The 86,480-nt window shown below is 66.5% G+C and carries 79 protein-coding genes (1 of these 79 cut by a window edge); 36 read left to right on the top strand and 43 right to left on the bottom strand.

From position 1 onward, the window contains the following. Together NDI86_RS06725 and NDI86_RS06720 are read left to right on the top strand one after the other, a co-directional pair. Positions 1-781, top strand: a 781-nt coding sequence (locus NDI86_RS06725; protein WP_310899634.1) for a DUF7973 family transport facilitator, incomplete at its 5' end; no start/stop codon positions are given. Positions 782-849: 68 nt separating this feature from the next. Then, complete coding sequence (locus NDI86_RS06720) at positions 850-2,022, top strand: Cdc6/Cdc18 family protein (RefSeq protein ID WP_310899633.1); 1,173 nt, start codon at positions 850-852, stop codon at positions 2,020-2,022. On the opposite strand, the gene NDI86_RS06715 is transcribed toward NDI86_RS06720, so the two are convergent. The 3 genes from NDI86_RS06715 to kdgK1 form a co-directional block, all read right to left on the bottom strand. Next, positions 2,019-2,990 carry an ROK family protein gene (locus NDI86_RS06715; RefSeq protein WP_310899632.1) on the bottom strand — a complete coding sequence of 324 codons (972 nt, stop codon included), beginning with the start codon at positions 2,988-2,990 and terminating at the stop codon, positions 2,019-2,021. The genes NDI86_RS06720 and NDI86_RS06715 overlap by 4 nt on opposite strands. 52 nt (positions 2,991-3,042) lie before the next feature. Continuing rightward, complete coding sequence (gene pyk, locus NDI86_RS06710) at positions 3,043-4,800, bottom strand: pyruvate kinase (RefSeq protein ID WP_310899631.1); 1,758 nt, start codon at positions 4,798-4,800, stop codon at positions 3,043-3,045. Positions 4,801-4,913: 113 nt separating this feature from the next. Beyond that, positions 4,914-5,873, bottom strand: coding sequence for a bifunctional 2-dehydro-3-deoxygluconokinase/2-dehydro-3-deoxygalactonokinase (kdgK1, locus tag NDI86_RS06705; protein WP_310899630.1), 960 nt, complete (start codon positions 5,871-5,873; stop codon positions 4,914-4,916). Positions 5,874-6,457: 584 nt separating this feature from the next. Between kdgK1 and NDI86_RS06700 the strand changes: the two genes are divergently transcribed. From NDI86_RS06700 to NDI86_RS06670, 7 genes are all read left to right on the top strand, one after another. Next, positions 6,458-7,135 (top strand): HNH endonuclease, encoded by a 678-nt coding sequence (locus NDI86_RS06700; protein WP_310899629.1) that lies wholly within the window; start codon positions 6,458-6,460, stop codon positions 7,133-7,135. A 466-nt stretch (positions 7,136-7,601) separates the two neighbouring features. Then, positions 7,602-8,003 (top strand): DUF5805 domain-containing protein, encoded by a 402-nt coding sequence (locus NDI86_RS06695; RefSeq protein WP_310899628.1) that lies wholly within the window; start codon positions 7,602-7,604, stop codon positions 8,001-8,003. Next, a complete protein-coding gene (locus NDI86_RS06690; protein ID WP_310899627.1) occupies positions 8,000-9,040 on the top strand; it encodes a tyrosine-type recombinase/integrase in 1,041 nt (346 codons plus the stop codon). The genes NDI86_RS06695 and NDI86_RS06690 overlap by 4 nt, the downstream gene beginning before the upstream one ends. Before the next feature lie 309 nt (positions 9,041-9,349). Further along, positions 9,350-10,216 (top strand): hypothetical protein, encoded by an 867-nt coding sequence (locus NDI86_RS06685; protein ID WP_310899626.1) that lies wholly within the window; start codon positions 9,350-9,352, stop codon positions 10,214-10,216. After that, positions 10,203-11,720, top strand: coding sequence for a lipopolysaccharide biosynthesis protein (locus NDI86_RS06680; RefSeq protein WP_310899625.1), 1,518 nt, complete (start codon positions 10,203-10,205; stop codon positions 11,718-11,720). Before NDI86_RS06685 ends, NDI86_RS06680 begins: the two co-directional genes overlap by 14 nt. A gap of 82 nt (positions 11,721-11,802) precedes the next feature. After that, positions 11,803-12,735, top strand: a complete 933-nt coding sequence (locus NDI86_RS06675) for a glycosyltransferase family 2 protein (protein WP_310899624.1) — start codon at positions 11,803-11,805, stop codon at positions 12,733-12,735. Between the two features lie 570 nt (positions 12,736-13,305). Further along, positions 13,306-13,539, top strand: a complete 234-nt coding sequence (locus NDI86_RS06670; RefSeq protein ID WP_310899623.1) for a hypothetical protein — start codon at positions 13,306-13,308, stop codon at positions 13,537-13,539. Positions 13,540-13,542: 3 nt separating this feature from the next. Here NDI86_RS06670 and NDI86_RS06665 read toward each other — a convergent pair whose 3' ends face one another. Further along, positions 13,543-14,058 (bottom strand): phosphopantetheine adenylyltransferase, encoded by a 516-nt coding sequence (locus NDI86_RS06665; RefSeq protein WP_310899622.1) that lies wholly within the window; start codon positions 14,056-14,058, stop codon positions 13,543-13,545. A 240-nt stretch (positions 14,059-14,298) separates the two neighbouring features. On the opposite strand from NDI86_RS06665, the gene NDI86_RS06660 reads away from it, so the two are divergent. After that, positions 14,299-15,642 carry a glycerate kinase type-2 family protein gene (locus NDI86_RS06660; protein WP_310899621.1) on the top strand — a complete coding sequence of 448 codons (1,344 nt, stop codon included), beginning with the start codon at positions 14,299-14,301 and terminating at the stop codon, positions 15,640-15,642. A gap of 360 nt (positions 15,643-16,002) precedes the next feature. On the opposite strand, the gene NDI86_RS06655 is transcribed toward NDI86_RS06660, so the two are convergent. The 4 genes from NDI86_RS06655 to NDI86_RS06640 form a co-directional block, all read right to left on the bottom strand. Continuing rightward, complete coding sequence (locus NDI86_RS06655; RefSeq protein ID WP_310899620.1) at positions 16,003-16,635, bottom strand: DUF7344 domain-containing protein; 633 nt, start codon at positions 16,633-16,635, stop codon at positions 16,003-16,005. A gap of 222 nt (positions 16,636-16,857) precedes the next feature. Further along, positions 16,858-18,225 (bottom strand): nucleotide sugar dehydrogenase, encoded by a 1,368-nt coding sequence (locus NDI86_RS06650; protein WP_310899619.1) that lies wholly within the window; start codon positions 18,223-18,225, stop codon positions 16,858-16,860. After that, positions 18,206-19,201, bottom strand: a complete 996-nt coding sequence (locus NDI86_RS06645) for a Gfo/Idh/MocA family oxidoreductase (protein ID WP_310899618.1) — start codon at positions 19,199-19,201, stop codon at positions 18,206-18,208. The genes NDI86_RS06650 and NDI86_RS06645 overlap by 20 nt, the downstream gene beginning before the upstream one ends. Further along, complete coding sequence (locus NDI86_RS06640; protein ID WP_310899617.1) at positions 19,198-20,304, bottom strand: DegT/DnrJ/EryC1/StrS family aminotransferase; 1,107 nt, start codon at positions 20,302-20,304, stop codon at positions 19,198-19,200. Before NDI86_RS06640 ends, NDI86_RS06645 begins: the two co-directional genes overlap by 4 nt. 843 nt (positions 20,305-21,147) lie before the next feature. Between NDI86_RS06640 and NDI86_RS06635 the strand changes: the two genes are divergently transcribed. After that, entirely contained in the window at positions 21,148-21,429 is a 282-nt protein-coding gene (locus NDI86_RS06635) for an ArsR/SmtB family transcription factor (RefSeq protein WP_220587307.1), read from the top strand. Here the strand turns inward: NDI86_RS06635 and NDI86_RS06630 are convergent, their stop codons facing one another. Continuing rightward, a complete protein-coding gene (locus tag NDI86_RS06630) occupies positions 21,430-21,570 on the bottom strand; it encodes a hypothetical protein (protein ID WP_310899616.1) in 141 nt (46 codons plus the stop codon). It abuts the gene before it with no gap. 723 nt (positions 21,571-22,293) lie between these two features. Here NDI86_RS06630 and NDI86_RS06625 point away from each other — a divergent pair. After that, positions 22,294-23,394 (top strand): DegT/DnrJ/EryC1/StrS family aminotransferase, encoded by a 1,101-nt coding sequence (locus NDI86_RS06625; protein ID WP_310899615.1) that lies wholly within the window; start codon positions 22,294-22,296, stop codon positions 23,392-23,394. Continuing rightward, positions 23,391-24,395, top strand: a complete 1,005-nt coding sequence (locus tag NDI86_RS06620; protein WP_310899614.1) for a Gfo/Idh/MocA family protein — start codon at positions 23,391-23,393, stop codon at positions 24,393-24,395. The genes NDI86_RS06625 and NDI86_RS06620 overlap by 4 nt, the downstream gene beginning before the upstream one ends. Here NDI86_RS06620 and NDI86_RS06615 read toward each other — a convergent pair. The 8 genes from NDI86_RS06615 to NDI86_RS06580 all read right to left on the bottom strand — a co-directional run bounded on the left by NDI86_RS06615 (position 24,392) and on the right by NDI86_RS06580 (position 33,336). Beyond that, positions 24,392-25,243, bottom strand: a complete 852-nt coding sequence (locus NDI86_RS06615) for a formyltransferase family protein (RefSeq protein WP_310899613.1) — start codon at positions 25,241-25,243, stop codon at positions 24,392-24,394. The genes NDI86_RS06620 and NDI86_RS06615 overlap by 4 nt on opposite strands. A gap of 80 nt (positions 25,244-25,323) precedes the next feature. Next, a complete protein-coding gene (locus NDI86_RS06610) occupies positions 25,324-26,793 on the bottom strand; it encodes a flippase (RefSeq protein WP_310899612.1) in 1,470 nt (489 codons plus the stop codon). Then, a complete protein-coding gene (locus NDI86_RS06605) occupies positions 26,790-28,628 on the bottom strand; it encodes a hypothetical protein (protein WP_310899611.1) in 1,839 nt (612 codons plus the stop codon). Before NDI86_RS06605 ends, NDI86_RS06610 begins: the two co-directional genes overlap by 4 nt. Before the next feature lie 109 nt (positions 28,629-28,737). Beyond that, on the bottom strand, positions 28,738-29,682 hold the full coding sequence (locus NDI86_RS06600; protein ID WP_417936248.1) for a glycosyltransferase family 4 protein: 945 nt from the start codon (positions 29,680-29,682) through the stop codon (positions 28,738-28,740). A 5-nt stretch (positions 29,683-29,687) separates the two neighbouring features. Continuing rightward, positions 29,688-30,704 (bottom strand): GNAT family N-acetyltransferase, encoded by a 1,017-nt coding sequence (locus tag NDI86_RS06595; protein ID WP_310899609.1) that lies wholly within the window; start codon positions 30,702-30,704, stop codon positions 29,688-29,690. A gap of 67 nt (positions 30,705-30,771) precedes the next feature. Next, the gene (locus tag NDI86_RS06590; protein WP_310899608.1) at positions 30,772-31,665 is read right to left on the bottom strand and encodes a polysaccharide deacetylase family protein; all 894 of its coding nucleotides are present in this window, start codon (positions 31,663-31,665) and stop codon (positions 30,772-30,774) included. Then, positions 31,662-32,699, bottom strand: a complete 1,038-nt coding sequence (locus NDI86_RS06585) for a DUF354 domain-containing protein (RefSeq protein WP_310899607.1) — start codon at positions 32,697-32,699, stop codon at positions 31,662-31,664. Before NDI86_RS06585 ends, NDI86_RS06590 begins: the two co-directional genes overlap by 4 nt. A gap of 55 nt (positions 32,700-32,754) precedes the next feature. Then, complete coding sequence (locus tag NDI86_RS06580; RefSeq protein ID WP_310899606.1) at positions 32,755-33,336, bottom strand: acyltransferase; 582 nt, start codon at positions 33,334-33,336, stop codon at positions 32,755-32,757. 225 nt (positions 33,337-33,561) lie between these two features. Here NDI86_RS06580 and NDI86_RS06575 point away from each other — a divergent pair, with 225 nt between their 5' ends. After that, complete coding sequence (locus NDI86_RS06575; protein ID WP_310899605.1) at positions 33,562-34,503, top strand: polysaccharide deacetylase family protein; 942 nt, start codon at positions 33,562-33,564, stop codon at positions 34,501-34,503. Positions 34,504-34,548: 45 nt separating this feature from the next. On the opposite strand, the gene aglF is transcribed toward NDI86_RS06575, so the two are convergent. The 4 genes from aglF to NDI86_RS06555 all read right to left on the bottom strand — a co-directional run bounded on the left by aglF (position 34,549) and on the right by NDI86_RS06555 (position 38,047). Further along, positions 34,549-35,337: a UTP--glucose-1-phosphate uridylyltransferase AglF gene (gene aglF, locus NDI86_RS06570; RefSeq protein ID WP_310899604.1), complete on the bottom strand. Its 789-nt coding sequence runs from the start codon at positions 35,335-35,337 to the stop codon at positions 34,549-34,551. Between the two features lie 62 nt (positions 35,338-35,399). Then, positions 35,400-36,272, bottom strand: coding sequence for a 3-keto-5-aminohexanoate cleavage protein (locus NDI86_RS06565; protein ID WP_310899603.1), 873 nt, complete (start codon positions 36,270-36,272; stop codon positions 35,400-35,402). Positions 36,273-36,362: 90 nt separating this feature from the next. Further along, a complete protein-coding gene (locus NDI86_RS06560; protein ID WP_310899602.1) occupies positions 36,363-36,563 on the bottom strand; it encodes a hypothetical protein in 201 nt (66 codons plus the stop codon). 2 nt (positions 36,564-36,565) lie between these two features. Continuing rightward, entirely contained in the window at positions 36,566-38,047 is a 1,482-nt protein-coding gene (locus NDI86_RS06555) for a hypothetical protein (RefSeq protein WP_310899601.1), read from the bottom strand. Positions 38,048-38,311: 264 nt separating this feature from the next. Here NDI86_RS06555 and NDI86_RS06550 point away from each other — a divergent pair, with 264 nt between their 5' ends. After that, positions 38,312-39,922, top strand: a complete 1,611-nt coding sequence (locus NDI86_RS06550) for an alkaline phosphatase family protein (RefSeq protein WP_310899600.1) — start codon at positions 38,312-38,314, stop codon at positions 39,920-39,922. Between the two features lie 17 nt (positions 39,923-39,939). Here the strand turns inward: NDI86_RS06550 and NDI86_RS06545 are convergent, their stop codons facing one another. Together NDI86_RS06545 and NDI86_RS06540 are read right to left on the bottom strand one after the other, a co-directional pair. After that, positions 39,940-41,283 carry a hypothetical protein gene (locus tag NDI86_RS06545; RefSeq protein ID WP_310899599.1) on the bottom strand — a complete coding sequence of 448 codons (1,344 nt, stop codon included), beginning with the start codon at positions 41,281-41,283 and terminating at the stop codon, positions 39,940-39,942. 140 nt (positions 41,284-41,423) lie between these two features. Beyond that, positions 41,424-42,443: a glycosyltransferase family 2 protein gene (locus NDI86_RS06540; protein WP_310899598.1), complete on the bottom strand. Its 1,020-nt coding sequence runs from the start codon at positions 42,441-42,443 to the stop codon at positions 41,424-41,426. A 223-nt stretch (positions 42,444-42,666) separates the two neighbouring features. On the opposite strand from NDI86_RS06540, the gene NDI86_RS06535 reads away from it, so the two are divergent. After that, positions 42,667-43,773 carry a Gfo/Idh/MocA family protein gene (locus NDI86_RS06535; protein WP_310899597.1) on the top strand — a complete coding sequence of 369 codons (1,107 nt, stop codon included), beginning with the start codon at positions 42,667-42,669 and terminating at the stop codon, positions 43,771-43,773. 189 nt (positions 43,774-43,962) lie between these two features. Here NDI86_RS06535 and NDI86_RS06530 read toward each other — a convergent pair whose 3' ends face one another. Further along, entirely contained in the window at positions 43,963-45,066 is a 1,104-nt protein-coding gene (locus NDI86_RS06530; RefSeq protein ID WP_310899596.1) for a DUF1616 domain-containing protein, read from the bottom strand. Between the two features lie 283 nt (positions 45,067-45,349). Between NDI86_RS06530 and NDI86_RS06525 the strand changes: the two genes are divergently transcribed. Then, positions 45,350-46,351, top strand: a complete 1,002-nt coding sequence (locus NDI86_RS06525) for a GNAT family N-acetyltransferase (RefSeq protein ID WP_310899595.1) — start codon at positions 45,350-45,352, stop codon at positions 46,349-46,351. A 17-nt stretch (positions 46,352-46,368) separates the two neighbouring features. Here the strand turns inward: NDI86_RS06525 and NDI86_RS06520 are convergent, their stop codons facing one another. Beyond that, positions 46,369-46,713: a DUF7344 domain-containing protein gene (locus NDI86_RS06520; RefSeq protein WP_310899594.1), complete on the bottom strand. Its 345-nt coding sequence runs from the start codon at positions 46,711-46,713 to the stop codon at positions 46,369-46,371. A gap of 404 nt (positions 46,714-47,117) precedes the next feature. Between NDI86_RS06520 and NDI86_RS06515 the strand changes: the two genes are divergently transcribed. Beyond that, complete coding sequence (locus tag NDI86_RS06515; RefSeq protein WP_310899593.1) at positions 47,118-47,648, top strand: HTH domain-containing protein; 531 nt, start codon at positions 47,118-47,120, stop codon at positions 47,646-47,648. A gap of 3 nt (positions 47,649-47,651) precedes the next feature. On the opposite strand, the gene NDI86_RS06510 is transcribed toward NDI86_RS06515, so the two are convergent. From NDI86_RS06510 to NDI86_RS06475, 8 genes are all read right to left on the bottom strand, one after another. Then, positions 47,652-48,008, bottom strand: a complete 357-nt coding sequence (locus NDI86_RS06510) for a DUF5658 family protein (RefSeq protein ID WP_310899592.1) — start codon at positions 48,006-48,008, stop codon at positions 47,652-47,654. Between the two features lie 113 nt (positions 48,009-48,121). Beyond that, the gene (locus NDI86_RS06505; RefSeq protein ID WP_310899591.1) at positions 48,122-48,460 is read right to left on the bottom strand and encodes a HalOD1 output domain-containing protein; all 339 of its coding nucleotides are present in this window, start codon (positions 48,458-48,460) and stop codon (positions 48,122-48,124) included. A gap of 600 nt (positions 48,461-49,060) precedes the next feature. Next, positions 49,061-49,585 carry a DUF7344 domain-containing protein gene (locus tag NDI86_RS06500; protein ID WP_310899590.1) on the bottom strand — a complete coding sequence of 175 codons (525 nt, stop codon included), beginning with the start codon at positions 49,583-49,585 and terminating at the stop codon, positions 49,061-49,063. Positions 49,586-49,852: 267 nt separating this feature from the next. Then, the gene (locus NDI86_RS06495) at positions 49,853-50,749 is read right to left on the bottom strand and encodes a phosphoribosyltransferase HisG-related protein (RefSeq protein ID WP_310899589.1); all 897 of its coding nucleotides are present in this window, start codon (positions 50,747-50,749) and stop codon (positions 49,853-49,855) included. A 117-nt stretch (positions 50,750-50,866) separates the two neighbouring features. Further along, positions 50,867-52,021, bottom strand: a complete 1,155-nt coding sequence (locus tag NDI86_RS06490) for a hypothetical protein (RefSeq protein ID WP_310899588.1) — start codon at positions 52,019-52,021, stop codon at positions 50,867-50,869. A 65-nt stretch (positions 52,022-52,086) separates the two neighbouring features. Continuing rightward, positions 52,087-52,917, bottom strand: a complete 831-nt coding sequence (locus tag NDI86_RS06485; protein WP_310899587.1) for an MBL fold metallo-hydrolase — start codon at positions 52,915-52,917, stop codon at positions 52,087-52,089. A gap of 45 nt (positions 52,918-52,962) precedes the next feature. After that, on the bottom strand, positions 52,963-53,379 hold the full coding sequence (locus NDI86_RS06480) for a hypothetical protein (RefSeq protein WP_310899586.1): 417 nt from the start codon (positions 53,377-53,379) through the stop codon (positions 52,963-52,965). Positions 53,380-53,543: 164 nt separating this feature from the next. After that, on the bottom strand, positions 53,544-53,942 hold the full coding sequence (locus tag NDI86_RS06475; RefSeq protein ID WP_310899585.1) for a YlbF/YmcA family competence regulator: 399 nt from the start codon (positions 53,940-53,942) through the stop codon (positions 53,544-53,546). Between the two features lie 92 nt (positions 53,943-54,034). On the opposite strand from NDI86_RS06475, the gene dph2 reads away from it, so the two are divergent. The 6 genes from dph2 (at position 54,035) to NDI86_RS06445 (ending at position 61,872) form a co-directional block, all read left to right on the top strand. Beyond that, positions 54,035-55,081, top strand: a complete 1,047-nt coding sequence (gene dph2, locus NDI86_RS06470) for a diphthamide biosynthesis enzyme Dph2 (RefSeq protein ID WP_310899584.1) — start codon at positions 54,035-54,037, stop codon at positions 55,079-55,081. A 74-nt stretch (positions 55,082-55,155) separates the two neighbouring features. Then, positions 55,156-57,600 carry an ATP-binding protein gene (locus tag NDI86_RS06465; RefSeq protein WP_310899583.1) on the top strand — a complete coding sequence of 815 codons (2,445 nt, stop codon included), beginning with the start codon at positions 55,156-55,158 and terminating at the stop codon, positions 57,598-57,600. Beyond that, positions 57,597-58,043, top strand: a complete 447-nt coding sequence (locus NDI86_RS06460) for a response regulator (protein ID WP_310899582.1) — start codon at positions 57,597-57,599, stop codon at positions 58,041-58,043. The genes NDI86_RS06465 and NDI86_RS06460 overlap by 4 nt, the downstream gene beginning before the upstream one ends. A 2-nt stretch (positions 58,044-58,045) precedes the next feature. Continuing rightward, positions 58,046-59,155: a hybrid sensor histidine kinase/response regulator gene (locus NDI86_RS06455; RefSeq protein ID WP_310899581.1), complete on the top strand. Its 1,110-nt coding sequence runs from the start codon at positions 58,046-58,048 to the stop codon at positions 59,153-59,155. A 92-nt stretch (positions 59,156-59,247) separates the two neighbouring features. Continuing rightward, the gene (locus NDI86_RS06450) at positions 59,248-61,194 is read left to right on the top strand and encodes a PAS domain-containing sensor histidine kinase (protein WP_310899580.1); all 1,947 of its coding nucleotides are present in this window, start codon (positions 59,248-59,250) and stop codon (positions 61,192-61,194) included. A gap of 51 nt (positions 61,195-61,245) precedes the next feature. After that, entirely contained in the window at positions 61,246-61,872 is a 627-nt protein-coding gene (locus NDI86_RS06445; protein WP_310899579.1) for an METTL5 family protein, read from the top strand. Between the two features lie 19 nt (positions 61,873-61,891). On the opposite strand, the gene NDI86_RS06440 is transcribed toward NDI86_RS06445, so the two are convergent. Both NDI86_RS06440 and NDI86_RS06435 read right to left on the bottom strand, forming a co-directional pair. Next, complete coding sequence (locus NDI86_RS06440; protein ID WP_310899578.1) at positions 61,892-63,523, bottom strand: rhomboid family intramembrane serine protease; 1,632 nt, start codon at positions 63,521-63,523, stop codon at positions 61,892-61,894. 41 nt (positions 63,524-63,564) lie between these two features. Next, complete coding sequence (locus tag NDI86_RS06435; protein WP_310899577.1) at positions 63,565-63,984, bottom strand: DoxX family protein; 420 nt, start codon at positions 63,982-63,984, stop codon at positions 63,565-63,567. A gap of 136 nt (positions 63,985-64,120) precedes the next feature. Here NDI86_RS06435 and NDI86_RS06430 point away from each other — a divergent pair, with 136 nt between their 5' ends. After that, positions 64,121-64,480, top strand: coding sequence for a winged helix-turn-helix transcriptional regulator (locus NDI86_RS06430; protein WP_310899576.1), 360 nt, complete (start codon positions 64,121-64,123; stop codon positions 64,478-64,480). 101 nt (positions 64,481-64,581) lie between these two features. Further along, positions 64,582-64,908 (top strand): DUF5789 family protein, encoded by a 327-nt coding sequence (locus NDI86_RS06425; protein WP_310899575.1) that lies wholly within the window; start codon positions 64,582-64,584, stop codon positions 64,906-64,908. Between the two features lie 34 nt (positions 64,909-64,942). On the opposite strand, the gene aglJ is transcribed toward NDI86_RS06425, so the two are convergent. Continuing rightward, on the bottom strand, positions 64,943-65,947 hold the full coding sequence (aglJ, locus tag NDI86_RS06420; protein WP_310899574.1) for an S-layer glycoprotein N-glycosyltransferase AglJ: 1,005 nt from the start codon (positions 65,945-65,947) through the stop codon (positions 64,943-64,945). 658 nt (positions 65,948-66,605) lie between these two features. Here aglJ and NDI86_RS06415 point away from each other — a divergent pair. From NDI86_RS06415 to NDI86_RS06400, 4 genes are all read left to right on the top strand, one after another. Continuing rightward, positions 66,606-67,445, top strand: coding sequence for a TrmB family transcriptional regulator (locus tag NDI86_RS06415; protein WP_310899573.1), 840 nt, complete (start codon positions 66,606-66,608; stop codon positions 67,443-67,445). Between the two features lie 100 nt (positions 67,446-67,545). After that, positions 67,546-68,892 (top strand): sulfatase-like hydrolase/transferase, encoded by a 1,347-nt coding sequence (locus tag NDI86_RS06410; RefSeq protein ID WP_310899572.1) that lies wholly within the window; start codon positions 67,546-67,548, stop codon positions 68,890-68,892. A gap of 43 nt (positions 68,893-68,935) precedes the next feature. After that, the gene (locus NDI86_RS06405) at positions 68,936-69,844 is read left to right on the top strand and encodes a hypothetical protein (protein ID WP_310899571.1); all 909 of its coding nucleotides are present in this window, start codon (positions 68,936-68,938) and stop codon (positions 69,842-69,844) included. 7 nt (positions 69,845-69,851) lie between these two features. Then, the gene (locus NDI86_RS06400) at positions 69,852-70,964 is read left to right on the top strand and encodes a glycosyltransferase family 4 protein (RefSeq protein ID WP_310899570.1); all 1,113 of its coding nucleotides are present in this window, start codon (positions 69,852-69,854) and stop codon (positions 70,962-70,964) included. 19 nt (positions 70,965-70,983) lie between these two features. Here the strand turns inward: NDI86_RS06400 and NDI86_RS06395 are convergent, their stop codons facing one another. Both NDI86_RS06395 and NDI86_RS06390 read right to left on the bottom strand, forming a co-directional pair. Then, positions 70,984-72,342, bottom strand: coding sequence for a sulfatase family protein (locus NDI86_RS06395; protein WP_310899569.1), 1,359 nt, complete (start codon positions 72,340-72,342; stop codon positions 70,984-70,986). A 170-nt stretch (positions 72,343-72,512) separates the two neighbouring features. Continuing rightward, the gene (locus NDI86_RS06390) at positions 72,513-73,484 is read right to left on the bottom strand and encodes an alkaline phosphatase family protein (protein ID WP_310899568.1); all 972 of its coding nucleotides are present in this window, start codon (positions 73,482-73,484) and stop codon (positions 72,513-72,515) included. 94 nt (positions 73,485-73,578) lie between these two features. Here NDI86_RS06390 and NDI86_RS06385 point away from each other — a divergent pair, with 94 nt between their 5' ends. The 3 genes from NDI86_RS06385 (at position 73,579) to NDI86_RS06375 (ending at position 77,854) form a co-directional block, all read left to right on the top strand. Continuing rightward, on the top strand, positions 73,579-74,964 hold the full coding sequence (locus NDI86_RS06385) for a sulfatase (RefSeq protein ID WP_310899567.1): 1,386 nt from the start codon (positions 73,579-73,581) through the stop codon (positions 74,962-74,964). Then, positions 74,964-76,403, top strand: coding sequence for a lipopolysaccharide biosynthesis protein (locus tag NDI86_RS06380; RefSeq protein ID WP_310899566.1), 1,440 nt, complete (start codon positions 74,964-74,966; stop codon positions 76,401-76,403). The genes NDI86_RS06385 and NDI86_RS06380 overlap by 1 nt, the downstream gene beginning before the upstream one ends. Positions 76,404-76,504: 101 nt before the next feature. Then, positions 76,505-77,854 (top strand): sulfatase family protein, encoded by a 1,350-nt coding sequence (locus NDI86_RS06375; RefSeq protein WP_310899565.1) that lies wholly within the window; start codon positions 76,505-76,507, stop codon positions 77,852-77,854. A gap of 6 nt (positions 77,855-77,860) precedes the next feature. Here NDI86_RS06375 and NDI86_RS06370 read toward each other — a convergent pair whose 3' ends face one another. Next, positions 77,861-79,027, bottom strand: coding sequence for a glycosyltransferase family 4 protein (locus NDI86_RS06370; RefSeq protein ID WP_310899564.1), 1,167 nt, complete (start codon positions 79,025-79,027; stop codon positions 77,861-77,863). Between the two features lies 1 nt (position 79,028). Continuing rightward, positions 79,029-79,967, bottom strand: a complete 939-nt coding sequence (gene aglG / locus NDI86_RS06365; protein WP_310899563.1) for a glucosyl-dolichyl phosphate glucuronosyltransferase — start codon at positions 79,965-79,967, stop codon at positions 79,029-79,031. Between the two features lie 107 nt (positions 79,968-80,074). On the opposite strand from aglG, the gene NDI86_RS06360 reads away from it, so the two are divergent. Further along, positions 80,075-83,086, top strand: a complete 3,012-nt coding sequence (locus NDI86_RS06360) for an oligosaccharyl transferase, archaeosortase A system-associated (RefSeq protein ID WP_310899562.1) — start codon at positions 80,075-80,077, stop codon at positions 83,084-83,086. A gap of 95 nt (positions 83,087-83,181) precedes the next feature. On the opposite strand, the gene NDI86_RS06355 is transcribed toward NDI86_RS06360, so the two are convergent. Next, positions 83,182-83,361: an HEWD family protein gene (locus NDI86_RS06355; RefSeq protein ID WP_310899561.1), complete on the bottom strand. Its 180-nt coding sequence runs from the start codon at positions 83,359-83,361 to the stop codon at positions 83,182-83,184. A gap of 78 nt (positions 83,362-83,439) precedes the next feature. Between NDI86_RS06355 and NDI86_RS06350 the strand changes: the two genes are divergently transcribed. After that, positions 83,440-83,991 (top strand): class I SAM-dependent methyltransferase, encoded by a 552-nt coding sequence (locus NDI86_RS06350; protein ID WP_310899560.1) that lies wholly within the window; start codon positions 83,440-83,442, stop codon positions 83,989-83,991. Here NDI86_RS06350 and NDI86_RS06345 read toward each other — a convergent pair. Next, positions 83,988-84,443 (bottom strand): DUF7992 family protein, encoded by a 456-nt coding sequence (locus NDI86_RS06345; protein ID WP_310899559.1) that lies wholly within the window; start codon positions 84,441-84,443, stop codon positions 83,988-83,990. The genes NDI86_RS06350 and NDI86_RS06345 overlap by 4 nt on opposite strands. Positions 84,444-84,519: 76 nt before the next feature. Beyond that, the gene (locus NDI86_RS06340; protein ID WP_220587244.1) at positions 84,520-84,795 is read right to left on the bottom strand and encodes a PadR family transcriptional regulator; all 276 of its coding nucleotides are present in this window, start codon (positions 84,793-84,795) and stop codon (positions 84,520-84,522) included. 243 nt (positions 84,796-85,038) lie between these two features. On the opposite strand from NDI86_RS06340, the gene NDI86_RS06335 reads away from it, so the two are divergent. After that, positions 85,039-86,480, top strand: partial view of a TraB/GumN family protein gene (locus NDI86_RS06335; protein ID WP_310899558.1) — the 5' portion only. Its footprint extends 82 nt past the window's final position; the window shows 1,442 of its 1,524 coding nt (coding positions 1-1,442); the start codon lies at positions 85,039-85,041; its stop codon lies beyond the right edge, outside the window.

Below are 86,480 nucleotides of genomic sequence, written 5' to 3'. Positions count from 1 at the left end.
GAAGCAGGACGGCGCCATGCCGCCCCAGGAGGACGGCGGCTACCACCCCGGTAAGGACATCGCCTACGCGCTCGGTACGCGCCCCGACGTCCTCGCCGTCGGTGGTATCTTCGGTATCTTCGGTGCCATCAGCAACACGCTGCTGGGCAGTCTGGTCGCCACGGCGGTGGCGTTCGACACCATCGCGTTCACGGTGTTCTTCTCCGCCCTGGTCCACCGGATCGTCTTCGGCTACTCGCTGTTCGGTTCGCCCGGCGGCAGCGGCTACTTCGACATGACCCCCTTCGAGAACGGCGAAGAGGTCGCCGCCGACGGTGGTAGCGAAGTCATGCGCCCGGCCGTCGAACCGTGGCTCCCCCACCAGTACAAGTGGGGCAACGTCGCGTTCATCGGTCTGGTCGCGGGCCTGCTCGGTGGCTTCCTCGTCATCACGACGGGGAGCATGTTCCTCGGGTTCGGTATCTCCGCGGCCTCGCTCACGTTCCTGAACCTGGGCGTCGAGAAGATTCCCGTCACCCACCACATGACGCTACCCGCCAGCGCCGGTGCGTCGGCCCTCGTCGCCGACCCGACCGGCTCGTCGCAGGTCGTCGCAATCCTGATCGCGGCCGTCTTCGGCATGGCCGGCGCCCTCGTCGGTGAGGCCGGTCAGCGTGTGTTCTACGCACACGGCGACACCCACGTCGACCCGCCCGCGTTCGCTATCTTCGTCTGCACCCTGCTCATCGGCATCCTGGGCGTCGCAGGCGTCACGCAGCGCGCGCTGTTCGTCCCCTTCTAAACGGGACATCCGACGCTGTATTTTCATTTTTGTACGAAAACTCGTAGTCCGAGGACACTGTAGCACCAATGGATATAGAAGCCAGAATCAAGCGACGGCAGCGACACGACGGGGAGCCACGCTTGGTTCAGGACTACGAGTCGCTGTCGCCGGTGACCCACATCGACGAACCGGCCGACAGGGGTCCGCTGCTCGAGCGGTTGCTCGACCACCTGGACCCGGTTTTCGACGGGAAGCTCCCCGCCAACGCGTACCTCTACGGGCCAAGCGGTGTCGGAAAGAGCGCCGTGGTGACGGCGCTTTTCAACCAGCTGAACAGACTCCCGACGGAGACGCGGACCGTCATCCACACGACGACGCGTGCTCAGGCGATGACCTCGCCCTCCTTCGTCTATCTGGACACCAGACAGACCACGAGCGAGTTCGCGTTCTACCACGCGGTACTCGACGCGCTCGTCGAGGAGTCGGTGCCGGAACACGGCATCGGTACGGAGACCTTGCGGGCGCGGCTCCACGAGGAACTGGACGGGTCGCGAACCGGCGTCGTCGTCGCCGTCGACCACGTCGGTGAACCCCGGAGCGCCTCGGAGAGCGACCTGGTCGAGCTGTTCGCCGGGTTGCCCAGTAACGTGAGTTGGCTGGCGATGGGACGAAAACACGCCGCCGAGACCGAACTGGCGGAGTACACGGCCGAGTCCATCCGTGTCGAACCCTACCAGCAACAGATGCTCGTCGACGTGTTGATGACGCGGGCCTCCATCGGGCTCGCCCAGCAGGCTATCGAGCACGACCTCGCGAACGAGATAGCCGCGTGGGCGAGCGGGAACGCACACGACGCTCTGGCCGCGCTGTTTATCGCGACCCACCACGCCGAGGAAGCCGGTCGGTCGTCGCTGACCCGCGAGGACGTCGAGGCGGCCATCGAGGAGATACCGATACCCTGTGTCTCGCTGGGTATCGTCCTCTCGCTGCCCGCCAACAGGCAGGCCGTGTTGCGTGAACTGGTCGACTTAGACGAGGAAGAGCGGTCGTCGGTGACGGCGACCACCGCGGCCATAGGCGGCTCGGAGTCGGTCGACCTCTCGCCGGGGACGGTCAAGCGGTTCCTGTACGAGATGGCCGAGGCGGGCGTCGTCGAGCGCGTCCAGGCGACGGCCCAGGGGGGCCAGGGGAGACCGCCGAGCCGCGTCGAACCGCGGTTCCCGCCGACGGCGTTCCGACGGCTCTACGACCTGAGCTAGCGGGCCGCCGTCGAGTCGCCGGTCCCGCCGGTCAGGGCCGAGGCCAGCGCTCCGCGCACCACGACGTCGTCGCCGTGGGCCGTCAACTGGAGGTCCGGGATGTTGGCCATCACCATGTTGTCGAGGCGCTCCCGGATGGGTTCCATAATCTGCTCGGGGTTGTTGATAGCGACCGCGCCCCCGATGGAGATGACCAGCGGGGCGTATGCGTGGACGATGTTGGCGACGCCGATGGCGTTCCAGTGTGAGATCTGGTCCAGTACGTGGGTCGCAAACTCGTCCTCGCCGGCGTACTCGAAGACGTCCGCCGCGGTGAACCCCTCGGTGTCGATGGGGAGGGCGGTGTCGACGGGGTCCTCCCGGTGGAGCCGTGTGGCATAGCGGGGGATGTTCTCCCCGGAGCAGTACGCCTCCCAGTGGCCATCGTGTCCGCAGCCACAGGTCATGAACTCGTGTGGGTCGATGGTCATGTGGCCGACCTCGCCGGCGTTGCCGTCCCACCCTCCGAGAACGTTCCCGTCGACGGCGACGCCGGCGCCGATACCCGAGGAGATGGTGAGATACACCATGTCGTCGGGGTTCCGGTCGGCGTAGTATCGCTCGCCGATGAGCCCCGCGTTGGCGTCGTTGTGGAGATAGACGCGGTCGGTGTCAAAGAGGTTCTGTACCGGTCCGGTGAGCGGGATGCGGTCGATGGAGTCCGGGAGGTTCGCCGGGTTCTCGACGGCCCCACCGGCCAGGTCGAGCGGCCCGAACGAGCCGATGCCGGCCGCGAGTATCTCCGACGGTGCGACGTCGGCCGCCTCGCACGCGCCCCGCAAGGCGTCGAGGACGGCCTCGGTCACGTCGATACCGGTCGGCCCGCGCGGGGTGTCACGCTTGTAGGAGGCGATGACCGCCCCCTCAGTGTCGCCGATGACAGCCCTGATATGCGTCGCACCGAGGTCGACCCCAGCGTATGCGCCCATTTGGTCAGACCGTGGCTCCTTGAGTACTTAATTGCAAAGATTCGCGGTTGCGCTACCGGTCGGCCAGTTGCTCGCGGCCCGCGGCCTCCTCGTAGACGACGCCGCGTTCGGCGTCCAGCGTGAGGATGTCGTCGTCTTCGATGCGGTCGGGGAGTACGGCGTCGGAGACCATCGGAATCGACAGCTCGCGGGCGACGATGGCCGCGTAGCTCGTGATACCCTCATGGGCGTCGACGATACCGCCGACGCGCTCGGTCTCGCCGGTGAACTCCCCGTCGAAGCCCTCGGGGACGACGAGAATCGCGCCGTCGGGCGCGTCGGAGATGTCGCCGTCGTCGACGTGGTAGACGGGACCGGTCGCGAGTCCCTCCACGACGGACCGACCGGAGACGACCGTCTCGGCGGCGACGTGTACCTTCAGCATGTTCGCGGTGTTCATCCCCTCCAGTTCGGTCATCATCCCCGAGAGGACGACGACGGTGTCGCCGCCCTCCGCGGCCTCGGTGTCAAGTGCGGCCTGGACCGCGCTCTGGATGACGGCGTCGGCGCCGTCCTCGGTGTACTCGGTGGTGACGGGGATGATGCCCCACGAGAGCGCGAGTTTGCGGCGGACCCGCTCGCTGGGCGTCGACGCGACGATGGGAATCGATGGACGGTACTTCGCGGCCTTGAGCGCGGTGTAGCCGGACTCGGAAGCGGCGACGACGGCGTCGGCGTCGATGTCCCGCGCCAGGAACCGCGCCGAACGAGCCAGCGCGTCGGTCCGCGTGTTGCCGGCGGTAGGAACCCGTTGTTCCCGGGACTCGGCGTACTCCTCGCTGCTCTCGACGTCGCGGACGATGCGGTCCATCGTCTCGACGACACGGGCCGGATGGTCGCCGATGGCCGTCTCGCCCGAGAGCATCACGGCGTCCGTCCCATCGAGGACGGCGTTGGCCACGTCGGAGGCCTCCGCGCGTGTGGGTCGACGGGAGTGAATCATCGAGTCGAGCATCTCCGTCGCCGTGATGACCGGCACCCCGGCCTGGTGGCACTTCCGGATGACACGTTTCTGGATGATGGGGACGTCTTCGAGGGGCATCTCGACGCCGAGGTCGCCGCGGGCGACCATGATCCCGTATGCGGCGTCGATGATGGAGTCGATGTTCTCGACGGCGCCCGCCCGTTCTATCTTCGCGATGATGGGGATGTCGACGCCTTTCTCCTCCAAGGCCTCGTTTATCTCGTAGATGGCGTCGCCGTCGCGGACGAACGAGGCGGCCACGAAGTCCGGCTCCTTTTCTGCCGCGACCTCGATTTCGCGGCGGTCGTTCTCGGTTATGGTGGCCAGGTCGAGGTCGACGCCGGGGACGTTGACCCCCTTCCGGGCGCCCAGTTTGCCGCCGTTCTCCACGGTGGCGACGACAGTATCGCCGTCGACGCGCTCGACGGTGGTCTCGATGCGCCCGTCGTCGAGTAACACGCGGTCGCCCGGAGTCGCGCTGCCGACGGACTGGGAGAGTCCGACCTCCTCGGGTGTGGCGTCGTCGCCCACGACGAAGTGGACCGTCGACCCCTTGACGAGTTCGATGGGCTCGTCTATGGGAGCGGTCCGGACCTCGGGACCGGGCATGTCGAGCATCGACGCGACCGGCGTGTCGACCCGCTCGTCGACCTCCTTGATGCGGTCTATCATGGTCCGGCGGTGTTCGGGCGAGCCGTGGCTGGCGTTGAGCCGGGCGACGGACATCCCGGCCCGTGCCAGGGACTCTATCTGTTCGACGGACTCACTGGCCGGGCCGAGGGTACAGACGATTTTCGCGCTACGCATGGGCCCATCCCCCGACAAGACGAGATTCCGGCGCTGGTGGTAGTTGAATCATACTCCCCCGTACCGAGCCAGGGGATAAGAAGCTTATCAGACACTGCAGTTTTCGCAAGGCGTCAGCGGGATAGCGACTCCGTCGTCCCGCCGATTACTTCGCGGACCTCCGCCGGTGAGACGGTCGCCATGTCGCCGGGGACCGACCGCTTGAGCGCGGCGGTCGCGGCCCCCCAGGCCAGGGCCTCCGGGACCGGTTCGCCGTCGAGATACCGAGAGAGGAACCCGCCGACGAAGGAATCCCCCGTCCCGACGGGGTAGGCGTCGGCGGCCTCGTAGGTCGGCTGGGTGAAGACTTCGCCGTCGGCGAGCGCCAGCGCCCCGTCGCTGCCCCGGGTGAGGACGACTGCCTCGAACCCGTACGCCTCGTCGAGCTCTCTGGCGATGGTCTCGGCGTCCCCCTCCGCGTCGAGGACGACTCTGGCGTCCCGTTCGGCGACGACCAGGAGGTCGATATCCGGGAACAGGTCGGTAAGCACGTCTTTCGCCGCCGCCGGCGACCACAGGTTCGAGCGGAAGTTGACATCGAAGCTGGTCGTCGTTCCGGCCGATTGAGCCAGGCGGAGCAGTTCGGCGGTCGTCGCCGCCAGCGTCTCCGAGAGGGCGGGCGTGATACCCGTCGTGTGGAAACAGTCCGCCTCCGCTAGGACCGCAGTCGGGAGTTCGTCGGCGGTCGCGGTGGTCACGCTCGCGTGCGCGCGGTCGTATATGACTTCGCTTCCCCGCGGGGGCCGCCCCCGTTCGAAGTAGTACGTACCCTGTCGGGCCTCCGGAGAGTCGTCCCAGACGACGTCGACCGCGATGCCGTGGCTCCGGAGGTCGCCGACCACCTTTCGGCCGACAGGGGAGTCCGGGAGTTTCGAGAGCCAGGCGCTGTCGACTCCCAGCCGCTGGGCGGCGACAGCGACGTTGGACTCGGCACCGGCCACGTTCACGTCGTACTGGTCTGCGAGTTCGAGACGCTCCTCGTCGGGCGGGGAGAGTCGGAGCATCGTCTCGCCGAACGTAACCAGGTCAGACATATGCAGTTCTGGAGGCCGGGCGGACATAAATCCCGCCAAAGCCCGGCCCACGCGACAACGAGTCGCGTATAACCTCGACGACCGAGGGCGGACCCCCGTGATACTCCAAGGGCGTATTTTGTATAGCCCTATGAAGTTTATCTGGTCTAAGCCAGCCACCAGAATTGACATTTTATTGAGATATTACGTTTGGCGACCGCGAAATTCGACCTAAGCTACCAGATCTCTTTAGAGCCGATCGGAGCCGGAATCGGCTACAAGACGTGTGCAGTAAGGCACTTTTCGAGAGTCGTGAGGGTGCACGCATTACCAAATCAGCGGCAGTTGAACAGCGTTGTGCGACGATTGAGGGCATCTGATAACCGATTCTTGATGATGTTGGCGGTCTACTCAGATGTCACGGTAAGACCAGAGTAAGAAGAAGTGGCTTTTCTTCGGTAATCAGAGTAAATACTATTACTGTATCATCTGATTATATAAATGAGTCGCTAAATGGACAGCTCATCAGAATCAGGTTTACCAAATCTATGAACAAAATGGTAGCCGAAATCACCAAAAGTCGGTTGCTGACGAGTTGAGTATGAATGAGTGAAGAGATACAGCAAACACTGGATAACGGGTCTGTTTCTGACGGGTGGAAACAGCCAGATAAACTTAGAGAGCTATACGTTGAACGGGGTTTGTCTGCCTACAAAATCGCAAAGTTGCATGACGTTAGTCGGAATAAGGTAAGATACCGACTTCAAAAACATGGCATATTTCGACCGAGTCAGCTAGAAAAATATCCTAACGAAAATAAGCTCAAACGAGTCTACCAAGATGCGGGGACGGTGAAAAAAGCCATTGAACAACTTGATATTAGTCGTGGTATGGTTTTGCGGTTGATGAATCACTATGAAATCACCCGAGAAAAAGAGGTCAATTATAGTGCTCCCTGCCCGTTTCAAACAAACACAAATGGATACGAAGTCTGGGGCCATCCAAATTCAAAAAAGTACGACGGAACAACGGTATTAGTCCATCGGTTGGTGAAATTGGCAGAGATAGGGTTTGACGCTCTCAAGGACAGAGATGTCCATCACAGAAACACGATCAAGTGGGATAACAGGCCGTCTAATTTAGAGCTAATCGACCGGGGCGAGCACACTCGACGACACAAAGAGGGAGTTCCCATATCGGTAGAATTGGCGAACATGGACGAATCCGGAGTTGTAGAAGCACTCCATACAGCTGGATACTCTTCTATCTTGAACGACTCTTGAGCCTTGTGAGAAAAGAGAGCACGTATAGGTCGGACTAGACTCTGTGCCACGTTCGTCCAAAGCTGCCAAATATGTATAACAGGCCCTGCTGGGAAGATCGTATCTGTGCTTCAGTTGTATTGTGTATCTCTTGCTGCCACGGAGGGATCTGTTGATTCGAGGGACCCTACAGATTGTATTTTCTGGAGGCCGGCGACCCGACTCTTTACTGACCCGCCCGCCTGAGTTGACAGAATTGGTTTTGCGCAAAGCCAGAATGGCGTCAGCGTTGTCATCTCACAGTAGTGAGTGACAAATTTATATCCGTGAATATGCAACCCCGAATCTTAGCTAACCCTAAAATGGCGAATTATATCCGGTTAATTAGTACTACTAAGGGGGTGAGCACATACCTCTTCACACAGATAAGTGTCTTTATCCGGGTATGTGGCACTAGATTGAAGTAGCCCCGGGGAGACCCCCAGATATGGCAGCCGACGACGGCGAACGAACCTCTGTCAGGACCTACGTCCCGAGATATCAGAAGGAGCGCTGGCAGTCACACGCCGCCGACCTCGACATGAGCCAGAGCGAGTTCGTCCGGACGATGGTGCAGGCCGGCCGGAAGGGGTTCGACCCCGAGCCGGAAGAGTTGGCGAGCGCCGAAGAAACGGACCCCCCTTCTCCGGACGCTAACCCCGGGGGTAACGGGCTGGAAGACCGGGTCGTCGAGACGCTGTCCGACGGCGCGCACTACGACTGGGAGGAGTTGCTCGCGGCGCTGACCGACGACATCGAGCAGCGCCTGGACGAGACGCTCCAGGAGCTACAGTCCGACGGACGGGTTCGCTACAGTGGGCGCCACGGGGGGTACGTGCTGGACGAATGAGTTCCGAGACGACGGCCCCCGAAGCGGACGAGGACCCCATCGGCTACTTCCTCGACGACGTGACCTACCACGGGAAGAGCGAGCGAACGCGAGCGTTCTACGAGCGCGTGTTGCGGGACTTCGAGACGTACCTGAGCGAGGGGCCCCAGCCGACACCGGTGGCGACGGCGTCCCACAGGGACTGTATGGCCTACGTCCACGGCCTGCGGGGCGACCACAGCGAGAGTACCGTCGCGACGTACGCCTCCTACCTCCACCGGTTTTTCGCCTACATGACCCAGGTCGGAACCTTCGAGTCCAACCCGATGACGCTGGTGATGGAGGAGATGGACGAGTCCATCAACACGGACCCGACACGGCGCGAAATCGGTATCGAGGAGATGTCGGCGTTCGTCGGTACCGTGGCCCACCCGTTGGAGCGTGCGGTGGTGCTCACCCTGCTGAAGACGGGCATGCGAGCCGGTGAGCTGTGTAATCTGGACCTCCGGGACTGCAATCTGGCCGACCCGGGACCGCGTCCGGCCGTCCCGGTTCGGCCCGCGCTCGACGGCCGGCCCGACTCGCTGTACGTCGCCGCAGAACCCGCCCGCGGGGCGGTGACGAACGGCGAGGAGCGCACAGCGTCGAACAAGCGAAAGCGCGACACCACGATACCGGTCGACGGCGAACTCGCACGGACCCTACGGCGCTGGCTGGCGATTCGGCCGGACGTGCGCTCCGAGGCGGAGCCGCTGTTGGTCTCGACGAGCGGGGACTGGGGACGGCGACTCACGCCCGATATGGTCCACCACCTCGTCGAGCGACACGCTCGCGACCACGGCTGGTACCGCGACGGCGGCGGGACCGAGGAGAACGTCACCCCTCACTACTTCCGGCACTTCTTCACGACCCACCTGCGGGACCGGACGGGCGACCGCGGCGTCGTCAAGTACCTGCGGGGCGACGTGGCACAGGACGTCATCGACACCTACACACACGAGTGGGGTAGTCGCGTTCGGGAGAGCTACGAGGCCAATATCTACTCGCTGCTGGGATGACCTGCGATATTCCGACGGTCGATAGTCACAGGAACCGGGCGAGCGGGGACACGTAAATCACATACCGCTATATCGAACGGCCCCGGCCGTAGTCCCGGAGACACCTGTTCGAAACGGCCACTGGGCACTCGACTGGACCGCCGGTAGCTGTGTCGCCCAGGACTCGGTCGGTGGCGCGAGTCCGTGCCGCTCCGAGCGACTCGCCCGTAGTTGGCCCATAGCTATACCATACCCGCTCGACACGAGAGCCGTGAGTGCGGACCGCTACACTGGTTCCAGATGGCAAACGGTGTCGAGGTTGGTCGACTGATGTACCGATTCGACACGCTCTACAGACTGATAGAGCGCGCCGCCTCCGGCCCGGTACCGCTCCGTCGCGCCTTCGCCGAGAGCCGACTGGCGGACCTCTACTGGCGTGTCGCGCCCTCGGTCCACCGTCGACGCCGACACCGCTCGTCCGGTCACGTCGACCCGCCCGTCGACCCGTTCGAACTCTTCGAAGTCGACCCGGCAGACATCACGCGGTTCACCGGTCGGCAGTTCCCCGTCTGGGCCGACAGCTGGTACGACATCGGCGCGGTCAGGGGCGGCGAGTGGGACCAGCGACTCGTCCCGCCGGTCGAACCCTCCTACGCCGGGCCGAGTCCCGACCTCTACCTCGCCGAGACGTTCACCGAGACGCCGCTCCACCGGGCGTTGCGGCGGCACTTCGAGGCGGGGGTGCCGTGGGCCGACCTGGAGTTTATCCAGCGCGTCGAGCGTGCGGCCCGGACGAGCGACGTGGAGGTCTGGCAGGACGAGTCGACCGTGGCGGAGATACGGCGGTACTGCCGCGACCTCGACCGACTGTACGAGAGCATCCGCGACCGCGGTTTCCTCTCGATGCGGGAGCTAAACGCCCGAGAGGGACGGCGGATGACGTTCCGCGAGGTGATGGAAGACGAGATACTGGTCGACGTCAGCCGGACGGGGGAACTCCTGTTTGTCACCGGCCGCCATCGCCTCTCGATGGCGAAGCTCCTCGACCTCGACAGCGTGCCGGTGGGGGTCGTCGTCAGGCATCGCGAGTGGCACGACGAGACCGAACCGGCAGTCGAAACGCCCGGCGAGCGGGCCCGCGACGCTCCCGCCGAAAGCGAGGCGCCGCTCGGAGAGGGCCTCGATGTCGCGTGGTAGGGCCGTTCTCCGTCGACTCCGTTCTATCCTGACCCCTGGGAGCGGCGTCACCGACCGAACCGTGACCGGCGGCGTCTGGATGGGGCTGAACAACGTCGCTGACCGGGCCCTCCAGTTGGGGACGATACTGTTTCTCGCGGGCCTGCTCTCGCCCGCCGCGTTCGGACTGTACGGCATCGCGCTCGTGGTCCAGTCAGCACTCCAGCGCCTCAGCCAACTGGGCCTCGACACGGCCCTGATACGCCGCCGTGAGTCCGACGTGGACCGATACCTCGACACGGTCTGGACCGTCGAACTCGGTCGAGGACTGCTGCTGGGGACGGTGTTGTACGCCGCCGCGCCGCTGGTCGGGTCGGTCTTTGGCGAGCCTCGTGTGGTGTCGCTCCTCCGAGTGCTCGCGCTGACCCCGGTGCTCGACGGGTTGCGGAACCCGGGTGTCGTCTACCTCGTGAAGGACCTGGAGTTCCACCGGGACGCCGCGTACAAGCTCTCGAACCGCGTCGCGTACACGCTCGTCGGCGTCGGCGTCGGATACGCGACCCGCTCAGTCTGGGCGCTGGTCGCGGCGATGCTTGCCGCCCAGTGTACCTCGCTGGTCGTCTCGTATCTCGTCCACGACTACCGTCCGTGGCTTCGATTCGACTTCGCGGCCGCGCGGGAGCTGTTCGAGTACGGCCGCTGGATATTCACCTCGGAGGGGTTGATGTTCCTCATCAACGAGGGCGACGACGCGTTCGTCGGCTGGCTGCTGGGGTCGGCGACGCTTGGCATCTACCAGCTCTCGTACCGGCTGTCGAACGCGCCGACGACGGAGATAACCCACCCGATACAGCAGGTGCTGTTTCCCGCGTACGCGAAGGTCCAGGACGACGACGCCTCGCTCCGGCAGGGGTACTACACCTCCGTGCGGGTCATCACGCTCCTGTCCTTTCCCGCCGCGGTCGGTATCGTGCTCGTCGGGCCGGTGTTCGTCCCCGCGCTTCTGGGTGGCGAGTGGCTACCGATGGTCGTCCCGATGCAGGTGTTCGCGGTGTACGCGGGCCTCCGGTCGTTCCGGTCGGCGACGGTCCCGCTGTTTCGCGCTATCGACCGACCGGACTACGACACGAAGATTCGTCTCCTGAAGCTCGCACTCCTCGCTCCGTTCGTCTATCCGGCGGCCAGCGCCTTCGGAGCGACCGGAGTCGCGCTCGTGATACTCGGCCACACGGTCGTCGTCGCTCCCATCGCGAGCTACCTGGCCGTCCGGAGCGTCGACGGCCGACTGACGACGCTCGGGCGGATACTCTCGTACCCCGCCATCGCCAGCGGCGCCATGGGCGTGGTGGTCTACCTCGTCCGCGAACGCCTGGTCGGCGTTCCGTCCCTCGTGGAACTGCCCCTCCTGGTCCTCGTCGGTGTCATCACGTACGGAGCGGCCGTCGCCGCGCTGGAACAGCGGTTCGGCATCGGACTGGCGCCGATTTACCGGACGTTTCAGGACTGGGTCGCCGGGACCGCGTGACCGATCTCGGTATCGCAGTTGTGTCATATATAGAGAGGTTAAACGCTACTAATAAGTAGTTCAGATTACATTTGTCGGACGAATGAGCAGCTGGGAAGAACGTGAGCCGGCCGTCAGCGTGGTCGTCCCCACCTACAACAGGGCACAAACTCTGGGGGCAGCCATCGAGAGCGTACTCGGCCAGACCTACGAGCGGTTCGAGTTGCTGGTGGTCGACGATGGCTCGACCGACCAGACGCAGTCAGTCGTAGAGGGTTTCGAGGACCCCCGGATTCGGTACCGCCGTTTCGAGGGGAACCGTGGCGCGAACGTCGCCCGTAACGCGGGCATCCGGAATGCGAACGCCGACCTGGTGGCGTTCGTCGACAGCGACGACACCTGGCGACCGGAGAAACTGGCGCGCCAAGTAGAGCGGATGCGGGAGACGCCGGACCGCGTCGGGGTCGTCTACACCGGGTACTGGCTCGAACGGCCGTCGGGTCGTGAGTACGGGCCCGACCCCGGGCGAAAGGACCTGGAGGGCGACATCTACGAAGCGCTACTGGCTGGTAACGGCCGGTTCATCCCGACGTCGACCGCCCTGGTCAGGCGGACCTGTTTCGACCGGGTCGGGTACTTCGACGAGGCACTCCCTCGACAACAGGAGTGGGAGCTGTGGCTGCGCATCGCGCGGGAGTTCGAGTTCGCACTCGTCGACGACCCGCTCGTGGTCCGGTCGATGCGCCACGACGGCGTGAGCATCAGCGCCGACCCGGAGGCGCTCGTGACGGCACTGGACCACATCCTCCAGAAACACGTCGGGGCGTTCCAGGCCCGCCCCGAACTGCTCGCACAGCACCGCTGGCAGGTCGGTGAGACACGCCTGTTGAACGGCGACCCCTGGCGTGGCAGGGCGCAACTCCTGACCGCACTCAGCCACAACCCCCGCCTGACGTACTTCGTCGGCATCGTCGCGGCGGTTCTCGGCCCACAGGTCTACGAGGCGGCGTTCGACCTCTACCGAAAGCTAGCGTGACAGGCGAACGAGCGCACACATCGCGTCTTCGAGACGGTGTAGCGGTCCGGCGTCGTCCTCACTGACGAGGGTCGCTGACGGTTCGCCGAAGGGTACGCGCTGGGGACCCGCGGCCGGCAAAGCTACGGGGCCAACGGCTACTCGTCGTGTGAACTAACACTCTGTTGTCCGTTTTCCCGCGGTCCGCCACCATCACGTAAATGCCATATCGCTATACAGAATGCCCGTCCGCGATACGTCGCGCCGGCGCCGAGACGGCTCTAGCAAGGGCTTACTACCGTCAAAAATAACAGATGTACGGCTGTTATATTAGCCGCTTACTTCTCACAGTGTCAGCTGAACGACCCCGGCGAGATAGCGGCGGGCGAAACGCCCGGTCCGGTATGGCAGGTCACGTCGGGCGGTAGCAGGGTCATAAAAACCGAGTAACTCGCCTATAACCAGCGATTAATCGAGTTGGCCACTGTATGTTTATACTCGCAGGGGTCCAGGGCGTCATGTCATGGTTGACGAACGCACACACACCCAGTGGGTGTGGCAAGCTTCGCCGCGAGGAGGGTGCGGAAACTGATGAGCAGCGACATGTCGGAGGGCGAGAAGCCGTCCCACGAGCGGCTACAGGACATCTTCGTCGAGGTGACCGGCACAGACGTCTGCGTCGAGACCCAGGAACAGGACACCGAACCGGGGCGGGACGTCGCCCCGGAGGGCGGCTCCACGGCCGAGTACGTCTCGACGATGGTACAGGACGACGGGCTCTCGGAGACGCTGGCCGAGCCCAGCGGGGACGGCCAACCGGAGTGACCCTCACTCGCCGAGCAGGCGCCCCTGAGCGTCTATCTCCCCGTCCCGGATGCGTGTGCTGCTGATTCGCAGGCCGTCTTCGGCCACCACGAACGGGGAGGTGTGAATCTCGAGGGGGTGGTAGCCCCGTCGCAGTCGCTCGTCGTTGAGCTCCCGGGCCCGTTGCTGGGCTTTCCCTTCCGGCGCGACGACGAGCGCGTCGGCGTCCTCACGCGTCGCGGCGGGACCGAACGTGTCGGTTATCTTCACTATGTCCCACGTCGCCGTGTAGGCGCCGCTGACTCTCTTCAGCGTCCCGGAGAGCGTCTCCCGGCGCTCCGAGAACGAGCCCAGAAGCTCGGCGTGTGAGGGGTCACTGCGCGTCTCGCGCGCCAGCGACTGGGCCGTGAGGCCGACGATGACGTGGCCGTCCCCCTCGCCGTCGTGACTCGCAGTCTGGAACGCGCTGTGGAGGAGCGCGCGGTGCCCGTTGTGTATGGGTGTGAACGTGCCGCCGAGGATAGCGATACGTGCTGACATACCAATCGGTAGTGCGGGGACAGTGGTATAACTGTGGGGCGGCCCGGCGAGCGACGGGCCGCCGGCCCGTGGACTTTGGACAGGGACTAAAATCGCGGTAGCGCCGATAAGTCCTGTATAATCATGCTGCGTGGTATGGAAGGAGTTACTGTCGCGACCCGGCGAGGCCTCCACTGGTCCTGTCCCTTGGCCGCCGTCGCGACAGCCCGATGTTTTAGTTTCGCCGGACGAACGTCGCCTGTGATATCCAACAGGCCAGAACTCGAACGGACGCCGGCCCACGGACTCGCACTGGACTGCGTCGAGTCGGCTATCACGGCCGCTGCCCCCGAGCGGGCGACGCGGGCGTCGGTCGGCGTCGACGGCACTCAGTTGCGCGTCGACGGCGAGAGCTACGACCTCGCGGCCTACGACGAGGTCGTCGTCGTGGGCGGCGGAAAAGCCGCTGCAGGCGTCACGGCGGCGCTGGAGTCGCTGCTGGGCGACCGCCTGACCGACGGCTGCATCGTCACCGAGGAGCCGGCTGACCTCGACCGGGTTCGCGTCCGCGTCGGCGACCACCCCGTTCCCACCGAGCGCAACGTGGCGGCGACGCGCGAGCTGCTGGAACTGTTGGAGACGACCACCGAGGACACGCTCGTCATCGCCGTCGTCACCGGTGGGGCGAGCGCGCTGCTCGCCGCCCCGGCGCGGGACCTCACGCTGTCGGCCCTCCGGGAGACGACCGACGCGCTACTGGAAAGCGGCGCGCCGATAGCGGAGATGAACGCGGTCCGCAAACACCTCTCGGCGACGAAGGGCGGGCAGCTCGCTCGCGCCGCCACGCCGGCGACGGTGGTCGGGCTCGCGCTCAGCGACGTCGTCGGCGACGACCTCTCGGTCGTCGGCAGCGGGCCGACGGTCCCCGACGGCACCACCTACGCCGACGCACTCGGGGTGCTGGACCGATACGACGTGGCCGTCCCCGAGGCCGTCCGGAGCCATCTGGAAGCCGGGGACGGGGGCGACCGGCCGGAGACACCGGCGGAGACCGACCCGACCTTCGAACGCACGCGGACCGTCTGCCTCGGGACGAACGGGACGGCCCTCGACGCGGCCGTCGAGACGGCTTCGGAGGCCGGCTACGACACACTTCGGCTGACCTCGCGGCTCCGCGGCCAGGCGCGCCACGTCGGCCAGGTGGTGGCTTCGGTCGCCGAGTCCGTCGCACTGGACGGTGAGCCGGTCGAGCCGCCGGCCGTGGTGGTCGCGGGCGGCGAGACGACCGTCCAGCTGGACGGTGAGGCCGGACGCGGCGGGCCGAACCAGGAACTCGCGCTCGCGGCGGCGCTGGACCTGCCGCCGGGGCCGGTGCTCGCCGCCGTCGACACCGACGGCGAGGACGGGAGCTCCGACGCGGCTGGCGCCATCGTCGACGCGAGTACCGTCACCGACACCGCGCGGGCGAGCGAGCGACTGGACGCTCACGACGCCGGAACCGTCCTCGCGGACGCGGGCGCGGCTATCCGGACCGGTCCGACCGGGACGAACGTCAACGACGTCGTCGTCGTGGTCGTCCCCGAAACGGGGCCGCGAGAGATGTAGTGTATAGGAAACTTACCGAACGCCCCCGGTAGCGGGGTCAGTTCGACAGTCTCGCCCGTCCAGACCGTAGGAACTGGGTTACAATACTGCTATCGGCTGTCTGTTCAGTTGCCGACGCGCGCCGGTGACGGCGCGAGCAGTCGGCCACCCAAACCCGGAACGGTTCACCATCCACTTGTGTCCGACATAGCGGGGCGCAGTCGGCCGGCCGTCACGTGTACCCCATCCGACTCGCGTGCAGGCAGACGGTCGGCCTCCGCTCCGGACCCACCCCCTTCCTGTTCGTCCGACTGAGCTATCGCTACGGAACAATCGAGTCCGGCGACCGCTACCTCGAGAAGAAGACTATCGGCGAACGAATCAGTCTTCGTCGCGCGATTCGGTGACCCAGTGACACGCCGAGCAGAACGCGAACGTCGCGACGACGAGCCCGAGGAGCCCCGTCGCGAGTGCCGACCCCAGTCCGAGCCCGAGCGAGAGGCCGACGATGGCGACGCCGACGGCGGAGATGGCACCGTAGTAGCGGTGCCACTGGACGCCCTCGTCGTCGGTCGGCCGGTCCAGATACTCGGTCAGACAGTCCGCCTGCGGGGCCAGCGCTACGTGACCGCGGTCCTGGTTGAAGTCGACCACGCCCATGTCGTCCATCTTCGGGAGGTGACACTGGTAGAGGCCGACGTAGACCCGCTTTCGCTGACTGGACGTGAGCTGGTCCGTCGTGGTGTCGTTCTCGATGGCGGCGACGTGTTCGGCCAGTTCGCCGAGCGAAACCCGCTCGTCGTCCTCGTGGTCCCTGAGGTAGTGGATGACCTCGCGTCGTCGGCTGTTCTTGAGAATCTCGAACACCAGGTCAAGCGACAGTGACTCCGGCTCCTGCTCGGCTTCGGTGACCCCGTCGTCCTGCTGTGGCGCGCTGTCACTGACGTCTGTCTGGCTCCCGGTCTGCGTCGGTTGTTCGGCGTTGGTGCGTGCGGATTGGTCCTGGGTACTCATGGTATAGTCCTCCATAGCCTGGCGTTCGGACTATGCTCGGTCCCCGGAACGGGTTTGGCTCCTTGCACCCCCGATGTCCTACGAGACCTGTGGGTTGTCCGAACCCAAGCGTCTGTCAGAACAGTCATTCGTCCCACACTTAATACTTTGTTTTGACATATATGTTATACGTAGTTCCCAACTAGGGACCAGTACGGTAGCGAATAACGGTTGTGTCGGCTCTCACTGGCGTCCGGCGCCGACAGTGTAGGTCGGAAGCGGGGTGTCACCGAGCGTATTCCGCGCGTCGACGACGACGGCCTCCTCGAAGGCCGCGAAGTCGAGGGCACGGTATGTGTCGTGTTCGGTCATGACGACCACGGCGTCGTACCGGTCGGCGGTCGCCGCCACCTCGTCCATCGAGCAGGCGCTGGCCGCCAGGTCAGGCACGCTCGCCACGTCGACGGCGGGGTCGGCCGCCCAGACGTCCGCCCCCAGAGCGTCGAGTTCCGAGACGAGCGGCCGCGTCGGCGATTTGCGCGTCTCGTCGACGCCGGCGCGGTAGGCGACGCCGAGCACCAGCACCGCGGCGTCGTCGACGGCGACCCCCTGCTCGTCGAGCAGGTCGACGACGGCGTCGCTCACGAAGCGGGGCATCTCGTCGTTGACCGCGCGACTGGTCTCGACGAGCGGCAGGTCGAGGTCGACGGTGTCCGTGAGGAAGTGTGGATACAGCGGGATGCAGTGACCGCCCACGCCGGGACCGGGGTCGTGAATCTCGCAGAACGGCTGGGTGTTGGCCACCTCGATGGCCCGCGTAACGTCCACCGAGAGCGGCTCCGCGACTCGCGCGAGTTCGTTCGCCAGCGCGATGTTGACGTCGCGGTAGATTCCCTCGAACACCTTCACACACTCCGCGGTGGTCGCGTCGCCCGCGTGGATGACGTCGTTGCTCGTCAGTTCGTCGTACAGCAACCCGGCGACCCGCTCGCTCTCCGCGTCGACACCGCCGACTACTTTCGGGTATGCACCGCGTATGTCCTGTATCGCGCGGCCGCTCGCGGTCCGTTCGGGGCAGAAGGCGACGCCGAACTCGTCGGGGTCGAGCCCGCTTCGCTCGGCCAGGCGCGGCGTGACGATATCGCGCGTGGTGGTGGGCGGGACCGTCGACTCGATGATGACGAGGTCGCCCTCGTCGAGGCCCTCGCCGATGGCGTCGACGGCCGCGAGCAGCATCGAGAGGTCCGGCTCCGTCTCCTCCATGAGCGTCGGCACGATGACGACGTGGACCTGCGCGGACGCGGCCGCCCGCTCGGAGCGGGTCGTCGCGGACAGCGAGCCGTCGGCGCTCGTCTCGGCGACGAGTTCGCCGAGTCCGGGCTCGCCTTCGACCGGGCTCTCGCCCGCGGCGACGGCGTCGACCACCGCGTCGTCGACGTCGACGCCGGTGACGTTGCCGGTGACGTCGGCGAAGACGGCGGCCAGCGGGAGCCCCATCTTTCCGAGTCCGTAGACGGCGACCGGAATCTCCCCGCCGGCGAAGGCCGACTGGAGCGTGGCCCCGGGCCGGTCGCCGCCGTAGACCATCCCCTCAGATTGTGCTGCGGTCACCGACGCTCACCTCCTCCAGTGCCAGGGTCCGCGAGTCGGCGATTTCGCTTATCTCGTCGGCGAGCAACATCGCGTGGAGCCCGTCGTTGCCGGTCGTCCGCGGCGTCGCGCCGCTTCGCACGCAGTCGACGAACGAGCGCAACTCGCGTTTGAGCGGCTCGTCGCTGTCGACGGCCGGGCGCTCGATGATGCTCTCCTGGCTGTAGCGCACGTCGCCGTTCTCCGTGTGATAGGACGGGTCGGAGTGGCGGTAGATGCGCACCGACTGGTCCATGAAGTCGACGTTGACGTGACACTCCCGGGCCGTGACCGAGAGGTCGCGGATGCGCTCCTGCGTGACACGACTCGCCGTCAGCGAGCAGAGCGTCCCGCCGTCGAACTCTATCTGGGCGTCGGTGTAGTCGCCGTCACAGGCCCCGATGGCGGTGACACCGGCCACCTCGTCGCCAAAGAGCGAACACGCGATGTCGATGTCGTGTATCATCAGGTCCATCACCACGTCGTCTTTCACGTCGCGGGAGACGGGCGGGCCGAGTCGGCGGGCCGACGCCGCGATGGGTTCGACGTTCGCGAGGACGTCTTCCAGCACGTCGACGACGGGGTTGAACCGCTCGATGTGGCCGACCTGGAGGGTTACCCCTGCGTCCTCGGCCCGTTCGATGAGGTCACGGCCGCTCTCGGCGTCGGCGACGAACGGCTTCTCCACGAGCACGCTGACCCCGGCCTCGATGGCCTGTGAGGCGACGTCGTAGTGGAATCGCGTCGGGACGGCGATGGAGACGAGGTCGACCATGTCAAGCAGCGTCTCCAGGTCGTACACCGCGCTCCCGTACGTCGAGGCGACCTCGGCGGCCGTCTCCTCGTCGGCATCGGCTATTCCAGCGAGCTCTACGCCCTGTATCTCGTTGTAGACGCGGGCGTGGTGTCGGCCCATGCTTCCGACGCCGACGACGCCCGCAGACAGTGGTTCGGTCATGTCGAATACTCCGTGAGCGCGAGCGAGATAGACCGCACGTCGCGCGGGGACAGCTCCGGGTGGACCGGGACCGAGAGGACCTCCGATGCGGCCCGTTCGGCGGCCGGTAACTGGACGTCGAACCCGTCGTACGCCGGCTCCTCGTGTATCGGCGTCGGGTAGTACACCGCCGAGTCGACGCCGTAGTCCGCCAGGTGGTCGGCCAGAGCCGCCCGGTCCGCCGTGCGGACCGTGTACTGGTGGTAGGCGTGGCGACAGTCCGCGGGCTCGACCGGGGGCTGTATCGCGTCCCCGTCGATGGCGTCGTCGAACTGCGCGGCGTTCTCGCGCCGGGCCGCGACGAAGTCGTCGAGCTTCGACAACTGGACGCGCCCCAGTGCGGCACAGATGTCCGTCATGCGGAAGTTGTGGCCGACGCGCTCGTGGCCGCCGTCGGGGCTCCGGCCGTGGTCGATGAAGCTGTGGCAGCGCTGGGCCACGTCGTCGCGGTCGGTGACGACCATGCCGCCCTCGCCGGTTGTCATGTTCTTCGTGGGGTAGAAGCTGAAACAGCCGGCGTCGCCGAAGCTCCCGACCGGGTCGCCCCGGTAGGTGGCTCCGTGGGCCTGCGCGCAGTCCTCGACGAGGGCCGCGTCGTGGCGGTCGGCGACGCTCTGTAACTCGGAGACTGGCGCGGGACAGCCATAGAGGTGGACGGCCAGGATGGCGTCGACCCCGTCCGCGGCGTCAGCGGCGACGGCATCGACGCGGTCCGGGTCCAGGTTGTAGGTCTCCGGGTCGATGTCCGCGAACAGCGGCTCCGCGCCGACGTGTCTGATGGCGTTCGCGGTCGCGATAAACGAAAAGGGCGTCGTTACCACCGTGTCACCGGGGCCGATATCGAGCGCGGCGAGCGCCGCGTGCAGGGCGGTCGTCCCGTTCGAGGTCGGGATACCGTGAGCGACGTCGCAGTAGTCGGCGAACTCAGAACCGAAGGCGTCGACCGCCTCGCCGCCGCTGAGTCGACCGGAGCGGAGGACCTCGTGGACCTTGTGAATCTCCTCCCGCCCGACGGCCGGGGAGGCTATCGATACGGTCGGCTCTTGCAACTGTGTATCAGTCACGGCGCGTCACCGCCACAGTGAGGGATATACCGACTCGTCCGGTCGGTGTCGATTGGGCAGCTATCACGGTTTTCGGCAGGCAAAGTATCGGCATTGTTATGTGTGCCTTGCACTGAGAAACGTCGTATTTCGTCCCATACGCTGTGTATAGGGGACGAGAGCCCGTCAGTTCCGGTCCACGTGGGTTCCGGTTCGTTTTGCCGGAGGTACCCACTCTGTATCCGGTATATGTGATACGTAACAAAGGGTGGTCCACCTGTTTATCTCCCAACAGTGGCTTCGACGCGGGGACGTCCGCATCCACGTGGAGAACTGAATGACACAGACCGCAGTCGACACCGTGTACGAACAGTCGCCCCGTCCCGAGACCGGTCTGAACCGGCGACCGGTCCGCCGAGGACGGACTTATATGTCACTGTCCCGAAAAAATATGCTAGGCACGAACGCAGCGAGGCCGACCGAGTTCGATGCCGCAGGCGAGCGAGGACGCGGCGTCGGTTCGCGGACGCGAGGGCGGCGCCGACTGCACACGGTCGTCGCCGGATTCCGGGCCGAGGAGCGGGCCGCCGACGGCCCGGAACCGCCGACCCGGTCGCCGGCGCCCCGAGTCGGTGCCGTCCCTGCCTCACTGTCAGTGGCACAGTCCGCCGACGAACGATATCGCCGGGGGATACGTCCGCCGGACACCCAACCGATGACACACACGCGACGACGTCGGTTCGACCGACCGAGCAGCGTCAGCAGGCCCAACCGAACCCTCATGGCTACAGATACACCCGCGAAAACGAGCGAACGCATCGTACCCGACAGTGACAGCGCCCCGACCACAGGGGGGAGCGCCGGATGAGCGAGCCCGACCCCTGGGACGACATCAGCTACGTCATCAGCTCGCGGTACCGAATCGCGACGCTCCGTCGGCTCTCCGACGGCCCGGCGACGCCGTCACTCATCGCGGACGAGACGGACCTCAGCATCGCCCACGTCTCCCGGGCGCTCCAGGAGCTCCGTGACGCGGACCTCGTGACGCTGCTGGTCTCGGAGAACCGCCGCAAAGGGCGGGTGTACGGCATCACTGACGAGGGCCTCGAGGTGTGGGAGACCATCGAGGCCGAGAACATGTTGTAGCTACTGCTCGACCGGCTCCAGCGACTCCTCGTCCGGCAGACTCCCCTCCGGTAGCAGCTGTTCCGGGCGACGACGGTGTTTCGGCGTGTCCGCGAACTCGTTGATGCGTCGCCACTCGTCGGCCGTCAGGTGACCACTCATACAGCCACAGTACTGCGAGCGAGCGGCTTGGTAATTTATGGGCTATCCGGGATAAGTGAGGCTTGTGGCGGTCCCAATCGACAGTCGGGACCGGAACGCCGGTGAGTGACACGGGGGCCAGTCGTGTCGAGCGTGTTACCGCAGCACGGAACGGGGTGGGAAATCGACGTAGTGCCGTGCCAGCAGCGACGCCACCGTGGCGCTTACCATCTCGCCTATCGACGCCCGGCGAGGACCGCGTGTTCCCCGGATGAGCGGGCAACTCGGACGGTCGCGGGTCGAGTCCAGTAGCACCAGTGGTCCACGCCGACACGGCGGAGCCGGCCACCGCTCCAGCTAGCGCCAGAGCGGGTCGGTCGCGGCCCCCACCGAACTGGCGCTGGGAAACGTCGACGGCGCCACCGGAAAGAGTGGCTCGGCCGTGCCACTCGGCGTGACAGGGCGGAAAAGTTACCTGGAGAGTAGTACTTGGAAAGCCAACTATTCTACGACCTCTGTCCGTGTACGTTACGTATCTGTTTGGTTATCATTTTACGCCAGTGGGCCTGCAGCTACACCTCCATTGCGACGCCAGGAACGGCCCCACTGCGGTAATTATCTGGCGAAGGCTCGAACAGTTTCGGGCGGTTTCAAACACCTTTCTGAACCGAACACTCCCGTCAGATTCGGCGGTCAGACGAACGGTCAGTATAACAATAGGTCGGTCTCCGCTAGCCGACGCTGATGACCGAACAGGTCCCGTTTACAGACGTCTACGTCGACGACGACATCGTCGAGCGTGCCACGGAGGTGCTGGAGACGCGCCGGTACGTCAAAGGGCCGCGCGTCGAGGCGCTGGAAGAACAGTTCGCAGACACCTGCGACACCGAGTACGCGGTCGGTGTCAGCAGCGGCACAGCGGCGTTGTACCTCGCGATGAAGGCGGCGGGCATCGGTGAGGGCGACACGGTACTCGTCCCCGGGCACACGTTCTTCGCGACGGTCAGCCCCGTCGTCGAACTGGGGGCCGACCCGGTGTTCGTCGACGTGGACCCGGAGACGTACACAATCGACGAGACCGACGTCGCCCGGAAGGCCGCGGCCCACGACGACGCGGCCGCGGTCGCGCCGGTCCACCTCTACGGGCAGCCAGCGGCGATGGGGCCGATTTCGACCGTCGCCGAGCGATACGACCTGAAGGTGTTCGAGGACAGCTGTCAGGCCCACGGAGCCACGTACCGGGGCGACCCGGTCGGGAGCTTCGGCGACGCCGGCTGTTTCAGCTTCTACCCCTCGAAGAACATGACCGTCGCCGGCGACGGCGGCATGCTCGTCACCGACGACGCCGACCTGGCGCGGACGGCCAGGGAGCTTCGCAACCACGGTCGTGACGAGGACGGGAACCACGTGCGACTCGGGCTGAACCACCGCATGGACGAGGTCAGCGCGGCCGTCGGGCTCGAACAGCTCTCGCATCTGGCCGACTGGAACGCCGAGCGGGCGGCGGCGGCCGAGCGCTACCGCGAGCGACTGGCCGACGTGGACCAGGTGACGCTGCCGACCGAACGCGACCACGCCACGCACGTCTATCACCTCTTCGTCGTCCAGGTGCCGGAACGCGAGGCGCTCCGTGCATACCTCGACGAACGAGGTATCGACACCGGCATCCACTACGACCCGCCCGTCCACCAGACCCAGGCGATGCGAGAGCACCTGGGCGAGGTGCCGACGCTGCCCGAGACCGACCGCCTCTGTGACCGCATCCTCTCCTTGCCGATGCATCCCCGCATCACGGACGAGGAAATCGACCGCGTGGCCGAGGCAATCCGGGGGTTCTACGAATGAGGTACGGCGTCGTCGGCACCGGGTACTGGGGGAAAAATCACGTCCGCGTCGCCAAGGAGCTACTGGACGACGGGGAACTCGACGAGGTAGTGCTGTGTGACACGGACGAGAGCCGCGCCGCCTCGCTCGCGGAGACGTACGACCTCCCCTACGAGACGGACATCGACAGTCTGGACGTGGACGCGGCGACCGTCGCCACGCCCTCGACCACGCACCGGACCGTGGGACTCTCTATGCTGGAGCGGGGTATCGACCTGCTCGTCGAGAAACCGCTCGCGCTCACCTCGGAGGACGCCTGGGACATCGTCGAGGCCGCGGACGCCAACGACTGCACGCTCGGCGTGGGCCACATCTTCCGGTACCACCCGGCGCTGGTCGCGCTGAAGCGACGCATCGACCGCGGGGAACTGGGCCGCATCAAGTACCTCCAGACCCGTCGGTTCTCCTTCCGGGTGCCACGGTCCACGACGGGCGTGCTGTACTCGCTGGCCGTCCACGACGTGGACATCTACGACTACTTGCTGGGTCGTCGCCCCGACACCGTCCACGGGCAACTCGACTCGTTCGTCCGCGAGAACATCGTCGAGACGGCGACGATTACGCTGGAGTACGGCAACACCAGCGGCGTCATCAACTCCTCGTGGCAGGTGCCGGTGTTCGACAAGAAGCGCGACCTCGTCGTGGTCGGGTCGAACCGGTCGGCGTACGTCGACTACCTGCAGAACACGAAGCTCGAACTGTTCGACGCCGAGGTGTTCTCGGACCCCGACGACGGGCTCAAGTCGAGAAACGACGGCGCAATCTCACACAGCACTGACGAGCGCGAGCCGCTGAAAGTCGAGGTCGAGTCGTTCGTCGAGGCCAGCCGCGCGGGCGAACAGCCACGCGCCGACGGCACCGTCGGCGCACGCGCCGTCGAGACGCTGGAACACGCCGAGGAGTCGGCCCGCAAGAAGAGCGTCGTCCGCCTCGACCGCAAAAGCGCCGTGACGCAGTTCTAGTCGCCCGAGACCGCCACGGTATCGGATTCGATATCGAAGTTCGGCACCGTCGCGCTCCCGAAGAGGTCGTCGTAGTTCGTCGCCGTCAGGTAGAGCCGTCGCCCGGCAAGCTCGGTGTAGGCCGGTTCGAACGGCGGGAAATCGAGCGCGCGTATCTTGTCGTAGACCGCGAGCTGGGTCGCCTCGTCGTCGGCGGCCAGCCGTTCGGCCGGAATCTCCTTCTCGCCGTCCAGGCTCTCCTTCGTGTAGAAGTACCGCTCGCCGTTGTACGCCGACTGGGGCGTCGCGACGCGGTGGACGGCGCCGTCCCGGAGCGTCGTGAGCTGTTCCCGGAACAGCTCCAGCGAGGCCTCGGTCACCCGGTCGTACAGCGTCCGGGCCGTGTCTCGCTCCTCGATGGGGACGAACCGGCGGGCGACGATGTCGCCGGCGTCGACGTCCGGCGCCATCACGTGCAGCGTGGTCCCGTAGCGCCAGTGGTCGTCGTCGCGGGCGTTCAGGATGGCGTGTGAGAAGACGTTACTGCCGCGGTAGCGTGGGAGTTCGGCCTGGTGGAGGTTCAGCGGCGCGACGTTCGGGTGGTCGAGCAGTTCCGCGCCGAGGATGTTGGGGTAGTAGACGCTGATGAGGTAGTCCACGTCGTGGTCGAGCACCGCGCGCTCCTCGGAGCGCGTGACGACGTCGTGACCGAGAGACTCGGCCCGGTCGTACAGGCAGCCGTCCCACCAGGTGTCCTCTGCGGGGCCGTAGGTGACGACCAGCTTCACGTCGAAGGCGTCGTGGCCAGTCACTTCTTCGAGGCAGCGCTCACCCAGGGGATGGCTCCCGAGGAATGCGACTGAGGGCATGGGAACTGTTTCCCGAACAGCGACTGTAGTTATGCAGCGCTTGACCGGACAGTTGGCCAAGGATTATCCGGTGGCTACGGTCACGAAATAAACGACATGACCGCGCTGGGCTCGACGAGCCCGCTGGCCACCGAGAGCGTCGCCCACACCGCGCCGCCGGTGAGGATGACCGCGACCAGCGAGAGCGGGCCGGTGACGTAGGACACCATCGAGAGCACGACGCCCGCCATCACCAGCGCGACGACGGCGACGCGGGCGAGGTCGCTGGCGACGCCGCCGAGGTCGAACTCCAGTTCGCGGTGGATGTAGTAGACGTTGACGCCGGTGTAGGCGCTGTACGTGATGACCGTGGCGATGCCGGCTCCCAGCGCGCCCAGCGGCGGGATGAGCAGGAGGTTCAGACCGACGTTGCCCGCGGCGCTGGTCCCGCGGGCGATGGCGCGCACCCGCGCCAGCCCGAGGTAGTCGAGCGCCGAGCCGGTTATCTTGTGGATGGCCCGCACGATGACGAAGAAGGCATAGAGCTGGACGAGCACGACGGCGCCGAGATACTCCTCGCCGACGACGTAGGTGATGGTCGGTTCGGCGACGATGACGAGGCCGGCGGCCGCCGGGACGTACAGCAGGAGGACGTTCCGCAGCGACTCGGCGTAGATGCGGCCGGCCACGTCGGGGTTCTCGGCGGCGGACTGTTCGCCGAGCGTCGGCGTGATAGTAAAGCCCAGCGACGAGGCGGGAGCGATACAGAGGTCGGCAATCTGGCGCGCCAGCGTGTAGAAGCCGACCGCGACGGGCGTCGCCAGCACGCCGACGAGGACGGTGTCCATCTTGCTGTCGACGACCACGCTGGCCCGGGTAGCGGCGGTGGGAATGCTGTAGCGGGCGATGCGGCCCCGGAGGTCGCTCTCGGGGCTCTCGGTCGGCGGGAGCGGTCGGTAGAACCGCGCGTACAGCGCCGCGAGCCCGACGGCGACGGCGAGCAGGTAGGCCACGACGTAGCCGGTCATCGCCCCGGTGACGCCGTAGCCGGCCAGGACCAGCCCCGATGTGACGACGAGCCTGGTCGTGCTGTTGACCATGGTCAGGGCGGCGCTGTAGTCGACCCGGTTGAACGCCTGGAACACCGACTTCAGGTAGCCAAACAGCGAGCGACCGGCGATGTAGAGCCCGCCGACTGTCAGCACCGGCGCGACCGCCGGCCGACCGAGCAGCCGCGCCAGTTGTGCGCCGCCCAGCGAGACGGCGAGCGAGACGGTGATGGCGACGGCGAGGATGATGACGAGCGACCACTGGACGATGTACCGGACCTGCGTCTCGTCGCGTTCCAGGTACTCGTTGACGTAGCGGGCCGTGGCGTTCGGGACGCCGAGGGTCCCGAACAGTTCGGCGATGCCGACGATGGAGATGGCGAAGTAGAGCAGGCCGTACTGGTCGGGTTCGAGCAGGTACCGCGTCAGTATCAACAGCAGGAGGCCGTTCGTCCCGGCGTGGACCACCCGCGCGGCCATCGACACCTTGAACCCGGCCGCGATGCGGTCGGCCAGGCTCATCGGCCGCAGTCCGCCCCGCGGACGAAGTAGAGGCGGTAATCACCGTTGGTCTGGACCCGCGAGACGTCGGGGTTCTGCCGGAACGAGCGGAACGACTCCGCCGAGTATCTGAACCCGTCGTAGAGGCCGACCTCCCGCTCGTAGTCGCTGGAGGTCAGCGGGACGTACCGACACCGTGAGTAGTACTCCGTCGTGTTCCTGCCGAAGACGGAGAACGGTATCATCGCCTCCTTGCCGGGGAAGTGTCTGCCCCCGGGCGTGTAGTCCGTCCCGGTCGTCCCGTAGTAGGCGTCGACGTAGCGTCGCGGTCCCCCGCGCGGCCCGGCGAAGTACACGTCGGGGTCACGCTGGTCGAAGGAGGTGGTGTAGCCGTCGTAGTACGTCTCGGGGACGTGGTCCGAGCCCTTGTACATGTACGGCGACTTGTGGAGTATCATGGCCTGTGGCACGAGCATGAACACGAGAGCGACGGCGAGGGCGGCCTGCCAGTGTCTGGTCGACAGCGACGGGGAGTACGGAATCCCGTCGGTGACGGCGACGGCGGTGAGGACGGTGACAAAGACCATCATGAAGCCGAGATAGCGGAACGGCTGGCGGGTGACGCTCGTGATGTAGAACAGGCCAAAGAGCACGAACACGGGGACGAAACCGAACGCGACGTACCGCAACAGGCTGTTGCGGTCCGGGTAGCGCTCGTCCAGTCGCCCGGCGACGGCCCAGAGCATCACCGCGCCGGCGACCACGGAGAGCACGGCGCTGACGAAGAATATCTTCACGAAGATTTCACCGATGCCACTTCCCAGCGTCGACAGGGAACTGCTGACCGTGGATATCTCGTTTCCGGGGTTGGCGCCGTACAGCAGGCCGTTGATGACCGCGCCGACGGTCCCGGTGGCCCGGTTGAACCGCGGTATCCAGAGGGCGAAAAAGAGCCCAACGACGGCGGTCTGTGGCCCCAGCGACCGGTGGCTGGTCAGCCGGTCCGTCGGCCAGAACCGCCCGTAGAGCCGTGCTAGCAGTTGCAGCCCGAACCCGGCGCCGATGAGCAGCAGGACGTTCGAGCCAGACTGCGGGTGGATGAGAATCGCCGCGACGCCCGCCAGGGTCAGCAAGAGCCCAAGCGGCGTCACGACGTCGTACCCTCGAACCGTGACCAGCGTGTCGCGTTCGCCCACGTAGCGCAAGAGGAGATACAGGGCGAAGGGGGTGAAGTAGATAGCGGCGCTGGTGGGGTACGGGAAGATGTAGGTGTGGATGTTATTGATTGGCAAGAAGAGGAGGGCGAAGAACGTCCCGACCGCCGCGGCTTTCGACCGCGCCGCGATGCGTGTCACACAGAGGGCCGTAAAGAGGACGTACAGCGACATGAAGACGGGAACGACGAGCTGGAGCGTCCGACGGGGGGGTAGCCCCGTCACGCTGGTCAACACGACGGCGATGCTGTGAATGCCGGGATAGAGGAAGTTCACCGGGTTGAGCGACCCCTCGGCTATCAGGCGCGTCCAGCCGAGATAGGAGAGGGCGTCGCCGGGGCCGTAGTAGTAGTAGTCCCGGATGGTGGGGAGTATCGCGACGCTGATGCCGATGAGAGCGCCCAGTAACAGTGCGAGACGGCTCCTGAGGGTCGTCGCGGTCGCGCTCAAACCGACCGCGATAGCGGCGATGAGCCCGACGGCGCTGCCGAGCCAGAAGAGCACGGGCGTAGCGCGGTAGATCGATATCTCGTAGCCGGTCGGCTGGGACCCGGCGGCGACGACGAGACCGACGGTGTATGCCAGATACCCGGCGAGAAGGACGGCGACCTGACGGCGTCTACGCGGAGGTGTTTCGGCCATCTGAGCCATCCTGGTCGGTCGGCGGTCATTGTTATTGACGGGTTGTAGGCGGTATGGAACTGTTTCGCCGTCGTGCGGTTTCTCGGCGAACGGGCCGCGACGGGCGCCGCTACGCCGCCGCGACGGACTCGTAGACGGACAACAGCCGGGCGCCCATCTGTTCGACGCTGATTTCGACCGCGTTCTCGCGACCGTTCGAGCGCTCGCCGCGGCGGAGTATCTCGGCCAGCCCCGCGACGAGTTCGTCGTCGTCGTCGCTGACCGTGCTCGGCTCGACCGGAGCGAGCCGCTGGGCGACGTCGCCGACGTCCGTCGAGACCACCGGGAGGTTACACGCCATCGCCTCCTTGACCGTGTTGGGCGACCCCTCCCTGCGGGAGGTCATAATCAGCGCGTCGGCGGCGCTGAGGTAGTACGGCATCCGTTCGTGCGGGATGTCGGTCGCGGTCCGCAGCGACACCGGGTCGGCGAGTCGGTCGGCGACGCGGTCGACGACGGCCCGGGCCCGTGGATGGTTCTTTATCTCGCGTTTGGGCGGGTACGGGAACAGGACGATGCGTTCGTCGGTCGGCCAGCCGACCGCGTCGCGGGCTTGGTCGCGGTCCATCGGCTCGAAGAGGTCCAGGTCGACGCCGTGTGGGATGACGCGACAGTCGCCGCCGTACACCTCGGCCATCCCCTCGGACATGACGACGACGGCGTCACACATCGGAGCGAGCCGTTTCGTCAGCGGGCCGTACTGCCCCATGAGGTCCGACCCCCACAGCGAGAGTACGACCGGGAGCCGTGGCTGGGCGAGAGCCATCGGTGCGGTGAGCCCGTAGTTGGCGTGGAGGAGGTCGTAGCCGTCCAGCGAGTGGGCCAGCACCGAGGGGTAAAAGCGGGCGTAGTCCCACACGGACCGGCTTCCCTCGGTGCCCGCGTCGACCGACTGGGACTGGTTCTCGCCGGGCACCGACAGCGTGGTCATCTCGACGCCGCGGCGCTCTAGCTCCTCGACCTGGGCCTCGAAGAACTGGGAGTCGGCGTTCGTGACGAGGTTGAGGACGCGCAGGTCCGTCATCGTTTGACCGCGCTGAAGGCGGACTTGGCGAGGTTCATCGCCGCGCTGTCGGTCTCGACCTCGTAGTAGGGCACCAGTTCGCCGGCGAACTTGCCCTTGTAGTCACAGAGGCGCTCGGTGTTTGCCCCCATGAGGTCGTAGGCCGTGACCGACTCGAACGCCGGGTCGGTGAGCACGTCTTCGATGATTCGCCAGTGGAGTAAGCTGTTGACCGCCACGTCGCTCTCGGCCCGCGTCCCGCCCTGCCAGAAGTAGGCCGCGTCGGGGCCGAACAGGGCCGTCACGCCCGAGAGCGTCTCGCCGTCGGCGTCGCGGGCGACGTACGTCCGGGCGCGGTCGTCCAGCCCGGCGACGAGGTCGCTGACGTACCGCCAGGAGAGCGGGAACCCCCGGCCCTGCTCGGTGTAGCGGTCCCTGGTCCGCTCGAAGACGGCCCGCGTCGCGTCGTGGCCGCCGACCTCGACGGTCACGTCGCTCTCGCGGGCGTTGCCGACGTCCCGGCGGAGGCTCTTGCTGAAGGAACTGAGGACGCTATCGGGGTCGGTGTCTTCGAGGTCGACCACGTAGGTGTACTTCGTCGTGAGGTCGAAGTCGGCCCAGCGGAACGGCCGCGGGTCGTCGTATCCCAGCGGCGTGATGAGTCGCACCAGCGACAGCGGGCCGTCGGTCTCCAGTTCTTCGAGAACGGCCTCGACGAACTTCTTGTTGACGCGTTCGCGCTTGCGCTGTTTCGGGCTGGTCGGCATCACGATGGGCCCCAGTCGCGGAACGTTCATCGTAGGCGGCGGCGACGTGATGGTCCGCCCCACCGCCCGGTTCTCCTCGACGACCGGGAGCAGCCCCACCGGCTGGTCGCCTTTGAAGCCGCCGAAGAGTCGCAAGTCGCCGCTCGTGTGGCGTTCGATGGCCGACAGCGCCGGCGGCGTGTGAAACACCTCGTACCCCGATTTCGGGAGCGTCTCCGCCCACTCAGCGAGTGACAGTCGTTCGATGCGCATGTGGCTCGCGTCCATCTCCCGGCGGGACCGGCTTGAGTATCTGGAGCTTATCGCGCGTTGCCGCTGTGCGCTGATTCGGCCCCTAGTCGTCCGCGGTGACAGCCGTCGACTCCTGTAAGGCGTACAGCTCGCCGGGCGGGCCGACCCAGGCGTCCCGCTCCAGCGCCGTCGTGACGAGCCGACGGTAGAGCCGGTCGTATCCGGGGTGGTCGCGGCTGAAGTGGCGCGGGTGCCAGAGGACCGTCATCACGGCGCGGTTCGCTGCGGCCTCCGAGAGCAGCGATTCGAGCGCGGCCCAGGCCCGGTCGAACGCCTCGCCGGGGTCGGGGAGGGCGCTCTCCATGACCGTCAGCGGGAAGACGACGAACTCGTCGTCGAACGGTCGGAACGGCTGGTAACCGTCCGTGAACCCGTACTCGTACGGGTCCCCGAGCGTCGTGTCGTAGTCGAGACCGATGGCCCGGTAGTGCTCCCACGTGGCGGGCCGTTCGAGGCGGAGGTAGTGCTGGCGGCCGCCGACGACCGACTCGCCCAGCACCGACTCGAGGTGTCGTTTCTCCTCGTGGAGCATCGCGCGGTCGTCGACGGCCTCGTAGGAGCCGTGCAGACCGACCTCCCAGCCGCCCGCTCGGAGCTGAGCGAGCAGGTCGCGGATTGGCTCGTCCTCGATATCGTACCGCCCGGCGTACAGCTGCCACCCCTCCCTCGTGAACCACTCCCGCGGCGGCCGGTCGCGAAACAGCGACTGCTCGTCTAGCACGTAGAAGGCAGACCTGACCCCCTGCTCGCGCTCGAAGGAGAGCAGGTCCGGGAACGTCCAGTAGGGTCGCCGACCGGGCGCGAGGTCGAGCAGTTGGCTCGGGTCCCGGCGGGAGACGGCGTAGAACAGCGACTGGTAGGTCTTGTAGGGACGGTCTACGTCGTGGGTGAGACACAGGGCGAAGTCGTGACCGTCGGGTACCCAGTCCCCGCTCATAGGGCCGCTCCGAGGGCCTCGTCGACGACCACGTCGGTCACGTCCTCGCGCTCCGCCAAGAGCTGTGACCGACGGCGCTCCCACTTGGCCGCGATGTCCGGGTCTTCGACGAACCCCTTCAGCTTCTCGATGGCGGCCCGCTCCTCGTTCAGGTTGTAGACGAGCCCGTGGGACTCCAGTTCGCGGAACGTCGAGAGGTCCTTGTTCCCGACGAAGGAGTTCGTCCGGATGGACGGCGTCCCGAGTATCCCCGCCTCCAGGGCCATCGTCTGGGAGTCGCCGATGTAGCCGTCGGCGTAGTACAGCAGGTCGTGGATGCGCTCGGGCGGCACCGGGAGGCGGTGCGTCTCGAACCCCTCCGGCAGGGGGGACTCGCTGGTGATGTACACCTCGCCTCGTGCCGAGAGGTAGTCGACGAGTTCGCGCTTGCCCGCTCTGGAGATGCCCGTCTCGCCCACGTCGTGGTGGGCCGCCCACGAGACGAACCGGAGGACGTAGTACGGTTCGTCGACCGCGACACCGTGGTCCCGCAGCGGCTCGGGGTCCGGTTCGAACCGGTCCGGGTGGAGGTAGGCGAGTTCGTGGTAGCCGTCGTATCGGCGGTGTTTGTCCCCGAAGTCCATCTCGAAACACGCCGGCGTACAGACCCGCGACGTGAAGGGGAGGGTGAGCTTCGAGAGCCCGCGGGTCGCCACCTCGTCGTCGGTGAAGATGACGCTCGGCGTCCCGGTGACCCTGGCGGCCTGAGCGGCGACGGGGTTGATGTGGCTCAGCACCACGTCCGAGTCGAACCGCCGAATCGTCCGAATCAGTTTCAGTTCACGGAGCGCCCACTCGAGGATGAGTCCCGGCGTCGTCTCGCGCTGGGCCGAGAGCACCTCGTAGTCGATGTCGTAGGCGTCCAGCAGCTCCGTCGTCACTTCCTTCTCGCGGGCGGTGACGAGGGTCCGGTGGCCACGTGCCTGCAACTCGCGGATAGCGTGCTTGAACAGGTGGACGTGGGCCGGGTGCGCCACTTCGAAGTGGACCCGCATCGTCAGTCGCTCGCGGCCCGCGGTCGGCGCGGTCTCGTCGCGTCCGGGAGTCGGCTCATCGATGCGCGTTGGTGGTCGCGAGATGCTCCGGTAGCGGCCGGTGTTTCGCCGGCGTGCCGACCGCGAGCGTCGACGGTGGGACGTCCTCGGTGACGACGGCCCCCGCGGCGACGAAGGAGCGTTCACCGACGGTCACGTCCGGCAACACGGTGGCGTTGGCGCCGATGGTCACGTCGTCTTCGAGCGTCGGTCCCGCGAGGTCGACCCCCTGACGCAGCGGGTACGGGTCGTTCGTCAGGACGGACCGCGGCCCGAGGAACACCCGGTCGCCGATGGTCGTGTCCGACGGGACGTACGCCCCGGTCTGCATGCTCACTTCGTCGCCGAGGTCGCTTCGGCCGTCGACGACGACCTGCGAACCGACGACACAGTCGTGGCCGATGGTGGTCTGCTCCCTGACGACGGCGTGGTGGCCGGTCTGGAACCGGTTGCCCGTGGCGACGTCGGGGTAGACCACCGTCCCCGCCCGGACGATGGAGTCCGACCCGATTCTGGCGGGCGCCTGGCCCCCCTCGGGCGGGAGGATATCGGCCGATTCCGCGATGCGACAGCCATCACCGAGCTGGCACTTACTCATCGGTAGGTCCCCTGCCGCGGCGTATTCTCCGTCACTGGCCTGCTCTGAAGATGAGTCGTCCCGGTCATCTGAACTCACTCCGAGATTTGTACCAGTTCAAGGCTTTGTTATTCTCTTCCTGTGGACGGCGCGGTCCGTGGCCCGAATCGTAGCATACTGCTACCTCGTCGGGGGTGACATCATCCCGCGGTATAACTTAGACGGGGCCGGGTCACTGGGGAACAAATGGGAACAGTCGTCATCTCCATCGACGCGGAACTTGGCTGGGGCTTCCACGACTACCCGGCCGAACAGCGACCGACCGAACGCATCGCTCGCTCGCGCCAGGGGTGGAAAGACCTGGCCGAGACGCTCGATGAGTACGATATCCCGGCCACCTGGGCGGTTGTCGGGCACCTGTTCGAGCACGACTGTGCCGGGGCCCACGTCGGCCACCCCTCGCCGTCGGGCTGGTTCGCCCACGAGCGCGGCGACGAGCCGATGGACGAGCAGTTCCGTTTCGCCCCGGACCTCATCGCCGACCTCGTCGAGAGCGACGTCGACCACGACATCGGCGCCCACACCTACTCCCACGTCGAGTTCGACGCCGACTACGCCACCGACCTGCTCGCTCGCGCGGAGTGTGACCGCGCAACCGAGGCCGCCGAGGCCGCGGGCGTCACGATGCGCTCGTTCGTCTTCCCGCGCAACCGCGTGGGCCATCGGGAGATACTCGCCGAGTCCGGGTTCACCTGCTACCGCGGGACCGAGCCGGAGACGACCGCGGACGGCCCCTACTCGGCGCCGCTTCGCAAGCTCGCGCAGGCGACGGTCGTCCGGGACCCGCCCCCGCTCGTCGAGCCGAGCGTCGACGAGTACGGCCTCGTGAACATCCCCGCCTCCCTGTACCTGTTCGGCTTCGAGGGACCGGCCCGGCGGGTCCTCGCCGCGACGGTCGGGGACCCGGTGGTCAAGCAGGCCAGGCTCGGCATCGACGCGGCGGCCGCGGAGGACGGTATCTGTCACCTCTGGCTCCACCCGAACAACCTCACGACGGAGGCCGACCTCGACCGGGTCCGGGCCATCTGTGCCTACGTCGACCGCGTCCGGGCGGACACCGACCTGACCGTCGAGACGATGCGGTCGGTGGCGGACCGCGTGCGAGCGGAGGACCTCTCGGTCGCCTGAGCGGGCCGCCCTCCGACCGACGCGAAACCGTCGACTGAAAAGGGACTACTCCGAGGAGGCGACGCTGGCGACGTCTTCGGCGTCGGCGCCCTCGTCGGCGTCGTCGTCTGCCCCCTCGTCGGCCTCCGCCCGGAGTCGCTGTTCGGCCTCCTCGCGGTCCTCCGGATAGCCGATGTCGTTTCGCCAACCGTTCATCCGGATGGCGTCGATGGTGCGCCCGGAGTGCAACAGGAGGTCGATGGCGTCGCTTATCTCGTACTCGCCCCGGTTGGACGGCTGGACGAGCTGACAGGCGTGGAAGATGGCCGGCGTGAACGTGTAGAAACCGGTCATCACGAGGTTCGACGGCGGATCGTCGGGCTTCTCTAAGACCTCCGTAATCTCGCCGTACTTGTTCGTGTCACAGACGCCGTAGCGGCCGGCCTCCTCCCACGGGACCTCCTCGACGAGGAAGGCGGCGTCGGCCCGCTCCTCCTGCTGGCGGTTGACGACGTCCTGGAGGTTCGACTGGAAGATATTGTCCCCCAGCATCAGCATGAAGTCGTCGTCGATGTGTTCCTCCACCGTCAGCAACGCGTGTGCGAGCCCCTTCTGCTCGCGCTGGTGCGTGTAGGTTATCGGGACGCCTCTGTACTCGTCCTCGTAGTAGTTGATGATGACCTGTTTCTTGTAGCCGACGACGACGTACAGTTCGTCGGCGCCCAGTTCGATGAGCTGGTCGAAACAGTGCGTGAGAATCGGTTGCCCGTCGACCTCGACCATCCCCTTGGGCTTGTCGTCTGTCAGCGGGCGAAGTCGAGTCCCCTGGCCGGCCGCGAGTATCACTGCGTCCATCGTATCCGGAGAGCTATCCCCGTAAATAAAGATATACGCCGCCTTCGGTTCGGCCGGTCCGGTTAGGCCTCGACATCGCTGCCCTCGGCGACGGCCGCGGGGAGCGAGAGCCGGCTCCTGGCCCACTCGACGTCCGCGAGCGGCCGCAGGGAGCGCTCTGCCAGCTGTGTCACCGCGCGGACAAGCTGGGCGTTCCGGTCGACCGGCCGGTCGGGCGCGAAAAAGAGGTTGTCTTCCATGCCGACCATCGGGTGGGCGCCCATGAAGAACGCGAGCGTCGTCAGCGGGTACTGGTTGGGGCCGGTCGCGCGGACGAAACAGTGTGCCCGCTCGGGCACGGCGTCGAGCAGCGCCAGCAGACTCTGTGGCGACCCGACCGCACCGCTGGGAGCGCCAAGCAGGAGCGTCACGACGGGGCGGTCGGGCAGCGCCGACCGCTCGCGTAGCCGTTCGAGTTCGTGGCAGTCACTGCCGTCAGTGACCAGCAGGTTCGGGGTGATACCGCGGTCGGTCAACGCGGCGACGAACTGCTCCGTGTCGCGGCGACTCGTCTCCGAGACCGAGCGGTAGCCGGTCTGGGTCGGGCCGAGCCGGACGGTCGAGAGGTCCGGCACGGGCGCCTCGTCGAGTGCGTCGACGAAATCGCCAAGCGGCGCGTCGGGTCCGGCGGCGTACTCTACGAGGATATCGCGGCCACACAGCTCCCGGACCGCCTCGCCGAAGGCGGGCAACCGCTCCGGGTCGGGCTCGCCCGCGGCGTCGCGGCCGTGGAGGTGCGCCACGGTGGCCCCGAGCGCCATCGACTCGTACACCTGTGTCGCGACGGCGTCGGGGTCGACGGGGAGGGACTCGTTCACGTCAGTCGAGTAGCGATAGCCGGTCGGAGCGACGCCGAGTGTCACCTCGTCGCCGCGCATGTAATCACGATAGGTCATCGCGTGGGACACACCGGTGGTCGTCGGCGCGACCGACGCTGCGGTGGGATGCCTGAGTGGTGGTGGGTCGCAGGATTAGTTATCACCGTCCTACTGCGTCAGGTCGACCAGCGCGTCCGCCTCGGCGACGATGAACGCCTCGTCGAGCAGGTGGGACTCCTCGGCCGGGAGGAAGACGTACTGGTCGTTGGCCTCGGAGCGGATGACCGTCAGCTCCTCCATCTCGTAGCCGAGGTTCTCGTGTGGGTCGGGGTCTTCGGGGACCTCCTCCCACTCTGTTTTCGTCGCCATGGTCACCCGTGGAAGACGTTGATGTCGGCGTCGCCGTCTATCTCGATGCGCTCCAGGTGCCCGCTGTAGAAGAACGCGTCCACGCCGTTGCGCACGTGACCGCTGACGTAACCCTCGGTGATGTCGCCGGTCAGCCAGAGCGTCTCGCCGCTACCGACGGCGGTGCGCGCCTCGTCGATGGTGAGGTTGCCGGTGACGGCGAACTCGTAGTACGCGCTCTCTTCGGCGTCGCCGGTGCCGTCGATTTCGATTCGGTTCGGGAGCGGGTCGGGGCCGGCGTTGCTGTCGTCCTGGAGGGCACGGAGGCCGTCGGTCGCCCCGTCGGCGTCGAGGGTGAGCGGCCGAGCGGCGACCGGTTCCGCTGTCTCGGTCGAGTTCCCGTCGCCCTCGACGGGGGTCCAGACGCTGTAGTCGGTGTCGGGCGCCGCGGCGTCGTCGCCGGTGACGGTCTCGAAGTGTTCCGGGACGTCGAGGTTTCCACTCCCGGTGAGGTGGATGTTCTGACCGGACCAGTCGCCCTCGGTCTCCCAGTCCTGGCGGATAGCCGCCCCGTCGCCGTCGTTGTAGATGCGCACGTCGCGGATAGTGCCCGACCCGCCCTCGCCGCGGTAGTGGAGGCGGATGGGACTGGCCCCGCGCGTGAAGTAGAAGTCACAGTCCTCGATGACCGCGCCGGTGCCGGGGTCGTCGACCTTGATACCGCGCAGCGTGGTCCCGCCGGTCCGGTACGCGGGCGGCTCTTCCGTTCCCTCGAAGTAACAGCCACGGACGACGCTGTCCGTGGGCGCAAAGCGGACCATCGAGGAGTTGACGTTGCGGAAGACGCAGTCCTCGACGACGACTCGCCCGTCCCCGCCGGTGTAGGCGTCCGAGACGTACATCGCGACGTTCCCCAGTCGCTCGAAGTAACACGCCTTGCAGTGGAGGGTGCCGGCGTGGTCCGACCCGGCGTACAGCCCCGTCGAGTCCGACCCGTCGACGGTTCCGTCCGGCAGGTTGACGTTGAACACCTCCATGGTCGCGCCCTCCTCGGCGCCGACGCGCCAGCGGGACTGGGCCTCGCCGCGCTTGCCGCGGATGGTGACGTTCTCGATGCGGACCGTTCCCTCGGTCGCCGTGACGGTCGGGCGAACCTCGACTTCGGGGTCGTCGGGTCGGGTGAACGTGACGCCGTCGGCCGAGCCCACGAGCGCGCAGTTGGCCTTGTCGCCGCCGAGGCCAGCGCCGGTGTAGTCGTACTCCCCGGCCGGAACGCGTACCTCGGTGCCGTCGGTGAAGAACTCCTCGAGGTAGGGGTCGATTAGGTCCCCGTTACGGAGCCCTTCCGCCCCGAGGTCGACAGTGGTCTCGGCCCCGGCGACGCCGCCGATAGACGCCGTGCCGGCCGCGGCGGCCGTCGCGCCGGCCCCGACAGTCCGCATGAACGTTCGCCGGGTAGTACGCTGTGCTTTCCCCGTCTTCCCGGTCCGATGGTTGCCTGCCATACCGTTCAGGAACTTCCTACCGGAAAAGGAGTTCTGACCACCTTGTCAGTAAGGTATGCCTAGTTGTCGCTGCTCGCGTCTCAGTTACGAACCAGATACGTACCAGCCGCATTTTCTGTACTTCCGCCGCCGTGAAAATTTAAGTCAGTGTCGAGGACGCGGAGAAAGTGTTTTCCAGAGAGAGTGTAATTCTAGGTGTCAGAAACCGGCAGCTCCGGGGTAAGTGTTAGATTACAAAGATTTCTCGGCACCCCGCTCAAACCCATGCGGACTCTGTTACTCGGACTCGACGGCGTGTCGATGCCGATACTCGAATCGGTCACCGACAGCGGTGTCGCGCCGACCATCGAGGCCCTGTTCGACCGTAGCGCCGCGGGACCGCTCACGTCGCAACTCCCGCCGTGGACACCGAGCGCCTGGCCGTCGCTGTACACCGGCGTCAACCCGGGGAAACACGGCGTGTACGGGTTCCTCAAGTTCGACGGTTACGACCACGACGTCGTCGACGCGTCGGACGTCCGCGCACACGCGCTCTGGGAACTGCTCGACCAGCGCGGACACAGCAGCGTGGTCGTGAACGTCCCCGTCACGGCGCCGGCGCGGGCCGTCGACGGCGCGGTAATCCCGGGTTACATCTCGCCGGAGGACCCGCCAGGCCACCCCGAGGGGATACTGGACGACGTTCGCGAGGAGACCGGTGAGTACAGCGTCTACGGTCCGATGGACACGCCCGGAAAGGCGGCCTTACCGGCGGTTGCCGACCACGCCCGCTCGCGCGGCGACGCCTTCGCGTACCTCGTCGACCGGTTCGACCCCGACTTCGGCTTCCTGGAGTTCCAGCAGACCGACACCGTCTTTCACCGACGGCCCGAGGACCGCGAGGCTATCGAGTGCGTGTTCGGGGCGGTCGACGACGCCGTCGAGACGGCCCTCTCCGCGGCCGACCCCGACACGGTCGTCGTCGTCAGCGACCACGGCATCGGGGAGTACGACGGCTACGAGGTGCGTCTCAACGAGGCGCTTCGCGAGTGGGGCCACGTCGCGGCGACCGCCGAGGGCGAGGGGATGCCGTCCTGGGACGCCATCGCCCGGCAGCGCCTCCAGCAGGGCGAGCGCGGCGGCACGCCCGACCCCGGGCTGGCCGAGCGCGGGGTCGCTCTGCTGGCACGGGTCGGACTGACGAGCCAGCGCATCGAACGCGTCCTCGAACCGCTGGGACTGGCGGAACCGGTGGCAAAGCTGGCGCCGACGGACGCCGTCCGCGCCGGGACCGAGCAGGTCGACTTCCCCGCCTCGGAGGCCTACATGCGGGACCGAATCGAACTGGGCGTCCGGCTCAACGTCGCCGGTCGGGAGCCGTCGGGCGTGGTCCCAGCCGAGGAGTACGACGCCGTCCGCGACCGACTCGTAGAGCGACTCGGCGAGCTCACCGACCCGGACGGCCGCCCGGTGTTCGAACGGGTCGCGCCCCGGGAGGCGGTGTTCGAGGGACCGCACACCGAGGCGGCACCCGACATCGTCGTCGTGCCGCGTGCCTTCCAGAACTTCCTCAACGGTTCGCTACTGGGCGAGCACTTCGGGACGCCGCGGGAGCCGTGGAACCACAAGCGCGACGGCGTCGTCGCCGTCAGCGGCCGCGGGGTCGACACGGACGCCTCGCTGCCCGACGCCCACCTGTTCGACATCGCCCCGACGGTCCTCTCGACGCTTGGCGTGGCCCGTCCGGAGCGGATGGACGGCGACCCGCTCCCCGTGGTCTCACAGACGCCGGTGGAGGCGTATCCGCCCTACGAGGGACTGGACGCGAGTACGCGCGAGGACGACGACGTGGCCGAGCGGCTCGCCCACCTGGGATACATCTCGGAGGACCGCTAACCGCTGGGTTCCACGACCTAGCGGTTCTGCGGACAGGAACACGACGAGCGGCCGGTCGAGGTCGACTGCAGGGAGAGGTTGTCCCGCCTGACGGAGATGCCCTCGGTCGCGAGCGGGCGACCGGAGACGGTGATAGACGACCCGCGGACCGTCGTCTGGTGGGCCCCGTCGACGGCGATGCCGTTGCGCTCGTTGCCGTGTTGACAGATACAGAGGTTCGAGAGGAGGGTCCCGCTGCGCTCGGAGATGCGGACGGCCGCCCCGCTGCTCGCCGAGCCGTCGATGCGGACGCTGTGAATCCGAATCGGGTGTTTCCGCACGTCGGCCCGGTTCCGTGCGGACGGTTTGGCCCAGATGGCGGGGACGTCGTCGGCGTTGACCGTGATGTGAGTGTTCCGTATCGTCGCCGCGTCGAGCCACTCGGCACAGGTTATCGCGCCGTCGCTGGAGGAGACCTTGTCGAAGACGAGCCGGCTGTTCTCGACGACCACGTCCTTCCCGCCCCTGAGACGGATGCCGCGCATATTCTCGACGCCCTCGCGGGCTTCGTCACAGCGGACCATGACGCCCCGTACCGTCGACGGGCCGCTGACCCTGATGTTGGCGACGCCGCTGTTGCGGTACTGCCCGCCCACGACGTTGACACGGCCTTTCGCGGAGGAGGCATAGAGGCCGTTGTCGGGGAAGCCGTCGAAACTACAGTTCTGGAAGAGCAACTCGCCGACGTGGCTCTCCCCGACGTAACAGCCCGTGTTGCTGTACTCCGGGTCGCCGCCGTCGGGCATTCGGAGGTTCCAGATGGTACCGTGCCCGTCCGTCTCCGTGACGTCGAAGCGCATCCCGTCCTGGTCGAGGTCGAGTTCGCCGCGGACGGTGACGTTCTCGACCCGCATCGAGTCGGTCACGCGAGCGTTGATGGGCCGGGGACCGGTGTCCTCGGGCGTCAGGTCGAAGGTGAACCCGCCGACGTAGAGGTCCGAGACTTTCGAGCCGGTGCCGAGGCCGAACAGCGGGCCCTCGAACTCCTCGACGGTGGTGATAGTCGCGTCGGGCCCGTAGAGGCCGAGGCGCTCGGCGCCCGACGGGCTCCACGAATCGTCGATGAAGTAGGTGCCCGACGGGAACCGGACGAGCGTGTTCGAGGTGTCTATCTCGTCGAGCGTGGGGACGATGGACTCCTCTCCGTTCGCGTCGGCGCCGGCCTCGGTGATGTCGACGACGTTCTCGTACGCGTCGGTCCGGGGTCGGTCGCGACCCGTCTCGGTGGGTTCGGTCCGGGGTGTCTCGTCGGGGCTGGACGGCGTTTCCGTGTCTGGCCCGTCCGTCCCCGGACAGCCAGCGAGCGCACCGAGAACCGCCACCCCACCGAGTCTCGAGACGAGTTGCCGCCGCGTCCAATCAGGGGTCACATCCGGACAAACGGCGTCGCCGCTATTGTTATTCCCAGCGTGTGCTGTCCGGGCCGGGGTAGGATGCTCCTGTGGCCGTCGAGCGGCCCCCGTCAGTCGCTTTCGACCCGTGCGGGCGAGCGGGACTCGGCCGGTTCCGGTCCCTGGAGCGTCTCCCGGCGTCGGTCCAGCGAGGCGTCGTGGCGGCGGTCCATCGCCAGGGCGCCGAACAGGCACAGCCCGGCGACGAGCAGTATCGTGACGGCCCGGACGACACCGCCCTCGTCGCGTCGGACCGCTCGCAGGGCGGCGTACAGCCCGGCCGTCGCGGCGCCGCCGTACAGTCCCACCATCGGATGTGGGTCCGCCCGGACGTGTTTCCGCCAGAGCCGCCGGAGGAATCCCCGGAACAGCATCACGGACACCTTCGGGATGTACGACCGGTAGTCGATGTGGCTCTCCTCGTCGCCGTAGTTCGCCGGGCGGGGCACGTCCATGACGCGCAGTCCCGCGACGTTGCACCTGACGAGGAGGTCGTTACAGTAGCCGTAGTACTCGTACATCTCCTCGACGCCCGCCGTCTCCAGGGCGTGCAGTGAGATGGCGGTGTAGCCGTTCTGCGGGTCGCCGATGGTCCAGTAGCCGCTCGCGATTCTGGTGAGCCAGGTCAGGATTCGGTTGCCGACGTAGCGGAACGTCGGCATCCCCTCCCGGTGGTCGGCGTCGAGCAAGCGATTCCCCTTGACGTAGTCGGCTTCGTCCGCCACGATGGGTGCGACCACGCCCGCGAGCAGTTCGGGGCGCATCTGTGCGTCACCGCCCATCACCGCCGTGACGTCGATTCGGTCCTCACGGGCGGCGACGTAACCGGTCTTGATGGCACCGCCGACGCCCCGGTTCTCCTCGTGGCGGATGGGGACGACGCGGCGGTCGAACGCCGCCTCGGGTTCAGTCTCGGCGTTGACCCGCTCGGCGGTCGCCTCTATCTCGGCCCACGTATCGTCCGTAGAGCCGTCCTCGACCGCGTACACGCGGTCGACGTAGTCCGGGACCGTCTCGATGACGCTCCCGACCAGCCCCGACTCGTTGTACGCCGGGACGACGACCGCGACCGTTGCACCGTCGTACGTCACGCCCACACCTCGCGAAAGCAGTTGGCGGCCATGCTCAACCGAGAGGAGAACGTGTTGGTGTATTGTTATATCTGTCTTTCGCGTCAGTTGTCCCGTGTTCGCCAGTACGTGTCACTAGTCTAATACTCCCTCGCACGCGAGAGCGCGTGCCGTCTCGGTAACAGCCAGCTACCTCCCCACATCTCGGCTATAACAATATATTCAGACGCGGGGTGATGGGACGATGACACTCGAAACCGCGGTCGTCGGCGGCGGCGTGGTGTCCGATTACCACCTCTCGGGGCTGCAGGACTGCCCCGACACGAATCTCGTCGCCATCTGCGATCTGGACGAGTCACGGGCCAGGGAGAAAGCCACCGAGTACGACATCAACGCCTACGCCGACTTCGAGGGCATGCTGGCCCGGGAGTCGCTCGACTGGATACATCTCTGTACGCCGGTCGCGACACACCTCGAACTGGCCCGCATGGCCATCGAGGACGGCATCCCGGTGCTGATAGAGAAGCCGGTCACCGAGTCCGTCGCCGAGGCCGAAGAGCTGGAGCGCCTCGCCGAGGAACACGACGCGACTGTCTCGGTGGTCCACAACCACAACTTCTCGCCGGCCATGCGGAAAGCCCGGGGGCTCATCGAGGACGGCGAAATCGGCGAGCTACGCTCCATCGACATGCTGTACGCCGGGGAGACCTATCCGGACGACGTGCGCCGCGGGGCGTGGGCCTTCGAGCTCGCGGGCGGCGAGTTCGAGGAGGGGCTGCCCCACCCGATATACATGGTCCTGAACCTCGGGGGATACCCGTCCAGTCCCGACTCGATTCAGGCGAGCACGTCACTCGTCCACGAATACACACAGGAGTTCGAGTACGACAGCGTCCAGTTCCAGTACACCACCGACGACGGCGTGCTCTGCAGCGGCACGGTGCTGGCGAGCGACATCCCCCACAAGGTCATCCAGGTCCACGGCGACCGCGGGAGCATCGAGATAGACGTCGTCTCCCAGTCGGTGACGGTGCTCGACCGCGACTACCAGGCCTCGCCCAAGGCGCGGGCGCTTGCCAACGTCGACCACGTCCTCGGGCGCATCCAGGGCACGGCGGAGAACCTCGTGGCCGTCGCCCGTCGCACCCTCGACGACGACTGGGACTCGGTTCGGAACCTGGACTCCCACAGCTACCAGTTCGGCGAGGAGGCCCGCGCGATACAGCGGGGCGGGGGGACGGCGGTGCCGGTCGCCGAGGGCACGTGGACGCTGCGCATCATGGAGGCCATCCGCGCGACGGCGACGGACGCCGAGGGACAGACGGTGCCGGTGAGCACCGATGGCTCCTGAGACGGTTACAACGGACGGGTCGGCCGCTGGGCGACCAGCACGCACCGGGTGATGCCGTTGCGGTAACGGCGCTGGACGCTTCTGTTTCGGTCGTCACCTAGCTGGACGCTTCTACGACGGTCGTCACCTCCCCGCAAGAGAACACGCCTATCCCGACCGCCCGTCGGGAGCCGCTGGGCCGGGTCGTCCTCAGCCGAGGATAGCGCCGGCCCCGGACGTCGGCGTCGCCGTGGGAGTCCCGCCGGACGCTGGCGTCCCGCTCGCCCCTCCCGCTGGCTCCGACCCGGCGCCGCCGGCGGACTGTGACCCGGTCTGGCCGCGGGGGAGGACGTCGAGGCGGAGATACAGCACTTTATCGGCCGAGGCACGGGAGACGTCGGCGGGCACCGGCCCGCGGTAGACGTAGTACGTGAGTCTGAGGTCCTGGCCCGTAATCGTCGGCCTCACGGCGTGGTCCCGCGTCCAGGTCTCGTTGGCCCCGATGCGCTGGCGTCCCTGCCACACCCGCTCGCCACGCTGGGCCGTCCCGCCCTCCACCTGCTGGAGTCTGGCAACCACAGTGTAGTTGGCCGCCGTGTCGTGGTGGTTGGTCACGCGGACGACGAGGGGGACCGACTCGCCCCGGGAGGCGTTGACCGGGTAGCCACTCGCCACCGGGTCCCCGTCCGCGCCGCTGGTCAGCAACGAGGCGCTCGTGTACGACATCGACTGTGTCGGCCCCGCGATAGCGCCCACGAACGACACCAGCGTGAGGGCGACCACACAGCAGAGGCCGACGGTCAGCAGCGTGGTCTTCGTATCGTCGGCGAGCGGGCGGTCCCGGCCGACCGCCTGAGCGGCCCCGAGCAGGTCGAAGCGGGCCCCTTCGGGGAGTGCGAGCCGCCGGACCGTCCCGACGATGGTGCCGGCGCCGACGACGAGCCAGACGGCCGCCAGGACAGACGCCGTGGTCAGCGTGACGCCGACGGCGCCGAGAGTGACGGCGATAATCGGCAGCAACACCACGCTCACGCCAAAGGAGAGCGCCAGCCGCTCGCGAATCAACACGCCGTCGTGCGGGCGTGTGAGCGCGAGCACGCTGGTGGGTGCGCGGGCGTCTCGCTGGCGGGCGCGCCCCGGAAACAGCGCCGCGACGACGGCGTACCCGGGCGCGAACAGCACCAGCCCGACGCCGACGAGGAACTGGCCGACCGACCCTCCCGGGTCGGCCCCGACGGCCGCCGATGCGAACGTCACGTACGTGATAACGAGCACCAGGTCGACGGGGACGAGCGACAACGTCGATCTGACCACGCGACGGGCCGTCTCCGACACTGTCACCGCGGTGTCACCCGAGTTCGGACACTCGCCACCGGAACCTGGCCGGCACTGACCACAGACATAGTACGGATGGGGGTATCGGGAGGCGTCGTTTTGTTATAGCTATCGTACCGGGAGACACTGTCAGACCGGGCGCAACGACCTGCTCGGACGGTACAGACGGTAAGACGACTATACTTACCCCCCGCCATGGCCAGGATACAGGCAACCGATGCTAGCACACGAGCGCCAGATTCCGACCGCACGGGGGCCGTAGATGGCTCTGGACATCGCCGAACTCGCCGACAACGAGGCGTCGACCTGGAACGACGCACTCGACCGGACCCGGGAGCGGACGCCGTTCCACCGGTTCGAGGCGCTGCAGGTCTTTGCCGACCACGCCGACGCGGACCTCCACCCGTTGCTGGCCTACAAGGGCGAACAGCCGGTCGGGCTCTTCCCCATCTTCACGGTTCGGAAAGGGCCGATAACGGCGGCGTTTTCCCCACCACCGGAGCTGAAGGTGAGCTATCTCGGGCCGGTCGTCCTCGCACAGCCGGGCATGAAGCCACACAGCAAGGAGAAGCGCCGACGGCGGCTCATCGAGGGGAGCCTCGACTGGCTCGACGAGCAGTACGACCCGGAGTACGTCCACGTTCGGACGTCCCTGGGCGCGCCCGACGTGCGTCCCTTCGACTGGGCGACGTTCACCGAGACCCCCCGCTTTACCTACGTCGTCGACCTCGACGCGGAGCCCGAGACGCTGCGGGACCGGTTCAGCCGCGACGCGCGGTCGAACGTCCGCGACGCGACGGAGGCCTGTGAGGTGTCCGAGGAGGGTATCACGGTGGCTCGACGAGTCATCAGACAGGTCCAGGACCGTCACGCGGAACAGGACCTCGACTTCCCGCTGACCACCCGCTTCGTCGAGGACCTCTACCGGGCGCTCCCCGAGGGCTACCTCCGGCCGTACGCCTGTACCGTCGACGGGGAGTTCGTCGGCGGGTCGCTGATACTGGACGACGGCGAGCGGGTGTACAACTGGCAGGGGACGGCCAAACAGGAGACCGACCACGACGTCAACGACCTGCTCCACTGGGAGGTGCTCCGCGCGGCCGCCGAGCGGGGCCACAGCGCCTACGACCTCGTCGGCGCGAACGACCAGCGGCTCTCGCGGTACAAGTCGAAGTTCGCTCCGACGCTTCGGACGTACCACTCGCTCGAACGGAGTTCGGCGGGGCTGGGCACCGCGGCACGGCTCTACCGACAGTTCGCGTGACGGGCCCGGTCGGCGGGTTACCGACCGACCGTATCGAGAAGCTGTTCTAACTCCCGGTGACCGGTACACTCGACGACGTTTCGCTGCGGGTCGTACGCGACGATATCGGCGGCGTCGAGTTTCGGCAGGTGCACGTGGTGGAGGGAGAGACACACCCGGTGGGCCGGGCGGGCGCCGAGGCCGGCGCCCTGCTCGGTCTGTGTTATCGCCGTGGCCAGCGATTCGAGTGTGTGGACGTCGTCGGCCTTCGTCGAAAGCAGTTCGAGCAGCGTCAGTCGGCGCTTCGAGGCCAGCAACTCCACTCGCTCGGCCCGTGACAGCGCCGCCGCGTCGGCCACAGTCTCGGAGTCGTCGACTACCATGGCTCGCAGTCGTGGGGAGTGTGTTCGGTCATCACAGCGAGGGAGCGGAGACGCTCGCATAGTTATACGTGGCTTTCTGCCTCTCTCACGGTCAGCAACAACCGTCGGCAGCGGTCGAGCCGTGGTGTGACCTGGCTTACCGAGACTAACCACGGAGTAACAATGATACCCGGGCCTGTTGGTCCTCTCGCGGGGAGAGCAAACATCCGCACGTACTGGCCACCGGTCCATCCCTTGCCAACTCACCCACCCCACCCCCACTTAGGCCATACACGACGGCGGCCGTCGTCGTCCGGTCTGCGTTGACGCTCTCCCCCAATCTACCGTTCACGGCCGGTAAGATGCTTCTATCCGGCGAAAACGACCTATCTGTTTATCACTGCCGTGGGGCCATCGCTATACAGATGAGAACAGACGACCCAACGGTGGCGACGCTCGACGCACTGCTGGCCCCGACAGACAGCGACCTCACAGCGACGGTCTTCGTACACTCGCTCGCGCCCGTCGAGAGCAAGCCGGACCAGGAGCGCCTGGTGACCGAACTGGAGGCGCTGGCCGACCGCGACGCGCTGGCCGACGTCGACCTGCTCGTCTGGGGCAGCAGCATCTGTACGGGCAGCTCGCTCACGGAGGTGGGGAGCGGGCGGCGCATCCTCGAGGCCGTCGGGGAGTTCTACGACCTGGCCGCAAACAGCGGGCTCTCCATCGCACCCTTTTTCAGCGTCTCGACGGTGACGACGGAGTACAGCGCCGAGCCGTTCAGCCGGATCGTCCCGCCGTCCCGTGCGGTGGCACTCTACGACGGGGACGAACTGGCGGCCGTCTTCCCCTGTCTCCTCGACGGCACCGCGTACACGCCCGAGGACCTGGTCTCGTATCTGGCGCGGGAGCGCACGACGACCTCTGAACCGGTCGTGGTCGACGAGTCGGCCTAGCGCTCAAACACAGCTGCCCGCGTAGCGCGCGATGAGCAGTCCGTTGTGGGAGACGGCGACCAGCTGTGGCGCGAAGAAGGCGACCAGCGCCGCGCGGCGGTACAGCGGTCGCACGATTCGGTAGACAGCGAACAACACGAGCAGCGCGGCCAGCTTCAGCGTGACCAGCCCGGCGCCGCCGGCGACGTCGAGGAACGCCTGTGCGACCGGATTGGCCTCGGTGAAACACAGCGAGAGTCCGGTGAGCGTCAGCAACACGTCGCCGGCGGCGCCCACGAGGACCAGGCCCCACAGGAGGTGGTCACACCGGAGCCGCGAGTCGGCGACGTACACAGCGTCCTTGCTGAGCGTCTGTTGCACGCCGGAGTAAAGTGCCGGTGCTGTAATGGTAAACGAGTGAGTAACCCGGTGAGACGGCAGTCACGTCCCATCTCGGAAACCGGCGGCAGAACGGTGAGCGGAGAACCCGGCGGTCACTCGGGAGGCGTAATCTCGACGCGGCGGTCCCCGGTGACGACGACTTCGAAATCGTCTATCCGCATCGTCACCCGAAGGCGGTCCGACCCGGACGCGACGAGTCGGTCCAGCGCGTCGGGGTCGACGGAGCGGTACAGCGGTTCGAGCTCCGTCGGCTCGCAGTGTCTGATGGTCGCCAGCGCTTCCATCACCGCGATGCTCGCCGACTCGGCGTCGAACGTCCCGACGTACGTGTCCGTGTACGGGTCGTACGTCGGACCGTCGTCGGCCACGCGCTCGGCGTCCTGTAACCCGTCTCCACCGCCGAGCGCGTGCCAGGGGTCCGGACCACTCATTTTCTCTAAGGGGTACGTAATTTCACCCAAGTATAAGTTTTCCGGTAGTTTTCGACGGTCTGTACCCCTTACCGAGCGCCGACTGACGCGAGTTCCGCCGTTCGCTCGGTAAGCAGTTCCAGAGCGTCCACGAACGGGCTCCGCCGGTCAGACCGGACGGGAGTCGCGCAGAATATTAGCTATATTGACATGAGAGCGGGTTTCCGCCCCCGGCCGTGGGCCCACGCGGTCACCGACGGCGTGGGAGTGACCCGCCCAGTGCGACGATAGACACGCCCCAGCGCCAGCGCCCGGCGCTGGGCGGACAGTCGCGTGCGGACTCGGCGGGAATCCGTTATACGCCATATACCGGGCGGCTAACTGAATCTACGGCCGTGATACGGACATCGACGGCGTTCGGTCGGTGGCGCTTCCCGCCGCCGCAGTATAAAGTACATTCCTGTATCTATGAACTCAATTACTAACCAGTCACCCGTAGAGGACTGCTATGATGCCAGAACACATCACTGAGAGCGAGCTCGAGCGGATGACGGAGTTTGCGAACACGCCGACGTATCTGCGCACGCCGGAACAGCTCCTGCCAGAGGACGCCGACTAGCGTCACTCGCGAAACTCCGCGGGGGGTGACTGCTGGCGCCACTCGTACACCACGTGGATGAGGGTCAGGACCACGAACGCGCCGATTATTCCGACGGCGAGGGCCACCTGCGGGACGGCCAGACCGGCGACCGACGCCACGACCAGGAGTGTACTCAGCACCGCCAGTCCGAAGTAGTAGATGTACCACGCCGGCTGTGACCGCTGTTCGCCCAACAGCGGGTCTATCTCGCTGGCCTTCGAGGCGATAGCGACGTCACCTGACTCCTCGTCGTAGTCGACGAGTCCCGACTCCGCGAGCTTGGGGAGATGCGTCTGATACAACGAGACGTAGACGCGCTTTCGCTGTTGAGTCGATAGCTCCTCGACAGTCGTGTCGTTCTCCCAGGCAGCGACGTGCTCCGCCAGGTCGGTCAGCTGAATCGGGTTCGGTTCCGTCCGCAGGAAGTAGAGCACGTACCGTCTCCGGGGACTACTGAGTATGTCGAAGATGCGATCGCGTGTGAGTTCGGTGTTGTTCTGATCCATCGCATACGTCGCTGTGGTTGCTGGTGGAGCGGTTCTTCAGCGGTCGACGACCACGCTACGAGAAAACCGAGCGCCGGACACCCATTTGTTACAGCGTCGTTACCGTCGGACAGCGGGAGTTATTGACGGTGTAGAGTGCTAAAATGGGCGGACAGGCGACAGCGAAACTGACCGGGAGACCGCGTCGACGGAAGCGGGGGGCGATGCGCGACCCGCGCGCCCGGGGGACCATCGGCGTCGCTACCGGCCGACAGGCGGGGGTTACCCTCAGAGCGACTGCAGCGCAGTCGCCTCGGGTTCGGTGAACAGCTGTGCGACCTGCTCGCTCGTCGGCGTCCGCTCGGACTCGTTCTCCAGCAGGACGGTCTCGCTGGGGAAGAGCCGCTCGCCCAGTTCGAGGTCGTGGTCCCGGGCCGTCGACCCGGTGACCGTCAGGTAGACGCCGAGACCGGTCTCGGCGATGGCCGCTTCCTCCTCCTGGCCGTTCTCCGGGTACGTGAAGGTGATGTCGTCCAGCGCGGCCGTCCCGAGGACGGCCTCGATGAGCCGTTCGTACCGGGGAGAGATACACACCGACCCCGCGTAGTCGTGGACGAACTCGCGGTCGAGCGGTCGGTCCTGGCTGTCGACGACGGCCGGCTTCGCGAGCAGCGTGTGATACACCGTATCGCCCAGCCCCGTCGCCACGCGCACGTCGGTGTCCAGCGGGTCGATGCGCTCGTTTATCTCCGCGATGGTCCCCAGCGGGTCGTCCTGCAGTTCGACGACCTCCTCGAGGACGAGGTCGGCGCTGTCAAACCCCAGCGCGAACTCGTGGGTCCGCAACGCGCGAAACGGCTCCTCTCGGCCGACGAGCTGGACGTCGCCGCGGTCGGTCCGGACCGTGACGCTGTCGAAGACGACCCGTCGCGGCATCCCGTCGCGGTCGTCCCGCAGCAGCGTAAACTCCGGCCGGGTCGGCTCGTCGAGGTCGGAGTAGTCTGCGAGTCGATGGTAGACGTCGTCGTCTGCGGTCTGGTTGCCCTTGGTCAGGTCTTTCTCGTACCGGAGCGTCGAGATTATCTCGTCGGCCAGCTCGGTCGTCCCGGTCCGGGTCGCGAGCCGTTCGAGCACGGCCTCGAGGGGCCGACCTTTCCGTGGGACGGCCACTCTGGTCGTCGTCATTACCCCAACCAACCGTCGGCGCGGATAAAACGAGTTCGGTTACACTGTCGCCCGTAACTTCCTGCCGAGAGGTGTCGCCCGAGCGGGGTGACCTCTCTCAGCTGCCTACGGATGCTGTCAGTCGCCGCCGCCGATGACCGAGGAGAGCTGCTCGCGCCACTCCTTGAGCTGGACTATCTCCTCTTCGAGTTCGGAGATGCGCTCGTCCAGTTCCCCCTCGCCCATCTCCTCGCGGACGTCCTCGATTTCGGCCTCCAGGTCGTCGAGTTCGCCCTCCATGCTGTCGACGGTGCCTGCCACGTCGTCGAGGCCGCTCTCCAGCGAGTCGACCTCGCTGTCCAGGGTCTCTATCTCCTCGGTCGCGGTCTCCGCGGCCGACTTCGCGCCCTCTATCTCCCCTTCGAACGCCTGCAGTTCCGACTCGAAACCGTCGAGGCGCTGGTTGAACTCCTCGATGAGTTCGTCGCCGGTGCCGTTCTCGGCGAGGAACTCCTCCAGCGCGTCCGTGTACGCGCGCAAGTCGGCGATGTCGTTCTGGATGCGGTTGATGCGGGCCGTGTTGACCCCGCCCTCGGGGTCGCTGTCCTGGGAGACGGCGTCGAGGGCTCGCTTGAGCAGTTTGACGTCCTGGGCCGAGACGTTGTTCTGGCGTATCTCGTTGGCCATCGCCGCGACCACGTTGCCCGTCGCCGGCGCGGCCTCACCCTCGGTCGCCGCTTCACCGTCCGCGTCCTCGGCGTCCGCCGCCGTCGCCGGTGTGCCGTCGCTGTTGGGGTCTTTCAGGTTCAGCGTCTCGATGTCCTCTTCGTCGTCGTCCTCGAGTCCGGGTACGCTGTCCGACTCGCCGGAGATGACGTCCTTGACGGCGTTGTTGTCGCCGCCGACGAGGTCGGCCTCGTCCTCCGGCAGCGGCGGGTCGACGTTCTCGATTTCGGGCTCGGTGAGGAACTTCTCGACGTCGTCGGTCCCCGTCGCGCGGATGCCGTACACCGTGGTGTAATCGCTGTCGGCGTCGATTTCCTTCTCGAAGGTTATCCTGTCGTCGTTGATGTCCCAGAACTCCGAGCCATACTCCGGGTGAAAGCCTAGGTCCTCGACGGCCACGTCGTCCGGAACGGTGTCGACGAGCCGGAGGTCGACTGTCTCGGAGCGCTTCGAGACGACGTTGAACGCGATAGCGGGAACCGGGAACTCGTCGGCCTCGAATCGCTTGGTGACACTGACCCCATCCGAGGCGACGGTAATCGCCTCATACGCTTGCGAATCACTCATGTATGGTACTCCATACCCCGCCGGTAATAAAGGTACTCCGGCGGCGTCAGTTCCTGAGTGGCCCCTCAGAGGTCGACGCGGTCACCTATCTCCGCTATCTCGAGTGTCTTCGGATAGTCGAAGCTCCTGGCGTGGTTATGCAGCACCGTCGGCTCCGTAGTCATCCCCTTCCACATGTCCCAGTGGCTCGGCAGCAGGGTGTCGAGCTGGAGTTCGTTCGCGGCCTCGATTATCATGTTCTCGTCGCTGTACCACTTCGTGGGCGTCGGCTCGCCGCTCTCGGAGTCCGGAATCATCCCGACCGCCCCGAACGCGAGCACGCCCAGGTCGATGTCGTAGCTCTCGCCCACCGACTCGAACGCGCCGGGTCGCGCGTCCCCGCCGTGGAAGAAGGTGCCCGCCTCGTGTTCGAAGACGAAGGAGACGGGGTGGTCGGCGTCGGGGTCGTTGGCCGGCTCGACGTGTATCGTCAGGTCCCCGAGTTCGATGGTGTCGCCCTCCGCGATTTCCTCGAGTTGGTCGTCGGTGACCGACCAGTTGTCCGTCCACGCCTCGTCGTGGACGACCTCGTGACCGCTGTCGGTCGTGTAGTACGTCGCGCCCGTCGACGCGAGGATGGGTGCCTGCGAGGGGCCGTGGACGTGGTCGGTGTGCTCGTGGGTCCCCAGGACGGCGTCGGCCTCCTGGACCTCGGACGGGTCGAACGGGACCGGCACCATCCGGACGGTCCGGGGCGGGTCGCCGATGCCCAGATAGGGGTCGACGAAGACGGTCACGCCGCCGCTGGACTTGACGACGAAGCCGTTACAGCCCAGATACCAGATAGCCAGCCCGTCGGGGTCGGCGTCTTCCACGGCGCGCAGGAGCCAATCGTCCCAGTCGGAGTCGACTGTCATAGGCCAATCTGTGCGGGGCGGCGGCTAAGGCCTTACGACCGCACCCTACTGGTTCTGGACCCGCCCGATGAGCGTCATGAGCGAGAGGAACAGCACCATCGGTACCTGACAGATGACGATGGCCGCGAGGACGACCCGCAGTTCCGGGTCGGGCAGCGTGGCGAGGGCGAGTTCGGGAACCAGCCACCACGAGACGGCCGCGAGGACGAACGACAGGTCGACGACGACCGAATAGACGTCGGTCACGGCAAAGAAGAAGTCGGTGTATCGCTCCACCCCGTCGCTGACGAAAAACAGCCCCGTGACGAGGACCAGCGCCACCGTGCCGACGACGGCCACCAGCGCGATGGTCGCGACTTCGGCCGACAGGTCGCGGTTGAGGTAGAGAAACGGGGGCAGCGACAGGAGGAGATACAGGCTCACGAACGTCGTGATGTCCCTGACCGGCTGTTTCCCCACCATGCTCCCCGTCCGACTGTAGCGTTCCCAGCACGTATATGGTTTCCCGACGGTAGCCAGCCGGTGGCCGAGTGGACGGGCCTGCGCGGAGAGGCCGGGAACGAACTACGAGCGACGGCCTCGTCACTACCGCGGAAAATCGAGAAAACCGGCGTCGCCCGACGCGTTCAGTCCTGACAGCAGCCGCCGGCCTTCTCGCCGAAGTCGACTTCGAGCTGGTCGGAGACGAGTTCGTTTATCTCCTGGAGGCGGTGTTCGAGTTCGTTCTGGACCTCCAGATACTCGCTCATCGAGGCGATGTCGTGGAGCTCCTCCTGGGCCTCCTGGACCTTGCGGAGGTCCTCCTGAGTGGCCTGTCCGGTCTGGCGGGCCATCTGGAACTCCTCGCGGAGCTGTTCGAACTCCTCGATGGCGCGCTGGGCGTCGGCGTCGTTCTCCACTTTCGCCTTCGCCTGGAGGTAGCGCTGATAGACCGGTAGCTGGGCGATGCTCTCGCCGAGTTCGGTCGCGAGCTGGTCGACGTGGTCGTCGTCGATTTCGGTGACGCTCTCGGTTTCGATGCTCATTACCTCCGCGTTGGGACTCGTCCTGTAAATGTGTGCCGAAAGGGGAGGTCAAAACGCGGAGGTTTTACAGCCCGAGCCAGTATCAGGGTCCAATGAGCCAAGAGCGAACCGAGGGGGACCTGCGGAACACGGGCCTCTCGCTGAAACACGACCGGGAGTGGGACTACGAGATAGACCGCATCGTCGAGGCGGTCGAAGAGCGCGACGCCGAGACTGTCGGTCTGCAGTTCCCCGAGGGGCTGAAACGACGTGGCCCCGCGGTGGCGGACGACCTACGCGAGGAACTCCCCGACGGGACGCAGGTCATGATATCCGGCCAGCCCTGCTACGGCGCCTGCGACCTCGACACCTACATGATGCGCCGTACCGACGTCTTCGTCCACTTCGGTCACTCCCCGATGAAGGAGTCTGACAAGATTATCTACGTCCCGCTGTTCTCCAACGTCGAGGTCACGCCCATCATGGAGCAGGCCTTCGAGGAGGAACTCGTTCCGGCCGAGGAAGACCCGGACGTGGGCCTCGTCACGACGGCCCAGCACATGAACAAGTTCGGCGAGATGCGCGAGTGGCTCGAAGCCAGAGACTACGAGGTCCACACCCGACGGGGCGACGAGCGGCTGACCCACGAGGGGCAGGTGCTTGGCTGTAACTACGCCAGCGCCGACGTCGACGCCGACCAGATTCTCTACGTCGGCGGCGGGAAGTTCCACCCGCTCGGGCTGGCGATGGAACACCCCGACAAGAAGGTCATCATCGCCGACCCCGTCAACAACGCCGTCACCGTCGCGGACACGGAGCAGTTCATGAAACAGCGCTACGGCGCGGTCCACCGCGCGATGGACGCCGAGACGTGGGGCGTCATCTTCTGTACGAAAATCGGTCAGGGCCGCTGGGAGGTCGCCCAGGACATCGTCGCGGACAACGACGACGCCTACCTCATCACGATGGACGAGGTCACCCCCGACCGACTCACGAACTTCGGGATGGACGCCTACGTCAACACCGGCTGTCCCCGCATCACGACCGACGACGGCCCGCAGTTCAAGAAGCCGATGCTCACCCCCGGCGAGTACGAGATAGCTATCGGCGAGAAGCCGCTCGACTCGCTCGAGTTCGACACCTTCCACGGGACCTGGTAACCCGGCGTTCGTCCCATTTCAGTTCGTAAAAATTGGGTCCGTAAGTTCAAGAGACGCGACCCGTCCTAAACGGTATGGCAGACGGGTTCGAGAGTGGGGGTGACCTCGACGTCACCCTGGTGGACCTGTTCGAGGGCTCGAGCGAAGGGATTCTCGTCCACGACGAGACGGGGACGGTCATCGACGCGAACGGGGCGGCGGAACACTACTACGGCCAGACAGTCGCGTCACTCCGGGGGAGCGCCGTCGAAGCGCTCGTCGTCGAAGACGGGGCGGTCACCGACCTGTCGACCGTGGCCGCTCGTCAGGGGACGGTCCGGTGGACGGTAGCCAAACCGGACCGACCCGACCGGACCCTCGATGTCAGTGTCAGCCGAGCGTCGTCGGGCGAGCAGTGGCTCTCTTTCGCCACCGACATCACCGACCACGAGCGGCGGGAGTCCAGCCTCGAATCGAACCAGGCGACGTTCAGACGACTCCAGGAAATCGTCTCCAGCCGGGGGCTGACGTTCGACGAGAAGGTCGAGCGGCTTCTCGGGCTCGGGCGGGACTGGCTCGGGCTCTCCGTGGGCTACGTCACACACATCCAGGCGGGGACACAGACCATCGAGGCCGCCATCGGCGACCACGACGACATCCAGCCCGGTTCGCGAGCGCCGCTCTCGGAGAGCTACTGTCAGCACACGCTGGCGGCCGACGACGAGGCCGTCCGAACGATTCAGAGCGCCGCGGCCGCGGGCATCCGCGACTCCGAGGAGTACGAACGGTTCGGGCTCTCCTGTTATCTGGGCGGGCAGATAACCGTCGGGGGCGAGTCCTACGGGACAGTCTGTTTCGCCGACACCGAGCCACGCGACCGCCCGTTCACCGAGATGGAGCGGACGTTCGTCGACCTGCTGACCCAGTGGATCGGGATGACCATCGAGCAGCGCGAGCGAGTGGCGGCCAGCAATCGGCAGCGGGCCCTCCTGGAGAGCGTCTTCAACTCCCAGCGGACGCAGGTCGGCGTCACCGACACCGACGGGCGCGTCGTGGACGCGAACGAGGCTGCCGTGGCGTTCGTGGGGAAAGCGCCAGACGAACTCGTCGGCGAGTTCGTCTGGGATACCCCCTGGTTCGAGAGCGAGTCGGCCCGCGTCCAGTGTCGACGGGCCGTCGAGCGCGCGCTCGACGGCGAGATGGCGAACTTCGAGATATCTTACGACCCCGCGGACGGCCCCGAGGCCGTCTTCAGCACCAACGTCCGGCCGGTGCTGAACGACGGGGAGGTGATACACGCCGTCGTCGAGGGTCACGAGATAACCGAACTCAGGAACCGCGAGGAGCGGCTCGAACGGCTCAGTTCGGCGACGAACGAACTACTGTACACGCACACGGAGTCGGGGGTCGCCGCGACGGTGACGGCCATCGCCCAGTACATCATCGACCGACCGCTGGCGGCGATGTGGGCCTACGACGAGAGCGACGAGACGCTGTATCCCATCGGCTCGACGGCGGCGGCCGCCGACTTCGCGGACGCCGCGGTTCCGGAAGAGCTGCCCGCGATGGGGCCGGAGAGCCGCGAAAAGGCCATCTTCGATTCCGGAGAGGCGACGCTCATCGAGGATTACCAGACGGTCGGGAACCCGTCGGCGCCCGACGTGCCGCTCCGGACGATGTTCTGTCTGCCACTCGACGACCACGGGCTCCTGTGTGTCGGCTCGCCGACGGTCGAGGAGTTCGCCGAGTCGGAGCGATTCCTCCTTGAGATTCTCGCGGGCACCGCCGCCGCGGCGCTCGACCGGGTGCGCCGGGAGGCCGAGCTACAATCCCACCGCGAGGAGCTAGAGCGGTCGAACGAGGCGCTCCAGCAGTTCGCCTACGTGGCCTCGCACGACCTCCAGGAACCGCTCCGGATGGTCGCGAGCTACGTCGACCTCCTGGAGGCCGAGTACGGCGACGAGTTGGACGGGGAGGCCAGAGAGTACATGGACTTCGCCGTCGACGGCGCCCACCGGATGCAGGACATGCTGACCGCCCTGCTCCAGTACTCCCGCGTCGAGACGGACGCCGGCGAGTTCGCCGAGATAGCGACCGACAGAGTCGTCCAGCAGACGCTGGACGCGCTGCAGCTTCGAATCGACGAGACGGACGCGACCGTCGAGACCGGCTCGCTCCCGCCGGTCAGGGCCGACCCGGACCAGTTGGGCCAGGTGTTCCAGAACCTCTTCGAGAACGCGATACGGTACGCCGAGGAGAGCGGCGTCGAGCCACACGTCGAGGTGACCGCGACCCGCGAGGGGGAGACGGTCACGTTCACGGTCGCGGACAACGGCCCCGGGGTTCCCGCAGGGATGGCCGACGACATCTTCGAGATATTCACCCGAGGGTGCCAGGCGACGGAGGGGACGGGCGTGGGACTGGCCGTCTGCCGGCGCATCGTCAGGCGCCACGACGGCCGGATATGGGTCGCCGAAACCGACGAAGCGGGGGCGGCGTTCAGGTTCACGCTCCCGGCGCCGACGGAGGGAAGCGAATGACCGAGCGACCGGCGGGCACCCCCATCGAGATTCTGCTGGCCGAGGACAACCCCGGCGACGTGAGACTCACCGAGAAGGCCCTCGATACCGGGGATATTCTGAACACCCTCCACGTGGTCGACGACGGCGTCGAGGCGATGGCCTTCCTCCGTAGCGAGGGCGAGTACGAAGCGGCGCCGCGTCCGGACCTGTTCCTGCTCGACCTCAACATGCCCCGGATGGACGGACAGGCGGTGCTCGAAGCGATGGCCGAGGACGAGTCGCTCAGACGGATTCCGGTCGTCGTACTCACCAGCTCTGAAGCCAAACAGGATATCCTCGACTCCTACGACCGCCACGCCAACGCCTACCTCACGAAACCGGTCGACTTCGACGGGTTCGTCGACATCGTCCAGCGCATCGAGGAGTTCTGGCTGACCGTGGTCAAACGGCCGCCGAGGTGACGATGGACGGGACCACCACCAAGCTGAACGTCCTGCTGGTCGAGGACAACCCCGGCGACGCCCGCCTCGTCCGCCACTACCTGAACGCCTCCGAGACCATCCACTTCGTCGACGAGATTTCGCTGTCGCACGTCGAATCGCTCTCGGCCGTCGAGGACGCCGAGGGGTACGACGTGCTGTTGCTGGACCTGGGGTTGCCCGGTTCGACCGGTCTCGAGACCCTCGACCGCGCGGTGGGCCTCGTCGACTCGGTGCCCATTATCGTCCTCACCGGGATGCAGAACCGCGAGAGTGCGATGCAGTCGATTCAGCGCGGGGCCCAGGACTACCTGCCGAAATCCGAACTCGACGGGGACCGACTCGTCCGGACGCTTCGGTACGCGGTCGAGCGCAGCCGCCAGCAGCGGACGCTCAGGCGGCGCAACGACCAGATTGAGTTCTTCAACAGCATCCTGCGCCACGACATGCTCAACGGGATGAACGTCATCCGCGCCCGGGGGGAGTTGCTATCGGGGCGTCTCGACGGCGACGAGCGCGAGTACGCCGACACCATCGTCAGGTGGAGCGACGACATCATCGACCTCACGGAGAAGGTCCGGTCGGTGCTGGAGACCCTCTCGGAGGACGGGATGACCGAGATGGAGCGGCGCGACCTCGGGGCAGTGCTCGACGACGCCGCCGAGCGGGCGCGGTCCGTCTCCGGGGACTGCGCCGTCGTCAACCACGTCGAAGACATCGAAGTGGCGGCCGACGAACTGCTCGAAGACGTCTTTGGCAACCTGTTCATGAACGCCGTGGAACACGGCTCCGCGAGCCCTGACGGGACGGCGGGTCGGGACGCCGTCGCGCGCGACGGCGTGACCGTCACCGTGACCGCGGCGGTCCGGGACGGGACGGTCACGGTTCGAATCGCCGACGACGGCCCCGGCATCGCGCCGGAGCGACGGCGCCGCGTCTTCGACCGCGGCGAGAAGGGGAGCGCCTCGTCGGGGACGGGATTCGGGCTCTACTTCGTCGACTCGATGATAGAGAGCTACGGCGGGCGCATCTGGGTCGAGGACAGCGACGCCGGCGGGGCGGCCTTCGTCGTCGAACTGCCACGGACCGAGTGACCGACGGGTAGGTGACCGACTGTCCGGCGGGCGGTTCTCGCCGTTGAGAACGGCGGGGGTACTGACTTGTGCGTCCCTGTCCATACGCTCGTATGGCCGCGGATATCCACGACGGTCTCTACGCAGATATCTTCGAGGTGACGCCGGAACCGATTATGATTCACGACCCCGAGTCGGGCCGTATTCTGGACGCCAATCGGGCGGCCTGTGAGCTGGTGGGTCTGGACCGCGAACAACTGGTCGGCGCTGCGGTGGGCGAGATAAGCACGGCGGCGTTCACCACGGCGGACGCGGAGGCCGCAATCGAGCAGGCCGTTGCTGACGGGGACCACCACGTCGCGTGGGAGATAGTCGGCCCCGAGGGCCAGCGCCGCTCGGTCGAGGTCACCCTCGAACGCGTGACCGTCGACGGGGCGGTCCGGGTGGTCGCGTTCGTCCGGGAGAGTGCGGACACCCGGGAGCGAGAACTGGACCGCGCCCAGTGGGACGAACAGCTCCGGACGATGGTGACAAACCTCCCCGTCGTCGTGTTCGCCCTCGACACCGACGGTGTCTTCACCCATTCGGCGGGCAAAGGGCTGGCGGCACTGGGGCTGGAACAGGGCGAGTTGACGGGCCGCTCCGTCTTCGAGGCGTACGCGAACTATCCCGAAATCGTCGGCGCCGTCCGGCGGGCGCTTGACGGCAACGAGGTCCGGGTCACACAGCTCATCGACGACCTGGTGTTCGAGACGTGGTACCAGCCAGTCTTCGAGGACGGCGAACTCGCCCAGGTCGTCGGCGTCTCCCGGAACATCACCGAGTTGAAGCGCCGCGAGGAGCGCGTCGACGCGCTCAGCGAGGCCACCAACGACCTGCTGTACACCCACACCGAGGCGGCCGTCGCAGAGCGGGTCACGGACATCGCGGAGCGCATCATCGACCGCCCCATCGCGGCGATGTGGGCCCACGACGGCGACGTCCTCTCGCCCATCGGCGCGACGGAGACGGCGACGGAGTTCGCCGGGGTCGATATCGCGAAGGACCTCCCGGATATCGGCCCCGGGACGGACGAGAAAGCCGTCTTCGACGACGGGGAGCCAGTCGTCTTCGAGGACTACGACGAACTGGACGCCCCGGCGGCACCCGGCGTCCCGCTGGGGACGTGGCTCTGTCTGCCGCTGGACGACCACGGCCTGCTGTGTGTCGGCTCGACGACCGTCGACCCCGTCAGCGAGTCGGAGCGACACCTGCTCGATATCCTCTCGACGACGGCGACGGCGGCGCTCGACCGCGTGGCTCGCGAGACCGAGCTACAGGACCAGCGGGCGGAGCTTGCGGCCTCGAACGAGGCGCTGGAGCAGCGCCGGGAACAGATGGAGTTTTTCAACAGCATCCTGCGCCACGACATCCTCAACGGGATGAACGTCATCCGGGCCCGGGGCGAGATGCTCGCCGAGGAACTGGAGGGCCACCAGCGGGGGTACGCCGAGACCATCGTCGAGTGGAGCGACGACATCGTCGACCTCACGCGGAAGGTCCGGTCGGTGTTGCGGACGCTCTCGAACGACGCGGCCGCCGAGACCAAGCCGGTCGAACTGGCCCCGGTTCTCGAATCGGCCGCCCACCGGGCCGCGTCGATGCGCCCCGGTGCGGCGGTCGACATCTCGGTCCCCGCGGACCTGGTGGTGACCGCCGACGACCTGTTGCACGACGTCTTCGGCAACATCCTCACCAACGCGGTCGAACACGCGTCGACGAACGCCGACGGCACGGCAGCGAGCGAGTCGAGCGACGAGTCGGGGGTCGCCGTCGAGGTCACGGCCTCACAGACGGAGGGGACGGCCACGGTCAGAATCGCCGACGACGGGCCCGGCATCGCGGCGCCGCTCCGGGAGCACATCTTCGAGCGCGGCGGGAAGAGCCGCGATTCCGGCGGGACCGGCTTCGGCCTCTACTTCGTCGACGCGATGATAGAGAGCTACGGCGGGCGTATCTGGGTCGAGGACAGCGACGCCGGCGGGGCGGCCTTCGTCGTCGAACTGCCGAGTTGCGAATAACCAACAGGCATATTAAAAAGGTTTTTACATGACTCAGGTGTATCGCGCCTGATGGCGACAAAAAGCGCGCTCGCCCAGCAACTCGGCGTCGTCGCCGGCTTCGCCGACCCCAGAGCCGACCTCGAACAGTACCGGACGCCGCCGGACCTGGCGGCCCATCTGATTCACCGGGCCGACCTGGAGGGGGACGTGCAGGACCGGACGGTGGTCGACCTGGGCTGTGGGACGGGGATGCTCGCGCTCGCCGCGGCGCTTCGCGGGCCCGACACCGTCGTCGGCGTGGACGTAGACCCCGGCCCGCTGTCGACGGCGCGGGCCAACGAGCGGAAAGTCGGCTCCACCACGTCGGTGTCGTGGGTCCGGGCCGACGCGACGCGGGCCCCACTCTGCCCGCCTGTCGGAGCGACGACCGTCGTGATGAACCCGCCCTTCGGCGCGCAGTCGGGCAGCGAACACGCGGACCGCAGGTTCCTCGCCACCGCAGCCGATATTTCGAGCGTCTCGTACTCGCTGCACAACGGTGGCAGCGGCGACTTCGTGGAGTCCTTTGTGGCCGACAACGGCGGCGAGGTGACCCACGCCTTCGCCGCCGAGTTCGAGGTGCCACGCCAGTTCGACTTCCACGAGGACGAGACCCGAAACATCGACGCCGAACTCTACCGTATCGAGTGGGCGTAGGCGGTCCAGAGCAGTCGGGCTAGCTCCCCGAGCGGGCGACGATGACGCGGGTGCCGTTACCGGCGGCGTACAGCCGCGACCGGTTGCGCTCGAAGGTGAGCCCGCCGATGTCACGGCTCGACGTGTTGGCCGGAACCGGCCCTCGGTCGACGGTCTCGCCGTTCCGGGTGACCGCGATTTCGAAGCCGCTCCCGACCGGCCGGAGTGTGAGGTTACGCCCGGCGACGCGGCCGTCGAGGGTCGACGGACCGGAGGTGTAGACGGTCCGGGCCTCGCCGCCCTCGCGGGCCAGCGCCACGCTGTAGACGCTGTCGTTGCCCGGCACCGACCAGCTCCGCCGGTCGACGCTGACCGCCTCGCGCCAGCCCACGCCGCCGACGAGGACCGTCGCATCGCCCTGGAGCGCCAGCCGCGAGCGAGAGACGGCAATGGTCCATATCTCCCGGTCCGCGCTGGCGACGACGACGCCGCTCTCGGTGATGTTCTGCTGGGCCGTCGGCGGCAGCGGCATGCTGTCGACGTAGGCGTTTCGCACGTCCTCCTCGTAGGTGACGACGTAGTCACGCACTTCGAGGCCGTCCTCGGGGAGGTCGGCGGCGCCGATGTCGGCGCCGTTTGCGGGTACCGACGCGAGACAGAGCGCCGCGAGGGCGACGAGGAGCGCAAAGCCCGCCAGCGACGGCCAGCCCCCCTCGAAGTCGGGGAGCAGCCGCCGGTCGGTGTACAGCGTCGCGGCGGCGACCAGTATCGCCAGCAGCAGGACCAGCACGGTGCCGAGCCAGCGAAACAGCGTGAACCGCCCCCCGCCGAGCGGTACGTACACCGCCCACAGGCCCTGGACCGTGGCGAACACCAGGGTCGCGAAGAACACCCGCTCCGGGCCGGGCCGCTCCGAGCGGGCTCGCAACAGCGCCATGCCGAGAAAGACACCTGCGAGCAGCCCGATGGCGTGGCCCTGGATGGCGATGTTCGCCCACCAGGGCGTGACGAACTGGACGCTGCCGCCGACGGTCGGCTCCGGCGAGCGAAGCGCGGTGTAGACGAGGTCGATGATACGGCTCCCCAGGAACGCCCCGAGGAACAGGGTCGGTCGCGTCACCAGCGCGAAGCCCGCCAGCGCAAAGACGACGCCGGAGAAGCCGACGATGGGGCCGAGCGCGAACACGCCCGTGAACACGCCGACGACGGCCATGACGAGGGGGACGGCCAGTATCCGGGCGAAGGGGTTCGTCCGCAGCGAGCCAAACGACGACTCGCCCCGACTCTGCGGGTAGTGGCTCCAGACGTACTCGACGACGGTGCCGTAGACGAGCGTCCCCAGCAGGTTCCCGGTGATGTGACCGACGCTGCCGTGGGTGAACGCCCCCGTGAGCAGCCCCAGCGGGTAGAAGTACGACCACGTCCGGAACGGCGTCACGAGGAGGTCAGCGTGCCAGTACGCGCCCTGGACGAACAGGTAGACGGCGAGGACGCCGGCGATGGTCAGCAGCGTCCCCCACGGCACCCCGAGCAGCAGTCGCCGACGAAGCGCCGCGGTGAGGCGCCCGCCGAACAGCCGCCGGACGACGACCCCGGTCGCCAGGACGGCCAGGACGACGACCAGCGGCCGGACGGGCACGGCGGCGAGCGACTCGGCCAGCGACTGGAGCATGCAGGAACACATCGGCACCGGGGGGGTTTGAAATTGGCGACCTAGACGGCGCCCAGCGCCAGGCTGTAAGGCCAGGCAGTGCCCGCGACGGCCAGCAGGGCGACGGCGCCGCCCGCCATCGCGACGTTCTTCAGGAACTGGGTCATCTCGTCCTGTCGCTGGTCCTCCGGGACGGCCCAGAAGTCGTGCATCGTCACGGCGGAGGAAAGCAGGAAGACAGCGAGCGCCCCCGCCGCGACGACGGGGTAGGCGCCGACGACGACGAGGAGGCCGCTGAAGACGAGCAGACCGCCGCTCCCGTAGACCGACGCCGCCGGCGCGGGCAGCCCCTTCGCCTCGGCGTAGGGTATCATCCCCCCGGCGTTCATGAAGAGGTTGAGCCCCGTGAAGGCCAGGACCCCGCCGAAGAGGACCCGCGCGAGAAGGAACAGTTCGGCCGCGCCGGCCGCCTCGAAGGCCATCAGGCCGACACCCCCGGACTGCGGGCGGTCGTGTCGCGATTCGTCAGTGCACCGAGAGGTGGTTTCATTACGTTACTTGGTTCGGATGCGAACCTATATATCGGTTCCCGGACATAGGAGTCACCAGGTCACACCGATGTCATCAGAAATCTTCGCGGAGGAGCAGGCGGACGACGACCCCGCCTGCCCGGTCATCGAATCTATCGAGCAGGTCGGGTCGAAGTGGCGCCTCGTCGTCCTCCACGAACTGCAGAACGGCGAGCGCCGGTTCAACGAACTCAAGCGAGCCACCGACGCCAGTTCCCGCACGCTCTCGCGCGTCCTCGACGACCTCCAGGAGACCGGCTTCGTCGAGCGCCGACTGGAGGAGGACGCGCCGGTCGCGACGTACTACCGGCTCACGCCCAAGGGCGAGTCGCTGTGTCCCGTGTTCGACGAGATAACCGCGTGGGCCGAGGAGTGGCTCACGGCCTGCGAAGGCGAGCAGACCGGGTAGACGGACAGTCTACTCGATAGCAGACCCGGAGCGGCCGAGCGGGGAGCCCGGCTCGCTGTCGAACACAGCCTTTTCCACCCCGAAGCCCAACGTCTCCTACGATGGGAGTACAGCCACCGACCGACGACACCGAGGAGCCGACCGCCATCGAGTTCGGCATCGCGGCGCTCGACGCCAAGCTCGGCGAGGAGACCATCGACTACCCCGCCACCGCCCAGGAGGTGCGCGAACAGGCGGGTCACATCGAGGTGCCCTACGACTCCGCCGGCCACAGCGCGACCGTCGGCGAGGCCCTGGATATGGCGACGGAGACGCGATTCGACTCCGAACAGGAGCTGTTCAACGCGCTCCACCCAACCTTCGAGCGCAAGCGCGAAGCGACGTCGAACAGCCTGCTGACACAGCTTCGGGCGCTGGTCCCGTTCTGAGCCGGGGTGTCCGACGAGCGCCGACTGTCGGAGTTCAGTTCTGCCTGTTGTCCGGGGGCCGCGCGGTCTCGGCCTCGCCGTCGCTCTCCGACCGCGGCGGGGTCCGGGGCTCCTCGTTGAGTCGCTTGGCGATGTTCTCCAGTTGCTGTGTCTGCTCGCGATTGACCGTCACTATCATGTCCGAGAGGACGCCGAACATCAGCAGTTGGATACCGAGTACGATTGCGATGCCGCCGATCGTGGCGATGACCTCGTGTGAGATGCTGTTGACGAACCAGTCGTAGACGACGTAGACGCCAAGCAGCGCGCCCAGGCCTATCGTCGAGAAGCCGACGCTCCCGAAGTAAAAGAGCGGGTTGTTGGTCTTGGCCATCCGGTACAGCGTCACGAGTATCAGCCCGCCGTCACGCACCGGGCGGAGGTTCGTCTCCGACTCGTCGGGCCGGGGCAGATACGTTATCGGGACGACGACGGTTCGGACCCCGTGTTTGACACACTCGACGGCCATCTCCGTCTCGATGCCAAAGCCCTCCGCCGACAGCGAGAGTTGCCGGAACGACTCTCTCGTGAACGCGCGGTAGCCGCTGAGGATGTCGGCGTAGTCGTGGCCGTGGATGAGCGAGAACGCCCCGTTGATGATGCGGTTGCCCACCTGGTTCAGGCGCGTCATCGCACCCGGTTTCATGTCGGCGAAGCGGTCGCCGATGACGTGCTCGGCCCGCCCCTCGAAGATGGGTTCGAGCATCCGCGCCGCGTCGCTCGCCCGGTAGGTCTCGTCGGCGTCGGCCATCAGGACGACCTCGCTCTCGACGTAGCGTTCGACGGCCTCGCGAATCGCCTGCCCCTTCCCCTCGCCTGATTGCTCGACGACGCGGGCGCCGGCGGCCTCCGCGAGCGCGTACGTGTCGTCGCTCGACCCGCCGTCCACGACGAGGACGTTGTCGAACCCCTGCTCGCGGAACCCCTCGACGACCGGCTGGATAGTCTCGGCCTCGTTGTATGCGGGGAGCAACACGCAGACGTCGTCACGGTCGGCCATTGTCGACCATCTGCCACGCGTACTCAAATAAATGCGGGTCCGCGGCTAGCAGTTGTCCTTCTCTTTTCTGACGAGACGTAGACGCCGGAAGCCCTCACGCCGGAAGCCCTCACGCCGGAAGCCCTCACGCCGGAAGCCCTCACGCCGGAAGCCCTCACGCCGGAAGCCCTCACGCCGGAAGCCCTCACGCCGGAAGCCCTCACCCTCTCGACCCGGCTGTGCAGGATATCCTCGCTTCGCTCGGATAGTGCCCGCGCAGCCGGGTCGAGCGCGTTCGCCCTTCCAGTCCGCCAGGTGACCGCAAGCGGGCCTGCCCTCCCCCGGGTCGGCCGACAGAGCGGCCTCCCGGCCGCTGTGCGGACAGACTGCGTGTCGCACGCGAACACAGGCAGCAGAGCGCTTCCGGAGCAGAGCGACTCGGTAGAGCGAAACCAGACTACCAGAGACCGCGGTCGGTCACTCCTCGCGGTCGTCGCTCATGTGTTCCCACACCTCGACACAGCCACAGCCGTCCTCGACGTCCTGCAGGTGTGCGTCGTCGCGTTCCCGCCGTTCCGACTTCTGGTTACTCACGTTTCGAGTAACTATTCAGAGCAACTGGTAAATACTTTCCGGCGGCTCCCGCGCGTTTTACGTGGCGGGCGGCGAAGGGTGGGGTATGACCGAAGCGTCCGACGTGTTCGACCGCGTTGGGCTGACCGAGTACGAGACGACGGCCATCGAGCAGTTGCTGACGCTGGGGCGGACCACCGCGCCCAACCTCGCGGAGGCGACGGGCATCCCGAAAGCGCGCATCTACGGCGTCCTCGAATCGCTCGCCGACCGCGGGTTTATCAAGGTGATTCCCGGCCGACCAAAGGAGTACCAGCCGAAAGCGCCCGAGGAGATTCTCGACCGGGCCGTCGAGAACCAGCGCCAGTCCTACGAGCGGTTCGCGTCCGACATCGATGCGGGTCGGGACGCCTTCCTCTCGGAGTACGAGCCCCGCTTCGAGCGGGCCAGCGAGGACATCTCGCCGACGGCCGAGCTGTTCCACGTCGTCGACGTGGGCGACCCCAGCGAGCGCGAGACCCGCCGGCTCTACGGCGACGCCGAGGCGATGCTCGGCGTCATCACGAACAGCTTCGCCTACCTCGACAGCGTCGAGGGGGCGCTCAGAGCGGCCGTCGAGCGCGGCGTCGACGTGTCTGTGCTGTTCTTACACCCCGACAACCTCCCGCCCGAGAAGGCGGCGGTCCAGTCCGAGATGGTCGAGCGACTGCGGGCGGACCTCCCCGAAGTCGGCGTCCGCTTCAGCACCGAGAAACTGCCCTGGCGCGGCACACTCGTCGACCCGAGCATGGACTACGACAGCGGGGAGGCGATTCTGTTAGTGGAGGAACCCGACGTACCGAACCACATGCGCCAGGCCGCCCTGACCGAGAACGGCTCGTTCGTCGCCGGGATGAAGCGGTACTTCGATCTGGTGTGGGAACACGAGAGCGTGGATAACAGTTGACGTGAACCAGGAGAGAGTGTCTGACCAGTAGCCAGTCAGGAAACTGTCAACTATCGTAGAACCACAACTACTAAGAGGACGCCAATCAGAGGACGGCTAAATGACTAGCGTCGCGCTCGTTGTCTTCGATTCTCTCAGGAAGGATGCGTTCGATGCCTACTTCGACTGGCTCCCGGGAACGACCTTCGAGAGCGCGTGGTCGACGAGCGGGTGGACGGTGCCGGCTCACGGGACGCTGTTTACCGGACTGTATCCGACCGAATCCGGCGTGTACGCGAAGGCCGAGGCGCTGAGCAGCGAGGGACCCGTGCTGGCAGAGAGACTCTCGGAAGCGGGCTACACGACGCGGGGGTTCAGCGCCAACGCGAACATCTCTGATTCGTTCGACTTCACCCGGGGATTCGACGAGTTTCACCACAGTTGGCGCGGGAAGCGTCGCGACGACGACGTCCTCGACTGGGGGGCGTTCATCTCGCGGACACGCGACCAGGGACCGATGCGGTTCGTTTCAGCCGTCAAAGAGTGTTTCACCGCCGACGTAGACACCTGGAAGTCGCTCAAACTCGGCGCGCAGATGAAGGGTCGTGACCTCGGGATGTCGTCGATAGCCGGGCGGGACGACGGTGCGGCCAAAGTGCTGGACATCGTGCGCGACACCGACTTCGGCGGCGAGGAGTTCTTCTTCATGAATCTGATGGAGGCACACGGCCCCTACAACGCCCCGGAGGAGTACCGCACAGTCGACATCGACGCCCAGGCGTCCTTCGAGGATACGATGTCCGACGGGCCGGACGAGTCCGCGGCGGACCTCCGGCAGGCGTACGACGACTGTGTCCGGTATCTCTCCGATATGTATCGCGACATCTTCGACGAACTGACCGAGCACTTCGACTACGTCGTCACAGTCTCGGACCACGGGGAGATGTTCGGCCGCGACGGCATCTGGGCCCACAACTACGGTATCTATCCCGAACTCACGCACGTTCCGCTGAGCATCTATCACGGTGACGAGACCAGAGAAACCGTCGAGACCACCGTGAGCCTGCTCGATGTCTACCGAACGATTCTCTCGCTGGCTGGCTGTGACGACACCGATAGACGGGGGCGAAACTTACTCGACGACCCGGGCGACGAACGGTATCTCGTCGAGCGTCACGGGTTGCGAAGCTCCCGGGTCGAAGCGCTCCGAGAGAACGGCTATTCCATGGATTTCGTCGAAGAGTGGGACCAGCCGGAATACGGAGTCGTCGAACCCGACGGGACGTACGCGTGGGAGAGTCGCGAGGGGTTCCAGTCCGACGACGAGATGGACCTCGACGAGGCGCGAACCCACGTCGACACGCTGCGGTCCGACCTCGACGAAGCGGAGATGACGCTCTCGTCGGACCGTGAGATACCGGCCGACGTTCGCGACCGGCTGAACGAACTCGGTTACGTTTCGCAGTAACGATTGCGGCCGCTGTGTCCCGCACGTGGCGGGAGGAACCCCGATGTTAGGTAAGACACTACTCAAGACGTGGCAGTTGTTCAGGGCGAGCGAACCGGACGCCGGGTCGCTGCAAGAGCCGTTTCCGTACCGCGCCTGGAAGTGGCTCTGGCAACAGGCTCCCGGCGTCCGAGAGCCGGACCTCTTCGACCGACTCGACGCGGTGGACTGGGACGTGTTGATTCTGCTCGACGCGTGTCGGTACGATACGCTCGCGGACATCACCACGAACGCCGTCGTCGACCGGGCCCGGTCGCCGGCCAGTGCCACACCGGGCTTTCTCTCCGCAGCCAACGAGGCCCGGCAGTTCGAGGAGACGGTGTACGTCAGCGCGAACCCGCAGTCCGGAAAGCGCTCGCCCAGTCCGAACTGCGAACACGTGCCCGTGTACGAGACGGAGTGGGACGATAACCTCGCGACGGTCCGTGCCGAGGACGTGTACGACGCCGTCCGCGACCACGTCGGCGGGGACAGGCCCGTCGTCGCCCACACGCTGCAACCGCATTACCCGCACGTCTGTGCGGTCGACGGGCGGACGGTTCCGGTACCCGGTGGGGTACACCCGCGGTTCTTCGCCGACGAGTGGTACCACGGGGAGAAGCTGCAGGCGATGCTGGCGAACGGGCTCTTCGATACCGCCCGCGCCCGGCGCTCCTACGAGGCCTGCGTCCGGTACGCGTGGGAACGGGCCAGCGAGTTCGCGGCCGAACTCGCCGACGACGGCCACAGGGTCGTGATATCGGCCGACCACGGCGAGTTGTTCGGCGAGCGCGGACTGGTCGAACACCCGGTCGGCGTCGCCGTCGAGCCGGTGGTGGCGGTCCCGTGGGTGGTCTTCGAACCGGAGACGTCGGTCGAGACGCCCGAGACGGTGTCCGACCGATTGGTCGCGCTCGGGTACGCCGAAGAATGAGGGGACGATGACCGAGCCACTTCGCGTCTGCTACGTCGTCAACGCCGTCGGCGAGTCGAGCGTGCCGGCCGACATCGCGGCGGCGCTCGTCGACTACACCGACGTCGAGGTCGACATCCTCGCGTGGTTCGACGCCGAGTCGTTCGAGGCCGACGACCGCGTCGGCGTGACGTGTCTCGACGCGCCGGATACGACGGTCGGTGCGGACGCCCGCACGGTCAGACGGGCCGCCTCGATACTCGACGAGTACGACCTCGTCCAGGCACACCACAACCACTCGGGCTCGTTCGCGAAGGCCATCGCGAGATATCTCGGCGTCCCGTCGGTCTCCCGCGAGGGGAACATGCGGAAAGGGTTCAACCGAATGGGCCGGGTCGCCAACGGGTTGACGAATCCACTGGCCGACCGAGTCGTCTGTAACTCCCGCGCCGTGTACGATTCGTTCATGCGGTGGGAGACGGCGATACTTCCGGACGAGACGGTCGCGTTCATTCCGAACGGCGTCGATTTCGAGCGAATCGACTCGGGCGTGAATACGGGATGGAGCGCCCGCGAGACGGCGGGTGTCGACGAGGAGACCGTTCTCGTCGGTACCGCCGGGATGCTCACGGAACAGAAAGACCACGAGACGCTGATTCGTGGCCTGGCAACGGCCAGAACGCGTTCTGATGTGGCACTGGCCCTGGCTATCGCTGGCGACGGACCGAAACGCGACTCGCTTCGGGCACTCGCGTCCGACCTCGGGGTCGACGACGCCGTGCACTTTCTGGGATACCTCGACCGCCAGGAGGTCTACGGGATGCTCAGCGAGATAGATATCTACGCCATGCCGTCGCTGTGGGAAGGATTCAGCGCCGCAGCGGTCGAGGGGCTCGCGCTCGGTAATCCAGCGGTGTTCTCCGATATTCCCCCGTTCACTGGCCCCTACGGCGACATCGCACGGTTCCACCCGACCGGAGACCCGGCCGAACTGGCCGACCACCTCGTGGACCTCGCGTCGAACCCGGCAGAGCGAGCGCGCCTCGCCGCGGCCGGCCGGGAGCTGGTCGAATCGAAGTACGACATCGAGACCGTGGCCGAGCAGTATCGCGACCTATACCGGTCGATACTCGGCGGGTAAGGTATCCAGCGCGTCGCGCTCACATGTACCCCATGTCCCGGAGGTGGTCCTCTATGTGTGGGTCCAGGTCCTCGCTCACGCTGGCTTCGGGGAGCCGGTCTAGCGTACCGTCGAGCCGCTCTTGCAGTTGGTCTGTCAGGTCCTCGTCGGTGATTTCTTCCTCGGAACCGTCCGCCACCTCGTAGAGCCGTCGCTCCCCGTCGGCGGAGACGACCAGTTTGTGATTCGCAGTTCGGACGGCCTGGAGCCCCCTCGTGTACGACGCGTACTGGTCCCCGGCAGCGGCCATCCGGCGGGCAATCGACTCGCTCGGCCCCGCATACTCAGCGTAGATGGCTTCTCTATCGGGGGTCTCTGAGAGGTCCAGCCCGTCCATCGACTCGGGGGTTGATTGCGTGGTTTGAGAGAGCGCGGTCGGTGCCAAATCGACCAGCGAGACGAGGTCCTCGGAGACGCGGGGTTCGTTCTGTTCGGGCCACTTTATCAACAGCGGCACGTTCAACAGGATGTCGGCGAGCGAGAACTGATGATACACCATCCCGCCTTCGCCGAAGAACTCGCCGTGGTCGCTCGTGATGATAATCATCGAATCGTCGAACATCCCGTTGGATTTCAGGAACTGGAAGAATTTTTCGAGCAGCATGTCCATGTATCGAATCTCGCCGTCGTACCACCCCTTCACGAGTTCCCACTCGGGGGCGCTCATCTCCAGTTCGTCGATGAAGTACTGATACGCGTCTTTACTGTACGCCGCTGCGACTTCCCGGTCGGCTGCTTCGACCCCGTCGACGTAGGACTCGAACTCCCGTTTGAACTCGCTCGGCGGATTGTACGGTGAGTGAGCGGAGTTCATGTTTATGAACCCGAAGATAGGCTGTCTGGTCGAGTCCAGACGGTCGAGCATCTTGTTCAGTTGGAACGATGAATCGTCGTAGTCTCTCACGAAATAGTCGTAGAGATGCTGCACAAACGTGAGTGAGGGCTCGTACATGTTGCCTGCGAATCTGGGGAGAGACAGGATGTCGTGGTAGTAATCGAATCCCCTGTCGAACCCGTGGTCGGGGCTGGTGTGGTACGAGTTGCTGAAACCGACTGTATAGTACCCAATATCGGACAGGAGTTCGGCGATATGCGGGCGGTCAGTGGCCAGGTCCGGTTGCAGTCCGTACACGCCGCCGTTCGACGGCCACTGGCCCGTGAACATGACGCCGTGGGACACCGGTGTCCACGGTCCAGCAGAAAACGCCTGCGTGTATTTCGTCGAGATATCGGCAAACTCGTCTAACGTAGGGGTGGTCGGCCTGCCGTAGCCGTACGTGGAGAGATGGTCCTTCCGAACGGAGTCAAGCACGACGAGGAAGATATTCGGGTTTGCCATAGCTACGAGTGACTAGCATAGTTCCGCGTGTGAACTTTTTCATTTGAGACACGAGCCACGGGTACAGATGCCGGATTGCCGACCGATACGGCCCTCATGGCGGGTCTGACGTCCACCCACGGCCGAACTCGGGGGGCGTTCGTCTCGGAGCGTTGCGACGACGTCGGCGCCTACATGTAGCCGAGGTCTTCGAGTCGCTCCTGGACGTCGTCGCGGCCGTCACCGTGTTCGAATTCGACGGTCGCCGCCGTCTCGTGGGCGCCACCCGCCAGCGCGGCCTCGATGGCGTCGCGAACGTCGAGGACGCTGTCGATGCTGTCGACCGTCTCGGGGTCCGTCCCGGCGACCATCGCTTCGTGGGTGTGGACGCCGTCCTGTAGTCCGTGGTCGCTGACGAGCAACAGGTCGTCGTCGGGCCCGAGGTCGGCGTGGACGTCCGCGACGAACCGGTCCAGTTCGTCGTAGGCCTGTGACTGCACGTCGGGCCTGTCGTAGGTCACGTGGCCCACGAGGTCGAGCCCGCTCGTGTAGGCGAAGACGAGTTCGTATCGCCCGCTTCGCAAGGCGTTTCGGGCGCGTGCCGTTCGGACGATGGACATCTCCATACACTGTTCGTAGAACGTCGGGAGGTCGGCCGTGGTGTGGCCGCCGACGGCCTCGGTGTCGCGCTCGAAGAGGTCGCCGAGTTCCCGCCGGAGGCTGTGTTCCCTGTCCTCCGTGTCGGGGTCGACGACGTAGTTGGGGACACCGATAGCCGTCGAGTCGGTCCCGTCGAACACCGTCGTGAGGCCGTTCTCGGCGTAGTAGGACGACGGCACGCGGAACGCGTCGGCCCCGGTGTTGGTCAACAGCCACGCGCCGATGCTGGCCTGGAGGCTGTCGGACAGGAGATAATCGGCCGCCCTACTCCCGTACCGCAACAGTGGGTTCTCCCAGGCCACTCCGTCGTCTAACTGGAGCCCGTGTTCGCTTGGGGGTAGCCCGGTGATTATCGTCGGCCAGAGTTCGTGCGTGCTCGGCTCGCCGGCGTGGCTGTCGATGGTCTCGATTCGCTTGTGCCGGGTGAGCGTCAGGTGCGGGTGGCGCTCGTCGTCGACGAGCTCGGGGTCCAGCGCGTCGATTCCGAGGACGACGAGAACCATCTGTATAAAAGCAGGACGCCGGCGGTTCACTAGTGTCTTTCGGACTCAAATCGGAATATAAAAGACGGTGTGTCGGCTTGCCGAAAGTATCCGAATGACCGAGCCGAACATCCTCTGGATAACCCTCGACAGCGTCCGGTCCGACCACACCGGTATCGACGGGTACACCCGGGACACGACGCCGGAAATCGACCGGTTGGCGGCGGACGGATACGGCTTCAACAACTGCTTCGCGCACGGGAAGTCGACGCTGCCCTCCAGTGGCGGGATACTCACCGGCTCGGCTCCGTCACGGACCACGCTCGGAATCACCGGCAACAGCCTCCCCGACGGCGTCACGACCGTCGCGGAGCGGTTCGCCGAGGGCGGATACACGACGGCATGTCTGTCGCGAAACTCCTTCGTCAGCGGGGCGACGGGACTCGACCGCGGGTTCGACCGTTTCCAGTGGCTCGCCTCCTCGACTATCACCGACGCGGGCATCGGCACGCTGGTGAAGTACCTGTTCAACATCCGCGAACACTCGGCCGGGTTCACGACGGACACCGCCAAACACGCCTCGCCGTATCTGATGAACGAGGTGGCAAAGAAGTGGCTCGCCGATTTCGAGCGAGGCGACGACCCTTTCTTCTTCTATCTGCACTACAACGAGCCACACCGGCCGTACTACCCGCCGGGGAAGTTCATCGACGCCTACACCGACGGGCTGGAGATGTCGGCCCGAGAGGCGGCCGAGTTCGCGCTCGACTTCCACTACAACCTGGACGAGGCCATCGCCACGGACCGCAAGCTCACGCAGGACGAGTCCGACGCGCTGCAGGCGATGTACGACGCCGAAATCGCCTACACCGATTACATGGTCGGGCGGCTGGTCGACCACGTCGAGTCGCTCGACCTCTCGAACACCGTCGTCGTGGTTACCGGTGACCACGGCGAACTGTTCGGCGAGTACGGCCTGTACGCACACAGCTACGTCCTCATGGACGGCGTTACTCGCGTCCCGCTCGTCCTGTACGGAGTGGATTCGGACCTCGCGGTGGCGGAGGAGGACATCGTCCAGCACAGCGACGTCATGACGACGCTGCTAGCGATGGCTGGCTGTGACGCCGACGGGACTATCGGCGTGGACCTGCGCGAGGAGTCCCGGTCGATGGCCGTCTCCCAGCGCGGCCCGGCGAGCTTCGACGGGCTACTCGAACACAACCCGGAGTTCGACACGTCCCGGTTCCTCGACGGCATCATGACCTCGGTGCGGACCGAGACCCACCGGTTCGAACGGGGCGAAGACCGTGAGCAACTGTTCGAACTCCCGGACGAGGAGACGCCGGTAGACGACGAGCAGCCCGACGTGGCACAGGCGCTCGGCGCTCGGCTGGACGAGTGGATAGACGAGTACGGTGAACCGGTCGGCGAAGCGAAGAGCGACGAGTTCTCCGGCGCGGTTCGGAAACAACTCAGCGACCTGGGCTACCTGGACTGATGCGACTCGGAAAGACGGCGGCGTCGCACTTCCTCTCGCAGGTCGTGGTCACGCTCGCCGGGTTCGGGGCCACGTGGCTCATCGCGTACGTCCTCGGCGCCGACGGGCTGGGGCGGTACTCCGTCATCGTCTCGCTGGGCTTTTTCTGGCTGGTCATCCCGGGGAGCGCCGTGTCGAGCGCCATGAAGAAGCGGATCAGCGAGGGCGACTCCCCCGGCGGTTTCATCGGTGGGGGGATACTGCTGAACCTGGTGGCGTGTGGCCTGCTGAGCGGCCTCGTACTCGCCTCGGGGGAACTACTGGGCGGTGTCGTCTCCCGCGACCGGGAGCTGATGCGTGTCCTCATCGACTACGACCTGGAGATAGTCGCGTTGCTTTCCGCGACGCTGGCCTATCAGACGATGAACGGCAGTCTCCAGGGCCAGAAGCGAGTGGCCGCGACCGGCTGGCTCAAGGCCGTCGAACGGATCGCCCGGACGGCGTTCCAGGCCGGCGCGCTGGTGTTTAGCCTCGGCGTCGCCGGTATCTCTCTCGGCCACGCAGCGGCGCTGGCCATCGTCGCGGCCGTCGCGTTCACGCTCGGCACGGAGCGCCCCACGCTTCCGACACGGGCACAGGTCAGCAGTCTGTTGGAGTACGCCAAGTTCGCCTGGGTGGGCTCGCTCCGTGGTCGCGTGTTCGGCTGGCTCGATACTATCTTCCTCTCGTTTTTCGTGGGGGCGTCGCTCATCGGCATCTACGAGGCGGCGTGGGGCATCGCCTCGATGCTGGCCATCGCCAGCGCGTCGATAAGCCAGACCCTCTTTCCGGAGGTCAGCGATTTGAGTACCGACGAGGGATACGACCGTATCAGGCACTATCTCGACGAAGCGCTCGCGTTCAGCGGTATCTTCATCATCCCCGGTCTGGCGGGGGCAGCCATCATCGGCCAGCGCGTACTCGAATTCTACCGCCCCGAGTTCGGGCAGGGGTCGACCGTACTCCTGGTCCTCATCGCCGCGTACATGGCGGACACGTTCGCCTCGCAGTTTACGAACGTCATCAACGGCGTCGACAGGCCGGACGCCGCGTTCCGCGTCAACGTCGTCTTCATCCTCGTCAACGCCGTCCTGAACGGCGTGCTGATATGGTGGATGGGGTGGTACGGGGCCGCCATAGCGACGGCCGTCTCCTCGTGGCTGCGGGCCGTCGTCGGCTACGTGGTACTGCGACGCATCATCGACGAGGTGAGCGTCCCCGTCGGCCAACTCGCGAGACAGGCCCTCGCGGCCGTCCTGATGGCCGCGGTCGTGTATCCGGTCGTCCCGTTCGCACCGTCGGGCCGTCTCGGGACCGTCCTGCTGGCGGGCTTGGGCGCAGTCGTCTACGCGACCCTCGTTCTCGCGCTCGCGCCCCGTGTCCGGACGAAGGCGCGGATGTTCTTCCCGCCGGCGGCCTGAGACCGTTCTGGTTCCGAGCGAGGGCACTGCCTCAGGGGGTGAACACGGCCGAAACGCGAACGATAGCAATCCTTAATTGCGTCACCGGCACACGTGCCGACATGGATAATGTCCTCCTCGTCACGATAGACTCCTTGCGAGCGGACCACGTAGGGTATCACGGCTACGAGCGGGACGTGACGCCCAACATCGACGAGTACGCCCGCCAGGGCAGTCGGTTCATGAACGCCCACGCACACGTCGGCGGCACCCGGTTCTCGTTCCCGAGCATACTGACCGGTGTGACTCCCGACATGTACGGCGGGCACGAGCGTGTCTCGGACGACCAGACGCTCGTCTCGGAGCTGTTCCACGACGGCGGCTACCGGACCGGCGGGTTCACCTGTAATCTGTACGTCTCCGACGAGTTCGGCTACAACCGCGGCTGGGACGCGTTCTTCGACTCCGCGCCCGACGAGTCGACGACTTCGAAGCTACGCAAGTGGGCGAAGACCAATCTCGACGGCGCGCTGCTGGACGTTCTCCGGAAAGGCTACGACTACCTCGAGTCGAGCCAGGGCATCAACGTGGGGTCGTACCACGTCCCCGCCGACGAGATGACCGACATGGCTATCGAGTTCATCGAACAGGACAACGAGACGCCCTCGTTCGTCTGGCTCCACTACATGGACGTCCACCACCCGTTTCTCCCGCCGGCTGAGTACCAGCGGGAGTTCCGTGACGATGTCGTCTCCGACAGCGACGCGATTCAGCTCCGCCGGAAGTTCATCGAGGAGCCCGAGAACGTCACCGACGAGGAGTACCAGACCTTCATCGACCTCTACGACGCCGAGATACTGTTCAACGACGCCGAAGTCGGCCGGTTGATGGACACGGTCGAGGAGCAGTGGGGGGACGACTACGTGTTCGCCCTGACGGCCGACCACGGCGACCACTTCCTCGAACACGGCTTCTTCGGCGGGGCCCGCCTCCGCGACGTGAAGACCCACGTCCCGCTGTTCGTCGAGGGCTGGGACGACGACGGCGAGTACGACGAGATGGTCGGGCTGGCCGACATCCCCGTGACACTCGCGGACGTCGCTGGGTTCGACATTCCCGACAACTACTTCGGACACAGCCTGCGCCGACTAGTCTTCGACGGCGAGTGGGACCGGACTGCCGTCTTCGGGAGCTACGAGGACGGGAACGACGAACTACACAGCCACATCCGCACGGCGGAGTGGAATCTCGCCGTCCACGAGCACGACGAGGACGAACTGTATCACCTCACCGAGGACCCTGGGGAACAGGAGAACGTGGTCGGGCAGTTCCCCGAGGACGAAGCGGAGCTCCGTGACCGCCTCGACGACCACCGTCAACTGGTCAAATCGACCGAGCGGGACGACATCGTGCGCCCCGACATGAACGAGGACGTGAAAGAGCGGTTGCGCCGCTTGGGCTACAACGAGTAGCGTCGTTCAGGCGCCGACGGCGCGAAGTATCGCCCGGTAGCGCGCACACGCCGCCTCGAAACTGTACTCCGACGCGATTAGCTCGCGGCCGTTCGAACTGACCGTGTCGAGGTCCCGCGCGGCGAGTATGGACTCGATGCGAGCGGCGAGCGTCGCCGGCTCCCGCGAGTCGATGCAAAACCCGGTCTCCCCTTCCTTGACCACGTCCGGAACGCCAGAGACCGGCGAGGCCAGCACCGGCGTCCCGCAGGCCAGCGCTTCGAGTATCGTCGTCGGCAGCCCCTCCGTCGGCTGTGAGGGCAACACCAGCAGGGCGAGGTCGTTCAGCTGTGCCGGCACGTCGTCGTGGTCGACCCACCCGGTCAGTTCCACTCGGCCGGCGGCAATCTCCTCGGAAAGCTCCCCTTCGAGCCACTCGCGCAGGTCCCCGTCGCCGATGAACCGGAAGGTCACGTCGTCGGGAAGCCGTTCGGCCACGCGGGCCAGTTCGCGGACGCCCTTCTCCTCGTCGAGGCGGCCGAGGAAGCCGACGACTCGGTCCCGGTCCGCGTACGGGCGCTCGATAGCGAACTCGTCGGTGCGGACGTAGCGAGCGCCGGTCGGATACACGTTCGGCGCCTCCGGATGGAGCCCGAGCTGGCGGGCCATCTCCGGCGTGTAGGTGACCACGCCGTCGGCGAGCGCGAACCCGACCCGTTCGAGCGCACGCACGAGGCCGGCGAGCGTGCGGGCCAGCGGGACCGGCATTCGCTGTTCCCAGTTGAGCCGCAGGGTGAGGGGCACGTCGCCGCGTGGCTCGACGAGGACGGTCTTGCCGAGCAGTCTGGCGGCGAGGATAGGCAGGAGATAGGAGGTGGCGCCGAAAAACAGCACGACCGCCTCGTCGCGGTCGGCGAGCACCCGACACATCCGGAGCTGGTTCAGGAGGAACCGGGCGGCCGCGACCGGCACGGAGTCGCCCGCGCCCTTCCGCGTCAGTTCCACGAGCTCGCGGCGGTCGCGAATCTCGGAGTCGGCGGGGAGGTCCGCCGTCACGAGCGCGACGCCGGTGATGGCGCCGAGGATATCGAGCAGACTGCGGGTGGCGTTCTCGCCGGCAGCCGCGAGGGGATGGGTGACGACACAGACGTCCGGCAGGTCGGCACTCGTCTCCGGGGAGCTATCGCCCGCCATCTTACCCCCACACCGTGATCCCGTAGAGGTAGCCGGCGCCGACGAAACCGGTCAGGACGCCGAGGAAGAGCAGTTGCAGGACGCCCGCGACGGACGGCGAGCCGACGAGCCCGCGGAGACGGCCGGGGGCGAACTCGAAGAGGAGCCGCCCCAGGAAGTCGGACTCGTCGCCGGTCGATTCAGGGACGAGTACCTCCATACCCCGCTTCGAGTAGCCCTGCCAGAACGCCCGGTCGACGAGCCAGCCGGGGTCGGTGCGGTAGTCGAACACCTTGTGGGCCACCAGGGCCTCGGGGACGTAGTACACCCCCTGTCCGTACTCGCTTTCGAGGCGAGCGCACAGCTCCGTCTCGCCGCCCTGGAGGTTCTTGCTGCCCTGGCGACCCCCGATGTCGTCCTCGAATCCGCCCAGGTCGAGGAACACGTCCCGGCGAAAGGAGATGTTCGAGCCGAACGTGTTCCGGACCTCGCCGGGCGTGTCGGGGTCGCCGTCCGGGCCGAAACCGCGGTGGGTGACGCCGACGAGCCAGTAGAACTCCTCGGGGAGAAAGCTCGGCTTGCCGGCGACCCACGCGGGGACCATCCGGCCGCCGACCGCCCGCCGGTCCGTCTCGGACTCGTAGGCGGCGACGAGCCGTTCGACCCAGTCGTCGGCGGCGACGGCGTCGTCGTCGAGGAACGCGACCACGTCGCCGGTCGCCACCTCGGCGCCGTTGTTCCGGCTCTCCAGCAGCCCGACGTTCTCGTCGTTGCAGTGTGTCACCACGCCGTCCCGGTCGCCGAAGTCCGTCTCGAACTGGTCGTACACGTCCTCGTTCCCATCCGAGACCAGCACCAGTTCGACGTCCCCGTGGCTCTGTCCGAGGACGCTCTCGGCTGCCTCGCGACAGTCGGCGTAGCGTTCCAGAGTGTGCGTACAGAGGACGACCGAGACACGCATTGTCGGGGAATGCACCACCGCCGCGGTTAGGCGTTTCCATCCGCCGCGGACTGCTCAACGAACCGAGGTCAAAAGGCTTATGCGCGCCTTGGCAGTGTCTCAGACCAATGAGTCACTCACGGGGGACATCAGCGGAAAACCCCGAACCTGAGTCCACGCTGGACAGGGTCAAAACATGGTATCACGTACCAGCCCTCCTCCTCGTGTTCGGGTTCATGTTGTGGAACCGGGCCCGGAACTACGCCTCGTACATCGTCGACGGAGAGGTCCTGTTCAGCGGGACCGACCCGTGGTATCACTACCGCTCGACGATGTACGTCGTCCGGAACTGGCCGGCGACGATGCCGTTCGACCCGTGGACCTACTTCCCCTACGGGAACCGCTCGGGCCAGTTCGGGACGCTCATGGACCAGGTGTTCGGGACGATAGCCATCGTCGTCGGTCTGGGCGACCCCAGCGCCCACACGGTCGCGATGGTCGCCCTCTTCGCCCCGCCGGTGATGGGTGCGCTCGCGGCGATTCCGACCTACTACGTCGGCCGCCGGCTGGCCGGCCGCATCGGCGGCGTGACCGCCGCCGGGATACTGGCGCTGTCCGCCGGCCTGTTCCTCCAGCGGAGTCTCGTCGGGGTCTACGACCACCAGGTCGCCGAGGGACTGTTGCAGGTGACGTCCGTCCTCGCCGTGATGGTCGCGCTGTCGGTCGGCGAACGCGACAAACCCGTCTACGAGCAGTTCCTCGACCGCGACGTCCCGGCGCTCCGGGCGACCGTCGGTTACTCGATGCTCGCCGGCCTCGCCATCTCGCTGTACCTCTGGACCTGGCCGCCGGCCGTCCTCCTGCTGGGTATCCTCGGGACCTTCTTCCTGCTGTGGCTGACCATCGAGTTCGTCCGCGGGAAGAGCCCCGAACACACCGCCATCGTCGGCGCCGTCACCATGGGGACGGTGGCCGTCCTGCAGCTCGCGGTCCTCCAGCGGCTCACCATCTCGGCGACGGACCACACCCTGTTGCAGGTGCTGCTCGCGGCCGCCGTCGCCCTCGGCTGCGCGTTCATGGCCTGGCTGGCTCGCTTCGTCGAAGCGAACGACTACGACCGGAACTTCTACCCGCTTATCGTCGGCGGCATTCTGGCGACCCTGGCGGTCGTGACGGCCGTGCTGACGCCGGACCTGTTCAGCTACTTCGTCGACCAGGTGCTCCGAGTCGTCGGCTTCACCCAGAGCCCGTCCGCGACGCAGACCTCCGTCGGTGAGGCGACGCCGCTGCGGGACCCCGGCCGCCTCTACCAGTACCACGGGCTCGCGCTGTTCGCGGCGATACTGGGCGCCGTCCTCGTCCTGTTCAACCAGGTGTTCGACAGGGAGGCGAGCGCCGAGCGGTTCCTCGTGGTCGTCTGGTTCGCCTTCATCCTGGCCGCGTCGTTCACCCAGATTCGGTTCGGCGTCTACCTCGTCTTCCCCGTGGCCGCCCTCTCTGCGGTCGCGGTCGGCTACGTGGTCCGCTGGACCGACTTCTCCTTCGACGAGGGCGTGGCGGCCTACGAGGTCATCACCATCGCTTCGGTCGTGCTGATTCTGTTCGGGACGCTGGTGCTGGTCTCGCCCACCGCGATGGCGGTCGGGTCGACTGCGGGTCCCGGCCAGGAACCGGACGCCTGGAGCGAGAGCCTCGACTGGCTCCAGGAGAACTCGCCGGAGGAAGGCGCCTACGGGACGGGCGGCAACGGGTCCCTCGAGTACTACGGCACCTACGCCGACCGCCAGGACTACGACTACTCGGAGGGCGAGTACGGGGTGATGTCGTGGTGGGACTACGGCCACATCATCACGGTCCAGGGCGAGCGGGTCCCGAACGCGAACCCGTTCCAGCAGGGGTCGCGGACCGCCGCGAACTTCCTCCTCGCGCCCAACGAGACACAGGCCAACGACGTCCTAGAGACCATCGACGAGGACGACGCCAAGACCCGGTACGTCGCCGTCGACTGGAAGATGGCCAACACCTACGGCCAGGGCGGCGGGAAGTTCTTCGCCCCGCCCCGGTTCTACGACGTCTCGAACGTCTCGTCGAGCGATTACTACCGGACGGTCCGGAGCCGTCAGGACCCGCGCCGGTACATGAACTACCGGACGCAGGCCTACTACGAGAGCATGGTCGTCCGGCTCTACGAGTACCACGGGAGCGCCAAGGAACCCCAGCCCTACGTCGTCGACTGGGAGCAGGCCCAGACGCGCAGCGGCCAGACCATCCGCGCGTCGCCACAGGGGTCGTCCGTGGTGCGGCCGTTCCCGACGATGGAAGCGGCCAGAAACTACACCGAGAGCGACGCCACCTCGCAGGTCGGCGGCTTCGGGGCCCAGCCCGGCGAGCGGGTCCCGGCGCTGGAGCACTACCGCTACGTGGGCTCCAGCGAGACCAGCGCCTACAGCTCCGGTGCGCACAACCAGTTCCAGCTCATCGAGTCCGCCTTCGCCGGGCTGCCGAGCCAGCGTGCCACGGGCGGCACCTGTGGGGCCAACCAGACGTCGATGCCCATCGGGAACCAGACCTACTGTATGCCCGACGGGGCCGCGAGCATCATGGACCACACCGAGCCGACGTGGACCAAGATATTCGAGCGGGTGCCGGGCGGCACCATCGAGGGGACCGCCCCGGCCGACTCGACGGTGTACGCCAGCGTCCAGATGCGCAACAACGTCACCGGCGAGACGTTCGTCTACCGCCAGCGCGCAGAGGTCGGTTCCGATGGCACCTTCGAGATGACGGTCCCCTACTCGACGACGGGGTACGACGAGTGGGGCGTCGAGGAAGGCTACACGGACGTCAGCGTCCGCGCACAGACGCCGTACCTGCTACAGGTGACCGAGAACGGGTCTGGCGCGGCGACGACCCAGGTGACCGAGGGACAGGTCCTCGGTGAGGACACCGCCCCGGCGACGGTCGACCTGACCGGGAGCGGGTCGGGGAACGAGACGAGCGCCAACGACACGAGCGGGACCGAGACGACGACCGGCACCGACGGCTCCGCGACCGACGGCACGTCCGGGGGGACAGACGGCACCGCGACGAACGACACGTCGAACGCCGTCGAGCGACCGGCAGTCGAACCGGCGCCGTAGCCACTGCGGACTCGTCTTTCGCTGCTATCCGTCGTCGCGAACTCGGTACGCCGAGGGACCTACTGGCCGAGAAGTTCGAAAGCTGCCGGCGTCAGTCAGGAGTCGACCGGGTTGAACGTCCCGTTGATGTCCCACTCGTGGAGACAGTGCGGGTTTCCGGACTGCTTCTCGCCGTCCACGACCGCGATTCGCCAGGTGTTATCGTCGTCGTCCCACAGGTCACGTCGCCCGCACCGCTCGCACTCTCGCTCGCGGGGTGAGGTAATCACTGTCATGAGAGAGTCAAGCCCGTCAGCGAGTATCAACGTGCCGGTCTACGCAGGGTTTTATGTCTCGGTGGAGTACGAACGTCGATGGGATTCCACACGTTCGACCCCGCCCGCGCCGACCAGCTAGAGGACCCGACCCGCTACGCGTACGTGTCGGTCGACGAACTGCTCGCCCTGTTCGACCCCGCGAGCGACGACGTGGTCGCCGACCTGGGCAGCGGCACCGGTTTCTACACGGACGACGTGGCCGCGGCCGCCGGGACCGTCTACGCCGTCGACGTCCAACCGGAGATGCACGACCTCTACAGGGAGAAGGGGCTCCCGGAGAACGTCACGCCGGTGACGGCGACCGTCGAGTCGCTGCCTATCGACGAACCGCTCGACGCCGTCGTCTCGACGATGACGTTTCACGAGTTCGCGACGCCGGCGGCGATGGACGCCATCGCGGACGCGCTCGCCCCCGGCGGTCGGGTCGGGCTGGCCGACTGGACGCGGACGGGGGCCGGCGACGCCGGACCGCCCCTCGAGGAGCGGTACGCCGCCGCGGACGCCGTCGAGTTCTGCGAAGCCGCCGGTATCAGCGTCCAGCGCGCCGAGGACCGCCGTGAGACGTTCGTCCTCGAAGGGCGGCTCTAGAAGTCGGGGAGGTCGCCGGCGTCGACTTCATCGGCCTCCCAATCGAGGTAGTCGTCGGCCAGCACGTCACAGACGACCTGCCCGAGTTCGGTCAGTCCGGCGTTTATCGAGGAGACGGTCTCCCAGGACTGGATATCGGGGTGAATCTCGCGTTCGCGCCAGTTCTCGGGCAGACCGGGCGCGTGGTAGCCGACCCGCCCCGCGAAGGAGTCCCAGAAGAAGTCGAACTCCGCGACGAGGTCGAGGTCGGTGACGATGTCCCACGTCGCCTCGTCGAGGCCGGTGTCGTCGGCCCACTCGGTGAAGGCGTCCGCCCAGGCGCCCGCCTCCAGGGCCTCGGCCAGTTCCTCGCGTCGGTATTCGTCGCCCGATACGTCCACGTCGTCGTACTCGGTCGTGTCGACTGCGGGCGCGAGCGCCGGTCGGTCCGGGACGGTAACGTCCAGTGTCATACGCCCCCTTCGACGGCGAGCAGGAAAAACGTCACCGGCGGCGTCCGTCGCCACCGGGCGGAAGCCGTCGACGGCCTCACGCGGCGACGTACTGGGACTCCCAGTCCTGGCGCGCGTCGAGTTCCCGCTCGCCGCGCCGTGTCAGCGTGTAGAAGTTGGTCCGGCGGTCGCGCTGGCCCTTCTCGACCAGCCCCTTCTCGACCAGCGTATCGAGGTTGGGGTAGAGCCGGCCATGGTTGACCTCGCTCTCGTAGTAGCCCTCGAGTTCCTCCTTTATCGCGAGGCCGTGTGGTTCGTCCAGTCCGGCGATTACGTACAACAAGTCACGCTGGAACCCAGTCAAGTCGTGCATGTATCTCGTTCCTTCAGTTGGTGTCCACACATATCATAGTTGCTAAAAAATTGGTGATGTACTAACTACGAAGTTATCTTACTACGTCTTGCGGTTACTTCTGAGAAATTCTTGTAATTTAGCAGAAATTATTCGGCAAGGAGGCGCGACTCAGAGACACCTCTTCCGATGTTGTCACTCTCCGTCGGGCGGGCCTCGGCCGACCCGACAACGGTAAAGGAAGTGACTGTGTATCCCGGCGTGATGACCGAACACACGGCGTCGGCGGGCGACGAGTTTCCCGAACCGAGAGGCGAGGGGTCCGTCGAAGTCGTGGGGACCGCCCACGTCTCCGAGCAGAGCGTCGCGGAAGTGGAATCGACAATCGAGGAACGTCGCCCCGACGTCGTGGCCGTCGAACTCGACGAGGGTCGGTACCGCCAGATGCAGGGCGAGGCGCCCGACGACCTCGAGGCCGGCGACCTGCTCCGGGGGAACACGGTCTTTCAGTTCCTGGCCTACTGGATGCTGTCGTACATCCAGGCCCGACTGGGCGAGCGATTCGACGTCGAACCCGGCGCCGATATGAAAGCCGCAATCGACACCGCGGAGGAACTCGGGCTGGGGCTCGCGCTGGTCGACCGCGACATCCAGACCACGGTCCAGCGGTTCTGGGCCCGGCTGACCGCCCGCGAGAAGCTGACGTTGCTCGGGAGCTTGCTCGCCGAGATGGGGCCGCCCCTGACCGTCGGGCTGACCGTGGGCGCCGTCTTCGGCGGGGCCGTCGCCGTCGTCGCCGGGGCTTTCCTGGGAACTGTCCTGCTCCCGGCGGGCGGCTTCGGCGGGACGATACCCCCCGCGCTCGTCGGGCTACTCGATACGCTGCTCGTCGTCGTCGCCGCGAGTCTCCTCGTCGGGGTGCCACTCGCCCTGTTGCTCGGCCGTCTCGGCGGGGACGCCGAAGATGTCGAGGCGTTCGACATCGAGCAGATGACCGACACCGACGTCGTGAGCGCGATGATGGAGGAGTTCCGCCAGTTCTCGCCCGGCGGCGCGGAGGCGCTCATCGACGAGCGCGACGCGTTCATCGCCCACCGGCTGGTCGAACTCCGCGAGGCGGGCTACCACGTCGTCGCCGTCGTCGGCGCGGGCCACCGGGAGGGCATCGAGCGCTACCTCGACCACCCCGAGGAACTGCCGCCGATGGCGTCGCTGGTCGGCACCGAGACCGGCGGCCGGTTCTCGCTGTACAAGCTCGTGGGCTACGCCATCGGGCTGGTCTTCCTGGTCTTTTTCGGCCTGCTGATACTCGGCGGGGCGAGCCAGGCCGTCCTGCTGGAGCTGTTCGTCGCGCTCGTCGTCGTCAACGCCGTCTGTGCGGGCGGGCTGGCGAAGCTCGCGGGCGCCCACTGGTCCAGCGCCGCCGCGGCGGGCCTCTTTGGCTGGCTGACGAGCCTCTTCCCGCTGCTGGCCGCGGGCTGGTTCGCGGGCTACGTCGAGCTACGGTACATCTCCGTCAACGTCGGCGACATCGCCACCCTCAACGAGATACTCGGCGACGAAGAGGCCCCAATCGCCGACCTCATCGCCCGGATGCGGGCCGTCCCGCTGTTCCGGCTCATCCTCGTCGTCGCGCTGGCCAACGTCGGCAGCGCCGTCGCCTCCTACGTCGTCTTCCCGCTCCTGTTGCCGTATCTCGCGGCCGA

The organism is Haloarcula onubensis, assembly GCF_031624605.1.
Taxonomy (GTDB): Archaea; Halobacteriota; Halobacteria; order Halobacteriales; family Haloarculaceae; genus Haloarcula; species Haloarcula onubensis.
Note: the sequence above shows the minus strand (reverse complement) of the source record. Positions and strands in the feature narration are given on the sequence as shown.

Excerpts from the sequence above, each read along its gene's own strand:
- NDI86_RS06720 (WP_310899633.1), top strand. The coding sequence starts at position 850 with ATGGATATAGAAGCCAGAATCAAGCGACGGCAGCGACACGACGGGGAG.
- NDI86_RS06715 (WP_310899632.1), bottom strand. The coding sequence starts at position 2,990 with ATGGGCGCATACGCTGGGGTCGACCTCGGTGCGACGCATATCAGGGCT.
- pyk (WP_310899631.1), bottom strand. The coding sequence starts at position 4,800 with ATGCGTAGCGCGAAAATCGTCTGTACCCTCGGCCCGGCCAGTGAGTCC.
- kdgK1 (WP_310899630.1), bottom strand. The coding sequence starts at position 5,873 with ATGTCTGACCTGGTTACGTTCGGCGAGACGATGCTCCGACTCTCCCCG.
- NDI86_RS06700 (WP_310899629.1), top strand. The coding sequence starts at position 6,458 with ATGAGTGAAGAGATACAGCAAACACTGGATAACGGGTCTGTTTCTGAC.
- NDI86_RS06695 (WP_310899628.1), top strand. The coding sequence starts at position 7,602 with ATGGCAGCCGACGACGGCGAACGAACCTCTGTCAGGACCTACGTCCCG.
- NDI86_RS06690 (WP_310899627.1), top strand. The coding sequence starts at position 8,000 with ATGAGTTCCGAGACGACGGCCCCCGAAGCGGACGAGGACCCCATCGGC.
- NDI86_RS06685 (WP_310899626.1), top strand. The coding sequence starts at position 9,350 with ATGTACCGATTCGACACGCTCTACAGACTGATAGAGCGCGCCGCCTCC.
- NDI86_RS06680 (WP_310899625.1), top strand. The coding sequence starts at position 10,203 with ATGTCGCGTGGTAGGGCCGTTCTCCGTCGACTCCGTTCTATCCTGACC.
- NDI86_RS06675 (WP_310899624.1), top strand. The coding sequence starts at position 11,803 with ATGAGCAGCTGGGAAGAACGTGAGCCGGCCGTCAGCGTGGTCGTCCCC.
- NDI86_RS06670 (WP_310899623.1), top strand. The coding sequence starts at position 13,306 with ATGAGCAGCGACATGTCGGAGGGCGAGAAGCCGTCCCACGAGCGGCTA.
- NDI86_RS06665 (WP_310899622.1), bottom strand. The coding sequence starts at position 14,058 with ATGTCAGCACGTATCGCTATCCTCGGCGGCACGTTCACACCCATACAC.
- NDI86_RS06655 (WP_310899620.1), bottom strand. The coding sequence starts at position 16,635 with ATGAGTACCCAGGACCAATCCGCACGCACCAACGCCGAACAACCGACG.
- NDI86_RS06645 (WP_310899618.1), bottom strand. The coding sequence starts at position 19,201 with ATGACCGAACCACTGTCTGCGGGCGTCGTCGGCGTCGGAAGCATGGGC.
- NDI86_RS06635 (WP_220587307.1), top strand. The coding sequence starts at position 21,148 with ATGAGCGAGCCCGACCCCTGGGACGACATCAGCTACGTCATCAGCTCG.
- NDI86_RS06630 (WP_310899616.1), bottom strand. The coding sequence starts at position 21,570 with ATGAGTGGTCACCTGACGGCCGACGAGTGGCGACGCATCAACGAGTTC.
- NDI86_RS06625 (WP_310899615.1), top strand. The coding sequence starts at position 22,294 with ATGACCGAACAGGTCCCGTTTACAGACGTCTACGTCGACGACGACATC.
- NDI86_RS06620 (WP_310899614.1), top strand. The coding sequence starts at position 23,391 with ATGAGGTACGGCGTCGTCGGCACCGGGTACTGGGGGAAAAATCACGTC.
- NDI86_RS06615 (WP_310899613.1), bottom strand. The coding sequence starts at position 25,243 with ATGCCCTCAGTCGCATTCCTCGGGAGCCATCCCCTGGGTGAGCGCTGC.
- NDI86_RS06610 (WP_310899612.1), bottom strand. The coding sequence starts at position 26,793 with ATGAGCCTGGCCGACCGCATCGCGGCCGGGTTCAAGGTGTCGATGGCC.
- NDI86_RS06605 (WP_310899611.1), bottom strand. The coding sequence starts at position 28,628 with ATGGCCGAAACACCTCCGCGTAGACGCCGTCAGGTCGCCGTCCTTCTC.
- NDI86_RS06595 (WP_310899609.1), bottom strand. The coding sequence starts at position 30,704 with ATGGACGCGAGCCACATGCGCATCGAACGACTGTCACTCGCTGAGTGG.
- NDI86_RS06590 (WP_310899608.1), bottom strand. The coding sequence starts at position 31,665 with ATGAGCGGGGACTGGGTACCCGACGGTCACGACTTCGCCCTGTGTCTC.
- NDI86_RS06585 (WP_310899607.1), bottom strand. The coding sequence starts at position 32,699 with ATGCGGGTCCACTTCGAAGTGGCGCACCCGGCCCACGTCCACCTGTTC.
- NDI86_RS06580 (WP_310899606.1), bottom strand. The coding sequence starts at position 33,336 with ATGAGTAAGTGCCAGCTCGGTGATGGCTGTCGCATCGCGGAATCGGCC.
- NDI86_RS06575 (WP_310899605.1), top strand. The coding sequence starts at position 33,562 with ATGGGAACAGTCGTCATCTCCATCGACGCGGAACTTGGCTGGGGCTTC.
- aglF (WP_310899604.1), bottom strand. The coding sequence starts at position 35,337 with ATGGACGCAGTGATACTCGCGGCCGGCCAGGGGACTCGACTTCGCCCG.
- NDI86_RS06565 (WP_310899603.1), bottom strand. The coding sequence starts at position 36,272 with ATGACCTATCGTGATTACATGCGCGGCGACGAGGTGACACTCGGCGTC.
- NDI86_RS06560 (WP_310899602.1), bottom strand. The coding sequence starts at position 36,563 with ATGGCGACGAAAACAGAGTGGGAGGAGGTCCCCGAAGACCCCGACCCA.
- NDI86_RS06555 (WP_310899601.1), bottom strand. The coding sequence starts at position 38,047 with ATGGCAGGCAACCATCGGACCGGGAAGACGGGGAAAGCACAGCGTACT.
- NDI86_RS06550 (WP_310899600.1), top strand. The coding sequence starts at position 38,312 with ATGCGGACTCTGTTACTCGGACTCGACGGCGTGTCGATGCCGATACTC.
- NDI86_RS06535 (WP_310899597.1), top strand. The coding sequence starts at position 42,667 with ATGACACTCGAAACCGCGGTCGTCGGCGGCGGCGTGGTGTCCGATTAC.
- NDI86_RS06525 (WP_310899595.1), top strand. The coding sequence starts at position 45,350 with ATGGCTCTGGACATCGCCGAACTCGCCGACAACGAGGCGTCGACCTGG.
- NDI86_RS06520 (WP_310899594.1), bottom strand. The coding sequence starts at position 46,713 with ATGGTAGTCGACGACTCCGAGACTGTGGCCGACGCGGCGGCGCTGTCA.
- NDI86_RS06515 (WP_310899593.1), top strand. The coding sequence starts at position 47,118 with ATGAGAACAGACGACCCAACGGTGGCGACGCTCGACGCACTGCTGGCC.
- NDI86_RS06505 (WP_310899591.1), bottom strand. The coding sequence starts at position 48,460 with ATGAGTGGTCCGGACCCCTGGCACGCGCTCGGCGGTGGAGACGGGTTA.
- NDI86_RS06500 (WP_310899590.1), bottom strand. The coding sequence starts at position 49,585 with ATGGATCAGAACAACACCGAACTCACACGCGATCGCATCTTCGACATA.
- NDI86_RS06495 (WP_310899589.1), bottom strand. The coding sequence starts at position 50,749 with ATGACGACGACCAGAGTGGCCGTCCCACGGAAAGGTCGGCCCCTCGAG.
- NDI86_RS06490 (WP_310899588.1), bottom strand. The coding sequence starts at position 52,021 with ATGAGTGATTCGCAAGCGTATGAGGCGATTACCGTCGCCTCGGATGGG.
- NDI86_RS06485 (WP_310899587.1), bottom strand. The coding sequence starts at position 52,917 with ATGACAGTCGACTCCGACTGGGACGATTGGCTCCTGCGCGCCGTGGAA.
- NDI86_RS06480 (WP_310899586.1), bottom strand. The coding sequence starts at position 53,379 with ATGGTGGGGAAACAGCCGGTCAGGGACATCACGACGTTCGTGAGCCTG.
- NDI86_RS06475 (WP_310899585.1), bottom strand. The coding sequence starts at position 53,942 with ATGAGCATCGAAACCGAGAGCGTCACCGAAATCGACGACGACCACGTC.
- dph2 (WP_310899584.1), top strand. The coding sequence starts at position 54,035 with ATGAGCCAAGAGCGAACCGAGGGGGACCTGCGGAACACGGGCCTCTCG.
- NDI86_RS06465 (WP_310899583.1), top strand. The coding sequence starts at position 55,156 with ATGGCAGACGGGTTCGAGAGTGGGGGTGACCTCGACGTCACCCTGGTG.
- NDI86_RS06460 (WP_310899582.1), top strand. The coding sequence starts at position 57,597 with ATGACCGAGCGACCGGCGGGCACCCCCATCGAGATTCTGCTGGCCGAG.
- NDI86_RS06455 (WP_310899581.1), top strand. The coding sequence starts at position 58,046 with ATGGACGGGACCACCACCAAGCTGAACGTCCTGCTGGTCGAGGACAAC.
- NDI86_RS06450 (WP_310899580.1), top strand. The coding sequence starts at position 59,248 with ATGGCCGCGGATATCCACGACGGTCTCTACGCAGATATCTTCGAGGTG.
- NDI86_RS06445 (WP_310899579.1), top strand. The coding sequence starts at position 61,246 with ATGGCGACAAAAAGCGCGCTCGCCCAGCAACTCGGCGTCGTCGCCGGC.
- NDI86_RS06440 (WP_310899578.1), bottom strand. The coding sequence starts at position 63,523 with ATGCTCCAGTCGCTGGCCGAGTCGCTCGCCGCCGTGCCCGTCCGGCCG.
- NDI86_RS06435 (WP_310899577.1), bottom strand. The coding sequence starts at position 63,984 with ATGGCCTTCGAGGCGGCCGGCGCGGCCGAACTGTTCCTTCTCGCGCGG.
- NDI86_RS06430 (WP_310899576.1), top strand. The coding sequence starts at position 64,121 with ATGTCATCAGAAATCTTCGCGGAGGAGCAGGCGGACGACGACCCCGCC.
- NDI86_RS06425 (WP_310899575.1), top strand. The coding sequence starts at position 64,582 with ATGGGAGTACAGCCACCGACCGACGACACCGAGGAGCCGACCGCCATC.
- aglJ (WP_310899574.1), bottom strand. The coding sequence starts at position 65,947 with ATGGCCGACCGTGACGACGTCTGCGTGTTGCTCCCCGCATACAACGAG.
- NDI86_RS06415 (WP_310899573.1), top strand. The coding sequence starts at position 66,606 with ATGACCGAAGCGTCCGACGTGTTCGACCGCGTTGGGCTGACCGAGTAC.
- NDI86_RS06410 (WP_310899572.1), top strand. The coding sequence starts at position 67,546 with ATGACTAGCGTCGCGCTCGTTGTCTTCGATTCTCTCAGGAAGGATGCG.
- NDI86_RS06405 (WP_310899571.1), top strand. The coding sequence starts at position 68,936 with ATGTTAGGTAAGACACTACTCAAGACGTGGCAGTTGTTCAGGGCGAGC.
- NDI86_RS06400 (WP_310899570.1), top strand. The coding sequence starts at position 69,852 with ATGACCGAGCCACTTCGCGTCTGCTACGTCGTCAACGCCGTCGGCGAG.
- NDI86_RS06395 (WP_310899569.1), bottom strand. The coding sequence starts at position 72,342 with ATGGCAAACCCGAATATCTTCCTCGTCGTGCTTGACTCCGTTCGGAAG.
- NDI86_RS06390 (WP_310899568.1), bottom strand. The coding sequence starts at position 73,484 with ATGGTTCTCGTCGTCCTCGGAATCGACGCGCTGGACCCCGAGCTCGTC.
- NDI86_RS06385 (WP_310899567.1), top strand. The coding sequence starts at position 73,579 with ATGACCGAGCCGAACATCCTCTGGATAACCCTCGACAGCGTCCGGTCC.
- NDI86_RS06380 (WP_310899566.1), top strand. The coding sequence starts at position 74,964 with ATGCGACTCGGAAAGACGGCGGCGTCGCACTTCCTCTCGCAGGTCGTG.
- NDI86_RS06375 (WP_310899565.1), top strand. The coding sequence starts at position 76,505 with ATGGATAATGTCCTCCTCGTCACGATAGACTCCTTGCGAGCGGACCAC.
- NDI86_RS06370 (WP_310899564.1), bottom strand. The coding sequence starts at position 79,027 with ATGGCGGGCGATAGCTCCCCGGAGACGAGTGCCGACCTGCCGGACGTC.
- aglG (WP_310899563.1), bottom strand. The coding sequence starts at position 79,967 with ATGCGTGTCTCGGTCGTCCTCTGTACGCACACTCTGGAACGCTACGCC.
- NDI86_RS06360 (WP_310899562.1), top strand. The coding sequence starts at position 80,075 with ATGAGTCACTCACGGGGGACATCAGCGGAAAACCCCGAACCTGAGTCC.
- NDI86_RS06355 (WP_310899561.1), bottom strand. The coding sequence starts at position 83,361 with ATGACAGTGATTACCTCACCCCGCGAGCGAGAGTGCGAGCGGTGCGGG.
- NDI86_RS06350 (WP_310899560.1), top strand. The coding sequence starts at position 83,440 with ATGGGATTCCACACGTTCGACCCCGCCCGCGCCGACCAGCTAGAGGAC.
- NDI86_RS06345 (WP_310899559.1), bottom strand. The coding sequence starts at position 84,443 with ATGACACTGGACGTTACCGTCCCGGACCGACCGGCGCTCGCGCCCGCA.
- NDI86_RS06340 (WP_220587244.1), bottom strand. The coding sequence starts at position 84,795 with ATGCACGACTTGACTGGGTTCCAGCGTGACTTGTTGTACGTAATCGCC.